Here is a 99,163-nt window from a genome sequence, read left to right as displayed (position 1 = left end):
CCACACCTACAACCACCACCGCAGCCACACCGCACTCGAAGGCAAACCACCCATCACCCGCGTGAACAACGCTCCAGGGCAATACACCTAGGGCCCGTCGTCTGGATCAGGCCCTAGAGGCCGGCCGTCAGTTCGCGGCAGCGCTTCACGTCCGCCGCGATCGCGTCGAGCAGCGCCTCGATCGACTCGAACTTCTCCTGGCCGCGCACATAGGCCAGGAAGTCCACCGCCACATGCAGCCCGTACAGATCCAGGCCCACCCGGTCGATCGCGTACGCCTCGACCGTTCGTTCCGTGCCGTCGAACTGCGGGTTCGTGCCCACCGAGATCGCCGCCGGCATCCGCTCGCCGTCCGCCGTCAGCCAGCCCGCGTACACGCCGTCCGCCGGGATCGCGGTGTGTGGCAGGGTCTCCACGTTCGCCGTCGGGTAGCCCAGCTCGCGGCCGCGCTGCGCGCCGCGGACCACCACGCCCTCGACGCGGTGCGGGCGGCCCAGGATCTCGTTCGCGCCCTCGATGTCGCCCTCCGCGATCAGGCGGCGGGTCAGAGTCGAGGAGAAGGGCTCGCCGCCGCCCGCCTCGCCGGTCACGTACAGGTCGTTGACCTCGACCTCGTAGTCGTACGTCGCACCCAGTTCGGCGAGGAAGTCGACATTGCCGGCGGCCTTGTGGCCGAAGCGGAAGTTCGGGCCCTCGATCACGGCGCGCGCGTGCAACTTGTCCACCAGCACCTTCACGATGAAGTCCGCCGGCGACAGCTTCGAGAACTCGGTCGTGAAGGGAAGGATGAGCACCGCGTCGACGCCCAGCTCCGCCATCAGCTCGGCGCGCCGGTGGTGCGGCGCCAGCAGCGGCGGGTGACTGCCCGGCCGTACGACCTCGCTCGGGTGCGGGTCGAAGGTCACGACGACGGAGGGGACGCCGAGCTCGCGGGCGCGGGCCACCGCCCGGCCGATGATCAGCTGGTGCCCACGGTGCACGCCGTCGTAGGAGCCAATGGTGACGACGCTGCGTCCCCAGTCCTGGGGGATGTCCTCCAAGCCACGCCAGCGCTGCACTGTGACCGCTCCTCGCCCGAACCTGTGTACTCGATTGCCGATTACGCAGGTCTAAGACTGCCATGCCCGCGGCTGCCGCTTCGCATCGGCACCGGGCTGCCCAGGGCCTCCACTGTCCTGCGGGCGCTCGGGCCGACGACCGCCGCCCACTCCTGCGGGGCCGTGGCCAGCCACCCGGCGACGAGCGCGGCGAAGCCGGGAACCTCACGGGCCAGCCGGACGAGATGCCGGTCGAAGCGCGTCGCGCCTTCCGGCGTACGGCCGAGGAGGAGACCCGTGCGGTGGACCAGCTCGCGGGTGCGGGCCTCGGTCCGGGTGCCGGAGCCGAGCGCGGCGGCCCGCAGAAGCGCGTCGAGGACGACCGGGTCACGGGTCTCGTACTGCTCGTGGTCCAGCAGCACCTCGAGAAGCTCGTCCCGCAGCGGCCGAGAGGCTGCGGTGCCCGGCGCGGCGAGCACCGGAACGAGCGCCCTGCGCACCTGGCAGGGCCGAGCCCGCAGCAGGCCGGTGACCAGTGGAAACAGCAGGGCGCGGGCCGCCGGGCCCTGTTCGAGGCGGCGGTCGACAAAGGCCGCGGCATGGTCCGCGCCGTCCGGCCTGCGGTCGACGTACTCGCCGACGAGCGCGGCGGCGCGGCGGGCCAGCGCGGGCGTGGCCACCTCGGCGAGCACGCTCAGCACCTCACCCGCGCCGTCGCCCGGCTGATGCAGCCGCGCGTGGAAGGCGGCGAGCACCGGCTCCGGGTGCGTGCAGAGCGCTGTGGCCAGCGCGCTCACCGGCAGCCGCCGGTCACCGGACCCGAAGCGCGCCAGGGCGTGGCCGAGATAGCGCGAGCGGGTGGCCGGATCTCGGACGAGGAGGGCGAGCGCCGGACCGTGCAGCGTGGTGTCGGCCGGGCGCGCGAGCAGCGCGAGGGCCGCGTACCGCAGCAGTTCGCGGTCGGCGTCGGTGCTCACGCGGGCGGCGGTGGCGAGTCCGTACGCGGCGGCCGCGACCCGCCGCTCCGGCCGCGCGTCGTGGGCCCAGCGGTCCACGGCCCGGCAGAGCGCGGACGGCTCGTCCTCGGCGAGCGTGGCAAGCAGTTCGTCGGCGCGGGGATGCGCGGTGGCGACGAGGGCCTCGGTGAGATCGTCGACGGCGAGGTCACGGTGGGCGTAGAGAAGCGCCTGGGCCGCGGCTGCGACGGTGGGCCGCATCCCGGAGCCGGGGTCGGCGGGCAGAGGCGTCCCGTCGGTGAACCACCGGCACAGCAGCGGCTGTACGGCCCGGGGATCGGAGGTCAGCCGCGCCGCGGCGGAGTCCAGATAGCGCGGGGCCCGGGCACCATGCTGCCGGGTCCCGGGCGTCCCGTCGGCCGGGACGAGCCGCCGCAGCAGATCGAACCTCTGCGTCTCGCTCAGCCTCAGCCGCTCCCAGAACCAGGGCCCGAACTCGCCCAGACCGCCGAGGTGTTCGGTCCCTCCCGCGCGCACCGACCGCCGGGAGATCCGCTCGGCGAGCATCCGCAGAACGGGCAGCTGGGCCCCCGGATCGGGAACCCGCAGCAGCGCTTCCCGAAGCAGCCGGGCACCCCACCATCGGGCGTCCTCGACCCGCTGCCCCATGTCGGCGGTGTCCGCCGTATCCAGCCGTTCCAGCGCGTCGAGGAGCTCCGCCAGCCTGCGGGCCAGCGCCGCCGGGCCCTGTACGCGCTCCAGAAGCAGCAGGGCCTGGACCACCGGGCCGATGCGGTGGCGCGGGACCGGGAGCGCGCTGCGCTCCGGTCCGGACGAGCCCGGCGGCGGTGGAACGCGGGTGCCCACCGGCCCGCTCTGGCCCGCCCGCGACGGCAGTCCCACCGGCGCCTGCGCATGCCAGCGGTGCACGAGTGAGTGCAGCGCCGCGTCGAGGTCGAGATGCGCGCCCTGCACCCAGTCCGCCAGTTCCTGGTGGGCGAAGCGGTAGCCCGCGCCCGCCGGGACCAGCAGGCCCTCGGTGAGCGCCGCGGAGGCCCAGCCCGCCTTCCACGGGAAGATCTCCTCGAACGACTCGCGGTCCAGCTCGCCCTGTCCCGGGCCGAGACAGCGCCGCGCGGCCTCGTGGACCTGTCCCGACACCTTCGCGGCCAGTCTGCGCACGGCCGTCCCGCGCAGTTGCGGCCGGGACGCCGCGGCGATGCGTACCGCGATCCGAAGGCACAACAGGTCCAGGTGGGCGGCGAAGATCTCCTCGCGGGTGGGCCGTCCGGCCACATCGCCGGGCAGCGCCTCCCGGACCTCGGCCAGCAGCCGCAGCGCCAGCGGATGCCGCGCGTCCGCGGCGGCGATCGCGTCGGCCGGCAGCCCGTACCGCTCCCCGGCCTGCTCCGCCTCGCTCTCGGACAGCCCGGCGATGTGCATCGCGGGCGGCAGCCGGTGCGCTTGGTTCGCGGGCCGGTGCAGTACGTCCGGCGGGTAGAGCGCCCCGGCCTGTTCCCAGTGCTCGGGCCGGCAGCCGACGGCCATCCGTACGCCGCAGGAGCTCAGCCAGGACACCGTGCCCGCCGTCCAGTCCGGCAGCCGGTGGGCCAGTACGGGCGGCATCTCCTCGGGCCCGTCCAACAGGACCAGCAGCGGGCGGCCCGCCGCTCGCGCGAGTGCGGCGACCCGCTCCGGCGTGACGAGTTCCATGTCCCCGCGTGCGCCCGACGCGGCGAGGATGCGCCCGGCCTGCCGCAGCGCTCGGCCGACGGCATCGGCGACCGATGAGTCCTCGGCCTGGAGGTCGGCGCCGCGCAGCCACACGGTCGGCGCGGGTTCCGCGCCACGGGCGCGCCTGGCGGCGAGGGCGGCGAGTTCGGTCGTACGGCCCGTCCCCGGATCGCCGACGAGGCCCAGCACGAGCGCGGTGAAGGCACCGAACTCCCTTACGGTGTCCGGTCGTTCCACGGGATCGGGCCAGGCGCTCGGCCCGCCGACCGAGCCGACGGAGGTTGCCGTGAGCTCCAGCACGGCGGCGAGGTTGAGGTCGTGTCCGTACGCCGGGACGGTGGCCGCGTTGCGGCGCAGCAGTTCGGCGAGCGGCGAGTCCGGGGCCTGGGCCCGCAGCGGCAGGGCGAATCCTGCGGCACGGCGTCCGGACTGCAGCGCGGTGCCGAGGACGGCGAGCACCGCGCCGGTCGACGGGTCGAGCACCGGCCCTCCGGCGGCTTCGCCGCCCAGCCGCAGCGCATCGCTGCCCTCCGCCCCGGTCGCCAGCTCCAGAGCCTCGCCGACGAGATGGAAGCGATCGGTCGCGGTGTACGTCACCTGCGCCGAGCCCAGTACGCGCGCCTCGCGCCAGCCATCCGCCGGGATATGTACGTACGACCCCGTCTCGACCTGCTCGCGCGCGCTGATCGGCAGCGGCCGCAGACCGAGCCCTTCGGTGCGCACCAGCGCGAGCCCGGCTTCCGGCAGTGGGGTGATGGCGTCGGCCTCGGCGAGGCAGGTACGGTCACCGGCGGCGTGCAGCACCACGCGTACCAGCCCGTCGACGGCCTCATGGCTGGTGACGACCGTGCCCAGGTCGTCCGCGACGAACCCGGTTCCGCGCGGCCGCCCGGCCAGGTCACAGATCCTCACCAGCGTCGCCAGGTCCCCGCGTCCCATGTTCTCGACGTTAGGTCGGCATGATCAGCGGGAGAAGAGGCGTTTCGAACGCGCCCCCAAGTGCACCCACGGTTCACTCCGAGCGCCTGCTCGATGGGGTGAATTGTGAGGGTGGGGTGGATAGACCCCCTGCGAGGGGGATTGTGGAACGGGCAGCTGCCCTGCCCGTTCCACGATGGGCCGGAGCCGCCTCGGCCGAGGGCAGGCAGAGCACCCGGTCGAGGACTCAGCCGAAGACCGCGATGCTTTTGGCCTTGCCCTTCTGCTCCTCGACCAGTGCCAGAAAGCGGCCGTCGGGACCGAAGGCCGCGACGGGCGCGCTGCCGAAGGCCGGCATGTCCAGCCGTACGCCATTGGTCAGCAGTCTGGCCTGCTTCTCGTCCACGTCCCAGCGCGGGAACGCGGCGTCCGCGGCGTCCGCGATCGGCATCACCGTGAGCTCCTTCTGGAGCTCGTCGAGCGTCTTGGCCGCATCGAGCTTGTACGGCCCGACGCGGGTGCGCCGCAGCGCGGTGAGATGCCCGCCGACGCCGAGACCGGCACCTAGGTCACGGGCGAGAGCGCGGATGTACGTACCGGACGAGCAGACCACCGCCACGACGAGGTCCACGACCGGCGTCCCGTCCTCGGCGGTGGCCTCCCGCATGTCGTACACGGTGAACTGGGACACGGTCACCGGGCGGGCCGGGATCTCGAAGTCCTCGCCGCCGCGCACCCGTGCGTACGACCGCTTGCCGTCGATCTTGATGGCGCTGACCTTGGACGGCACCTGCATGATGTTGCCGGTCAGCTCGGCCACGCCCGCGTCGACGGCGTCCCGGGTGACCCCGGAGGCGTCGGCCGATGCGGTGATCTCACCTTCGGCGTCGTCCGTGACGGTCGTCTGCCCGAGCCGGATCGTGCCGAGGTACTCCTTCTCCGTCAGCGCGAGATGCCCGAGCAGCTTGGTGGCCTTCTCGACGCCCAGCACCAGCACGCCGGTGGCCATGGGGTCGAGCGTCCCCGCGTGTCCGACGCGGCGGGTCTTCGCGATCCCGCGCATCTTCGCGACGACGTCGTGCGAAGTGAAGCCGGACGGCTTGTCCACGATGACAAGTCCGTCCGGCGTCGCGTTCGCTCGGCTCGTCTCCGGGCGCTCGCGGTTGATGTGCTGCGTCATTCCGAGGCTTCGTCCTCGTCCTCGGGCTTGCGGTACGGGTCCGCCTCACCGGCGTACGCCGCGCCCGAGGACGCCTCGCGCACCTTCGCGTCCGAGGCCCGTGCCTTGTCCAGCAGGTCCTCGATCGTCTTGGCGTTCTCGGGGAGCGCGTCCGCCACGAACGTCAGGGTCGGAGTGAACTTCGTCCCCGCCGCGGCACCGACGGACGAGCGCAGGATGCCCTTGGCGCTCTCCAGCCCGGCTGCCGCACTCGCCCGGTCCTCGTCGTCGCCGTAGACCGTGTAGAAGACCGTGGCCTCCCGCAGGTCGCCGGTGACCCGGGTGTCCGTGATGGTCACATGCGTGCCGAGCCGCGGGTCCTTGATGCCGCGCTGCAGCTTCTCGGCGACCACTTCCCTGATGAGGTCCGCCAGTTTCTTCGCCCGCGCGTTGTCGGCCACTGGTCCTTCTCCTTCTTTGCCTTGCTATCAGTCTTCGTCGCTGTGGAGCCTGCGTCGAACGGACAGCAGCTCCACCTCCGGCCGGCCGGCGACCATGCGCTCGCACCGGTCAAGTACGTCTGTGAGGTGCCCCGTGTCACCCGAGACCATGGCGAGGCCTATCTCGGCCCTGCGATGGAGGTTCTGGTCCCCGGTCTCCGCCGCGCTCACCGCGAATTTCCGCTGGAGTTCGGCGACGATCGGGCGGATCACAGAGCGCTTCTCCTTCAGCGACCGTACGTCGCCGAGAAGCAGATCGAAGGACAGAGTCCCCACATACATGGATGCATCCGGATGTCCCGCCGGTTCGGGTTTGCTGGGATCCACCTCGCGTGAACAGTCCCCTGCCGGCGCTTGGCAGGGACACAAGAACCGTACACGCAGCGGCCGGGGCCGATCGACGGAATAACTTCCGCCGACCGGCCCCGGTTCTGGGGGTCCCCCCGCCGAAGGCAGGGGGAGTGTGTCAGCCGCGCGGCTTCTCGCGCATCTCGTACGTCGCGATGACGTCGTCGATCTTGATGTCGTTGAAGTTTCCGAGGTTGATACCGCCCTCGAAGCCTTCGCGAATCTCGGTGACGTCGTCCTTGAAGCGGCGCAGACCCTCGATGTTGAGGCTCTCCGCGATGACCTTGCCGTCGCGGATGAGGCGCGCCTTGGTGTTGCGCTTGACCTCGCCGGAGCGGATGAGAACACCCGCGATGTTGCCCAGCTTGGACGAGCGGAAGACCTCGCGGATCTCCGCCGTGCCGAGCTCGACCTCTTCGTACTCCGGCTTGAGCATGCCCTTGAGGGCCGCCTCGATCTCCTCGATGGCCTGGTAGATCACCGAGTAGTACCGGACGTCGACGCCCTCGCGCTCCGCCATCTGCGCGGCACGGCCGGCCGCACGGACGTTGAAGCCGATGACGATGGCGTCGGAGCCCATCGCCAGGTCGATGTCCGACTCGGTGACCGCACCCACACCACGGTGCAGGACCCGGATCTCGACCTCTTCGCCGACGTCGAGCTGGAGCAGCGAGGACTCGAGAGCCTCCACCGAACCGGACGCGTCGCCCTTGATGATGATGTTGAGATCCTGAACCAGACCGGCCTTGAGCACCTTGTCGAGGTCCTCGAGGGACACCCGGCGGGTGCGCTTGGCGAAGGCGGCGTTGCGCTCACGCGCAGCCCGCTTCTCGGCGATCTGACGGGCCGTACGGTCCTCGTCGACAACCAGGAAGTTGTCGCCGGCACCCGGGACGTTGGTGAGACCCAGGACCAGGACGGGGGTCGACGGACCCGCTTCCTCGACGTTGTTGCCGTTGTCGTCGAGCATCGCCCGGACACGGCCGTACGCGTCACCGGCGACCATCGTGTCGCCGACGCGGAGCGTTCCGCGCTGGACGAGCACAGTGGCGACGGCACCGCGGCCACGGTCGAGGTGGGCCTCGATCGCAATACCCTGCGCGTCCATCTCGGCGTTCGCCCGGAGGTCGAGCGAGGCGTCCGCGGTCAGAACCACGGCCTCCAGCAGGGAGTCGATGTGCAGACCCTGCTTGGCGGAGATGTCGACGAACATGGTGTCGCCGCCGTACTCCTCGGCCACCAGACCGAACTCGGTCAGCTGACCGCGCACCTTGGTCGGGTCCGCGCCCTCGACGTCGATCTTGTTGACCGCGACCACGATCGGCACACCGGCCGCCTTGGCGTGGTTCAGCGCCTCGATCGTCTGGGGCATCACACCGTCGTTCGCCGCCACCACGAGGATCGCGATGTCGGTGGACTTGGCACCACGGGCACGCATGGCGGTGAACGCCTCGTGACCCGGGGTGTCGATGAAGGTGATCCTGCGGTCTTCACCGTTGACCTCGGTGCCGACCTGGTACGCACCGATGTGCTGCGTAATGCCGCCGGCCTCGCCCGCAACGACGTTCGTCTTGCGGATGGCGTCCAGCAGTCGGGTCTTACCGTGGTCGACGTGACCCATGACGGTCACGACCGGCGGACGGGAGACGAGCATTTCCTCGCCGCCCTCGTCCTCGCCGAACTCGATGTCGAAGGACTCGAGAAGCTCGCGGTCCTCCTCCTCGGGGCTGACGATCTGAACGGTGTAGTTCATCTCGTCGGCGAGAAGCTGCAGCGTCTCGTCGGACACGGACTGCGTGGCCGTGACCATCTCGCCGAGGTTCATCATCACGGCGACGAGCGACGCCGGGTTGGCGTTGATCTTCTCCGCGAAGTCGGTGAGGGAGGCACCGCGCGACAGGCGAACGGTCTCGCCGTTGCCGCGAGGCAGCATCACACCGCCGACCGACGGGGCCTGCATGGCCTCGTACTCCTGGCGCCTCTGCCGCTTCGACTTACGGCCACGACGGGCCGGGCCGCCGGGACGGCCGAAGGCGCCCTGCGTGCCACCACGGCCGCCGGGACCACCCGGACGACCGCCGAAGCCGGGACGGCCACCGCCGCCACCGAAGCCACCGCCGCCACCGGGGCCACCGCCACCGGGACGACCGGCGAAACCGCCGCCGCCACCGGGACGACCTGCACCGCCGCCACCGCCGCCGGGACGACCGGCGAAGCCGCCGCCGCCACCGCCGCCGGGACGACCGGCACCGGCACCGCCGGGACGACCGCCGCCACCGCCGCCGGGACCGCGACCGCCGCCACCGCCGGGACCGCCACCAGGACGGGGAGCGGAAGCAGGACGCTGCGGCATCATGCCCGGGTTCGGACGGTTGCCCGCGGGGCCGCCGCCGGGGCGGGGCGCCTGCGGACGAGGCATGCCGCCGGGGGACGGACGAGCGCCGCCCTGACCCTGCGGACGAGGAGCACCACCGGGACCGCCCTGCGGACGCGGGGCGCCCGGACGGTCCTGACCGCCACCGGGGCGGGGAGCGCCGCCGGGACGGGGCGCCTGCGGGCGCGCCATTCCGGTGGAGCCGCCGGAGGTGAAGGGGTTGTTGCCCGGACGGGGACCGGCCGGACGGCTGCCGCCGGGGCGCTGACCGCCCTGACCGGCAGCGGGACGCGCAGGACGCTCGCCACGGCCGCCGTCACGCTGACCGCCGGCCGGAGCCGGACGGGCAGAGCCGCCGGCAGGGCGGGGTCCGGGAGCGGCACCCGCGGGACGCGGGGCCTGCGGCGCGGCGGGCTGCGCCGGCGCCGGGGCGGAGAACTCGGCCGCGGGGACCGGAGCCGCCGGGGCGGGCTTGGCCGGTGCGGGCTTGGGGCCCGGACGCGGACCGGAGGCCGCCGGAGTGCTGGAGGGGGCGCTGCTCACGGGGGCCTCGGCAACGGCCGGCTTGGGGGCCGGAGTGCCGGGCTTGGGGGCAGCGGGACGTGCCGCAGCAGCCGGTGACGGCGCTGCGGGCTTTACGGGGGCGGCCTTGCGAGGCGCGCCAGGCTTGGCAGCGGACTTGCCGGCGTTGCCGCCGGGCCCCTGCAGTGCGTCAGTCAACTTGCGTACAACCGGCGCTTCGATCGTCGAAGACGCCGAACGGACGAATTCACCGAGTTCTTGGAGCTTGGCCATGACGACCTTGCTCTCCACGCCGAACTCCTTGGCGAGTTCGTATACCCGGACCTTAGCCACTTCGCTCCTTTTAGGTCCGGGTTACCGCCGGACCGTCGCTACTTCATGGGCGTACTCATCGCGTACTCATCGAGTGCTCATCGCAATCTCGACCTACTTCCAACTCGCGAGGTACCTGACCGCACGGGGTTCCGTGCCGTACTTCTTCTTACGTCTTACGGTGCTGCCTGCGCCGCCTGGTCGACATACCGCCGTACTTCCGCCGTGTCGAGCGGTCCCTCGGCCCTGAGGGCCCTGGGGAACGCCCGGCGTCGTACCGCCAGGTCGAGACAGACCAAGGCGGGGTGTACATACGCACCCCGGCCGGGCAGCGTACCGCGATCATCGGGGACACATGCGCCCTCGATCACCACGATGCGCAGCAGATCGGTCTTGGCCGCTCGCTCCCGGCACCCCACGCAGGTGCGCTCAGGGCATACGCGGGCATGCGTCCGGCCAGACACGTTTAAGTCTACCTCCCCGTAGCGACCTCACCCCTTTGGGGCAAAAATCGAACGATCGTTGTCCTGATCTCGGTGAGGTCCCCGTCAGTGCAACGGCGATCCGCCCGGTCGCATTCCTCAGTCCTGGTCGGAGCCGTGCTCCGGGCTCTGCTCGGTGTCCGGGCGGATGTCGATGCGCCAGCCCGTGAGACGGGCGGCGAGACGGGCGTTCTGGCCCTCCTTGCCGATCGCCAGCGACAGCTGGTAGTCCGGCACCGTCACCCGCGCCGAACGCGCGGCCAGATCGACGACCTCGACCTTGCTGACACGGGCCGGCGAGAGGGCGTTGGCGACCATGTCGGCCGGGTCGTCCGACCAGTCGACGATGTCGATCTTCTCGCCGTGCAGCTCGGCCATGACATTGCGCACGCGGCCGCCCATCGGGCCGATGCAGGCGCCCTTCGCGTTCAGGCCACTGCGGGTCGACCGGACGGCGATCTTGGTGCGGTGGCCGGCCTCGCGGGCGATGGCGGCGATCTCGACGCTGCCGTCCGCGATCTCCGGGACCTCCAGCGCGAAGAGCTTCTTCACCAGGTTCGGGTGGGTGCGGGAGAGGGTCACGGACGGGCCGCGGACACCCTTGGCCACCCGGACGACGTACGTACGCAGCCGCAGGCCGTGGGTGTACTCCTCGCCGGGGACCTGCTCCTGCACCGGCAGGATCGCCTCGAGCTTGTCGTCCAGCCTGACCAGGACGTTCTTGGGGTCCTTGCCCTGCTGGACCATGCCCGCGACGACATCGCCCTCACGGCGGGCGTACTCGCCGAAGGTGACGTCGTTCTCGGCGTCCCGCAGCCGCTGCTGGATGACCTGGCGTGCGGTGGTGGCGGCGATCCGGCCGAAGTCCGACGGGGTGTCGTCGAACTCCTTGGGCTCCTGGCCCTCCTCCAGATCGGCCGCGTCCTCCTTCGCCCACACGGTCACATGGCCGGTGTCGCGGCTGAGCACGACGCGGGCGTGCCGACGGCTGCCCTCGGTGCGGTGGTACGCGATGAGGAGGGCCGACTCGATCGCCTCGACCAGCAGGTCGAAGGGGATCTCCTTCTCTTGTGCCAAGCCCTTCAGGAGCTTTACGTCGATGTCCACGGCTACGCCTCCTCTTCCTTCTTGTCCTTGCGGCTGAACTCGATCTCCACACGCGCCTTGGCGATCTGGTCGAACGTGACACGGCGGGCGGTGGGCTTGCGCCCCTTCACGCCCGGCACCTCGAGGTCGAGTCCCTCGTCGTCGACGGCCAGGATGCGGGCCACGACCTCGCCCTCACCCTCGTGCAGCTGCAGCTTGGCCAGCCGGCCGACGGCACGCACGTAGTGGCGGTGCTCCGTCAGGGGGCGGTCGGCGCCGGGCGAGCTCACTTCGAGTACGTACTCGCCCTCGCCCATGGCATCGGTCTCGTCGAGCTTCTCGGAGATGGCGCGGCTCAACTCGGCACAGGCGTCCAGAGTTGCGCCTTCGTCGGAGTCCACGATGATCCTCAGCATGCGTCGCCGTCCGGCGCGGGACACCTCGATCTCTTCCAGATCCAGGTCCGCGGCGCTGACGAGCGGTTCCAGCAGCCCGCGCAGCCTCTCGCTCTGGGTGGTGCTCATCCGGGTGACTCCTCGGCCGCGTGTGCTGTTGTGGGATCGTCGCGTGTCAGATCAAAGGGTATCCGGTCGCGGGGGGTGTTGCCGTCCACCTGCACGGCACCCACAGGTACGCTCGCCTGCGGCGATGATCACGAGAGGCCGAGGGAGACACGCGTGGGGCGCACGGGGACGACACGCAGACGCGCCCTCCTGGTGACGGGTGCGGTCGCGGCTGCGGCGTTGACGGGCTGTTCGAACGAGGAGCCCGGGCGTCGCCGTACCCCGGGCTCCGTGGCCGACCCGGCGCGCGCCGAGGCGGCGCTGCGGCGGCGGCTCGCCGCCACGAGCGGTGCGCTGCGCGACCAGTACGACGCCACGATCGCCCAACACCCGGCGCTGGCCGGGCAGTTGACCACGTTGCGGACCTCGGTCGCCGAGCATGTCACCGCGCTCGGCGGCACGACACGGGCGGCCCCGCCGGTGCCGGTTCCCGCCGAACCGGCAGCCGCCGTCAAGGCGCTGGCCACGGCCGAACGCCGCACCTCTGACGCGCATGCCGCGGCACTCCTGGACGCCGAGCCGGAGCTCGCCAGGCTGCTGGCCTCGCTCGCGGCGGCCGGCGCGACGCACGCGTATCTGCTGACGAAGGAGGGCCCGCGATGAGCGCGCTGGGCGCGTTGCAGGCCGCGCTCGCCGCGGAGCACGCGGCGGTGTACGGGTACGGGGTCGTCGGCGGCCGGATCGGCGACGACCGCCGGGCCGATGTCATGGCCGCCTACGGAGCCCACCGCGCCCGGCGGGACTCGCTGTCGCGCACCGTTCGCGACCTGGGCGGAACGCCGGCCGCGGCGGCCGCCGCGTACGCGCTCCCGTTCGAGGTGCCGGACGCCGCCGCCGCCGTGCGCCTCGCCGCGGTGCTGGAGGACCGCGTCGCCGGGGTCTACTCCGATCTCGTACGGGCGGCGGTCGGACCGCTGCGACTGGATGCGGCGGGTGCGCTGCGCGAGGCGGCGGTACGGGCCGTGCGGTGGCGCGGCAGCGGCGTAGCCTTTCCTGGGCTCGCCGAGCGGGCCACACAGCAGTGAAAGGGAACTTCGCACGCATGGGTTTTGAAGCGCCCCAGCGTCTGGTGCGGGCGCTCGGCGAGAGTGATGCCTGGCTCGGCAAGCTGCCGACCCTGGTCGACGAGGCGGTCTCCCGGCACGGACTGGACGTCGAGCGGGTGATGGCCCCCGGCGGCCGGAGCAGTCTGGTCGTCCTCGTACGCCTGCCGGACGGCACTCCCGCCGCACTGAAAATGGTCCCGCCGTTCGCCGGGCCCGCGCTGGAAGGTGCGGCGCTGGAGCACTGGGACGGCTTCGGCGCGGTCCGGATCCTCACGGCCACGGACGGCGTGCTGCTGCTGGAGCGGCTGCACCCCGAAGTGTCCCTGCGGTCGCTGCCGGAGGCGAAGGCGCTGCTGGAGGCGGCCGGTACGGTACGCCGGCTGTGGGTCGAGCCGCCCGCGGACCATGGCTTCGAGACGGTCGCGGAACGGACCGCGCGGCAGGCGGACGCGATGCGGTCGTTCGCCGACCCGCTGGTCCCCGCGGCGCTCGCCGCGCGCGAGGAGCTGATCGCGGCACCGGGTGAAGTCCTGCTGCTGCACGGCAACTTCCGCCAGGGCAAGGTCCTCGCGGCCGACCGCACCCCGTGGCTCGCGGTCGGCCCGGAGCCCCTGGTGGGCGAACGCGCCTACGACCTGGCGCGGCTGGTCCGCGACCGGATCGAGGACCTGATCGCCAGCGCGTCGGGGGCGTCGGCGGCCCGCCGCCGGGTGAACAGACTCGCGGACTCGCTGGAGGTGGACGCGGACCGGCTGCGGGGCTGGACGCTGTTCCGGGCGGTGGAGTCGGCGACGAGGGCGCTGCGCTCGGGCCGCGGGCGCGAGGCGGAGCCGGCGCTGGAGTTCGCGGCCTGGCTGTAGACCCGGAGGCTGCGCGCCCCCGGGTCCCAGGACACGACCTAGGGCCTGTCGTCTGGATCAGGCCGGATCAGTGAGCGGGGTCTGGTGCCGTGGATCGCAAGGCGGAGGAGGGAGGCATGGCGGAGCCATGCCGACCGACGACAACGCGGCGAGGCGCGGTGCCAGGGCACGCGAGCCCGGCATGATCCAGACGAAAGGCCCTAGGCCCGCAGGCGCGCGACCGCCTCCGCCACCGTCAGCTCCTCGCGCTCACCGGTGCGGCGGTCCTTCAGCTCGACCACGCCTTCGCCGGAGCGCCGGCCCGCGACCAGGATCTTCGGGATGCCGATCAGCTCCGCGTCCGTGAACTTCACGCCCGGCGAGACGCCCGCGCGCTCGTCCACCAGGACCCGCAGACCCGCTGCCGCGAGCTGGTCCGCGACGTCGACCGCCAGCTCCGTCTGGAGCGCCTTGCCCGCGGCGACGACATGGACGTCGGCGGGAGCGATCTCGCTGGGCCAGCACAGGCCCTGCTCGTCGGCGGTCTGCTCGGCCAGCGCGGCGACCGCGCGCGAGACGCCGATGCCGTACGAGCCCATCGTGACGCGGACCGGCTTGCCGTTCTGGCCCAGGACGTCCAGCTGGAAGGTGTCCGCGTACTTGCGGCCGAGCTGGAAGATGTGGCCGATCTCGATCGCGCGGCCGAGCTTCAGCCCGGTGCCGCAGGACGGGCAGGGGTCGCCCTCCTGGACCACCACGACGTCGAGGTAGTCGTCGACCTCGAAGTCCCGCCCGGCGACCACGTTCTTCGCGTGCTTGTCGGCCTTGTTCGCGCCGGTGATCCACGCCGTGCCGGGCGCGACCCGCGGGTCGGCGATGTAGCGGACCTTGTCCAGGCCCTGCGGTCCGACGTAGCCGCGGACCAGGTCGGGACGGCCGGTGAAGTCGTCCGCGGTGACCAGGTCGACGACCGCCGGGGCCAGGTGCTCGCCCAGCTTGCCCAGGTCCACCTCGCGGTCGCCGGGCACGCCCACGGCCACGATCTCGCCGTCGACCTTCACCAGCAGGTTCTTGAGGGTCGCCGAAGCAGGTACGCCCAGGTGCTCCGCGAGCGACTCGATCGTCGGGGTGTCGGGGGTGTCGAGCTCCTCGACCGCGGGGTGCTCGTCCGCGACGGGCGCGAGCTTGAACGTCACGGCCTCGGTGTTCGCGGCGTAGTCGCACGCGGGACAGTCCACAAAGGTGTCCTCGCCCGCCGGCGCGGGCGCCAGGAACTCCTCGGACGCGGAGCCGCCCATCGCGCCGGAGACGGCGGAGACGATGCGGAAGTCGAGCCCCAGGCGCTGGAAGATCTTCTGGTACGCCGCGCGGTGCAGCGCGTACGACTCGGCGAGGCCCTCGTCCGTCGTGTCGAAGGAGTACGAGTCCTTCATCTGGAACTCACGGCCGCGCAGCACTCCCGCGCGGGGCCTGGCCTCGTCCCGGTACTTCGTCTGGATCTGGTAGAGCATCACCGGCAGGTCCTTGTAGGACGAGCACTGGTCCTTGACGACCTGGGTGAAGATCTCCTCGTGCGTCGGGCCGAGCAGATACTCCGCGCCCTTGCGGTCCCGCAGCCGGAACAGCAGGTCGCCGTACTCGTCGTAGCGGCCGCTCGCCTCGTACGGCTCCTTCGGCAGCAGCGCGGGGAGCAGCACCTCCTGGGCGCCGATGGCGTCCATCTCCTCGCGGACGACGCGCGAGACGTTCTCCAGGACCTTCTTGCCGAGCGGCAGCCAGGTCCAGATACCGGCGGAGGTCCGGCGCACATACCCGGCGCGGACCAGCAGCTTGTGGTTGAGGGTCTCCGCGTCCGCCGGGTCGTCACGCAGTGTCTTGACCATCAATCGGGACATGCGCTGGACCTGGGCTGCCATGGGAATTCTCCTGCGTACAGATGCGGTGATGTGCCAGGAGGTTATCCGGGCGGACCGGACGGGCGGAAATCAGTTCTCGCGCAGCAGCGGCAGCGGGCCGCGGCTCACGGCCGCGCGAGCGGCAAAGGAGCGCCCATCACGGCGTACGGGCTCGGCGCGCTCGGGAAGTGGACCTGGCCGGCCAGGTCCTGGTAGCCGAGCTTGCGGTAGAGGCCGCGGGCCGGGCTCTCGATGTCGATCGCGGACAGGATCGAGCGCGGCTGCTCGGCCTCGTCGGTGATCTCGGTGATCAGCGAGCGTCCGATGCCGCGGCCCTGGAAGTCGGGGTGGACATGCAGTTCGGTGATGACGAAGGAGTCGTCCAGCCAGCCGTCGGTGCCGTTGCGGCGCAGATAGGGCTCGACCACGGTGGACCACCAGTGACCGCGGTCGTTGGGCATCCCGTACACAAAGCCGACGAGGCGTCCCGTCTCCGTCAGCGCGCCGAGCGCACGCGCGCCGGGCTGGAGCAGATGCCGGTAGACGATATGGCGGCGGACCTCGATCTCGTCCTCGCTGAGTCCGAAGGCGAGGGCCTGCACCGCGAGCGCCTCGTCGATCCGCCCGGCGAGATCGAGCGGCCAGACCACGATGTCGGGCGTCTGGGGTGCGCCTCCGGAAAGTGCTGCCATGCGCGAACCCTACTTGCCATCGCCCGAGGTCAGAACAGCACGCTCATGAAAGACCCGACCTCGCGGAAGCCGACTCGGCGGTACGAGGCCCGGGCAGCGGTGTTGTAGTCGTTGACGTACAGGCTGACGACCGGGGCGACGTCGGCGAGCGCGTACCGCAGAACGGCCGCCATGCCGGTTTCCGACAGTCCGCGGCCGCGGAACTCCGGGTCGACCCAGACGCCTTGGATCTGGCAGGCCTGGGTGGTGGCCGCGCCGATCTCGGCCTTGAAGACGACCTTGCCGTCGTCGATGCGCGCGAACGCCCGCCCGGCGGCGACGAGTTCGGCCACTCGCGCCTGGTAGAGCAGTCCGCCGTCGCCCGCCATCGGCGAGATGCCGACCTCCTCGGTGAACATCGCCACACAGGCCGGCATGATCACGTCCACCTCGTCCTTGCGGATGCGCCGGACGTACGGATCGGGCTCGATGCTCTCGGGCGCACGCTCGGTCACCATCAGCGGCTGTTGGGCGCGTACGTCTCTGGCCGGGCCCCAGCTCGGCTCGAGGAGCCGCCACAGCTGAGCGGTCTGCTCGGCCGGGCCGACGATGGAGGAGCATCGGCGGCCGGCTCTGCGCGCACGGTCGGCGAAGGCGCGCACGGCCTCGGGGGTGGCGCAGATGGGCACCAGGTTCGCGCCGGAGTAGCACAGTGAGCGCAGCCGCCCGTCCGCGTACCAGCCCCACATCTCGCCGCCGAGGCGCCAGGGGTCGAGCCCCGCGACCTGGACGCGGGACGTGACGAAAGCGTTCGCCACCGGCTCGCTCTCGAGGACGGCGAGCGCTGCGCCGAGGTCGCTGGGTTCGAGGACCCGGGTGGTGGTCTGCGTCAACACGAGGGGGCCTCACCATACGGTCTGCTGGTCCTGGCACTGTACCTGGCACCCCCCGAGGGTGCCGAGCCCAGCGAAAAGCCCCGCTGCACGCCGGGGGCGTGCGGCGGGGCCGGTGCGCCGGTGTCAGCTGACCGAGACCTGGGGCTCGCCGGAGGCGATGCCGTCCTTCTCCATCTGCTCGGCGATCTTCATCGCCTCGTCGATCAGCGTCTCGACGATCTTCGACTCGGGAACGGTCTTGATGACCTCGCCCTTGACGAAGATCTGGCCCTTGCCATTGCCGGAGGCGACGCCGAGGTCGGCCTCGCGCGCCTCGCCGGGGCCGTTGACGACGCAGCCCATGACGGCAACGCGCAACGGGACCTCCATGCCCTCCAGGCCCGCGGTCACCTCGTCGGCGAGCTTGTACACATCGACCTGGGCGCGGCCGCAGGAGGGGCAGGAGACGATCTCGAGGCGCCGCTGGCGGAGGTTGAGAGACTCCAGGATCTGCATGCCGACCTTGACCTCTTCGGCCGGCGGCGCGGAGAGCGAGACGCGGATAGTGTCGCCGATGCCCTCGGCGAGCAGCGCGCCGAAGGCGACGGCGGACTTGATGGTGCCCTGGAAGGCGGGTCCGGCCTCGGTGACGCCGAGGTGCAGCGGGTAGTCGCACTGGGCGGCGAGCTGGCGGTAGGCGTTGACCATCACGACCGGGTCGTTGTGCTTGACCGAGATCTTGATGTCGCGGAAGTCGTGCTCCTCGAAGAGGGACGCCTCCCACAGGGCCGACTCGACGAGCGCCTCAGGGGTCGCCTTGCCGTACTTCTTCAGCAGCCGCGCGTCGAGCGAGCCCGCGTTGACGCCGATGCGGATCGGGGTGCCGGAGTCCTTCGCCGCGCGGGCGATCTCCTTGACCTTGTCGTCGAACTGCTTGATGTTGCCGGGGTTCACCCGGACCGCCGCGCAGCCGGCGTCGATGGCCGCGAAGACGTACTTCGGCTGGAAGTGGATGTCGGCGATCACCGGGATCTGCGACTTGCGCGCGATGGTGGACAGCGCGTCCGCATCGTCCTGGGTGGGGCACGCCACTCGTACGATCTGGCAGCCCGACGCGGTCAGTTCCGCGATCTGCTGCAGCGTCGCGCCGATGTCGGAGGTCCTGGTCGTCGTCATCGACTGCACCGAGACGGGGGCGTCACCGCCGACGGCCACGGTGCCGACCTGGATCTGGCGGCTGACCCGCCGGTCGGCGAGCTTCGTCGGAACGGCGGGCATTCCGAGAGAAATTGCAGTCATCTGCTGTGCAACCCCAAGGTGTGGATCAAGGTCCCGAGATCGGCGGGCTCCAGCCATCGAGGTTACGGCACCGAGGTTCCGCGGAGCACATCGCGGAGGGAAACTCCACCCAAAGGGCAGCGGCCGGACACAAAGGGTGTCCGGCCGCCACGAAGCGGTTCGACTCAGCTGATCTTGACCGGATTGACGATGTCGGCGACGAGCACCAGCAGCGTGAAGCAGATGAAGATTCCCGCCACCACATAGGCGACCGGCATCAGCTTTGCCACATCGAACGGGCCCGGGTCGGGCCGCCGGAAGAGCCTGGCCAGATTTCGGCGCACGGACTCCCACAGCGCGCCCGCGATATGACCGCCGTCCAGCGGCAGCAGCGGCAGCATGTTGAACAGGAACAGCGAGAGGTTGAAGCCGGCGAGCAGCATCATGAACATCGCGATCAGGTTCTGTGCCGGTGCGTCGAGGTTCATCACCTCGCCGCTGATGCGGGCGGCGCCGACGACCCCGACCGGGGAGTCGTCCTTGCGGTCGCCGTCGCTGAACGCCGCGTTCCACAGGTCCGGGACCTTGGCCGGCAGGGCGACGATCGACTCGACGCCGTTCTCGATCATGTCGCCCATGCGGTCCACGGAGTCCGCGAAGCCGAGCGGCACGATTTCGGTCTTCGCGGCGAAGCCGAGATAGCCGGCCGCGACGAACTCGCCGGGCACGACTTCGCCGTCCGAGTCCTTCTTGGCCACCTCATTCTTCTCGAGCGTGGCGTTCAGAACCTGCTGCGCGCCGTCGCGCTCGACCGTGATGGTGGCGGGTCCGATGGTCTCGCGGATGTGGTTGGAGAGCGTCGCCCAGTCGTCGACCGGCTGCCCGTTGAAGGCGACGATCTTGTCGCCCTCCTTCAGGCCGGCGGCCTTGGCGGGCGAGACCTCGTCGCCCTTGGCGCAGGTGTCGCGGTTCTCGCTCTGCTTGATCACGCACTGCTGAACGCCCGCGACCTCGGTCGTCTGCGTCGAGAAGCCGAAGCTCATGGCGACGCCGAGGAAGATCGCCACGGCGAGCACCAGGTTCATGAACGGCCCGGCGAACATCACGATCACGCGCTTCCACGGCTTGCGCGTGTAGAAGAGACGGTTCTCGTCGCCCGGCTTGAGCTCCTCGAAGGCGGCCGAGCGGGCGTCCTCGATCATTCCGCGCCAGGGCGAGGTGGACCGCGCCTCAAGACGGCCGTCCTCGCCGGGCGGGAACATCCCGATCATGCGGATGTAGCCGCCCATCGGGATGGCCTTGATGCCGTACTCCGTGTCGCCCTTGTGCCGGGAGAAGAGGGTCGGGCCGAAGCCGACCATGTACTGCGGCACCCGGATGCCGAAGAGCTTGGCCGTCGAGAGATGGCCCAGTTCGTGCCAGGCGATGGAGAACAGCAGGCCCACTGCGAAGAGCGCTATGCCGAGGACCGTCAACAGAATCGTCATGCGCGAGCCTCCGCTGTTGCCTTCACTGCCAGTTCCCGGGCCCTTGCCCGGGCCCAGGTCTCCGCTTCCAGGACGTCCGACACCGTGAGCCGGGTTCCCTCGGCGGGAGTCCCGTGTTCGGCGACGACTTCGGTGACCGTATCCATGATTCCGTTGAACGGCAGCCGCCCGCCGAGAAATGCGTCAACGCATTCCTCGTTCGCGGCATTGAACACCGCGGGCGCGGTACCGCCCAGCTCCCCCACGTGCCGGGCGAGTCCGACCGACGGGAAGGCCTCGGTGTCGAGCGGGAAGAACTCCCACGTCGACGCCTTCGACCAGTCGAAAGCGGGCGCTGCGTCCGGCACGCGCTCCGGCCAGCCGATGCCGACGGCGATCGGGCCGCGCATGTCGGGCGGGGTGGCCTGGGCGATCGTCGAGCCGTCCGTGAACTCCACCATGGAGTGGACGTACGACTGCGGGTGGACGACGACCTCGATGCGGTCGAAGGGGATGTCGTAGAGGAGATGCGCCTCGATGACCTCAAGACCCTTGTTGACCAGCGTCGAGCTGTTGATGGTGATCACCGGGCCCATGGCCCAGGTGGGGTGCGCGAGGGCGTCCTCACGGGTGACGTCGGCGAGCTCGGCGCGACTGCGGCCGCGGAAGGGGCCGCCGGACGCGGTGACCACGAGCTTTCGCACATCGGCCCGGGTGCCGGCCGCGAGTGCCTGGAAGAGCGCGGCGTGCTCGGAGTCGACCGGGATGATCTGCCCGGGTTTGGCGAGCGCCTTGACCAGCGGCCCGCCGACGATGAGTGACTCCTTGTTGGCGAGCGCGAGCGTACGGCCGGCTTCGAGGGCGGCGAGGGTTGGGGCGAGGCCGATGGAGCCGGTGATGCCGTTGAGCACCGTGTGGCAGGCGGATGCGGCGAGCTCGGTGGCGGCGTCGGGTCCGGCGACGATCTCGGGCACCCGGTCCGTGCCGTACTGCGCGGCCAGTGCCTCCCGAAGCGCGGGCACGGCGTCCTCGCGGGCCACGGCCACGGTGTCGACCCGCAGCTGCCGCGCCTGCTCGGCCAGCAGCCCGACCCGCCCGCCGGCGGCGGAGAGCGCGGTCACGCGGAAGCGGTCGGGGTTGCGCAGGACGAGGTCGATGGCCTGCGTGCCGATGGACCCGGTGGAGCCGAGGACGACGATGTCCCGGCGGCCTTCGGTCGCGTCGAAGGCGATGTGCGGGTCGGCGAGGGGGGATGGGCTGTCGCTCATGACCCCATTGTGGCCGCAAGTCCTGTCCGACCGGACAGTGCGTCCCGGTGCAGGGACATACGCACGGGCGCGCGGCCCGAAGCATCCGCCGCCGCAGGGAGATCCTGCGGCGGCGGAGTGCCTGTTCGGCGCGTGACGGTTCAGCGGATCGGGCGGTGGACGTTCTCCCGTTCGCTGGGGCCCGGGGTGGCGTCGGCGATCCAGGGGCCCTCGCCGCTGGGGTCGACGATGCCCTGCTCCAGCCAGGTGTACGAGCCGGCCAGCACGCCGTCCACGACCTTGCGGTCGAGGTCGTCGGTGTTGGACCACAGGCGGGTGAAGAGTTCTTCGACCCGGATGCGGGACTGCCGGCAGAAGGCGTCCGCCAGTTGGTATGCCTCGCGGCCGTGCGGCTCGGTGGTGCGCAGGAGTTCGGCGCGTACGCAGGCCGCGCTCATGGCGAAGAGTTCGGCCCCGATGTCGACGATGCGGCCGAGGAAGCCCTGCTTGGTCTCCATCCGGCCCTGCCAGCGGGACATGGCGTAGAAGGTGGAGCGGGCCAGCTTGCGGGAAGAGCGTTCGACATAGCGCAGATGAGTGGCGAGGTCCGGATGACCCGCCGGATTGAACTCGCTGTACGTACGCGGGAGTTGTCCCGGTCCCGCGACCAGCTTCGGCAGCCAGCGTGCGTAGAACGCGGTGGCCGAGGCGCCCGCCTTCGCCTTGTCGCCGAGCGACTTGTCCGGGTCGATCAGATCGCCCGCCACCTTGAGGTGTGCGTCGACCGCCTCGCGGGCGATGAGCAGATGCATGATCTCGGTCGAGCCCTCGAAGATGCGGTTGATCCGCAGATCGCGCAGGATCTGCTCGGCCGGTACGGCCCGTTCGCCGCGGGCCGCCAGCGAGTCCGCGGTCTCGAAGCCGCGGCCGCCGCGGATCTGGACCAGTTCGTCGGCCATCAGCCAGGACATCTCGGAGCCGAACAGCTTCGCCAGCGCCGCCTCGATGCGGATGTCGTTGCGGTCCTCGTCCGCCATCTGCGACGAGAGGTCGAGCACCGCTTCGAGCGCGAAGGTCGTGGCCGCGATGAAGGAGATCTTCGCGCCGACGGCCTCGTGCTTGGCGACCGGCTTGCCCCACTGCTCCCGCGCCGCCGACCACTCGCGGGCGATCTTCAGACACCACTTTCCGGCGCCCACGCACACCGCGGGCAGCGAGAGGCGGCCGGTGTTGAGGGTGGTGAGGGCGATCTTGAGGCCGGCGCCCTCCGGGCCGATGCGGTTCCCCGCCGGGACCCGGACCTGGTGGAAGCGGGTGACGCCGTTCTCCAGGCCGCGCAGGCCCATGAAGGCGTTGCGGTTCTCGACCGTGATGCCCTCGCTCGCCGCCTCGACGACAAAGGCGGTGATGCCGCCCTTGTGACCCTCGGACTTGGGCACCCGCCCCATCACGACCAGCAGATCGGCGACGACGCCGTTCGTGGTCCACAGCTTGACGCCGTCGAGGATGTACGAGTCGCCGTCCGGGACGGCCGTGGTGGCCAGCCGCGCCGGGTCGGAGCCGACGTCCGGCTCGGTGAGCAGGAAGGCCGAGATGTCGGTGCTGGCCAGCCGCGGCAGGAAGGCGTCCTTCTGCTCCTGCGTGCCGAAGATCTTCAGCGGCTGCGGAACGCCGATCGACTGGTGCGCGGAGAGCAGCGCGCCGATCGCCGGGCTGGCCGAACCGACCAGCGCCAGGGCCTTGTTGTAGTACACCTGGGTCAGGCCGAGCCCACCGTACTTCGTGTCGATCTTCATGCCGAGCGCGCCGAGCTCCTTGAGCCCGTTGACCACGTCGTCCGGGATCCGCGCCTCGCGCTCGATCAGCGCGCCGTCGATCTTCGTCTCACAGAAGTCGCGCAGTTTGGCGAGGAACTGCTCGCCGCGCCGGACGTCCTCGGTTGCGGGCATGGGGTGCGGGTGGATCAGATCGAGCCGGAAGCGGCCCAGGAACAGCTCCTTGGCGAAGCTCGGCTTTCGCCAGTCCTGTTCCCGCGCGGCCTCGGCGACCTGTCGTGCTTCGCGCTCACTGACCTTCGGCATCTGGGTCTTCTGAAGTGGTGCGGACATGAGGCTCACCTCGCCGCGAGTCGGGGTTTCCGGGGGCGTCGGCCGGGGCGCGGATCGTCCTACCGACCGGTGCTACTCGTCCGTAGTACCCGATTCCCGACGTCTCCACCAGTGTCCGTACCGGATGGGAGACACGCCGCCGGTGATAGGCCGGTGGAGGTACGGCAACGGCCGGAGCCCCCGCACAGTGGGCTCCGGCCGTTGTTCGTGACGTACGCGCGACTCGGCTACAGGGCGAGTCCGGTGAGGACCAGCACCCGCTCGTAGGTGTAGTCGGCCATCGCGAAGGCCACGCCCTCGCGGCCGACGCCGGACGCCTTGGCACCGCCGTACGGCATCTGGTCCGCGCGGTAGGACGGCACGTCGCCGATGATCACGCCGCCGACCTCGAGGGCACGGTGGGCACGGAAGGCGGTCTGCACGTCGCGCGTGAACACGCCTGCCTGCAGGCCGTACTTGGAGTCGTTGACGGCGGCGAAGGCCTCGGCCTCGCCGTCGACCCGGGTGACCGTGAGGACCGGTCCGAAGACCTCCTCGCAGGCGATGGTGGTGTCCGCGGGCACCTCGGCGAGGACCGTCGGCGCGTAGGAGGCACCGTCGCGCTTGCCGCCGGCCAGCAGCTTGGCACCGGCCTGCACGGCCTCCTCGACCCAGGACTCGACGCGCTTGGCGGCGTCCTCGCTGACCAGCGGGCCGACATCGGTGGCGTCGTCGGACGGGTCGCCGGTGACCTGGGCCTCGACTGCGGCGACGATCTTCGGCAGCAGGCGGTCGTACACGGTGGCGTCCGCGATCACGCGCTGCACGGAGATGCAGGACTGGCCGCCCTGGTAGTTGGAGAAGGTGGCGATACGGGTCGCCGCCCAGTCCAGGTCCTGCTCGGACCCGAAGTCGCCGAGGACCACGGCCGCGCCGTTGCCGCCGAGCTCCAGGGTGCAGTGCTTGCGGGGCACCGAGTCCATGATCGCGTAGCCGACCTTGTCGGAGCCGGTGAAGGAGATGACCGGCAGGCGCTCGTCCTGGACGAGGGCCGGCATCTGGTCGTTCGGCACCGGGAGCACGGACCAGGAACCGGCGGGCAGCTCGGTCTCGGCGAGCAGCTCGCCGATGATCAGGCCGGAGAGCGGGGTCGCCGGGGCGGGCTTGAGGATGATCGGCGTGCCGACGGCGATGGCCGGAGCGATCTTGTGGGCGCACAGGTTCAGCGGGAAGTTGAACGGCGCGATGCCGAGGACGACGCCCTTGGGGAAGCGGCGGGTCAGCGCGAGACGGCCCTGGCCGCCGGCGTCGGTGTCGAGGCGCTGGGCCTCGCCGCCGTTGAAACGACGGGCCTCCTCGGCGGCGAACCGGAAGACGGAGACGGCACGGCCGACTTCGCCGCGGGCCCACTTGACGGGCTTGCCGTTCTCGGCGGAGATCAGCCGGGCGATCTCCTCGGTGCGCTCGACGAGCCGCTTCGACACATGGTCGAGCGCGGCGGCGCGTACGTGGGCGGGAGTGGCGGCGAACTCGTCGCGCACCGCGTACGCGGCGGCGACGGCCTCTTCGACCTGAGCCTCGGTCGGGACGGAGACCTGACCGACGAGACGCCCGTCCCAGGGGGAGGTGACGTCGAAGGCGGCCTCGCCGGTGGCCTGACGGCCGGCGAGCCAGAAGGCGTGGGTGGAGGTCATGTCCCGGCCCTTCCGAGTAGATGGGGGTTGTCTGCCCCACGGTAGGGGCGGAGGGGCGCTGTGGCGTTTGTCCGGGGTGGAGTGGTGGGGTGCCGTGGTCTGCCGGTTTGGCGTGCGGGGTGCGGGTGCGTGCCCGCAGGTTCGCGGGTGCGGGTCCGGGGGCCGCTCCGGGGTGGGGTCGGGACTGCATGTTTTACGGCGCGTGTCGGGCGGTCCGCCAGGCGCGGGGTCCTCAGCGCCACAAAACACGCTTTACGTCCCGACCCCACCCCTGCGCGTCCCCCTCCCACGTCGGGGCGGGCGCCCTACCGGCGGCGTTCCGTGGAGACGATCAGGAACACACCCGCCACCACCACCGCGCCGCCCAGCGCGATCGGCCAGCTCAGCTCTTCGCCCAGGATCAGCCCGCCGAGGAGGACCGCCACCACCGGGTTGACGTACGCATACGTCGCGACCAGCGACAGCGGGGCGGAGTGCAGCAGCCATGCGTACGCCGTGAACGCGACCAGTGAGCCGAAGACGATGAGGTACGCCAGCGCCACCCAGGAGCGGCCGGAGACCTCGTCGAGTGCGAAGCCGTACTGCTCACCGCGGCCGAAGCCCACCAGCGCGCAGCCGATGCCGCCCGCGACCATCTCGTACGCGCTGGCCGCGAACGGATTCGCGGGCATCGGGATGCGCGAGGACGAGAACGAGCCCACCGACCACATGACCGTCGCCACGATCACCGTGAGGACGCCCCACAGGCGTACGTCGCCGCTGAGGCCCGGCAGGGTCAGCACCGCGAGACCGCCGAGGCCCAGCAGGACGCCTGAATACGCGCCGAGGCCGGGGCGTTCGCCGAAGGCGCGGCGCAGGACCACGACCCAGGCTGGCACGACGGCGATCAGGAGCGCGGTGAGGCCGGAGGGCACGGAGGTCTCGGCGAGTACGACCAGGCCGTTGCCGCCGAGGAGGAGCAGCAGGCCGACCACGGCGGCCGAGGCGAGCTGGACGCGGGTGACCTTGAGTGCCGAGGGGCCCTGCCGCCAGGCGACGAGGCCCGCGAGGATCAGGCCGGCGACGACGAAGCGGGCGCCGGCGGAGAGGAATGGCGGCATGGTCTCGACGACGATGCGGATGCCGAGGTAGGTGGAGCCCCAGACGACGTACACGATGGCGAGAGCGGCCCAGACCGCGCCGGATATCCGGCGGCCGGGCGCGGTCGGTGCGGCGGTGCCGGAGGTCCCGGCGGTGGCGGCAGCGCGTTGTGTCATCGGTCCTTCTCGTCTCCGAGGCAGCGGCCGGGTGCTCCCCGCCGCTATCGCCCACGAGGCAGGACCCTAGGCACTTGAACAATCAAATGCCAAGAATTCTGCCCGGGTTCGGGCACCGGGACCGAAAAAACTCCACAGGGACGTCAGTCCGCCGCCGCGCCCGCCGACGTCTTCAGCGCCAGCCACAGCTCCATCCGGACATCCGGATCGTCCAGCGAGCGGCCCAGGATTTCCTCCACCCGGCGCATCCGGTACCGCAGCGTGTGCCGGTGCACACCGAGGTCCGCCGCCGCCGCGTCCCACTGCCCGTGCCGCGAGAGCCAGGCCCGCAGCGAGGCGACCAGATCGCCGCGTCCGGTCGCATCGTGTTCGTACAGCGCGCGCAGCATGCCGTCCGCGAAGGCCCGCACGGCGTCGTCCGCGAGCAGCGGAAGGATCGATCCCGCGGCCAGTTCCTCGTGCTCGACGAGCGCGCGGCCGCGCCGCCTGGCGACGGACAGCGCCTGTTCGGACTGCTTGTACGCACCGGCCGCCGCTATGGGTCCGGTCGGTGCCGAGAGGCCGACGACCAACTCGGCGTCCTCGGCCTCCTTCTCCCCGTACGCGGCCACCGCCGCCGCGACCACCGCCCCGCCGTCCGCGCCGAGCACCACCAGCCGGTCGTCGACGTCGGGCACGGCGAGCAGGGGCTCTCCGGCCCGGGACGCCGCCGAGTCCAGCAGTTCGGCGAAGGCCTTGAGCGGATCCTCGACGGCCGGGTCCGGCTCGCCGGCCTGCTCGGCGAGCAGCAGCCGGAACGGCGCGTCCAGCAGTCCGCCGTACAGATCCCCGGCGACCGCGCGCGCATGGTCCGGCTGGCCCGACAGCAGCATCCTCAACACCGCCGCGCCGAGGCGCTGTTCGGCCTCCTGGAACGAGCGCGAACGCTCCGTGGAGAGAGTGAGCAGCGCGACGGCGGAGTGCACGGCGTACCGCTCGGCGGTGCCCAGCGGCGCGCCCGTGCCGACGGCCAGCGCGCCGCGCACCCGCCGCCCGCTGCCCAGCGACTGCAGCTCCACCCGGTCGTCGTCCGAGTCGCCGACGACCGCGCTGGCGGGCGCGGAGCGCTCACGCAGCCGCTCCACGTCGGCGGTGAGCCGGGCGGCCCGCCGTGCGGCCCAGTCCGGCGAGGCGGCGACGACGGACCCGGACGCGTCGTACAGCGCGGCCCAGCCGTGGACATGCGCGGCGAGCCGGGCGACGACCGCGCCCGGGCCCTCGGCGAGAGCCGCCCGCGTCAGCTCCCGCTGAGCCTCGAAACCGGCGGTCACCGCGCGGTACTGGTCGGCCGCGATCGCCGCGGACACCGCCTTGCTGATCGCCAGGAACGGGGTGCGGCGGGGCACCGCCAGCAGTGGAAACCCCTGCTCCGTCGCGGCGTCGACGAGCGCGTCCGGGATGTCGTCGTAGTACACGCCGACCGCGAAACCGAGCCCGACGACGCCCGCGCCGGCCAGCCTGCGCACATAGCGGCGCATCACCTCGCGGTCCTCCGCGTCCAGCTTCATCGCCGTCACCAGCAGCAGCTCGCCGCCCTCCATGTACGGCACGGGGTCGGCGAGTTCGCTGACATGGGCCCAGCGCACCGGCGTCTCCAGCCGGTCCTCCCCGGCGCGCACGGTGAGTTTGAGCGCCGAGTGCTGGACGAGCGAAGCGAGCGTGGGCGGCATGGGACGGTAGGCCCTTCGAGCAGACGCGCGGAGATGTGGCGGATTTCGCCGTCCCGTATGAACGGCGTACCTCGATTCTGCCAGGGCGTAGCAGTCCGGGCGCCGGGTCAGGTGCGCAGATCCACCAGCAGGGGCGGCGCGTGCTCGCCCCGTACGGTCGTCAGCGAAAGCACCGCATGCCCCGCGGGCACGGCATGCGCGAGGTCCGAGGCCGACCAGCGGGCCCGCTCCACCTCACGCACCGTGATCGCCTCGGCGGTGGCCGCCTTTCCGGTGACCAGGCGGCGCATCATGTGCAGCGCCTTGGTGAGCGGCTCGTCGGAGACGATCTGCCGGTTGGTGACATCGCGGGTCTGCACCCACTCGGTGCCCCAGGCCTCGGCGAACCGTCCGCCGTCCCAGGGCGCCAGCCCGGCGAACGCCATCCGGCAGCCGACCGCGCCGAGCAGCGGACCGCGGAGCGGCTCCGGCACGTCCTCCAGGGTGCGCAGCGCGAACAGCACTCCGGCGTTGGCCGAACGCAGCCGCTGGACCGCGCGCACGGAGTCGGCGGTGACGGTGTACGTCGCGTCGTCGAGCACGAGACAGGCGAACAGCGACCGGTCCGTCCGGCTCAGCGCGGCCTCGTTGAACTGCGCGAGCACCAGCCGGGCCACGATCCGCGAGGCCTCGGCGTGGCCGCGCTCCGGAAGGTCGATACGGACCCGGAGCGGGTGCTCCACGGCGCGCAGCGAGAACTGGCGGCCCCCGCCGTCCGTACGGAAGAACTGCGCGAACGCGGGCCGGTCCAGGAAGGCGATGCGCTCGGCGAGCAGCACGCCGATGTCGTCGGCGCGGGCGGACTGCCGTGCACGGGCGTCCAGTTCCCGCAGCTGCGCGGCGGCGGCGGGACCGCCATCGGCCTCCAGCGCGGCCCGCAACGCCCCGACGGCGGCGGGCGCACCACCGAGCAGCTCACGCAGCTCCGGCACGGCCGGGAAATGCCCGTGCACGCTCTGGTACGGCCCGATCAACTGCGCCAGCGCGGTGGCGGCGCGCCTGCTGTCACCGCCGGGCAGCGTGGCGGCGAGATCACCGACCAGCGCCTCGGCGAGCACCCGGGCGGCCTCGTCGGGGTCGTCGGCGCCGCCGTAGAGATCGAGGTCGTGGGTGGACTCGGGCCGTCCGACGGCGACGACGAGATCGAAGGCGTCGTCGGGAGCGAGCCCGGTGCCGTGGGCGGTGACGGCGACGACGGCGGCGCGGTTGGCGAGCGCGAGCAGACACATCGACTCGACGACGGGCCGCACGAGACGGACGCTCTTGCCGGATCCGGAGGGGCCGACGGCGAGGAGGGAGGTCCCGAGGAGGGACGGATCGAGGGCGACGCCGGTGGTGCGGCGGGCGTAGGGGTTGCGCTCGTCGTCGGCGACGGTGCCGATCTTGACCTGTGCGGTTGCCAGGTCGTGCGTGGCGGTACGGACGGGCAGATCGCGTACGCCGGACGGGTGGCCGCAGGCGGCCGGTCCGTTCTTGCGGACGGTTTCGGTGAAGGCTGCGAGCCGTTCCGGCCGGGCGTGGACGCCCTGCCAGGCGCGCCGGATCCTGGCGTAGTCCACATCGCCGAGTGCGCCGGTCCGGGTGGCCTCGGCGAGGCTCTGTGCGGCGTCGCCGAGGCCGGCCGTGCGCAGTTCGGGCCAGTCGGCGGGGTCCGCCTCGGGCCGCTGCGGTGCGGCTTCGGGCGGGAGGGTCCCGAGACGACGGCGGACGGCAGGCCATGTGCCGACACGGCCCACGGCGGCGACGATCGCCACCACGAGCAGCACGTAGTAGATGTTGGACGCCCAGGTGAGCCAGGTGACCGTCCTCGGCATCTCGCGCCACACACCCGGCAGCAGGACGAACAGCGGCCACAGCGGCACCCCGAACCGCAGCCACACCTCGCGCCAGTTGCCGACCCGGCCGAAGCCGACGGCGAGCAGGCTCAGGACGATGGCGTCCCAGAGGTATGTCGCGGCGACGAACAGGTCGACGTTGGGGCTGGCGGCGGACTTCCAGTCATCGGGCACCAGCCAGAGCATCGGCAGCAGCCACCACTGGTCGACGAAGATCCACCACCCCTCGAGGTATCCGTTCCACAGGAGTGACCAGAGGAGCCAACCGCAGAGGTAGGCGACAAACGCTCCGCTGAACAGCTGGCGGGCCGGGACGAGCTCGGGCTCCTCCTCCGGGCGGGGGCGGTGGCCGAGGCGCCAGATGCCGGGGGCGGCGGCCGGGCGCGGGATGCGCAGCCAGTCGCCGACGGCGGGGCGGGTGGTGGGCGCGTGACCGGGGACGGCGGGGATCCCGGGGATGCTCGGCGGCCCCGCGGGCCGTGGCACGGGGTTGTGCCGTGTGCCGCGCGCGTCGAATGTGCCTTCGGAATCCATGAACTGCTGCCCCCTGACCAGCCAGGCCCGCTCTGTGCACGGTCAATCTAGTGCCCCTGTCGGGGTAGTTCAGCGATCCGGACGGTGTCGCGCTGCCGCGGTAGTGGCGCCGAGAGGCCCCAGCTGTGTCCGGAGCTATGTCCGGAGCTATGTCCGGCACGGACAAGGACACACCCCCAACACTCCCGATCGGCGCATGCCCCCTCCCCCCTCCCCCGCCTAGCCTGCGAAGAAAGACAAGCAGCACCGCTCAACGCCGAAGCACACGTCCACCCAGCACCCCAGGAGCCCCTCATGACCGCAATCCCGCAGGAGCGCCGCGTCGTCACCGCCATTCCCGGTCCGAAGTCGATCGAGCTTCAGGCCCGCCGTACCGCCGCGGTCGCCGGTGGTGTGGGGTCCGTGCTGCCCGTGTTCACCGCGCGGGCCGATCGTGGGGTCATCGAGGACGTGGACGGCAACCGCCTCATCGACTTCGGCTCCGGCATCGCCGTGACCTCCGTCGGCGCGTCCGCCGAGGCCGTCGTGCGGCGGGCCTCCGCGCAGCTGCAGGAGTTCACCCACACCTGTTTCATGGTCACGCCGTACGAGGGGTACGTGGCCGTCGCCGAGGCCCTCGCCGAGCTCACCCCCGGCGACCACGCCAAGAAGTCCGCGCTGTTCAACTCCGGCGCCGAGGCCGTCGAGAACGCCGTCAAGATCGCCCGCGCCTACACCAAGCGCCAGGCGGTCGTCGTCTTCGACCACGGCTACCACGGCCGTACGAACCTGACCATGGCGCTGACCGCGAAGAACATGCCGTACAAGCACGGCTTCGGGCCGTTCGCGCCCGAGGTCTACCGGGTGCCGGTGGCGTACGGCTACCGCTGGCCGACCGGTGCCGAGAACGCCGGCGCCGAGGCCTCCGCGCAGGCCATCGACATGATCAGCAAGCAGGTCGGCGCCGAGAACGTCGCCGCGATCATCATCGAGCCGGTGCTCGGCGAGGGCGGCTTCATCGAGCCGGCCAAGGGCTTCCTGCCGGCGATCGCGCAGTTCGCCAAGGACAACGGCATCGTGTTCGTGGCCGACGAGATCCAGTCCGGCTTCTGCCGCACCGGCCAGTGGTTCGCCTGTGAGGACGAGGGCGTCGTCCCGGACCTGATCACCACCGCCAAGGGCATCGCGGGCGGTCTGCCGCTCGCCGCCGTGACCGGCCGCGCCGAGATCATGGACGCCCCGCACGCGGGCGGCCTCGGCGGTACGTACGGCGGCAACCCGGTCGCCTGTGCCGGTGCGCTCGGCGCGATCGAGACCATGAAGGAGCTCGACCTCAACGCGAAGGCCAAGCGCATCGAGGAGGTCATGAAGGGCCGCCTGACCGCGATGGCCGAAAAGTTCGACATCATCGGCGACATCCGCGGCCGTGGCGCGATGATCGCGATCGAGCTGGTGAAGGACCGGGACACCAAGGAGCCGAACCCGGCCGCGACCGCCGCGCTCGCCAAGGCCTGCCACGCCGAGGGGCTGCTGGTCCTGACCTGTGGCACCTACGGCAACGTGCTGCGTTTCCTGCCGCCGCTGGTGATCGGCGAAGACCTGCTCAGCGAGGGTCTGGACATCATCGAGCAGGCGTTCGCAGGCGTCTGACCGGCGGGAAGAGTTCCGAGCGGTCAGGGCGTGTGAAGAAGCTGTGCGAGGGCCATGGCGGGATGGAGATCCGCCTGTCGGTGCCCCGGCCCCTGCCGTACGGTTCCTGCAGATGAGAGAAACACCCCGCCCGCAGGGGACTGCGGGCGACCCCAGGTCGGAGCCTCCCCAGCCCCGCCCTGGTCGTGCCCTCGCGCACACCACTGGAGCCTCCGGCTCCGGAACTCCTCACCGATCGGATGGCCGCCCGCCCCAAACCCCCCGGGGCGCGCAGTTGACCGGTCCGGCCGGCTGCTTCGGAACTACCCCCCCTGTTCCGAGGCGGCCGGCTTTTCCTCTTTTCCCGGTTCTTCTGGCGCTGTACGCCGCGCTCTTCGCGTTGATCACCTGGCAGGTTGCTGCCAATGGGCCGCTGCGCTCCCTTGACGAGCGGGTCGAGCACGCGATCGTCGGCCACGGTCCCCGGCCGCTGACCGACCTCCTTGCCGACCTCGGCAACATGGCCGTGGCGCTTCCCGTCCTTGCGCTGGCGCTCGCGTACGCCGTGTGGCGGGGCCGCCGACTCGACGCGCTGTACGCCGTGCTCGCCATGGCCGCCGTGCCCGCGCTCGTCGTGCCGCTGAAGGCGCTGATCGACCGCCAGGGCCCGCTCACCGAGGCGACCGGCTACTACCCGTCCGGCCACAGCGCCACCGCGCTGGTGGCCTATGGCGCTGCCGCCCTACTGGTGCGGGCGAGTTGGGCGATGCCCGTCGCCGTACTGCTGACGGTGGCGACGGGCATCGGACTGGTGCTGCGCGGCTACCACTGGCCCCTCGACGTGCTGGCCAGCTGGTGCCTGTTCGGAGCGGTGCTGCTGGTCACCAGCCGTATGCGTCGAAGTTCTTCGAGAACTCCCACTGGCTGTAGCGATCCCAGTTGATCGACCAGGTCATCAGGCCGCGCAGAGCGGGCCAGGTGCCATGGGTCTGGTACGAGCCGCAGTTGGTCTTCTTCGTCAGGCAGTCGAGCGCCTTGTTGACCTCGGCCGGCGCGGTGTGGCCGTTGCCCGCGTTCGTGGAGGCCGGGAGGCCGATGGCGACCTGATCGGCGCGGAGCGCCGGGAAGAACCTCGACTGGTCCTTGGCGACCGGGAAGCCGGTGAGCAGCATGTCGGTCATCGAGATGTGGAAGTCGGCGCTGCCCATGTTGTGGTACTGGTCGTCGAGACCCATGATCGGGCCCGAGTTGTAGTGCTGGACGTGCAGCAGCGTGAGGTCGTCGCGCAGCGCGTGGATGACCGGGAGGTACGCGCCGCAGCGCGGGTCCTGGCCGCCGAACGGGCCCGAGCCGTAGTACTGGTAGCCCAGCTGCACGAAGAAGGTCTCCGGGGCCATGGTGAGAACGAAGTCGGAGCCGTACTTCGCCTTGAGCGTCTTCAGCGCGGAGATCAGATTGACGACGACGGGGGTCGTCGGGTTGCGGAAGTCCGTGTCTCCCGCGTTCAGCTGCAGCGAGTGGCCCTCGAAGTCGATGTCCAGGCCGTCGAGTCCGTACTCGTCGATGATCTTCGACACCGAGGAGACGAAGGTGTCACGCGCGGCCGTGGAGGAGAGCTGGACCTGGCCGTTGGCGCCGCCGATGGAGATCAGGACCTTCTTGCCGGCGGCCTGCTTGGCCTTGATGGCGGCCTTGAAGTCGGCGGGCGACTCGACGCCCGGGCATTCGCTCGCCGGGCACAGGCTGTAGCGGATGTCGCCGGAGGTGACCGAAGTCGGCTCGCCGAAGGCGAGGTTGATGATGTCCCAGGAGTCCGGCACATCCGCCATGCGCGTGTAGCCGGAGCCGTTGGCGAAGCTGGAGTGGAGATAGCCGACGAGGGCGTGGGCCGGGAGGTCGCCGCCGCCCGGGTCGCCGCCGCTGGTGGTCGTCGCGCCCACGGTGATGGACTTGGGAGATTCGCCGGCGCTGTTGGTCGCGGTGACCTGGAAGCTGTACGTGGTGGCCGGGGAGAGTCCCGTCACGGTGGCCGACGTCCCGGTCACCGAGAGGGCCTTGGTGCCGTTGCGGTAGACGCTGTAGCCGGTCGCTCCGGAGACGGGCTGCCAGCTCAGCGGCACGGAGGTGGAGCCAGGGCTGCCCGCGGTCAGGCCGGTGGGGGCGGCCGGTATCTGGACCGGGTCGCCGCCGGGGCCGAGTAGCGAGAGGTCGTCGGCGTAGTAGGCGGGAGTGCCGTACCAGCCATGGGTGTAGATGGTCACCGAGGTGGTGGAGGCGCCCGTGCGGAAGGTCGTGGAGAGCTTCTGCCAGCTGGGGGCGGATGGCGTCCAGGTGGAGACGTCGGCGGTGCCGGTGCCGGACGCGCCGAGGTAGACGTAGCTGCCCTGGACCCAGCCGCTGAGCGTGTAGTCGGAGTTCGGCTGGACGGTGACGGTCTGGCTGCACTTGGCGTTGTCGCTGCCTGCCGGGGTGGCCTTGAGCGCGGAACTTCCGCCGTGCGTCGGTGAGTTGACGAGGGCGCCGCTGCCCGAGGTACAGCTCCAGTCGTTGAGGCCCGCCTCGAAGCCGCCGTTGCGGGCGAGTTCGGTGTCGGCCGCTCCGGCGGTGCTCGCTGTGGCGACAAGTCCGCTGATGGCGAGGGCGGCCGCCGAAAGGACGGCCAAGAGTCTGGTGCGGTCCACAACTGCCTCCGGGGCATGGGGGGATGGGGAGTGGGAGCGCGCACAACATGGTCCAGACCAATGCGGTTGTCAAGACCTCTGGCGATCCACCGAGCTCCACCGGGCCCCTCAGCGCCCCTGGTCCCCCTCGCTCCTGGCGATTGAGGCAGCCGCTTCGTGCATCGCGAGCTCCAGCAGAGCCGGATCGGTGAGCGTGCCGGAGCCGTCCGGTGTGATCAGCCGGCGCACCCCGCCGACAGTGGCCCGGCCCGGGTACGGCACCACGATCCAGATGCCGGGGCACGCGCTCCGTACACCCGTGCCGACCCAGCGCGCGGCCGTGCCGGGCGGCACGAAGAAGCCCATACGGGACTCGCCGAAGTCGGCGAGCACCGGTCCCGGCCGGTCGAGAGAACCGCAACACGTCCAGGGCCTGATCCAGACGACAGGCCCTAGCTGTCGAAGCCGAGGCCCAGCCGGTCCATCGCCCGCAGCCACACATTGCGCCGGCCGCCATTGGCATCCGCCCTGGCCAGCGCCCACTTGGTCAGCCCGATACCCGCCCAGGCGACCGGCTCCGGCGGGAACGGCATCGGCTTGCTGCGCACCATCTTCAGCTCCGTGCGCTCGGTCCGTTCGCCGGACAGCAGATCGAGCATCACATCGGCGCCGAACCGGGTCGCGCCGACACCGAGCCCCGTGTAGCCGGCGGCGTAGGCGACCTTGCCGCCGTGCGCCGTGCCGAAGAACGCGGAGAAACGCGAGCAGGTGTCGATCGCGCCGCCCCAGGCATGACTGAAGCGCACCCCCTCCAACTGCGGGAAGCAGTCGAAGAAATGGCCCGCGAGCTTGAGATAGGTCTCGGGCCGGTGGTCCAGCTCGGCGCTGACCCGGCCGCCGAACGGATAGATCGCGTCGTAGCCGCCCCAGAGGATCCGGTGGTCGGCGGTGATGCGGAAGTAGTGGAACTGGTTGGCGACGTCGCCGAGGCCCTGCCGGTTCTGCCAGCCGATGGAGGCCAGTTGCGCGGGGAGGAGCGGCTCGGTCATCAGCGCGTAGTCGTACACCGGGACCGTGTACGGACGCACCCGCTTGACCAGCGACGGAAACACATTGGTGCCGAGCGCGACCCGGCGCGCGAGGACCCGGCCGTACGGCGTGCGGACCGCCATGCCGTCGCCGGAGGAGGCGAGTTCGGTGCCGCGGGTGTTCTCGTAGATCCGTACGCCGAGGTCGAGACAGACCTGCTTGAGTCCCCAGGCGAGCTTGGCGGGATGGACCATGGCGACGCCGCTCCGGTCCCACAGCCCGCCGAGGAAGGTCGGCGAGTTCACCTCGGCGCGCACCGCGTCCTGGTCGAGGAGTTCGAGCCCGTCGCCGAAGCCGAGGCGCTCGGCCTCCTCGTACATCTCGCGGAGCTCTTCGAGCTGGTACGGCTCGGTGGCGACGTCGATCTCGCCGGTGCGCTCGAAGTCGCAGTCGATGGCGTACCTCTTGACCGCGGCCTCGATGGCGTCGAGGTTGCGGTCGCCGAGCTCCTCCAGCTTGGCCAGCTCGCCGGGCCAGCGGGCGAGGCCGTTGCCCAGGCCGTGTGTGAGGGAGGCGGCGCAGAAGCCGCCGTTGCGGCCCGAGGCGGCCCAGCCCACCTCGCGCCCTTCGATCAGTACGACGTCCCACTCGGGGTCGCGCTCCTTGGCGAGGAGCGCGGTCCACAGTCCGCTGTAGCCACCGCCGACGACGAGGAGGTCGCAGCGTTCGTCGCCGGTCAGCGCCGGCAGCGGGTCGGGCTTGGCGGGGTCGTCCAGCCAGAATGCGACGGGCTGGGCGTCGGAAAGTGATGAGGCAAAGGTCATGGCAGCTGGGGCCATGGTTTCCACTCCTTCGGGGCCTGTGCGGGCCTGTTCGGTGCCTACTTGGCGAGGGCGCCGTGCTTCCGCCGGTTGCTGATGAGCTGCGCGCCGACCACGATCAGCACGGCGATGGCGAACATGGCCGTGCCGATGACATTGATCTGGACGGGCGTGCCGCGCTGGGCCGAGCCCCAGACGAACATGGGGAAGGTGACGGTGTTGCCCGAGTTGAAGTTGGTGATGATGAAGTCGTCGAAGGAGAGCGCGAAGGCGAGCATCGCGCCGGCGGCGATGCCGGGCGCGGCGATCGGCAGCGTGACCCGTACGAAGGTCTGCACGGGTCCCGCGTAGAGATCGCGGGCGGCCTCCTCCAGACGCGGATCCATCGACAGCACGCGCGCCTTGACCGCCACCACGACAAAGCTGAGGCAGAACATGGTGTGCGCGATGAGGATGGTGAAGTAGCCGAGCTCCGCTCCCAGGTTCAGGAAGAGCGTGAGCAGTGAGGCGGCCATGACCACCTCGGGCATCGCCATCGGCAGGAAGATCAGCGAGTTGATCGCGCCGCGCGCCCTGAAGCGGTAGCGGACCAGCGCGAAGGCGATCATCGAGCCGAGGACGGTGGCTCCGATGGTCGCCCAGAGGGCGATCTGGAGCGACAGCGAGAGCGAGCCGCACATGTCGGCGACGCCGCACGGGTCCTTCCAGGCGTCGGTGGAGAACTCCACCCAGGAGTAGTTGAACCGGCCCGCCGGCTTGTTGAACGAGAACACCATCACGACGATGTTCGGCACGATCAGGTATACGAGCGTGAGCAGGCCCACGATCACCACGAGGTTGCGTCGTATCCATCGCATCAGACGAGCTCCTCCGTCCCGGCCCGGCGGATGTAGAAGGTGACCATGATCAGCACGACCGCCATGAGAATGAAGGACAACGCGGCCGCTGTCGGATAGTCGAGCACCCTCAGGAACTGCGACTGGATGACGTTGCCGATCATGCGGGTGTCCGTGGAACCGAGCAGTTCGGCGTTGACGTAGTCGCCGCTGGCCGGAATGAAGGTGAGCAGCGTCCCGGAGACGACACCCGGCATGGACAGCGGGAAGGTCACCTTGCGGAAGACCGTCGACGGCCTGGCGTACAGGTCACGGGCCGCCTCGTGGAGACGCGGGTCGATCCGCTCCAGCGAGGTGTACAGCGGCAGGATCATGAACGGCAGGAAGTTGTACGTCAGACCGGTGACCACCGCCAGCGGGGTGGCGAGCACCCGGCTGCCGTCGGTCATCCCGAGCCAGTCGGTGACGTCCAGGAAGCCGATGGTGTTGAGCACGTCCACCACCGGACCGCCGTCCGCGAGGATCGTCTTCCAGGCGAGCGTGCGGATCAGGAAGCTGGTGAAGAACGGCGCGATGACCAGCACCAGCAGCAGATTGCGCCAGCGGCCCGCCCTGAACGCGATCAGATACGCGAGCGGATAGCCGAACAGCAGGCACAGGAGGGTGGCGGTGCCGGCGTAGAGCAGCGAGCGCACAAACTGCGGGTAGTACTCGGTGAGCGCGTCCCAGTAGGTCTGGAAGTGCCAGGTGACCTCGAAGCCCTCTTCGAGGGAGCCGGTCTGCACCGAGGTCGACGCCTGGTAGAGCATCGGCAGCGCGAAGAAGACCAGCAGCCACAGAATGCCCGGCAGCAGCAGCCAGTACGGCACCAACTTGCGGCGTACGGACGGCTTGTGGACCACCGGCTCCGGTGTGGGCGGGGCTGGTGGGGCGGCGGTGACGGTCATGGCGTCTTCTCCTCCACCGTCTCCACACCGGCGTCGATGTCCTGCGCGGCGTCCAGTCCGAAGGTGTGCTCGGGGTTCCAGTGCAGGACGACCTGGGCGCCGGGCACCAGCCGCGCGTCACGCTCGATGTTCTGCACGTACACCTCGAGCTCCGGACAGACCGGGCTGTCGATGACGTACTGCGTGGAGACGCCGATGAAGCTGGAGTCGGCGATGGTGCCGGTGAAGCGGTTGCGGCCGTCGGCGATGGAGCCCGCGTCGTCCGCATGGACCAGCGAGATCTTCTCCGGGCGCACACCGACCAGCAGCTTCTCACCGGCGCGGGGCTGGGTGGCGCAGCGTTCGGCGGCCAGTCGCAGCTTGGCGTCGGCGGCCGTGACGATGACCTCGCCACCGCTGTTCTCGGCGACCTCGGCCTCGATGAGGTTGGAGGTGCCGAGGAAGTTGGCGACGAAGGTGGTCTGCGGGTTCTCGTAGAGCTCGGCGGGTGCGCCGAGCTGCTCGACGCGTCCCGCGTTCATCACCGCGACCGTGTCGGCCATCGTCATGGCCTCCTCCTGGTCGTGGGTGACATGGACGAAGGTGATGCCGACCTCGGTCTGGATGCGCTTGAGCTCAAGCTGCATCTGACGGCGCAGCTTGAGGTCGAGCGCGCCGAGCGGCTCGTCGAGGAGAAGCACCTGCGGGTGGTTGATCAGCGCGCGGGCGACGGCAACGCGCTGCTGCTGGCCTCCGGAGAGCTGATGCGGCTTGCGCTTGGCGAAATCGCCCAGCTCGACGAGCTCGAGCATGTCGCCGACCTGCTTCTTCACCGACTTGATGCCGCGGCGGCGAAGGCCGAAGGCGACGTTCTCGTAGATGTCGAGATGCGGGAAGAGCGCATAGCTCTGGAAGACCGTGTTGACCGGGCGCTTGTGCGGCGGCAGATCGGTGACGTCACGGTCGCCGAGGAAGACCGAGCCGGTGGTGGGGTCCTCCAGCCCGGCGATCATCCGCAGGGTGGTCGTCTTGCCGCAGCCGGACGCGCCCAGCAGGGCGAAGAACGAGCCTTGCGGGACGGTCAGATCGAGCGGCTGTACGGCGGTGAAGGAGCCGTAGGTCTTGCTGATCCCGGAGAGGCGGACATCGCCGCCCGCTGTCTTGTCAGTCATGGGTCGCGGTCCCAGTGGTGTCGGGGGATGAGGAGGTCAGGCGCCGATGAGCTTGGTGAACTTCTCCTCGTACGCCGTCTCCTCCGTCGAGGAGAGCGAGCGGAAGGAGTGGGACTTGGCCGCCATGGCCGCATCGGGAATGATCAGCGGGTTCTCGGCCAGCGCCGGGTCGATCTTGGCGAGCTCCGCGCCCACTCCGGCGACCGGCGTCACGTAGTTGATGTACGCGGCGAGCTGGGCGGCGACCGGGAGTTCGTAGTAGTAGTCGATCAGCCTGGTGGCGTTCTTCTTGTGCCGGGCATGCGCCGGGACCAGCAGGTTGTCGGTGGCCGTCATATAGCCGGCGGCGGGGATGGCGTAGCGGATGTCCGGGTTGTCGACCTGGAGCTGGATGAGGTCGCCGGCCCAGGCGACACAGGCCGCGATATCACCCTTGTCGAGGTCGGAGGTGTAGTCGTTGCCGGTGAAGCGACGGATCTGCTTCTTGTCGACGCCCTTCTGCAGCCGGTTGAGGGCGGCGTCGTAGTCGGCGTCGTTCACCTTGGCGGGGTCCTTGCCCATGTCGAGCAGGGTCAGGCCGACGGTGTCCCGCATCTCGGTGAGGAAGCTGACCCGGCCCTTGAGGGTCGGGTCGTCCAGGAGCTGGGTGACGGAGTCGACCTTGCGGCCGCCGGTCGCCTTGATGTTGTAGGCGATGACGGCCGGGATGCCGGTCCAGGGGTAGGAGTAGGCGCGCCCCGGGTCCCAGTCCGGACTGCGGAACTGGGGCGAGAGGTTGGCGTACGCGTGCGGGAGCAGCGACGGGTCGAGCTTTTGGACATAGCCGAGCCGGATCATCCGGGCGGCCAGCCAGTCGGTGACGTTGATCAGGTCCCGGCCGGTGTCCTGGCCGGCGGCGAGCTGGGGCTGGATCTTGCCGAAGAACTCGACGTTGTCGTTGATGTCCTCGGTGTACTTGACCTTGATCCCGGTGCGTTTGGTGAACGCCTCCAGGGTGGGACGGCTCTTCTCGTCCTCGCTGATGTCCATGTACTCGGTCCAGTTGGAGAACGCGAGCTGCTTCTCCTGGTCCGAGTGGTCGTCGGAGTCCGCCGCTTCGCCCTGGCCCTTGGCGGGCGGGATTCCGCAGCTGCTGAGTGCCCCGACGCCGCCGACGGCGAGCGCGCCGATCCCGGACGCGCGCAGCAGCGAGCGCCGGGAGAGGGCGCCCCGGCCGTTCGTCAGACTGCGCCGCATCGCCGCGACTTGGGCCTCGGACAGGCCGTCGGGCTCTTTGTGGTCCATGAGCTGTGCCCTTTCGGGATGAGTCCGCTGGTCGGCGGTGGCTGCTATCGGTCCCCGAAGATGGTGCGGTGCCAGTCCTTGCGCACTGCCGCCGTGTTGTCGTACATCACGTGCTTGACCTGCGTGTACTCCTCGAAGGAGTAGGCGGACATGTCCTTTCCGAAGCCACTTGCCTTGTAACCGCCGTGCGGCATCTCGCTGATGATCGGAATGTGGTCGTTGACCCAGACACAGCCCGCCTTGATCTCGCGGGTGGCGCGGCCGGCGCGGAAGACGTCGCGGGTCCAGGCGGAAGCGGCGAGACCGTACGGGGTGTCGTTGGCCAGCGCGATGCCCTCGTCGTCGGAGTCGAAGGGCAGCACGACAAGGACCGGCCCGAAGATCTCGGACTGGACGATCTCGCTGTCCTGGGCGGCGCCCGCGACCAGGGTCGGCAGGTAGTACGCGCCCTTCTCCAGGTCACCGCCGGGACTCCGGCCGCCGGTGACGACGGTGGCGTACGAACGCGCACGGTCGACGAAGCCCGCCACGCGGTCGCGCTGGAGGTGCGAGACGAGCGGGCCGAGGTCGGTCGCCGGGTCGAACGGGTCGCCGAGGCGGACGGTCGCCATCACATCGGCGACGCCGCTGACGAAGGCTTCGTACAGCGGCCGCTGGACATAGGCGCGGGTGGCGGCCGTGCAGTCCTGGCCGGAGTTGATGAGCGAGCCGGCGACCGCGCCGTTGACCGCAGCGTCGAGATCCGCGTCGTCGAAGACGAGGAAGGGCGCCTTGCCGCCCAGTTCGAGATGGAGCCGCTTGACGGTCGAGGTGGCGATCTCGGCGACGCGCTTGCCCACCGCGGTGGAGCCGGTGAAGGACGTCATGGCGACATCGCGATGGCCGACCAGCTGCTCGCCGGCGTCCTTGCCCGCTCCGTTGACGACATTGACAACGCCGTCGGGAATCCCGGCCGCCGTGGCGGCCTCGGCGAACATCAGCGAGGTCAGCGGGGTGATCTCGGCGGGCTTGAGCACGATGGTGTTGCCCGCGGCGATCGCCGGCAGCACCTTCCAGGCAGCCATCTGGAGCGGATAGTTCCAGGGCGCGATGGAGCCGACGACACCGATCGCCTCGCGGCGTACGTACGAGGTGTGGTCGGCGCTGTACTCACCTGCCGACTGGCCCTGAAGATGGCGGGCCGCTCCGGCGAAGAAGGCGGTGTTGTCGACCGTGCCCGGTACGTCGAACTCGGTGCTGAGCTTGATCGGCTTGCCGCACTGCAGCGATTCGGCGTCCGCGAGGTCGGCCGAGCGGTCCGCGAGCACCGCCGCGAAGCGGTGCAGCGCGTCGGAGCGCTCGCCGGGCGTCGCACCCGCCCAGCCTGGAAAGGCCCCGCGGGCAGCGTCGACGGCAGCGTCGACGTCGGCGGCCCCGGCCAGTTCGTAGCTGTGGACCGTCTCGCCGTTCGCGGGATTCACGATGTCCTGCGTACGTCCTGACGTGCCGGGTCGCAGCCGGCCGCCGATGTACTGCGCGCCGTCCGCGAAGTGGTCCTGCACCTGGAAGCGGTTGCCCATGACGCTCTCCGTTGTTCCAGCTCGAATTGAGTGCCGATCCTGACAGAGCACCGATTCACCAACAAGGGATTCCGTTGTTGCCTTTTGGTTACGCGACGGAATCGGTCGACCATGTGTCGGGTAGGCCGCCCAATACCCGTACGGACTGTCAGTGGTGGGTGCCAGACTCGCGTGCATGGGGATGGAAGAGCTGATCCGGCAGGTCAGCACCGATCAACGAGTCAAGTATCTGCATTTCTGGGGACATGCACCGCGCCGCGACGGGCAGATAGGCGCGAGTTGTCTCAGCCAGTGGTGGCCGTCACCCTTTGCGGTCGACGGTGTTCGGTACGCCACGGCGGAGCACTGGATGATGGCCGGAAAGGCCAGGCTCTTCGGCGATGCGGACGCCGAGCAGCAGGCGATCGAGGCACGCTCGCCCGCGCAGGCCAAGCGGGCCGGGCGGCTGGTGCGCGGCTTCGACGAGGAGATATGGCGGCGCGAGCGGTTCGCCGTGGTGCGCTCCGGCAGTGTGCACAAGTTCGGCCAGCATGCGGAGCTGCGCGAGTTTCTGCTCGCCACGGGCGATCGCGTACTCGTCGAGGCCAGCCCGCGAGACCGGGTGTGGGGCATCGGGCTGGCCGCGGACGACGAGAGGGCGCAGGATCCCGCGCGCTGGCGCGGGCTCAATCTGCTGGGGTTCGCGCTGATGGAGGCGCGGGAGGAGTTGCGGGCAGGGAATTAGGGCCGGGCTCTGGGGCCTGTCGTCCGGATCAGGCCCTTAGCGGGCCTGATCGATCACGAGGCTGTTGGAGTAGCCGTCGTACTCCCGGTCCCGGTCGCGTTCCTCGTTGATCGCGGTGGTGATCCCCCAGGCCAGCAGGCCCACGACGACCAGACCGATGACGATGCCCACGGCGCCGAGGATGATGCCGGCGAGCGCCATGCCGCCGTTGGTGGCCTCGCCGCGCTGCGCGCGCTTCCTGCCGATGATGCCGAAGATCAGGGCGAGCACGCCGAGGACGATGGCCACGACGCCGTAGAGGCAGAAAAGACAGACGGCGAGGATGCCGAGCACCATCGCGGTGATGCCCATGCCGTTCGCCGGGCTGGGCTGCCAGCCGCTCTGGCCGTAGTTCTGGTAGCCGGGGTATCCGGGATAGCCGCCGCCGTACGGATCACCGGCGGGGCCGGGCTGCGCGCCGGGGGCCGCGGGGTAGCCGTAGGGGCCGGCGGCGGGCTGGGCGGGTCCGCCGGGGGCTATCGGGGGCGGCGGCACAAAGCCCGCGTCCGCGGTCGGCCCGGCGGCCGGACCCGGGCCGGGCATCGAGATGACCGTCGGCTGGTCGTGCACCGGCGAGGGCGAGGGAGCCGCGGCGGCCGGCTTGTCGAGCGGCACCTTTCCCTGCGCGCCGCCCTCCGGCGGAGCCCACGGATCGCGGTCTCGGGGCTCGGGCGCGCCCGGCGGCTGGGCCTGGTTGTCAGACATGGTTCTCCCCCATCGTGGTTCGGTCATGCTAAGGCCTCTGCCCCTGTGCCGGACGGGCCGCCTACGATGATCCCTGACGCGATCCTGACACTGCACACGGAGGCCCCGATGACCGATCTGCACCCCTTCATCGCGGGGCTGCCCAAGGCCGAACTCCACGTTCACCACGTCGGATCCGCCTCGCCGCGCATCGTCGCCGAACTGGCGGCCCGGCACCCCGACTCCCAGGTGCCCACCGACCCCGAGGCGCTTGCCGACTACTTCACCTTCACCGACTTCGGGCACTTCATCGAGGTCTATCTCTCCGTCGTGGATCTGATCCGCACACCGGAGGACGTACGGCTGCTCACCTTTGAAGTGGCCCGTGACATGGCACGGCAGAACATCCGGTACGCCGAACTGACCATCACGCCCTACAGCTCGACCCGCCGCGGCATCGACGAGAAGGCGTTCATGGCCGCGATCGAGGACGCCCGCAAGGCGGCCGAGGCCGAGCTCGGCGTCGTACTGCGGTGGTGCTTCGACATTCCCGGCGAGGCAGGTCTCGAAGCGGCGGAGGAGACCGCGCGGCTCGCGGTGGACCTGCACCCGGAGGGCCTGGTCTCGTTCGGGCTCGGCGGGCCCGAAGTCGGCGTGCCGCGGCCGCAGTTCAAACCGTACTTCGACCGCGCGATCGCGGCCGGCCTGCGCTCCGTGCCGCACGCCGGCGAGACGACGGGACCGGAGACGATCTGGGACGCGCTGAACGACCTGCGGGCCGAGCGCATCGGGCACGGGACCAGCGCGACGCGGGACCCGAAGCTGCTTGCGCATCTCGCGGATCGGCGGATTCCGCTGGAGGTCTGCCCGACGTCGAACATCGCCACCCGCGCGGTCGCCGACCTCGACGAGCACCCGATCAAGGAGATGGTCGCGGCCGGTGTGCTGGTGACCATCAACAGCGACGACCCGCCGATGTTCGGCACCGACCTGAACAACGAGTACGCGGTCGCCGCCCGGCTGCTCGGCCTCGACGAGCGCGGTCTCGCGGACCTCGCCAAGAACGCGGTGGAGGCGTCCTTCTTCGACCCGGCCGGCAAGGCGCGGATCGCCGAGGAGATCGACGCGTACACCGCCGCCTGGCTCGCGCGCTGACCGCCGCATGGCCGCCGCGCTGAGCGCCCCCGACAATGAGCCCATGCGCACCGTCAGCGTCGTGGGCCATCGCGGTGATCCGTACCGCGTCCGTGAGAACACCCTTCCCTCGCTCCGCTCCGCGCTGGAGCGCGGCGCCGACGCGGTCGAGATCGATGTACGTCTCACCCGCGACGGCGTCCCCGTGCTGCTGCACGACGAGACGCTGGAACGGCTCTGGGGCCACGACCGGCCGCTCGCCCGGCTGAGCCGTGACCAGGTGGAGGAGTTGACGTTCGGCGGAGTGCCGACGCTGCGCGACGCGCTGCTCGAAGCCGGCAGCCACCGGCTGATGATCGATCTGCCCGGGGCCACGGAGGAGTCGGTGCGGACCGTGGTCGGCACGGTCCGCGAGTGCGGAGCGGCCGAGCGCGTGTACTACTGCGCGGGCCCGCGCACCATGCTCGCGGTGCGGGCCGCCGACCCGTCGGCCGAGATCGCGATGACCTGGACGACCCTCGCGCCGCCGCGTCCGGCGCTGCTCGAAGCGGTACGGCCGCGCTGGCTCAACTACCGCTTCGGCCTGCTCGACCAGGAGCTGACGGACCGTATCCACAAGGACGGCATGCTGGCCTCCGCATGGACGGCCGACACCCGGCGCACGATGCGGCGGCTGATCCGCCACGGCGTCGACTCGATCACGACGAACCGGGTCGACGCGCTGCACGCCGTAGCGACACTCAACTCCGCGCCCCGCGGCGACTCTTGAACCGGTTCTTGAACAAGTCGAGGAGCAGAACGTGACCGACAGGATCCGTACCGACGTGGCGCACAACGCCAGGGTCTGGAACCACTGGCTCGGCGGCAAGGACAACTATCCCGTCGACCGGGCGGTCGGCGACCACGTCACCGGTCTCTACCCCAGCATCGGCGAAGTGGCGCGCGCGGACCGGGCGTTCCTGCGCCGTGCGGTGACGCATCTGGCGGGTGAGGCGGACGTACGGCAGTTCCTGGACATCGGCACCGGGCTGCCGACGGTCGAGAACACCCACGAGGTCGCCCAGTCCGTCGCGCCCGACGCGCGGATCGTCTATGTCGACAACGACCCGATCGTCCTGGCACACGCCCGCGCGCTGCTCACCAGCTCCCGCGAAGGCGTGACCGAGTATCTGGACGCGGACGCGCACGACCCGCAGACCATCGTCCGGGCGATCGAGCCGACGCTGGATCTGAAGCGTCCGGTTGCCGTGATGATGCTCGGCATCCTGAACTTCGTCATGGACACGGACGAGGCACGCTCGATCGTCCGCACGCTGATGGACGCGATGCCGTCCGGGAGCTATCTCGTGCTGACCCATCCGACGCTGGAACTGGGCGGCGAGGGCAACGAGGAGGCGATGCGGTTCTGGAACGAGAACGCGACGCCGCCGATCACCGCGCGCAGCCGCGCGGAGTTCGGCACTTTCGTGGACGGCCTGGAGGTACTGGAGCCGGGCATCGTCTCGTGCGCCCGCTGGCGGAACGACGAGGAACCGCAGGTGGCCCAGTTCGGCGCGGTCGCCCGCAAGCGGTGAGCCGAACCGGCACCCGCTCAGACGGCCGCGGCCGGTGCCGGCTCACCGGGCGGTACGGCGGCGGCCGTCATGGCTTCCAGGCGCTTGATCATGCGGCGCACCATCAGCAGCGGGATCACGCCGAAGACGCCGAACGACATGTCGATGACCGACCACCAGAAGGGGATTCCGCGGATCGGCCCGCAGATCAGCGCGAGCGGAATGATCCCGGCGCAGGCGATCATGCCGAACTCGACGACCCAGATGTTCCGTACGGGATCGCGGAACGGCCCGTAGAAGGCGATCGCGATCACCAGATGCGCGAAGGCCAGCCAGTCCGTGCCGTACAGCACGAACGGGTACTTCTCGTCGGTGGCGTCGAGCCCTTCCCGTACCCGCCCGATCCACTCCATCAGCGCCGGGAACTGATCGCCGACCGCGGTCGACTTCAACAGGTCCTCGGTCCAGCGCAGTTCGGTCACGAGCGGAAAGGCGGTCAGCCCGCTCAGCACGAGACACACGATGAAGACGGCCAACCACACGCGTATGCGCCTCAAGAGGACGCCGGACTCGCTCATATCCGCAGCGTACGCCGCGGTTTACGGGCTCTTTACCCGGCCCCCGGGTCTGCTCGCGGGCCCGCGGTTCACAGGCCCACTATGGAGTTCCAGCGCTTGGCGAACTCCGTGCGCTCGCCCGATGTGATGTCCCGCGCGATCGCGAGCCGGCGGCGCATCACGTCGTCCGGGAAGATCAGCGGGTCCTCGGCGAGCGCGGCCGTCTCCTCGTCCTTGGACGAGGCCAGGACGTCGCGCGCGGCCGGCACCGGGCAGACGTAGTTGACCCAGCCCGCGAGTTCCGCGGCGACCTCCGGCTGGTAGTAGTGGTCAACGAGCTCCTCTGCGTTGCGCTTGTGGCGGGCGAGGTTGGGGATCATCAGGCTCTCGGCCCACAGCTCCGCGCCCTCCTCCGGCACCACGAACTCGATGTCCGGGTTGTCGGCCTGGAGCTGGATGACGTCGCCGGAGTACGCCTGGCAGGCGAGGACGTCGCCGGTGTCGAGGTCCTTGATGTAGTCGTTGCCGGTGAAGCGCCTGATGTGCCTGCGCTTCACCAGCTCCTCCACCCGGTCGCAGACGGCGTGGAAGTCGTCCGGTGTCCAGCGGGTGATGTCGACGCCGTCCGACTGCATCAGCAGCGCGAAGGACTCGTCGAGCCCGGAGAGCAGCGTGACCCGGCCGCGCAGATCGTCCGCCCACAGCTCGCTGGTCCGCCGCAGCTCACGGCCGAGCTTCTTGCGGTTGTAGGCGATGCCGGTGATGCCGGACTGCCACGGGACGCTGTGCGTCCGGCCCTCGTCGAAGCCGGGCGAACGCAGCTGCGGGTCCAGGTACTTGGCGACATTGGGCTGACGAGCCCGGTCCATCTCCTGCACCCAGCCGAGCCGTACGAACCGCGCGGCCATCCAGTCGCTGATCACGATCAGATCGCGGCCGGTCTCCTGATGGTTCATCAGGGCGGGGCTGATCTTCCCGAAGAACTCGTCGTTGTCGTTGATCTCCTCCGTGTAGTGGACGGAGATCCCGGTGCGTTCGGTGAAGGCGTCGAGGGTCGGGCGCGCGGAGGTGTCCTCGTCGTCGGTGTCGATGTAGAGCGGCCAGTTGGCGAAGTCGAGGCTCCGGTCGCGCGCGGAGTCGTCGCGTCCCGCGCGGTCGCCCGGCGACACATACGCCGCGGGCACTCCGCAGCCGGTGAGCGCGGCGCCGGCGGCGAGGCCGAGCAGCAGGGACCGCCGTGACATGGGGTTCATCCGGATCGCTGGCACGTCCGAAGGATGGCGGGCACTACGCACGGGCGGCAATGGACGCTGCGTCAACCGGTAGGCATCCAGAGCGACACCCTGTCGATCATGGACATGTGTCTATACTTACTGGACACATGTCCAAGAACTCCGGGAACTGAGGATCGACGATGAACACAACGGCACACGTCCTGGTCGGCCTGGTGGCCGCGCTCCACGTCTACATCCTGGTTCTGGAGATGTTCCTGTGGGAGCGCAGGCCCGGCCGCGAACTCTCCGGCTTCGACGCGGACATGGCGCGCGCGACGGCGCCGCTCGCCGCGAACCAGGGCCTGTACAACGGCTTTCTGGCGGCCGGTCTGATCTGGGGCCTGATAGCGGCGGACCCGACCGGCTACCGCGTCCAGGTCTTCTTCCTGTCGTGCGTGGTCGTCGCCGGTCTGTACGGCGGCTTCACCGCCAACCGCCGCATCCTCGTCGCGCAGGCACTGCCCGGAGCGCTCGCGCTGACGGCCGTGCTGGTGGCCGGATGAACGACCCACGCGCCGAGCGCACCCGCGCCAGGCTGCGCGAGGCGCTGCTCCAGGAGTGTGCCGAGCGGCCGCTCGAAGAGGTCAGTGTCGCGGCGGTGGTCCGCACGGCCGGCCTCGGCCGGGCCACGTTCTATCTGCACTACACGGACCTGGAGGCGCTCGCGGTCGACGCGTGCGCGGAGGTCGTACGGGAGGCGGTGGACGCGCTCCACGCCTGGCGCGGCATTCCCGACCCGGCCGTCCCGCCGCCCGCCCTGACGGCCTTCTTCGCCGAGTTGTCCCGCCATGCGCCGCTCTACCGCACCCTGCTCCGCGAAGGCGGCAGCGGCCCGCTCGGCGATCTGCTCCACCAAGAACTCCGCGCCCGCAGCCACAAGGAGCGCGAACTGGCGGGCGCGCCACACCCCGCGCTGATCGCCACCGCAGTGGCGGCGACCTTCGCGGGCCTTCTGGCGGACTGGCTCCACGGCACGATCGACGCCGGCCCTGAGGTCATGGCAACCCAGACGTGGCGGCTGCTGGTGGCACTGCATACGGCCCCCGTCGGCTGACGGGGGCCGTATGCGGAGTACCAAAAGGGTTACGCGTCCAGCGACGTCATCACGTGCTTGATGCGCGTGTAGTCGTCGAACCCGTACGCCGACAGGTCCTTGCCGTACCCCGACTTCTTGAAGCCGCCGTGCGGCATCTCCGCCACCAGCGCGATGTGCGTGTTGATCCATACGCAGCCGAAGTCCAGCGCCTTCGACATCCGCATCGCGCGGGCGTGGTCCTTCGTCCACACCGACGACGCGAGCGCGAACTCCACACCGTTCGCCCACAAGAGCGCCTGCGGCTCGTCCGCGAAGGACTGGACCGTGATCACCGGTCCGAAGACCTCGTTCTGGATGATCTCGTCGTCCTGCTTCAGGCCGGAGACGACCGTCGGCGCGTAGAAGTAGCCCCTTTCGCCGACCCGGTGGCCGCCCGCCTCCACCTTCGCGTGCGCCGGCAGCCGCTCGATGAAGCCGGTGACCTGCGCGAGCTGGTTCGCGTTGTTGAGCGGGCCGAAGAGCACGTCCTCGTCGTCCGGCGCGCCGGTCTTCGTCTCCGCGGCCGTCTTCGCCAGCGCGGCCACGAACTCGTCGTGGATCGACTCGTGCACCAGCACCCGGGTCGCGGCCGTACAGTCCTGACCGGCGTTGAAGTAGCCCGCCACCGCGATGTCCCCGACGGCCTTGGCAATGTCCGCGTCCTCGAAGACGACGACCGGCGCCTTGCCGCCCAGCTCCAGGTGGACGCGCTTGACGTCCTTGGCCGCGGAGGCCGCGACCTGCATGCCGGCCCGTACGGAACCGGTGATCGACGCCATCGCCGGCGTCGGGTGCTCGACCATCGCGCGGCCCGTCTCGCGGTCGCCGCAGATGACGTTGAAGACGCCCTTCGGCACGATCGCGCCGATGATCTCGGCGATCAGGACGGTGGACGCGGGCGTGGTGTCCGACGGCTTCAGCACGACGGTGTTGCCCGCGGCCAGCGCCGGCGCGAACTTCCAGACGGCCATCATCATCGGGTAGTTCCACGGCGCGACCTGCGCGCAGACGCCGACCGGCTCACGCCGGACGATGGAGGTCATTCCCTCCATGTACTCGCCGGCGCTGCGGCCCTCGAGCATCCGCGCGGCACCCGCGAAGAATCGGATCTGGTCCACCATCGGCGGGATCTCTTCGGTACGGGTCAGCTCCAGCGGCTTGCCCGTGTTCTCCGACTCGGCCGCGATCAGGTCCTCGGCCCGCTCCTCGAAGGCGTCCGCGATCTTCAGCAGAACCTTCTGGCGCTCGGACGGGGTGGCGTCCCGCCAGGCAGGGAAGGCCGCCGCGGCAGCTTCCATGGCGGCGTCGACGTCGGCCTGGCCGGAGAGCGGTGACGTGGCGTACACGTCACCCGTGACCGGGTTGACGACGTCAATGGTCCGTCCGTCGGCGGCGTCCCGGAACTCCCCGTTGATGTAGTTGCGCAGACGACGCAGCTCGGTGGTCACTGTTGCCACCCCTCCTGTCAGGTAGTCCGATGGGTGAGACAACCCACCCTAATCGCTCGGCCGACGCTTTCAACAGTCCCGACCCGCCGCATCTGCGGATTCAGTGAGATTGCAGGCACAGAACAACGAATTTCATTGCTCAGGGCTTGCGAGACCGACGAGTCGCAGTGCAGAGTGACCCCGTGGCCAGCCGAAGCGCAGACTCCAGGAACGCGAACGCATCGTCCCCGACGATCGACGCCGTCTCCCTGGCAATCATCGAACAGCTCCAGGAGGACGGGCGCCGCCCGTATGCCGCCATCGGAAAGGCCGTCGGCCTGTCCGAAGCGGCCGTGCGACAGCGCGTCCAGAAGCTGCTCGACCAGGGCGTGATGCAGATCGTCGCCGTCACGGACCCGCTCACCGTGGGCCTGCGGCGCCAGGCGATGGTCGGCATCCGGGTCGAGGGCGACGTCGATCCGGTGGCGGATGCGCTGACTGCCATGGCCGAATGTGAGTACGTGGTGATGACCGCGGGCTCGTTCGACCTGATGGTGGAAATCGTCTGCGAGGACGACGACCACCTCATCGAAGTCATCAACAAGCGGATCCGCGCGCTCCCCGGCGTGCGCTCCACCGAAAGCTTCGTCTACCTCAAGCTCAAGAAGCAGACCTATATGTGGGGAACCCGATAGCCGTGAGCAAGGACCTCTCCAAGACCGCGTACGACCACCTGTGGATGCACTTCACCAGGATGTCGTCGTACGAGAACGCACCCGTGCCCACCATCGTGCGCGGTGAGGGCACCTACATCTACGACGACAAGGGCAAGCGCTACCTCGACGGCCTCGCCGGCCTGTTCGTCGTCAACGCCGGCCACGGCCGCGTCGAGCTCGCCGAGACGGCCTACAAGCAGGCGCAGGAGCTCGCGTTCTTCCCCGTGTGGTCGTACGCGCACCCGAAGGCCATCGAGCTGGCCGAGCGGCTGGCGAACGAGGCCCCCGGCGACCTCAACAAGGTCTTCTTCACCACCGGCGGCGGCGAGGCGGTCGAGACCGCCTGGAAGCTGGCCAAGCAGTACTTCAAGCTCACCGGCAAGCCCACCAAGTACAAGGTGATCTCCCGCGCGGTCGCCTATCACGGCACACCGCAGGGCGCGCTGTCCATCACCGGTCTGCCCGCGCTGAAGGCACCCTTCGAGCCGCTGGTCCCCGGCGCGCACAAGGTGCCGAACACCAACATCTACCGTGCCCCGATCCACGGCGACGACCCCGAGGCCTTCGGCCGCTGGGCCGCCGACCAGATCGAGCAGCAGATCCTCTTCGAGGGCCCGGAGACCGTCGCCGCGGTCTTCCTGGAGCCGGTGCAGAACGCCGGCGGCTGTTTCCCGCCGCCGCCCGGGTACTTCCGGCGGGTCCGTGAGATCTGCGACCAGTACGACGTGCTGCTCGTATCGGACGAGGTCATCTGCGCCTTCGGCCGCCTCGGCAAGACCTTCGCCTGCGACAAGTTCGGCTATGTACCGGACATGATCACCTGCGCCAAGGGCATGACCTCGGGCTACTCCCCGATCGGCGCGTGCATCGTCTCCGACCGCCTGGCCGAGCCGTTCTACCAGGGTGACAACACCTTCCTGCACGGCTACACCTTCGGCGGCCACCCGGTCTCCGCGGCGGTGGGCCTGGCCAACCTCGACATCTTCGAGCGCGAGGGCCTCAACAAGCATGTCCTCGACAACGAGGGCGCGTTCAAGGCCACGCTGGAGAAGCTGCACGACCTGCCGATCGTCGGCGACGTCCGCGGAAACGGGTTCTTCTACGGCATCGAGCTGGTGAAGGACAAGGTCACCAAGGAGTCCTTCTCCGACGAGGAGACCGAGCGCGTGCTCTACGGCTTCCTCTCCAAGGCGCTGTACGAGAACGGTCTTTACTGCCGTGCCGACGACCGCGGCGACCCGGTCGTCCAGCTCGCGCCGCCGCTGATCGCCGACCAGTCGACGTTCGACGAGATCGAGCAGATCCTTCGCAACGTCCTCACCGAGGCGTGGACCAAGCTCTAGCCACCGCCCGCCCGACTCGGCGCCACACGGCCCGGGTGCACCCATCCGAGTGAGATGGGAGCACCCGGGCCGCGTGCTTCCCGGGACCCCGCATCTCAATACCTAGCGTGCCGAGTGACCGATCGGCCCTGTCTTCGTTCCCCCGTAAGGGGGTGGGCAAATCTGATCAGAACCGAGGTGTACGCCAATGGTGGCTCCGCCCGACAACGATGTGCTCTGGGCACGCTCCCTGCACCACGCCCACAACGGCTCCCCCGCGCTCACCGGTGTCTCGCTCGGTGTGCGGGAGGGCGAGATCCTCGCCGTGTGCGGACCGCGCGGCAGCGGAAAGACCACACTGCTGCGCTGCCTGTCCGGCCAACTCGTCGCGGACGAGGGCGAGGTGTGGTTCAACAGCTCGCCCGTGCACACGATGAGCCCGCTGCTGCGCGAGCGGCTGCGGCGCGACCGCTTCGGCTGGATCGACCCGGAGCCGACGCTGGTGCCCGAACTGACCGCCTGGGAGAACGCCGCCCTGCCGCTGCTGCTGCGCGGCGTCTCGCACCGGCGCGCGAAGACCGCGGCGATGGAGTGGCTGGAGCGCCTCGACATCGGCGAGTGCGCCCGCAAGCGGCCGTACGCGCTGCGGCAGTCCGAACAGCAACGGATCGCGACGGCCCGCGCGCTGGTCAACACCCCTTCGGTGCTGTTCGCCGACGAGCCGACGGCCACGCTGCACCGCGCGGACCGGGCCCAGGTACTGCGTACGGTCATGGCCGCGGCTCGCTCGCACCGGATCACCGTCGTCCTCGCCACGCACGACGCGGACGTGACGGCGCTCGCGGACCGTTCGATCGCGCTCGTGGACGGCCGGCGCGTCAACTCGCTCACTGCCGCCGACACGGAAGGCCGGGCCGAGTGCTCGCTCTCCGTCTAGCCCGGGGCTCGCACCCGCTGGTCCTGCTCCGCCGGCTGATGGTGGCGGCGGCATCGGCGGGTGTCGGCTTCCTGCTGCTGTGCGCGCTGGCGTACGCGCTCGCCCATCCCGGCGAGTCGGGCGCCTCGGTGCTGCGGCTGTCGTGGTGCCTGATCCCGCTGGCCGCGACGGTGCACTTCGCGGTGGCGGTGGCCCGTACCGACCCGAGTACCCGCCCGCGGGCGGGACTTTCGGCCGTCGGCCTTGGGCCCGCCCGTCTCGCCGTGCTCGCGGCGAGCTCCATCGCCCTGTCCGGCACGCTCGGCAGCATGGTCGCGCTGCTGTTCTTCCTCCATCTGCGCGGCGATCTGACGGGTCTGCCGTTCGACGGCTCGGCGGCCGAACTGCTCGCCTCCGAACGGTCGTTGCCGCTCATGGCCGTGCTGACCCTGCTGGCGCTCGCACCGCTGACCGCCACCGCGGCCGCGGCGCTCACACTGCGTCCGCGACGGACCAAGGACGGCAGGGACCCGCTGCCGGCTGAGGCTCCGGCGAACGCGCCGACAGGTCTGCCCTGGGGTGTCGCGCTGGTGACGGCCGGTTTGGCGGTCGAGACATACGCGGCCCGCTCCGCGAGCGGGCCGTCGTTCCCCCTTCCCGGTGAGTTCGGCTCCAACCCGGTCGGCGTGCTCGGGGGCTGGGCGCTCACCGCGCTCGGCCTGGCGGTCGCGGGCCCGGCCATCACCCACTTCTGCGGCACCCTGCTGCAGTTCCTGCGCCCGGGTCCGATCCGGCTGCTGGCGGGCAGGATCCTGATGGAGGAGTCGCGCCGCATCGGCCGCCCGCTGGGCGTCGTGTGCGCGGTCGCCTCCGCCGTCATCACCGCGACGACGGTGTACGAGACGGGCCCGAGCCCCATCGGCCCGCTCACCGGTCTGGGTGCGGCCCTGGTCGTCGTCTGCACCACGGCGACGCTGCTCACCTCGGCCGCCGAGGCCCGCGCGGCCCGCGCCGTCACCACCGAGACACTGCGCCGCCTGGGCACTCCGGCGGCGACGCTGCGCAGCGCCGCGGCACTGCGCGCGGCGGCACTGCTGGCGGTGTTCGCGCCGCTCACCTGGGTGGTGGCCGCACTGGCCGCGGTCCCGCTCTCGGGCTGAGCCCGCTCGGCGGAGCGGGCTCACGGCCCCTCGGCCGGGAGCCGCGAGGGCAAGCCCTATCGTGGCGGCATGGCGCATGCACACGGGCGAGACCACCAGCACGGCGAACACGGCGACCTCGAGATCGAGACTCTCGAGGAGTTCGACGAGGTCGTCCGCCGAGGCTCACTCGCGGGCCATCGCGTCCAGTCCGTGAACCTGACGGACCGTACGTTCGCGCTGCTCGCCGTCGACACGACAGCCGCCGTCTTCCTCGGCTGTCCCATGCAGCCGGACGCCGCCGCCAAGGTGCGCGCCGACGGCGCGCTGGTCTTCCCGCCCGTGCCCGATCTCCCCTTCGACCCGTACCGCGGGCTGCTCTACTCCGCGGACGAGCTCTTCGAAGGGCTCGCCGCCGGCGCCGGCTACGCGACCACACCGGACGCCCTCGCGTACGACTGGTTCCAGGAAACCAAGGCCGACGGCGACATCTTCGCGTCGATGCTCCGCTCGATCCACGACGACGCGATCTCCGACGCGCTGGACGAACACCTCGTCGGCGCACGCGTCGTGGGCGTGATGGGCGGGCACGCGATGGCCCGCGGCACCGACGCGTTCGCGGGCGCCGCCCGGCTCGGCCGGTCGCTGGCCCGCGCTGGTTTCACCGTCGCCACCGGCGGCGGGCCGGGCGCGATGGAGGCCGCCAACCTCGGCGCGTACGCGGCGCCGCACCCGGACGAGATGCTCGACGAGTCGCTCGAACTCCTCGCCAAGGCACCGTCGTTCGTCCCTTCCATCACCGATTGGGCGGCCGCCGCCTTCGCGGTGCGCGACCGCTGGCCGGGCGGCGGCGACTCGGTGGGCATCCCCACCTGGTTCTACGGCCACGAACCGCCGAACGCCTTCGCCGGTCACATCGCCAAGTACTTCGCCAACGCCACCCGCGAGGACGGCCTCCTGGCCCGCTGCAACGCGGGCGTGGTCTTCCTGCCCGGTGCCGCCGGCACGGTCCAGGAGATCTTCGACAACGCGACCCCGAACTACTACGAGTCCCGCGGCGAGCCGACGCCCATGGTCCTCGTCAACCGCACCCACTGGACGGAGAACCTGCCCGCCTGGCCGCTGCTCCAGTCGCTGGCGGCGGGCCGCTCGATGGAGTCCCGTATCGCGCTCGTCGACTCGGTGGAAGACGCTCCCGCCCGGCTGATGGGTCTGATCAGCGACAAGTAGTCGCCACAAAGCAACGTCGGACGCCGAAGTCACGTCTGGCAGTCCAGCCGGAGTTGGACTGACCCACGTGAACGGAGCCCTTGGTGCTGATCGGCCTACTGACCGCTGTCGCGGCCTCGATCTGTTACGGCACGGGGTCGGTGCTCCAAGCCGTCGGGTCCCGCAAGTCCGCGCGGCGCGAGGCGGCCGCAGCGGGCGTCACACAGCACGGCGGGCCGAGCCTTTCCTCCACCGCGAAGGCCGCGATGACCTGGGAGTTCATCGTCGGCACGATCCTGGACTTCGTCGGCTTCGGGCTGGGCGCGCTGGCCGCGCGGCTGCTGCCGCTGTTCCTCTCCCAGACCGTGATCAGCGCCAATCTGGTGATCACGGCGGTGCTCAGTGTGAAGCTGCTCGGCATCCGGCTGAACCGCGCCGAGTGGACCTCCATCGCCGTCGTCTGCTCGGCGCTGGTGCTGCTGGCGAGCGCGGCGGGCCCGGAGGGCAGCGGCCATACGCCGATCTCCACGCACTGGTGGCTGCTGGCGATCTCGCTGCTGCTGATGGCCGGCGGAACCGTCGTCGTACGTCTCCTCGGCGGACGCGCCGCGATCCTGGCGGGTCTGCTGTCCGGGCTCGGCTTCGGCGCGCTGGGCGTCGGCGTACGTGTGCTGAACGGCATCGACCCCTTCGACCTCGGCGCGCTGCTGTCCGACCCGGCGCTGTACGCGATCCTGGTGGCCGGCATCGGCGGCATGTATCTGCACACGGTCGCACTGCAGATCGGCTCGGTGAACGGTGCGACGGCGGCGCTGGTGGTCGGCGAGACCGTGCTGCCTGGCATGATCGGCGTGCTGTGGCTGGGCGACTCCTCGCGGAGCGGCTTCGCGTGGATGGCGATACTCGGCTTTGTGCTGGCGGTGGCGGGCGCGGTCGCGGTCGCCTGGTTCGGGGCGCCCGAGGCACACGGCACGGGGCCGGAGACCGAGCCGGTGCCCGACTCCGAGCCGGAAGAGCTGGCACCGGTCCATTAGGCCCTGTCCGCCGGCACGTTCGACCGAGCCTTGAGCCCCCTGCCCTGCGCGGCCTTCCGTCCCCGGCCGAACCCGGCTTCACTGGATGACCGGTCGGCTGCGTACGCGGACCGGAGGGGTGGGGACTGGGATGTGGAACAGACGGGGTGTCTTGGCCGCCGGGGCCGCGGCGGGCGTGGTGGCGCTCACCGGGGCCGCGCGGCCGAAGCGGTCCGCTACGGTCGCGGCCGGGCCGCTGGAGTCCGGGCCGCTGGAGATCGTCACCGGCGAGGACCGGTTCGAGTCTCCGGCGACCGCACCCGCCGGCGCCGTGACCTTCCGGGTGCGGACCACCGGCCCGCTCACCGGAACCATCGGCATCGCCAAGCTCCTCGACGGAGCGACCGAAGCCCAGTTCCGCGCCCGGATGCGGCAGGTGTTCGCGGCCGAGGACCCGGCGGACGTCATCCGGGCGTCCAGGGAACTGATGGCCACCGCCGACCAGTTGGGCGGCGCCGCGCCCCACCCCGGAGCCGATTCCACCTTCACCCTGCGCCTGCGGCCCGGCGCCTATCTCGTGCTGGAGTACCTGGACTTCGCGGGCGGGCTGGGCCGTCAGCCCGCGCCGGGACAGGAGTACGTACGCCCGCTCATCGTCGGGACTCACGACTCCGGAGACCGGCCGCCGCGCCCTTGTGGCACGCTGACGGCATTCGACGGACCGGCCGGCGCGCCCCGTTTCGCGCTCAGCGGCCGGATCCTCGCGGACCAGCCGCTTCGCTATGTGAACGCCATGCGCGACCACGTGAACGAGGCCCGCCTGTATCCCGTCGTCGACGACGCGGTCACCGAGGCCGATGTCGTCGCGTTCTTCAAGACCGGCACCGGAGTCCCGCCGATCGACTTCGCGGGAGGGCTCGGCACACCGCCGCTCTCGTCGGGCCGTGAGGTGACGCTGCGGATGCCGATGCGGCCGGGCAGGTATGCCGTCGTCAGCTGGGTGCGCAGCCTGATCGACGCACAGCCGCTGACCGCTCAGGGCCAGTTGCTCATCGTCCGCGTGCCCTGAAAAGACACCCGGAGGTCTCAGCCGAGGACCACCACGTCGTCCGCCGCGAATACCACGCCGACCTCGGCCCCTTCCTCCGGCGCGTCCCGCAGCGCGCACTCCGCCTCCAGCGGCGGACCGTCGTGCGGCCGCAGCCGTACGGCGACGTGGTGGCCGCGGAACGTACGGCCCTCGACCGTGCAGTGCAGCCCGTCGGCCGGATCGGTGAGCCGTACGCCCGTGGGCCGCACCAGCAACCGGCACTCGCCCTCCGGCGAACCGTCCGGCACCGGCACCTTGCCCCACACGGTGTCCGCGGCCGTGCCGCTGACCGTCGCTGCCACCACGTTGTCGAAGCCCAGGAAGCGGGCGACAAACTCGGACGCGGGCCGCTGCCAGACCTCCAGCGGCGTGCCGGCCTGGGCGATCCGGCCTTCGCGCATGACCACGACGCGGTCGGCGAGCGCGAAGGCCTCGCCCTGGTCGTGCGTGACGGCGAGGACCGTGGTGCCCAACCGGCCGAACAGCCCGCGCAGTTCGACCACCAGGCGCTCCCGCAGCCCGCGGTCGAGCTGGCCGAGCGGCTCGTCCAGCATCAGCAGCCGCGGTTCCGGCGCCAGCGCCCGGGCCAGCGCGACCCGCTGCTGCTCGCCGCCGGAGAGCGAGGCGACGGCCCTGCGCCGTGCCCCGGGCAGCCCGACAAGATCCAGCAACTCGTCCACGCGGCGGGCCTGTTCGGCCCGCCCGATGCCGTGCATCCGCAGCCCGAAGGCGACATTGCCGCCGACGTCGCGCTGCGGGAAGAGCTGGTGGTCCTGGAACATCAGACCGACGCCGCGCCGGTGCACCGGCACTGCGGCCTGGTCGGCGCCGGACAGCAGAACCCGCCCGGAGTCCGCGCTCTGCAGCCCGGCGACGATCCGCAGCAGCGTGGACTTGCCGCTGCCGCTCGGCCCGAGGACGCACACGATCTCGTGCTCGGCGACCTCCAGATCCACCGAGTCGAGCGCGGCCCGCGCCCCGAACCGTACGGTCACGTCGTCGATGCGCAGCAAGGCCATCAGAACTCCCCGGAGGTCTTGTCGGTGCGCATCCGTTCCAGGAGCAGCAGCGCCGCTGCGCACACCAGCATGAGGATCGTCGAAAGCGCCATCGCCTGGCCGTAGTTGAGCTCGCCGGGTCGGCCGAGCAGGCGGGCGACGGCGACCGGCAGCGTCGGATTGTCGGGCCTGGCGATGAAGACGGTCGCGCCGAACTCGCCGAGCGACACGGCGAACGCGAAGCCCGCCGCGATCAGCACCGCACGCCGCACCAGCGGCAGATCGACCTCCCGCCACACCCGCAGCGGCGACGCACCGAGCACGGCCGCGGCCTCACGCAGCCGGTCGTCGACCGCGCGCAGCACCGGAAGCATGGTCCGTACGACAAAGGGGACACCGACCAGTGCCTGCGCGAGCGGGACAAGGATCCATGAGGTCCGCAGATCGAGCGGCGGCTCGTCGAGCGTGATCAGAAAACCGAAGCCGACGGTCACCGCGGAAACCCCGAGCGGCAGCATCAGCAGCGCGTCGAACCCGCGCACGAACCGGCCCGCGCGCCGGGTGAGCGCGGCCGCCGCGAGCCCTCCGATGAGCAGGGCGATGGCGGTGGCCGCCAGCGCGTACTGCAGCGAGTTCCAGACCGCCTCGATCGGCGGGACGAGGAAGCTGCCGCCGCCGTCACCCGTCGACTGCAGGGCCCGGTAGAACGCGAAGCCGTATCCGCCCGGCACGTCCAGCGACCGCTCGACGAGCACCCCGAGCGGCACCAGGATCAGCAGCAGCACGGTGGCCAGCACTCCGCCGAGCAGCGCCCAGTCCTTCGCGCCCTTCGGCCGGCGCGCGGTCCCGGCCGGGTCCACCAGCCTCAGCGCGGTCTCCCGCCGCCGTATCGTCCAAGCGTGCACGGCGAGGATCGCACCGACCGCCGCGAACTGCACCAGCGTCAGCACCGCCGCCGTCGGCAGGTCCAGCAGCTGCGCCGTCTGCCGGTAGATCTCCACCTCCAGCGTGGAGAACGTCGGCCCGCCGAGAATCTGTACGACGCCGAAGGAGGTGAAGGTGAAGAGAAAGACCATCAGGGCCGCGGCCGCGACGGCGGGCCCGAGCGCGGGCAGCGTCACGCGTCGCCAGGCCGCGAACCGTCCGGCGCCCAGCACCCGCGCCGCCTCCTCCTGACGCGGGTCGAGCTGCGACCAGAGCCCGCCCACGGTCCGTACGACGACGGCGTAGTTGAAGAAGACATGCGCGAGCAGGATCGCCCACACGGTGGTGTCGAGCCTGATCCCCCACAGCTCGTCGAGCAGCCCGCCGCGCCCCAGCAACGCGAGGAACGCGGTGCCGACGACCACGGTCGGCAGCACGAACGGAACGGTGACCACCGCCCGCAGCAGCCCTTTGCCGGGAAAGTCGAAGCGCGCGAAGACATATGCGGCTGGCAGCGCGATCAGCAGCGTGAGCGCCGTCGACGCGAGCGCCTGCCAGGTGGTGAACCACAGCACGCGCTGCAAGTCCGCGCGGCCCAGCACCTCGCCGATCCGCCCGAACTGCCACACGCCGTCGACTTGGAGCCCGCGGCCGACGATCGCGACGACGGGATACGCGAAGAAGACGGCGAAGAACGCGACGGGCCCGGCCATCAGCCCGAGCCGCACCAGGCTCCCGCGGACCGACTTCCCGCGCGCCGTCTTCCCGCCGTGGGACTTCGTTACTTCACTACGAGCGAGGACCATGACTGGACCCACTGCTCACGGTTCTTGGCGATCTTGTCGGGGTCGACGGTCTCCGGCTTGTCGACGACCGCGCCGAACTTCGTGAACACCTCGGGCAGCTGCGCACCCTTGATCACCGGGTTCACGAACATGTTCAGCGGCATGTCCTCCTGGAACTTCTTGGAGACCAGGAAGTCCAGCAGGGCCTTGCCGCCCTTCTCGTTCTTCGCGCCGTCCAGCAGACCGGCGAACTCGATCTGGCGGAAGCAGGTGCCGGTCGCGACGCCTGTCGGGGCCTCGGCCGGCTGCGGCTCGGAGAAGAGCACTTCGGCCGGCGGGCTGGAGGCGTACGAGACGACGAGCGGCCGGTCCGCCTTGGCCTTCTTGCCGCCGGCGGAGCCGGAGAACTCCTCGTTGTACGCCTGCTCCCAGCCGTCGACGACCTTGACGCCGTTGGCCTTGAGCTTCTTCCAGTAGTCCTGCCAGCCCTCGTCGCCGTACTTCGAGACCGTGCCGAGGAGGAAGCCGAGGCCCGGCGAGGACGTCGCCGCGTTCTCGGTGACCAGCAGGTTCTTGTACTCGGGCTTGATCAGATCGTCGAAGGACGCCGGCGGCTGGAGCTTCTTGTCGGCGAAGTACTTCTTGTCGTAGTTGACGCAGATGTCGCCGGTGTCGACGGGCGTGACACGGTGCTTGTCCTTGTCGAGCTGCACCTCGTCCGGCACCTGGGCCAGGCCCTTGGCCTCGTACGACGTGAACAGGTCGTTGTCGAGGGCGCGCGAGAGCAGGGTGTTGTCGACGCCGAAGAAGACATCGCCCTGCGGCGAGCCCTTGGTGAGGATCTCCTTGTTCAGAGCCGCACCGGCGTCGCCGCTCTTGAGCACCTTGACCGTGTAGCCGGTCTCCTTGGTGAACTCCTTCAGTACGGAGTCGGAGGCGGCGAACGAGTCATGGCTGACGAGCGTCACGGTCTTGGACGTCGAGCCGCCGGAGGAGGAGTCCTTGGACTCCTCGCCGCAGGCCGCGAGGGCGGTGATGCCGACGGCCGCGGAAAGCGCGCCGCCGAGGGCACGCCGAAACTGGCTGTTCATGTGGTGCTGACTCCCTACGCCGGTATGACCCGGATCAGGTCCGAGGGTCTGCGGCCTTGCCGCACTCTCAGCGCTGTGTGCGCTCCCCTGTCGGAATGTTCATTGTTCATTTGTGCGATAGCACAGGCACGGGCACAGTATCAGCCCGCGCCGACGGGCTTGCCTCAGCGTTCGGACGCGGCCAGCTGTCCGCACGCTCCGTCGATCTCCTGGCCACGGGTGTCCCGTACGGTCACGGGCACACCGTGGGCAGCGATCGCCTCGACGAACGCCTTCTCGTCCTCGGGCCGGGACGCCGTCCACTTGGATCCGGGCGTCGGATTGAGCGGAATCAGGTTCACATGGACCCGCCTGCTCTTCAGCATCCGGCCGAGCAGATCACCGCGCCACGCCTGGTCGTTGATGTCCCTGATCAGCGCGTACTCGATGGAGATACGGCGGCCGGACTTCTCCGCGTACTCCCAGGCCGCGTCCAGCACCTCCCGGACCTTCCAGCGGGTGTTCACCGGGACGAGGGTGTCGCGCAGCTCGTCGTCCGGTGCGTGCAGCGAGACGGCGAGACGGCACTTGAAGCCCTCGTCGGCGAAGCGCAGCATCGCGGGCACCAGGCCGACGGTCGAGACGGTGATCCCGCGCTGCGAGAGCCCCAGCCCGTCCGGCTCCGGGTCCGTGAGCCGGCGGACGGCGCCTACGACCCGCTTGTAGTTGGCGAGCGGCTCGCCCATGCCCATGAACACGATGTTCGACAGCCGGGCGGGCCCGCCGGGCACCTCGCCGTCGCGCAGCGCGCGCATGCCGTCGACGATCTGGTGCACGATCTCGGCGGTCGACAGATTGCGGTCCAGGCCAGCCTGCCCGGTGGCGCAGAACGGGCAGTTCATCCCGCAGCCGGCCTGCGACGAGATACACATCGTCACCCGGTCCGGATAACGCATGAGCACGGACTCGACGAGCGTGCCGTCGTGCAGCCGCCACAGGGTCTTGCGCGTGGTGTCGTCGTCGCAGGAGATGTGCCGTACGACGGCCATCAGATCCGGCAGCAGCTCGGACGCGAGCTTCTCGCGGGCGGCGGCGGGGATGTCGGTCCACTGGGCGGGGTCGTGGGCGTACCGCGCGAAGTAGTGCTGCGACAGCTGCTTGGCGCGAAACGGCTTCTCGCCGATCGAGGCGACAGCCTCCTTGCGCTCTGCGGGCGTGAGGTCGGCAAGGTGCCGCGGCGGCTTCTTGGCTCCGCGGGGCGCGACGAAAGTCAGTTCTCCGGGCTTGGGCATGGTGCTACCAGTGTCGCAGAAGGATTCTCGTGACCTGTGGCCGTTGGTTCGGGGGTGGTGGTCATCGGTCGTTGTTGGTCGACGTGGGGCACCCTCGGGCGGCCCGCAGACGGCCCGCGGACGGCCCGGGATCCGAGACGTTCCGCCTGGCCAGGGCCAGACGCGCCGTGCCGGGTGCCCCTAGCAGGGGCGGTGCCGGGCCGCTTGCCGACCGGTGGCGGCCTCCCAAGGGCGGTGGAAGGATCGGAAAGATCCCTTTACGTGGGCGTTCTCGAGGAGCGGCATGGACGACGAGGGCACCAAGGATGTGACGGAAACCGACGTCGATGACGTCGATGACTACGTCGACGAGGAACCCGTCGGTGCGGAGCTCGCGGAGCCGGACGTTCTCCTCGACGTCCCCCTGCTGAAGGTGGACGAGATCACCCTCGACGTCGAAGATCTCCGCGCGAGGGTGTCGCTCCAGGCGGAGGTGCTCGACCTGCTCCGGCTGAACGTGGGGGCGGTCGTGGAGCTGGGCGCCGTCCATCTCGACATCAAGGGCGTGGAGGCGCAAGCGCTGCTGAAGGTGCGTCTGGACAACGTCGTGGAGGTCATCGGGAGGGTTCTGACGACCATCGACCGCAACCCGGACATCCTCAGGGACGTGACCTCAGGCGTCGGGACCGCCGTACGTGAGGTGGGCACTGGGGCGGGCCGTGCGCTCGACGAAGTCGGGCGTGGTGCTGGCGAGGCGGTCGAGGACGTGGGGCGCGGCGCCGGCGAGGCGGTCGAGGACGTGGGGCGCGGCGCCGGCGAGGCGGTCGAGGACGTGGGGCGCGGCGCCGGCGAGGCGGTCGAGGGTGTCGGACGCGGGGCCGAGACCGCGGTGGAGCGCCTGGGTGACGAGACGGGCAGCGCGGTCGCGGGGCTCGCGGAACGGACCGGGGACACGGTGGAGGGAGCCGCCGCGCGGGTCGGCGAGACGCTGCCGGACACCGCAGAGAAAGTGTCCGACGTCCCGAAGGCCGCGAGTGGCGGCGCGACGCGCGCCAGGAAGGCCGGGGGCGCGACAGGTCGCGCAGAACGGAAGCTCGCGCGCAAAGAACCCGCGCGCAAGCGACGGGCCGCCGAAGCCGGCGAGGGGCGGGCGCGACGGGCCGCTGAAACGCCTCGTCGCAAGGTGAAGCGTGTGCGGGAGCAGGCGCCGGAGGAGGACGGCCAGCCTCCGTGAAAGCCTGAACACCAGCACCCGGACATCGAGTTCACCTCCACCGTGGCGGCCGACCGGCTCCGTTTCCGTGAAGCGCCGCGGGCGGACGTCCGTTTCAGCGGGAGCCCCGGCACCCGCTCGGCCACGGTGAGCACGAGAACGAACCTGCCCGACTCGGTCGAGGTCGGCGTGGAGCACCGCAACGTGCAGGTCCGGTACGGGCTGTCGAACACGCTCGACACCGAGGCCCCACCTCATAGCGGCCCCGGGACGTCCTGAGTCTTCGGGGCCGCCGGCAAGAGGCTGACGAATGGAGCGCCGGCTCCGGCCGAGAGAGAGCATCCCGTGCTGTCGCAGCAGCGCCGCACCTATAAGCGTTGCTCCGCTCCGTCCGCAGCGGCAAGGACGCCCAGGATCACCAGGACAACGACGACGAACAGGAGCAGAAGCGCCACGACGGCGGGCGTGGGGTAGTTCCACAGGAAGAGAGTGAGGCCCCCGGCGCCGATGACGGCGCCTGTGGTCAGGGGCCGGTTCGTGCGCAGCCACTGTCCGACGGCACCTGTCGTCAACCCTCTCCGGGCGAGCGCGTGCCCGGCGGTTTCGGTACTTCGGGCTGCGGCTGAGCGCACGGCGGCGGCACCGCGGCCTTGTCCGTACAGATACCCCGCGATCACTGTGAGCAGGGCCGTGAGGAGCACTGTGAGAATGGCCTGCCGGAGGAACCTCACCAGGATGTCGTAGACGGCTGCTGCGGCTTCCTGCGACTGGGCTACCGGAGTCACCGCATCCAGATAGATCTGGCGCATGACGGCGAGTCCGACGAGAAGCCCGCACATCATGACGCCGATGCCGATGCCGCCGGCCATCAGCGCAACCCGGCGTGAAGGTGCCGCCCAGATGCCCAGCCCGGCGAGCACAACCACCGCCAAGGGCAACCACGGGCCGACAACGCCGAGCCAGTGGGCAGCATCACGGGCCTCGCTCAGATTGTCGTTCCGAACCAGCACGATCGACTTGTCGGCCCCGGGAATGTCTGCTGCCTCGACAAGCGTCACGCCGATCAGTTGCTTCTGCAATTCCTCAATCACGTTGGCGACGTTCAGTGTGATGGTGTCGCCCTTGGCCTCGATCGCTCCGCCTCCCTCCCCCGTGAGGACATTCGTCGCGGCGGTGTGCGCGCCGCGGTTGATGCTGTCCCACGCCTTGGCAAAGGCGTCGCTCGTCACCACCTTCCCGACCGCGAAGCGCACGCCGGTCGTCAGTCCGCCCTTGAGCTCTTCATCCAGCGTCCTGGCCGCGTCGACAAGGAAGCGGGGTGCATCACGGTCGGCCAGAGTGTCCGCGACCGCGTCGGTGATCTTGCGAGCGTCAATGTTCTCGACAACGCCGTCAGTGACACGATCAACCATCAGATCCTGGACGGCGGGGTCCCTGGCGAGAGGTGAGACGGTCTGCTCATACCGATCAACATCGGTGACCTCGGAATTTACCCAGGTGGCAATGACGCTGACGGGTGCGAGCAGAACGGCCAGCGTGAGAAGCAGGGAAGCTCCACAGAGTCGCAGACGACGGTGTCGCACGCCGAGAGTGCGCCGGAGTCGCTCGTACTCCGCTCGTTCGGCATCGTCCAACGGGCCGCTCGGCCTCTGTCGGCCATGCTCCTCCGGACCGGAGGCGGGGGGTGGGTCCACGGCGAACTCCCTCCGCCGCGTCCTCGGTGCGCCACGGCGGTATGCGCCCTGCGGGGCGGAAGCTCCAGAAACGGCCAGCCCCTGTCTCTCCATCGTCGTTCATCGGCAACCGGCACGCAGCTTGCCCAGGCGCTCGAGGGTGACGGCGAGGAGCATGCACGACAGCAGAATCAGGCTCCGTCGCAGCGCCGTCTGTTGTCGCAGAGATACGAAGAGGGGCTCGCAGTCCTGTGGACAACGAGCCCCTCACCGGGCTGAGACGCATGCGGCTCCGCCGCGGGACACAGGTCAGCCGCTTCCCACGAAGACCACGAACAGCAGCCAGACCACCGGAGCCGTCGGCAGCAGCGAGTCAAGCCGGTCCATGATGCCGCCGTGGCCCGGCAGCAGCGTGCCCATGTCCTTGATGCCGAGGTCGCGCTTGATCATCGACTCGCCCAGGTCGCCGAGCGTCGCGCTGGCCGCGACCGCGAAGCCCAGCAGCAGACCCTGCCACCAGGTGCCGTCGTCGATCAGGAACTGCATGCACAGCGCGCCGGCCGCCATCGCGAACGTCACCGCGCCCACCAGGCCCTCGCGCGTCTTGCCCGGGCTGATCCGGGGCGCGAGCTTGTGCTTGCCGAACCGCCAGCCCACCGCGTACGCACCGGTGTCGCTGACCACGGTGAGCATCAGAAAGGTGAGCACCCGCTGCGGACCGTCGTCCGCGGTGAGCATCATCGCCACGAAGGTCGCGAGGAAGGGAACGTAGAACGCGGCGAACACACCCGCCGTGACGTCCTTCAGATAGCCCTCGGGCGGCTCGGTCATCCGCCAGACCAGCACCGCGAGCGCGGTGAGCGCCATCGCGACCCACGCGCCCTCGGCCCCGCGCACGTAACCGGCCACGACCATCGCCGCACCGCCGACCGCGAGCGGCACCAGCGGGGCCTTGATCTGCTTGCGTTCCTCGAGCCGGGACGTCAGTTCCCACAGGCCCACGACAACCGCCACCGCGACGACGCCCACGAACACGGCCTTGACGATGAAGAGCGATGCCACGATCACCGCGCCCAGGCCGGCGCCCACCGCTATGGCCGCCCGCAGATCACGACCGGCCCGCTTCTTCTCCGGCTCGGGCGCCGACTGCGGGGTGGGCATGGGCTCCTGCGGAATCTCGTCGCGGAACAGGGGGCCGCTCAGCCGAGCGGCCCCCCGGTCGCGGTCGTTGTGCTCGTCGCGGTCATTACGGTCTTCGGCGTCTCTACCTGCGTCGGGAAAGTCCGGCACGATGGGCATGGGCCGAGTCTGCTGTGCGTCATGCTCATCGTATGCGGGACCCGCCGGGGCAGGCCCCTGGTCGGGCGGCCCCCAGTAGCCGGCTCGCGGCGGGGCCCCCCAGGAAGAGTCGTTCATCAGACCTCGAGCAGCTCGGCTTCCTTGTGCTTCAGCAGCTCGTCCACCTGCGCGACATACTTCGCGGTGGTGTCGTCGAGCTCCTTCTCAGCACGGCGGCCCTCGTCCTCGCCGACCTCGCCGTCCTTGATCAGCTTGTCGATGGTCTGAGTGGCCTTGCGTCGCACGGCGCGGATCGAGATCTTCGAGTCCTCGGCCTTGCTCTTGGCGACCTTGATGTACTCGCGGCGGCGCTCCTCCGTGAGCTCGGGGAACACCACCCGGATGATGTTGCCGTCATTGCTCGGGTTGACGCCCAGGTCGGAGTCCCGGATCGCCTGCTCGATATTGCGCAGCGCGGTCTTGTCGAACGGGGTCACCACGGCCATGCGCGGCTCCGGCACCGAGAACGAGGCCAGCTGGTTGATCGGGGTCAGCGCACCGTAGTAGTCGGCCACGATCTTGTTGAACATCGCCGGGTGCGCACGTCCGGTGCGGATCGCGGCGAAGTCATCCTTGGCGACCAGGACGGCCTTCTCCATCTTCTCCTCGGCCTCGAGGAGGGTCTCTTCGATCACCACTTGCTCCTGCGTGTCTTGAGTAGGCCCGGCATGCAACTGGGCGGGCGGAACCTGTGTCGCGTCTTCCCTGCACGGTGTCCGACCGGCAGGACTTTGTCTATCCCTGGAGGGAGTCCCCCGAGTCAGGCCCGGGTGCCCTGGTCGCTCACGAGAGTGCCGATCTTCTCACCCTTGACGGCCCGCGCGATATTGCCTTCCGTGAGCAGTTCGAAGACGAGGATCGGCAGGGCGTTGTCGCGGCACAGGGTGATGGCGGTGGCGTCCGCGACCTTGAGATTGCGGGAGAGCACCTCGCCGTACTCCAGCGCGTCGAACTTCACCGCGTCGGGGTTCGTCTTGGGGTCGGAGTCGTAGACCCCGTCCACGCCGTTCTTGCCCATCAGCAGGGCCTCGGCGTCGATCTCCAGGGCGCGCTGGGCCGCGGTCGTGTCGGTGGAGAAGTACGGCATGCCCATACCGGCGCCGAAGATGACGACGCGGCCCTTCTCCAGGTGGCGTACGGCGCGCAGCGGAATGTACGGCTCCGCGACCTGGCCCATGGTGATGGCGGTCTGGACCCGGGAGTCGATGCCTTCCTTCTCCAGGAAGTCCTGGAGGGCGAGGCAGTTCATCACCGTGCCGAGCATGCCCATGTAGTCGGAGCGCGCCCGGTCCATTCCGCGCACCTGCAGTTCCGCTCCGCGGAAGAAGTTGCCGCCGCCGATGACGACCGCGATCTCAGCACCGTCGCGGACGACCGCGGCGATCTCGCGGGCGATGGCGTGTACGACATCGGGGTCGACGCCGAGACCTCCGCCGCCGGCGAACGCCTCACCGGAGAGCTTCAGCATGAAGCGCCCGGCCTTTTTCACGTCGTGGTCGCTCTTGTCGTCGGCTGCCTGATTGGCGTCCGCGCCCTTGTTCATGGAGATCTCCTCGTGCACATACGAAGAAGGCCATTGCCGTGGGTCATGGTGTCCCTGTCGGCAATGGCCTCCTCGTCAGATCTGCGGTCGTCCGGCGCCAGCGCGATCGGCGACTGCGTAAGGAACCCTAGCGGGCTCCCGTGTCGATCGCTAAACGCGTCAGATGCCGACCTTGATGCGCGCGAAGCGCTTCAGCGTGACACCGGCCTCGTCCAGGACCTTCTGGACGGACTTCTTGTTGTCGAGCGCGTACGGCTGGCCAAGAAGCGTGGCGTCCTTGAAGAAGCCGTTGAGGCGACCCTCGACGATCTTCGGCAGGGCGGCCTCGGGCTTGCCCTCCTGACGCGTGGTCTCCTCGGCGACGCGGCGCTCGGCCTCGATGACCTCGGCCGGGACGTCCTCGCGGGAGAGGTACTTCGGCGCGAAGGCGGCGATGTGCTGCGCGATGCCCTTGGCGACCTCGGCGTTCTCCTTGTCGAGCTCGACAAGGACGCCGATCTGCGGCGGGAGGTCGGGCATCGTGCGGTGCATGTACGCGGCGACGTACCCACCGGTGAACTGCGCGAAGCGGTCCAGGACGATCTTCTCGCCGAGGTTGGCGTTGGCCTCGTCGACGTACGCCTGGACGGTCTTGCCGGGCTCGATCTCGGAGGCGAGCAGCGCCTCGATGTCGGCCGGGGCGGTCGCGGCGACGTGGGCGGCGAGCGCATTGGCGGCGGCCTGGAACTTGTCGCCCTTGGCGACGAAGTCCGTCTCGCACTTCAGCTCGACGAGGACACCGGAGGTGTTGTCGTCGGCGAGCACGGAAACGACGGCACCGTTCTCGGCAGAGCGGCCCTCGCGCTTGGCGACGCCCTTCTGGCCCTTGATGCGCAGCGCCTCGACGGCCTTGTCGACGTTGCCGTCGGCCTCGTCTAGCGCCTTCTTGCAGTCCATCATGCCGGCGCCGGTGAGCTCGCGGAGCTTCTTGACGTCAGCGGCGGTGTAGTTCGCCATGTCCTTGAATCTCTCTCGAATGTCGAAAGTCGAAGATCTACGGGTGAGCGGCGGGGGCCGGCGCTTGTGGCACCGTCCCCCGCCGTCGACTACCGAAGCTGTGTGCTTCAGGCCTGCTCGGCGTCCGTGGCCGGCTTCTCAGCCTCAGCCTCGGCCTCGGCGGGCTTCTCAGCAGCGGCCTCGGCGGGCTTCTCGGCCTCGACCTCAGCCTCAGCCTTGGCCTCGGCCGGCTTCTCGGCCTCGGCGGCCGGAGCCTCGTCCTTCTTCTCGCCCTCGAGCAGGTCGCGCTCCCACTCGGCGAGCGGCTCGCCCGCGGCCTTCTCGCCCGGCTTGGAGTCACCGGTGGCGACGCCGGAACGGGCGATGAGGCCCTCGGCGACGGCGTCGGCGATCACGCGGGTGAGCAGGGTGACGGAGCGGATCGCGTCGTCGTTGCCCGGGATCTTGTAGTCGACCTCGTCGGGGTCGCAGTTGGTGTCGAGGATCGCGACGACCGGGATGTGGAGCTTGCGCGCCTCACCGACGGCGATGTGCTCCTTCTTGGTGTCGACGATCCAGACGGCGCTCGGCACCTTCTGCATCTCGCGGATACCACCGAGGGTCTTCTCCAGCTTGGCCTTCTCGCGGGAGAGAACCAGGAGCTCCTTCTTGGTGAGGCCGGACGCGGCCACATCCTCGAAGTCGATCTGCTCGAGCTCCTTGAGGCGCTGCAGACGCTTGTAGACGGTGGAGAAGTTGGTCAGCATGCCGCCGAGCCAGCGCTGGTTGACGAACGGCATGCCGACGCGGGTCGCCTGCTCGGCGATGGCCTCCTGGGCCTGCTTCTTCGTACCGACGAACATGATGGAGCCGCCGTGGGCGACGGTCTCCTTGACGAACTCGTAGGCGCGGTCGATGTACGACAGCGACTGGAGCAGGTCGATGATGTAGATGCCGTTGCGCTCCGTGAAGATGAATCGCTTCATCTTCGGGTTCCAACGACGGGTCTGGTGACCGAAGTGGACGCCGCTTTCCAGCAGCTCCCGCATCGTGACGACGGCCATGGCCGTATCTCCTTGGATTCTCGGTTATGTCCTGACGCCCCGACGCGCCGTGCCACGAGGGACCGAGGGGCGCGGCCACCGACCTGAAGAAGGGTGGTGGCGGGGCGTGCGAAGTCGACCCGGTGACCCGGATCGCCAGAAGAAGTGTACGGGACCCGGGCGGTGCCGGGTGACGGCGCTGTCCACAACCGGTCGGTACTCCACAGATCAGGACCATGATCCACTTGGGTGGGCCGTGATGCGGGACGGTCGGTCCCATGTACCGCAGACTTCTCGTTCCTTTACTGCCCCTGTCACTGACCCTGTTACTGACCCTGTTCTCGCTGGTCGTCGCCGGGTGGGCACCTGCGTCGGCCGCGGGGCTCGATGGCGGTGGCGGGCGGAACTGGCCGGTGGGACCGCCGCGGCCGGCGGTGGTCCGCGGCTGGGAGCCGCCGAGCTCGGCCTACGGTCCGGGTCACCGCGGCGTGGATCTTGCCGCGCCACCGGGTACGGAGGTACGGGCCGCGGCGCCGGGCCAGATCACTTTCGCGGGCCGGGTCGCGGGCCGCGGCGTACTCACCGTGAGCCTCACCGGCACGGGTGAGCCTCCGCTGCGCACGACCTACGAACCGGTCAGCGCGCTGCTCCCGGTGGGCACGGACGTGAACGCCGGCCAGGTGGTGGCCCGCGTCGCCCCGGGCCCCTCGCACTGCGACACCGGTTGCCTGCACTGGGGCCTGCTGCGCGGCAAGGAGTATCTGGACCCGCTGTCCCTGCTCCCACCATGGCTCCTGCACCGCCCACCGCCAAGACTCCTCCCAATCTTCGGCACCCCACCACTCGCCTCCCCCGCGCCCCCGGTCGCTGCGGCCCTTGCCACTCGCACCTCGGCCTCAGCAGCCGCGGCGCACGCGGCACTGCTCTTGATCGCGGCGACGCTGAGCCGGTGGGTCTTCACCCGGGCACGGCGACAAGCGGGGGAGCGCCTACTGCACAAGGCGCTCGGGGTCTGGGGCGGAGCCCCGACAGGCCGCAGGCGCGGGGCTGCGGGGGCGACGCCCTCTGCGCACGAGAGGTTCGGGGGCCGAACCCCGGATAGGACGCAGGCGCGGGGGCGCGGGGCGAAGCCCCCCGCTACACGAGAGGCTCGGGGCCTTGGGCAGAGCCCGGACAGGCCGCAGGCGCAGGGCCCGGGACAGCGCCCCGGATCACGGTCGACGGTGGAATCGGACGGCTAGCCGCGGACCCCGCGGAGTGACATCGAGACCGCCGCGTCGGCGATCGCCGACGGGTCTTCCGCCGCGCCGAGCTCGATACGGCGCACCGCCGCGTCCACCACGCCCTGCAGCAGCATCGCCGCCAGCCGCGGCTGGTCGTGGCCCAGTTCGCCGAGTGCCTCGACGATCATCGCGATCAGCCCGCCGTGCGCAGCGCGGATCTTCTCGCGCGCCCCGTCGTCCAGCTCGCTCGCGGAGATCGCGACCACGGCCCGGTGCCGCCGGTCGCCGACGAGCGCGAGCTGCTGTCGCACATACGCCTCGACCTTGCCCTCGGCCGTGTCCGCCCGCGCCATCGCGGCCTCGACCTCAGCCGCCCAGACGGGAAAGTCGACCGCGCAGAGTTCCTCGACAACCGCTGCTCTCGACCGGAAGTACTCGTACACGGAGGACCGGGCCAGGCCCGTGCGCTCGGCGAGAGCGGGGAAGGTCAGCGCCTCCGTACCGCCCTCGGACAACAGGGAGCGCGCGGCGTCCAGCAGGGCGGCGCGCTGCATCGTCCGGTGCTCGGCCACAGAGGCCGCTCGAATCCTGGGCACGTCTCCACTCTACGGATGTCCGCCCACGAGGCCGAGGGTCAGACGAAATTCGGCGTCGAAGCCCGACGTCAACGCATGACGTCAAGGGCCGGCGTCAACGCTCCGAGTCAACGCCCGACATCGGCGAGCTTCGCGCGCAGTTGGAGCACGGACTTCGTGTGGATCTGGCTGACCCGGCTCTCCGTGACGCCCAGGACATTGCCGATCTCGGCAAGCGTCAGCCCCTCGTAGTAGTAGAGGGTGACGACCGTCTTCTCACGATCCGGCAGCGTGTTGATCGCACGGGCGAGAAGCCGTCGCAGCTCGCGGCCCTCCGCCACTTCGACCGGGTTGTCCGCAGCCGTGTCCTCCAGCGTGTCCATCAGGCTGAGCCGGTCGCCGCCTTCGCCGCCGACATGCAGCAGCTCCTCCAGCGCGACCACATTCGCCAGCGACAACTGGCTGAAAACCGCGTGCAGTTCGTCGACCCCGATGCCCATCTCCGTGGCAACCTCACCCTCGGAGGGCGTACGTCTCAACTGCGCTTCGAGCGTGGCGTAGGCCCGCTCCACGTTCCTCGCCTTCTGCCGCACGGAGCGCGGGATCCAGTCCAGTGCGCGCAGTTCGTCGATCATCGCGCCACGGATGCGGGTGATGGCGTATGTCTCGAACTTGATGGACCGCTCGATGTCGAACTTCTCAATGGCGTCGATGAGTCCGAAGACTCCGGAGGAGACGAAGTCCGCCTGCTCCACATTGGACGGCAGCCCGACGCTCACCCGGCCCGCGACGTACTTGACCAGCGGCGAGTAGTGCAGGATCAACTGCTCCCGCAGCCGCTCGTCACCCGTGGCCTTGTACGACCGCCACAACTCCTCGAGCGAGGAGGGAGCGGGGGGCCGCACGGTGCCACGGGCAGCGGGGGGCGCTGCCGCGCGGTCAGACCCGGAGGTGTGCTGGGGCATGCGTTGCCTTGAGCCGTTCTGCTGTGAGGGGGAGACGTGCGTCGGGGCCGGGAACCTGGTGAGCGTAGCGTGACTACGCAGTCGCGGTGGGCGAAGGGCGGGGGAACGAACCTGTGCGGGGTATCCGCCCTCGCCCACACCTTCGAACCGGCGTCGACATGGCATACGCCGGGCCATGAGGGGTCGCCATCAGGCCTGCAGAGGTCATCGCCATCACCTTTTCACCCGAATGCTCCAGGTCAAGGACCGCCTCGCCGCGCGTTCGAGCCGCGGATCGCGCTGCGCGTCAACTCCCAGCCCTCGCCGTGCCGTTCGACGAACCCCAGTGAGTGGAGTTCGTACAGCCTGCCGAGCGTCTCGTCGGGCGTCGTCCCCGCACCACGGGCGATCCGTCCGGCATCGACCGCGCCACGTGCAGGTATGGCATCAAGGACCCGTGTGCTGACGCGATCCAGCAGATCCCGCGGCAGCACCGGACCGCGGCGTTCCGGCGCGAGCTCTCCAATGTCACCGACCAGCTCGACGACTTCGTCGGCGTCGGTGACCAGCACTCCCTCACCGCGCAGCAGTTCGTGAACACCGGCGGAGAGTCCGCTGGTGACCGGTCCCGGCACGCCCATCGTGTGACGGCCGAGCCTCTGTGCGCTGCGGGCCGTGACCAGCGAGCCGCTGCGGTACTCCGCCTCGACGACGACCGTGCCCCTGGTCAATGCGGCGATCACTCGGTTCCGCAGGATGAATCTGCTGGGCGTGGGATGGTCGCCCGGCGGCAACTCGCCGATGACCAGACCCTGTTGGGCGATCCGGCCGATCAACTCGGCATGGCCGCGCGGGTACACGACATCCACACCGCAGGCCAGCACGGCGACGGTGGCACCGCCCGCGGCCAGAGCGCCCCGGTGTGCCGAGCCGTCAACGCCGAACGCCGCTCCGGACACCACGACCCAACCACGCTCGGCGAGTCCCGTGCCGAGGCCGGCCGCCATGTGCGCTCCGTACGGAGTGCAGGCCCTGGCTCCGACGACCGCGACCGAGCGCAGCGCCCAGGTCCGCAGATCGGGCCGTCCGCGGACCCAGAGCCCGATGGGTCTGGCGCCACCCAGGTCGTCGAGCTGCGTCGGCCACTCCCGGTCGCCCGGGCAGATGAAACGGCCACCGACCGCGGCGACGGCAGCCAGATCCCGGTGCGGATCAGCGGCAGCGGCCCGTATCCGATAGCTCGCGATCCGGCGTGGCGTGGCCCCGGGCAGCGCCGTGTCGTCCGGATCCGGCGCGGTGAGGCGTGCCAGCAGCTCCGCGGCCCCGAACTCGCGCAGCCACCGTCCGCCGTGCTCGTCTCCCGGCTCGATCACCCTCGTGAGCGCGGCCCGCGCGACCCGCTCCTGCTCCCCCGTACGTTCTCCCGCTCCCTCCTCCGGCTCCCGCATCAGGGACCTCCTGCGCCGGCCGGCATGGGCGCGCCTCGCGAGATTCCGGTACGCAGCTCCAGGGCCAGATCGACGTCGTACGACTGCGGCCGGTCCCGCCCGCCGAGGTCCGCGATCGTCCACGCCACCCGCAGCACCCGGTCCATGCCGCGCGCCGTCAGCAGCCCGCGCTCCATGTCCCGCTCGGCCGCGCACAGCGCCCCGGGCGCAACCAGCCATCGGGTCCGCAGTTCATGGCCGGGCACCTCGCTGTTGACCGTCCACAGTGTATCGCGCAGCCGTGCCGCGGCGCGCTCCCTGGCCTCGCGCACCCGTCCCGCAACCACCGCGGTCGCCTCGCCCCGGCCGCCCTGCCCCAGCAGATCGCTGCGGCTGACGGGCTCGACCTCGACCCGCAGATCAACCCGGTCGAGCAGCGGCCCGGACAGCCGGGCCTGGTACCTCCGGATCGCCGACGGCGGACACTCGCACCCCGCCCCATGCAGCGTGTGCCGCCCACAAGGACATGGATTGGCCGCGAGCACCATCAAGAACCTGGCCGGCAGCCTGACCACTCCGCCGCTGCGTGCGACCACCACATGTCCCGACTCCAGCGGCTGCCTCAGCGCGTCCAGCGCCTTGCCCGAAAACTCGGGAGTCTCATCGAGAAACAACACCCCGCGATGAGCCAACGAGACCGCCCCCGGCCTCGGCAGCCCGTTCCCCCCGCCGACGAGGGACTGCATCGTGGCCGAATGATGCGGCGCGCAGTACGGCGGCGTACGCACCAGGGGCTCGCCGGGCGGCAGGATTCCGGCCACCGAGTGGACGGCCGTGACCTCGAGGGATTCCTGCCTGGTCAGCGGCGGCAGCACCGCGGGCAGACGCTCCGCGAGCATCGTCTTTCCCGCGCCCGGCGGGCCGTGCAGCATCAGATGGTGCCCGCCGGCCGCCGCGACCTCCAGTGCCGTGCGCGCCGTCCGCTGTCCGGCGACATCAGCGAGGTCCGGGCCGTCGGCAGGCTCCATCGCCAGGCCGGTTCCCACCCCGGCACCCGGCACCATCAGCCCGGCCAGCATCGGGTCCGGGCTGCCCTCGGGGACCCGCTCCTCCTCCGGGACCGGTTCATCGGTCAGCACGGCGATGAGCTGTCGCAGGCTCCGTACGCCGAGGACCGAGACTCCCGGCACCAACGAGGCCTCCCCCGCGGTCTGTTCGGGAACCACCACCTGTCGGTATCCCGCCTCCGCCGCGGCGAGCACGGCCGGCAGCACTCCCCGCACCGGCCGGACGCGGCCGTCCAGACCGAGCTCCCCGATCAGCACCAGATCGGCGATGGCCTTGGGATCGACGCGCTCGGCCGCACCGAGCACCGCCATGGCCACTGCAAGATCAAAACCACTGCCGCCCTTGGGCACGGACGCCGGGCTGAGTCCCACGGTCAGCTTCTTCTGCGGCCAGTCAGCACCCGAGTTGACCACCGCCGCCCTGACCCGGTCCCTGGCCTCCCACAGGCTCTTGTCCGGCAGCCCCACCAGCGTGAACGCGGCCACGCCCGGCTCCAGGTCCGCCTGGACCTCCACCACCACGCCCTCGACGCCCACCAGCGCAACGGAACACGCTCGCGCGAACCCCATCACGCCACCCCCCGCGCATGCTCAACGAGCGGTGCGCCACGCCTGGGCAGCACGACTCCAACAAGATCGATCCGCACCCCGCCGGGCGGCGGTCCGCCGTGCCGCTCCAGCCAGCATTCGGCGAGCCGTCTCAGCCGCTCCGCCTTCGTCGGCGTGACCGCGGCCATCGGATGCTCGAACGGGCCCGCCCTGCGGGTCTTCACCTCGCAGACGATCACCATGTCGCCGTCCCTGGCGACGATGTCGATCTCACCGGCCCGCCCACAGCGCCAGTTCCTCGCCAGAACCGTCATGCCGGCCTCGGTCAGCAGCCGTGCCGCCAGATCCTCGCCGTACCGCCCCAGTGCCCCCGTCGCGTTCATTTCGGCACCACCTCCGGCACCGACTCTGACGCGTCAGATCCCCACTTGTGGATCTTGGTGGACAACCAACCGGTTGTGGATAACCCCGTCACCCCTCAGGGCGATGGAGCCAGGGGCGTCAGCCGCTCGGAAGCTCGAGATCGCTCTTGTTGAGCTCCTCGATATTCACGTCCTTGAACGTGAGAACGCGGACCTGCTTGACGAATCTCGCCGGACGGTACATGTCCCAGACCCAGGCGTCAGCCATCGAGACCTCGAAGAAGACCTCACCCTGCACCGAGTGGACCTGCATCTCGTAGTCATTGGTCAGGTAGAAACGACGCTCGGTCTCGATCACGTATTTGAACAGCCCGACGACATCTCGATACTCCCGGTAGAGCTTCAGCTCCATCTCGGTCTCGTACTTCTCGAGGTCCTCGGCGCTCATGGCATGTTCCCCTTCAGCCGTGCGTCCCCCCATTGTGCGTCAGCGCCTGGTGCCCCTAGACGATTTCTGGGGCCAGGACCACCGGCGTACTCGGAGGACCCTCGTCGAGCAGCGTGATCAGCAGCTCGGCGAGTCTGGTCGGATACACCGTCTCACGGGCCGCCGACAGTTCGGCGGAGGTCCACCACCTCAGGCCCGCGACACTGCGCTGCTCGAGCCCCGTCAGGCCGTTGAGGCTGGTCGCGGTCTGCCGGGTGCGCGCCAGGTAGTACCACTCGTCCTGGTCCCAGCGCCGCCCGTCGAATGGGAACGAGCACACCCGCTGCCAGATCACCGGCCCGAGCTCGACCTCTGTGATTCCGGTCTCCTCGACGAGCTCGCGCAGCGCGGCCTCCTCCCGCGTCTCGCCGTCCTCCAGACCGCCGCCCGGCGTGAACCACCAACTGTCCGCCGGATCGTCCGGCTCGAAGCCGTGCATCAGCAGAATGCGGTCCTGCGGATCAAGCAGGATGACCCGCGCGACCTTCCGCAACCGAGTCTCAAGCACCAGATGAGTCTCAGGCCCCGAGTGCTGCTCAGCCGCCGGCGGCTCCTGCGGCTGCACATGCTCCTCAGCCACATGCTCCTCAGGCACATGACCCTCAGGCACCCGCCGTCACCCTGTCCCGCGCGGCCGGCGACTTCCTGCGGCCAAGTCCGCGCGCGATCGGCCCCCAGGCCGCGCCGACGATGATCAGCACCGCCCCGGCCCCCACAGAACCGACGACCAGCTTCACCGGCCCCGGCTGCGACACCCCGCCGGGCAGCGCCGCGAACCCCTGCGGCCGGTCCAGCACACCGCCGTCCAGCGGCCATGCCACGGCGTCCAGCCGCGCCGTCACCGCCGAACGCGGCACCGACCCCTGCCCCGGGTCCTGCAGGTGGACACGGGAGTCCAGGGAGGTCAGACGGTCGTCGCCGAGCAGGAACAGCTGCCCGTCGGGCACAGTCGCCGTGAAGGATTCCGCCGCGGGTCCCTGGGCACGCAGATACGGTTCGTCGATCGCCTTGCCGTTGACGGTCAGCTTGCCGCCGTCGCCGCAGCAGGCGATCTTGTCGCCGCCCACGCCGACCACGCGCTTGACCATCGGCATGTCGCCCCACTGCGCGTCCTTGAAGACCACGATGTCCCCGCGCTTCACCTCGGCGCCGTCGATCCGCTCCGCCAGCACCCGGTCGCCCACCTGCACGGTCGGCGTCATCGAGTCGGTCGGCACGGTGTACGGCTGGTAGACCACGGCGCCCCAGATGAAGCCCCCGAGGAAGAGCACACAGCCGACGGCCACGGCCAGACCCGACAATGCACTGCCGAGCCGGCCGCGGCCGTCGTCCGTACGTCCTGTTCCGCCCATCCCAGCGCTCCCAACTCCGGAGACTCGGTCCCCGGAGACACGCCGCCGGGGATCTGCGATCTGGGCGGCACCCTACCCGGCGGTATGCCCGCCGGTCAGCCTCCTCCTGCGCCAGAGCACGATCGGCAGCGCACCGACCGCGCCCATCGCCAGCGGCGCGGCCGACGTGGCGGCAGCGGCGGCGGCATTGATGCCGGGCTGGTCGAAGGTGGACGGCACCGGCAGCGCCGCCCAGCGGTCGAGCGGCCACGCCACCACGACGGCACGTCCGACGACCTTGTCGACCGGCACGAATCCGCCGTTCACATCCTCCATGTGGTAGCGGGAGTCACGGGAGTTCTGCCGGTGGTCGCCCATCACCCAGATCTTGCCGTCCGGCACCTTGAAGGGGCCGAAGGGCTGGTCGTCGCACGGGGTGTCGCCGGGGTAGATGTACGGCTCGTTCAGCGCCTTCCCGTTGACCTTGACCGGGCCGCCCTTCTTGCACTCCACCGTGTCGCCCGCGATCGCGATCGTCCGCTTGATCAGGTCCTTCTCCTCGGACGAGGGCATCAGACCGATGAAGCTCAGGAAGTTCTGGATCGCGTTCGGCTTGGGGGTGGGCTCACCCTCCAGCCAGCCGCCCGGGTCGTGGAAGACGACGACCTCACCGCGCTCGGGCTCCGAGCCGAACCACGGCGTGAGCTTGTCGACCAGCACCCGGTCACCTCGCTGCAGCGTGTTCTGCATCGAGTCCGAGGGGATCGAGAACGCCTGCACCAGGAAGGTTTTGATGAGCAGCGCGAGCAGCAGCGCGATACCGATCAGAAGCGGCAGTTCCTTCCAGAAGGATCGCTGCTTCTTCTGTCCCGTACCACTGCCCTCGGAGCCGTCATCGGAGGATCCGCCCTCCACGCCCCGGTCACCCTCGTCTCCCGGCGTCTGCGCCGCTGAATCATCCGTCACGGCTGCGGACGGCTCGGTGAGCTTCCCCGGCCTGTCCTCCGGCTGCTCGTGTCCGGATCGTGCGCCGACGGCCACATCCCCCACATCCACTCCTCACTCCGCGAGAACCGCCTGCCCCGGGCAACCCGGAAAATGAGCAGGCCCACCACTCCCATAACGAGCGGGAGTTCCGCAGGGCTCGGGAGCAGGATCATTCCGTTCTGATCCTGAGGGGACACACTATTCGACGTGCGGAGTGCCGCGGTCGACCCGGCACGCGCGTTCGGCACGGATGCGTAGGTCTCCGGCTCTTCCAGCTTGCGCCAGTGGCCGATCGGCCAGGCTATGACGACGGCACGCCCGACGACTTCCTCCTCGGAGACGGTGCCCTGGTCCTTCTCGTCGAGATGGAAGCGGGAGTCCGCCGAGTTGGCCCGGTGGTCGCCCATGACGAAGATCCGCCCGGTCGGCACCTGGACGTCGAACTTCAGCGTCGACGGAACGTTTCCGGGGTTCAGATACGGCTCGATGAGCGGTACGCCGTTGACGGTGACGCGGCCGTCCTTGTCGCAGCAGACGACCCGGTCGCCGCCAGTCGCGACGACCCGTTTGATCAGGTCCTGCTCGTCGTCCGACGGAAGCAGCCCGATGAAGGTCAGACCCTGTTTGACCTGCTTGACGACGATCGGGTCTTCCGTCGTCGTCGGCTTCTCGTCCTCGAGCCAGCCGCCGGGGTCCTTGAAGACGACGACATCGCCGCGCTGCGGCTTCGAGCCGAACCAGGGGGTGAGCTTGTCGACCAGCACGCGGTCCTGGATGCGGATCGTCTGCTCCATCGAGCCCGACGGGATCACAAAGGCCTGCACCAGGAAGGTCTTCAGGACCAGCGCGATCAACAGCGCCACTCCTACGAGGAGGGGTATCTCCTTCATGGCGGACCGTCGCCGCCGGCGTTTCACCTTCTGCGCGAGCCTGCGCCGCTCCGCCCGTCCGGGCAGCGTCCGGGCGCCGTTGGTCGGCCTGGTCCCGGTCGGCAGCCGGGTGTCGGCCCGGTGGCTTGCGGGACGCCCACGGTTACCCATGGCCGCCGCCCGGCATTCGCCCGGGGTCCGGTACGCGGGAGAAAGCGTCGGGGCGCTCCAGCGAGGTCCAGCGGCCGGCCGGCCAGCCGATCCAGTCCGCCCGCCCGACGACCTTGTCGACCGGCACCATGCCGCCGCCGGGCTCCCCGAGGTGGTCTCGGGAGTCGCGGGAATTGCTCCGGTGGTCTCCCATGACCCATAGGGTGCCCTGCGGAACGACGATGTCGAAGGGGACGACGGAAGGCACGTCGTCGGGATGGAGATAACTCTCGTCCACCGGTACGCCGTTCACCTCGACCCTGCCCCCCTTGTCGCAGCAGACGACGCGGTCGCCGCCCACGCCCACCACACGCTTCACGAAGTCGGTCTCGGCGGGCTCCGCGAGACCGAGCGCCGCGAGCGCCCCACGCGTCGCGGCACTGACCGGATTCTCCTCCATGCCCTCCTGTACGAAGGACCCCGTGCCGTCGAAGACGACCACGTCTCCGCGCTCGGGCTCGGCACCAGAACCGTACGCCAGCTTGTTCACCAGTACCCGGTCACCGATCTGCAGCGTCGGCTCCATGGAGCTGCTGGGGATCTGGAAGGGCTGCACCACGAAGCGGCTGAACAGCAGCACGGCGACGGTGCAGGCCACGCCCAGCACCACCGCTCTTCGCCAGGACATCGAGGGCAGGCGCCGCGTACGCATGAAGCGCGACCCCTCTCCCTCTTCCCCGGTCCCGGGGGCGGAAGAGCGGTCGCGCTCCGTGTGCTTCGCTTCGGTGTCCATCGAGGGCAGAGCCTATCCGGCCGCCCTGTGGACCCGGGGGCGGTGTGAGCCGAAGCTCAGTCGCCCACCGCTCAGTTGTCGCGCTTCTCCTTGATCTTCGCGGCCTTGCCGCGCAGGTCACGGAGGTAGTACAGCTTCGCGCGGCGGACGTCACCGCGGGTGACGAGCTCGATCTTCTCGAAGATCGGGCTGTGCACCGGGAAGGTGCGCTCGACGCCGACGGAGAAGGAGACCTTGCGGACCGTGAAGGTCTCGCTGATGCCCGCACCCTGGCGGCGGATGACAACACCCTTGAACTGCTGGATACGCGAGCGGTTGCCCTCGATGACACGCACGTGGACGTTCACGGTGTCGCCGGGACGGAAGGCGGGGACATCGCTGCGCAGCGAAGCCGCGTTGACGTTGTCGAGCAGGTGAGACATGAAGGTCTGCTTCCTCGCCGATGCCACAGGTCATCAGCGGAACGATCGAGATGGGTTTCGGGGTGCTGTACGCGTCGAGCGGGCGTCGTTCCCCCTGTGGCAGGGGCGCCGGCCGGACACACAGCAGCGGCCTATTCTTCCACGGCCTGGGGCCTTCGCCAAAATCGGCCGCCGGGCTCCGGGGACCAGCCCAGGATGGAGAGCATCTCCCGGTCCTTCTTGTCGAAGGCGGCGGGGTCACAACGCTCGATCAGGTCCGGCCTGTTGAGGGCCGTACGCCGGAACGCCTCGTCCCTGCGCCAGCGCGCGATCTTGCCGTGGTGGCCGCTGAGCAGCACATCGGGAATGCCGCGACCTCGCCACTCGGGCGGCTTGGTGTAGACGGGCCCTTCGAGCAGATTGGCCATCGCGCCGGGCGCGAAGGAGTCGTCCCGGTGCGATTCGGCGTTGCCGAGGACTCCGGGCAGCAGCCGGGCCACGGCCTCGGTGATCACCAGGACGGCCGCCTCGCCGCCGGCGAGGACGTAGTCGCCGATGGAGACCTCGTAGACCGGCATCCGGGTCGCGTACTCGTCGATGACGCGGCGGTCGATGCCCTCGTACCGCGCGGGCGTGAAGACGAGCCAGGGCCGCTCGGAGAGCTCCACGGCCAGTTCCTGGGTGAAGGGGCGGCCGCTGGGCGTGGGCACGACCATGACCGGGCCGTGCGCTCCGGCCTCGTAGCCGCCCGCCAGGACGTCGTCCAGCGCGTCTCCCCAGGGCTCGGTCTTCATGACCATGCCGGGGCCGCCGCCGTACGGGGTGTCGTCGACGGTGTTGTGCCGGTCGTAGGTCCACTCGCGCAGATCGTGCACCTGGACGTCGAGCCGGCCGCGTGCGCGTGCCTTGCCCACGAGCGAGACGTTCAGCGGTTCCAGGTACTCCGGGAAGATCGTGACGACATCGAGCCGCATCAGTCGGCGTCCCTCGACGAGGCGACCTCCGCCTGGCTGTCGTCGATCAGCCCGGGCGGCGGGTCGATGACGGCGCGCTGCTCCTCCAGGTCGATCTCGGTCACGATCTCCTCGACGAACGGGATCATCACCTCGCTGCCGTCCGGCCGCTCGACGATGAACAGGTCCTGCGACGGCAGATGGCTGATCTCGGTGATCCGGCCGATCTCGGTGCCGTCGGCGAGTACGACGTCGAGGTCCATCAGCTGGTGGTCGTAGTACTCCTCGGGGTCCTCCGGGACCGCCTCGGGATCGACCTCGGCGATCAGCAGGATGTTGCGCAGCGCCTCCGCGCCGGTGCGGTCCCGTACGCCCTCGAAGCGCAGCAGCAGCCTGCCGCTGTGCACCCGGCCGGTCTCGATCGTCAGCGGTCCGGCAGAGGCCGGGTCGGTGGCCAGTACGGCGCCGGGCCCGAGCCGCAGCTCCGGCTCGTCCGTGCGCACCTCGACGGTGACCTCGCCCTTGATCCCGTGGGCGCGGCCGATCCGCGCGACTACCAGCTGCACGCTTCGCCCCTCTTTGCGGCTCAACCGCCGCCGCTCTCGCGGAGGTGGTATATCGCCGTCGTGGTTGCTCAATTGATGATTGCTGTTTTCGTGGGTCAAAACGACGCGGGCCGGGGAGGCTGGTGCGCCCTCCCCGGCCCGAGCCGGTGTTCAACAACTGATCAGTGGACCTGGTCCACGTCGACGAGGTCGACGCGGATGCCACGGCCACCGATGGCGCCCACGACGGTACGCAGGGCGCGCGCGGTGCGGCCGTTGCGGCCGATCACCTTACCGAGGTCGTCGGGGTGGACCCGGACCTCGAGCACACGCCCGCGGCGCAGGTTGCGCGAGGCGACCTGCACATCGTCCGGGTTGTCGACGATGCCCTTCACGAGGTGCTCGAGAGCCTCCTCGAGCATGCTCAGGCCTCGGTCGACTCGGTGGACGCAGCGGTGTCAGCCGCCTCGTCCGCCTTCTTGTCGGCCTTCTTCGCCTTCGGGGTGATGGCCTCACCCTTCGGCTCGCTGCCTTCGAGGCCCTTGGCGAACTCGTCGAACGCGGCGCGCTTGTCGGCCTTCGGCTCGGCCACGAGCAGCGGCGCCGGGGCCGGCAGGCCCTTGTGCTTCTGCCAGTCACCGGTGAGCTTCAGGATCGCCATGACCGGCTCGGTCGGCTGGGCGCCGACGGACAGCCAGTACTGCGCACGCTCCGAGTTGACCTCGATGCGCGAGGGGTTCTGCACCGGGTGGTACAGGCCGATCTCCTCGATGGCCCGGCCATCACGGCGGGTACGGGAGTCGGCGACGACGATGCGGTAGTGAGGCGAACGGATCTTGCCCAGACGCTTCAGCTTGATCTTGACTGCCACGGGAGTGGTGTCTCCTGGTCTTGACGTGGTTGGGCACAACGAGATGCCACGTGGGGTTGCGGTACTCGGGTGCCCGATGGACGCGTCAGCCGGAGGAGAGAGGGGTCCTGTGCGACTGTCGAGTACAGCTAGCCATTGTGCCACACGCCAGCGGCGCGCCTTCCCCCCGGACCTGCACCGCCCCCGTCGGCGGCCGGCTCGGAGGGTCAGCTCGCCGCGGCGAGTGCTTCAGGGATCCGGAACGGCTTGCCGCAGGCGCCGCAGACGATCGGCGCCTGGGCGAGCACGGACGGGACCACCCGGACGTTGCGACCGCAGTCGCAGACGGCCTTGACCCGCACGCCGCCGCCGGAGGAACCGTGCCGGGCGGCAGGTCCCCGGAAGCTCCGCTTGGTGTCGGAGGCCGTGGCGACCGTGTGCGCCTTGAGGGCGCGCTGCAGTCTCTCGATCGTCGGGCGGTACCGCCGCTTCGCCTCGGGGCTGAGCACGACCAGCGAGAAACCGCTGCTGGGGTGCGGCTCCTCGGAGTGGTCCAGGCCCATCTCCTCGGCGATCGCCAGGAATCTACGGTTGTGATAGCGGCCGGCGCGGGAGGTGTCGCGGACTCCTCGGGCGGCGGCGATGCCATGGACTGCCTCATGGAGCAGTCGTTCGAAGGAGAGCTCGTGGCCGCAGGCGGACGAGGACTCTCCGATCAGGGACTCGGGCGCGGCAAGATCCGGCAGCTCGGCGTGGTGCCGCTGAATATCGGCCCACGCCTGTGCCAGCTCTGCGGCGAGAACAGGTGGTGTCGTGCTCACGTCGTGATAACGAGCCGGAGCGCTCGCGGGTTCCATTCCGGGGCATCCCAAATAATTTGCACGTACCCGTCAGTTGGCATTGATGCGTCCTGACGAGGGCGGGTGCGCTGATCTGCGGAGAAGCCTCGCAGCTCACAACAAGGTGGTACGTAGTGGCGCGTACGCCCCAGCGCGTAGACAAGGTCCGTGCGCCGGGGCTGCTGCCCGGGACCGGGGCCGTTACACCACGGCCGGCCGTCAGTGTCGACGACGCGGGTGCCTCAGTAGGCTCGCCCGACGATCGCGACATTACCCGGGGCGTCGTCGGCGTCCGGCACCGACCCGTCCTCGGCGACCAGACACCGTACGGACACGGCCTGTTCGGCGAGCTTGGCCTCGCCCTCCTCGCCCAGCACGGCCCACGGGATCCGGGCCCAGCCGCCGGCGACCGCGGCCTCGGTGGCCTCCTCGATCGTCGCCACGTCGGCCGTACGGGACTGCCGTCGTTCACGCGACTCGCGCAGCAGCTGCGCCTGGTCCTCTTCGAGGACCTTGGGCAGAAGGTCGGCCAGTGCGTCGATCTCCACGGGCGTCTTGCCGCCCGGGATGCGGCGGGCCAGCATCGCGGTGCCCGCCTCCAGGTCGCGCGGACCGACCTCGATCCGTACGGGCACGCCCTTGAGCTCCCAGTCGACCGCGCGGCGGCCGAAGGGGGTGTCCGTGCGGTCGTCGATCTGAACGCGCAGGCCGGCAGCGCGCAGCCGGTCGCCGATCTCGCGGACCTTGGTGACGGCCTCGTCGCCCTTGATGGCCATCACGACGACCTGGACCGCCGCGAGGCGCGGCGGGACGCGCAGTCCGTTGTCGTCGCCGTGCGACATGATCAGCCCGCCGACCATGCGGGTGGAGGAGCCCCAGGAGGTCTGCCAGACCAGTTCCTGCTTGCCGTCCTTGGACAGGTACTGGGTGTTGAAGGCCTTGGCGAAGTTGGTGCCGAGCTCGTGGCTCGTGCCCATCTGCAGGGCCTTGCCGTCGCCCATCATGCCTTCCAGCGTGAGGGTGTTGATGGCTCCGGCGAACCGCTCCTTGCGCGTCTTGCGGCCGAGTACCACGTCGATGCCGAGGACATTGATCATGAAGTCGGCGTAGACGTCCTTGTGGATGTACGCGGCATAGTCGCGGGCGTCCTCGTACGTGGCGTGGGCGGTGTGGCCCTCCTGCCAGAGGAACTCGGTCGTACGGAGGAAGACGCGCGGCCGCATCTCCCAACGGACCACGTTGGCCCACTGGTTGATCAGCAGCGGCAGATCGCGGTAGCTCTGCACCCACTTCGAGAAGTATTCGTTGATGATCGTCTCGGAGGTGGGGCGTACGACGACGGGCTCCTCGAGCTCCTTTCCGCCACCGTGCGTGACCACGGCGAGCTCGGGTGCGAAGCCCTCGACGTGCTCAGCTTCCCGAGTCAGGTAAGACTGGGGGATGAAGAGCGGGAAGTAGGCGTTCTGGGCGCCCGCGTCCTTGATGCGGGCATCCATCTCCTGCTGCATCCGCTCCCACAGGCCGTAGCCGTACGGCCGGATGACCATGGTGCCGCGCACCGGGCCGTTGTCCGCGAGCTCGGCCTTGTTGATCAAGTCCTGATACCAGCGAGGAAAATCTTCAGCCTGGGGCGTGAGAACGGGAGCCTTTGCCATGGCGCGCATCGTACGGCGAGTGCGGTCCGATGCGTGAATCGGTCAGCGTTCCGCCAGCGTGTGCCCGGGGCGCAGAAGCAGTCCCCCACGACCCCTGGACGCGGGCACGCAGGGGGAGTTCTCTGGCATACGGGGGGGAGCGCAGTCGCACGCAACGGGGATCGTGACGGGGGCAGTCCAGTACTCGGCCGAGGGCTCGGCGGATTGGGGCGCTTTCGATGACACCAACGCTCGTTCAGCACCGGCGCCAGGCGGCGTCGGAGCCACCGGCGCAGGCGTATGCGCGGGCACGGGACTGGGCGGAAATCCAGGAACGGATGCTCGTGCCGCTGTACGAGGCGGTGTACGAGCGCCTGGAGGTCGGCTCCGGGACGCGAATGCTGGGCCTGGGCTGCGGCTCCGGTCTGGCCCTGCTGATCGCCGGAGCACGCGGTGCGCACGTGACCGGGGTCGACACGGACCGTGAGCGCCTCGCGCTGGCGCGGGAGCGGATGGCTCCCGACGACGGCGGGCGCGGCGCCCGGCCCGGCATGGAGCTGGTGGAGGGCGAGGTTTCCGCGGCGGCGGATGCGGCCGGGGCGCCGTTCAACATCATCACGGCCTTCGATCCGATCGGCTGCGCGGCCGGGGACACCGAAGGGCTCGGGCCCGCCCTGCAGGAGGCCGTGGGGCTGGCGGAGCGCGGCAGCGCGGTGGTACTGACCGGCTGGGGCCCGCCGGAGCGCTGCGCCACCTCGGGCGTGCTGCGGGTGGCGGGCCGGCTGACCGACCGGCTGCGCAGCGGCGGCGTCTGGCGTCCGGCGCTGCGGGACGACCTGGAGGACGTGGCGGCCAAGGCGGGCCTGAAGCCGGACGGCTCGGGCCGGGTGGCCTGCCCCTTCGGCTACGCGGACCGGGAGAGCGCGGTGCGCGGGCTGCTGTCGACCGGGCTGTACGCGGCGGCGGTGCGCGCGACGGACCAGTCGCAGGTGGAGAAGGAGATCACGGAGGCACTGCATCCGCATGTCCGCAAGGACGGCACCGTGTGGATGCCGAACGTGTTCCGGTATCTGATCGCGCGGACGCCCTGACGCGTCCGAACGCCGTGACGGCCAGGGCCTGACCCGGACGACAGGCCCTAGGTCTCCTTGTTGAGGCGGGTGATGCCTGCCGTCCGGTAGGCCGCTTCCTCCTCCAGGGTCTCGTTCTCCAGGAGGGCCGCCGCAAGCGCGTCCAGGCGGTCGCGGTTCTCACGGAGCTGGCGGCAGGCGCTCTCGTAGCACTCGTCGACGATGCGGCGCATCTCGTGCTCGACGGTGTCCAGGGTGGCGGGTGCGGCGGAGAGTCCGTACGCCTGCTGGGCGTCGCCCGGGATAGCGGTCAGCCTGCCGACCCGCTCGCTCATCCCCCAGCGGCCGACCATGCCTCGCGCCAGGCCGGTGACCTGCTCCAGATCGCTCTCGGAGCCGGTCGTGATCACGTCGAAGACGACATGCTCGGCCGCCATGCCGCCGAGCGCGCCGACGATGCGGCCGCGCAGATACTCCTCCGTGTACGCGTACTTGTCCGCGTCCGGCGTGGACAGCGTGACGCCGAGCGCGCGGCCGCGCGGCACGATCGTGACCTTGCGGACCGGGTCCGCGCCCGGCTGGAGCATGCCGAGGAGTGCATGACCGCTCTCGTGGTAGGCGGTGCGTCGGCGTTCCTCCAGGGGCATGACGAGCGGGCGTTCCGCGCCGAGCTGGACCTTCTCCAGGGCTGTGGAGAGATCGGACTGGGTGACCTGGGACTGCTTGAGCTTGACCGCGAGGAGCGCGGCCTCATTGGCGAGATTGGCCAGTTCCGCGCCCGTCATACCCGGTGTCGTACGGGCGACCTGGACCAGGTCGACATCCTCGGCCAGCGGGATCTCCCGGGTGTGGATCCGCAGGATGGCCTCGCGGCCGGTCCTGTCCGGCGGCGAGACCTGAACGATCCGGTCGAAGCGGCCGGGCCTGGTCAGCGCGGGGTCGAGCACGTCGGCGCGGTTGGTGGCGGCGAGGACGACGACGCCCTCGGAACCGGTGAAGCCGTCCATCTCGGTGAGGATCTGATTGAGCGTCTGCTCGCGCTCGTCGTGCCCGCCGACGCTCGCCCCGCCGCCGCGGATCCGTCCGATGGTGTCGATCTCGTCGATGAAGACGATGGCCGGCGCCACCTTGCGGGCCTCGGAGAAGAGCTCGCGCACCCGGCCCGCGCCGACCCCGACGATCATCTCGATGAACTCGGAGGCGGACGCGGAGAAGAACGGCACCCCCGCCTCCCCCGCCACCGCCCGCGCGAGCAGGGTCTTTCCGGTGCCTGGAGGTCCGGAGAGCAGTACACCGCCCGGCATTCTGGCGCCCATCCGCCGGTAGGCGTCGGGGTTCTTCAGGAAGCCGACGACGTCGTCGAGCTCGCCCTCCACCTCGTCGATCCCTGCCACGTCCTCGAAGGTGGTGCGCTTGCCCGTCTCGAGCTCGACCGGCTTGGGCGGGGCCCTGCGGCCGAGCCCGCCGCCGCCACCCATCGCCGCGCCCATGCGGCGGGAGATGAACACCCACAACAGGACCAGCAGCACAATCGGCGCGAGCGAGATCAGGACATTGACGAGAAGACTGCGCTCCTGGACGACCGGTTCGGCCGTCACGGTGACCTTCTGCCGGGTCAGCTCGCCCCAGAGATTGTCGTCGGCGAAGGCCGGCCGCTGGGTGGTGAACTTGGTGTAGTCACCGTCGCCGCCGGGGACCGGGGCCTCCGCCTTGAGCTGGCCCTGGATCGCGTCGCCCTTGGAGTAGATCTTCGAGACATTGCCGGCCGTGACCTGCTTGCTGAACTCGGTGTACGAGATGCGCCGCTCGTCGCCGTCGCTGAAGTAGGACAGCAGCAGGTAGGCGATCAGGAACACCAGGAGCGCGCTGATGGTGAGCCCGATCCAGCCGCCCGGCATCTTCCGGCGGGGCGGCGGAGGCGGAGGCGCGCCCTCCGAGCGCCAGGGCTTGTCCGGGGTCCGGCGCGGCGGGGCGGGGTTGCTCATATGCGGACATTAAGCCGAAAAAGCGGCGTGGGCACCCGCTCGGGGCGGATGCCCACGGGATGCCCACGCCGTCGTACGCGTACGGACTCTCAGCCCATGAACTTCTTGAACTCGTCCGGCAGCTCGAAGTCCTGCGCCTGACCGCCGGCCGGCAGCCCGAGGGCCCCGCCCTGCGCTGCCTGCTCGCGGCGCGCCGCGGCCGCCTGCTCCTCGGCCTTGCGCTTCATCGGGTTGCCGCTCTTGCGCTTGCCCTTGGCCTGCTTGACCTGCTTCTTCTGGCGGCCGGGGCCACCGCCCATGCCGGGCATCCCGGGCATTCCCGGCATCCCGCCGCCCTGCGCCATCCTCGACATCATCTTGCGGGCCTCGAAGAACCGCTCCACCAGGCCCTTCACGGCGCTGACCTCGACACCGGAGCCCTTGGCGATACGGGCCCGGCGAGAGCCGTTGATGATCGTCGGCTCGTGGCGCTCGGCGGGCGTCATGGACTTGATGATCGCGGCGGTACGGTCCACGTCCCGCTCGTCGATGCTGTTGATCTGCTCCTTCATCTGGCCCATGCCGGGCAGCATGCCGAGCAGCTTGGAGATGGAGCCCATCTTCCTGACCTGCTCCATCTGGGCCAGGAAGTCGTCGAGCGTGAAGTCCTTGCCCTTGCTGCTCGCCAGCTTGGAGGCCATTTTGGCGGCCTCTTCCTGGCTGAAGGTCTGCTCGGCCTTCTCGATGAGCGAGAGCATGTCGCCCATGCCGAGAATGCGGGACGCCATGCGGTCCGGGTGGAACGCGTCGAAGTCGTCCAGCTTCTCGCCGTTGGAGGCGAACATGATCTGGCGGCCGGTGACATGCGCGATGGAGAGCGCGGCACCGCCGCGGGCGTCGCCGTCGAGCTTGGACAGCACCACGCCGTCGAAGCCGACGCCGTCGCGGAAGGCCTCCGCGGTGTTGACCGCGTCCTGACCGATCATCGCGTCGACGACGAAGAGGACCTCGTCCGGGCTGACGGCGTCGCGGATGTCCGCGGCCTGCTGCATCAGCTCCTGGTCGATGCCGAGGCGGCCGGCGGTGTCGACGATGACGACGTCGTACTGCTTGGCCCTGGCGTGCTCGACGGAGTCCTTGGCGACCTTGACCGGGTCGCCGACGCCGTTGCCCGGCTCGGGCGCGAAGACCGCGACACCGGCGCGCTCGGCGACGACGGCGAGCTGGTTGACGGCGTTCGGACGCTGGAGGTCGGCGGCGACGAGCAGCGGGGAGTGGCCCTGGCCCTTGAGCCAGAGACCCAGCTTTCCGGCGAGGGTCGTCTTGCCCGCACCCTGCAGACCGGCGAGCATGATCACGGTCGGCGGCTGCTTGGCGAAGCGCAGGCGCCGCGTCTCGCCGCCGAGGATGCCGATGAGCTCCTCGTTGACGATCTTGATGACCTGCTGGGCCGGGTTCAGCGCCTGCGAGACCTCGACGCCGGCCGCACGCTCCTTGACCTGCTTGATGAAGGCGCGGACGACGGGCAGCGCGACATCTGCCTCGAGCAGAGCGATCCGAATCTCACGGGCGGTGGCGTCGATGTCCGCCTCGGACAGGCGGCCCTTGCCCCGGAGATTCTTGAACGTCGCGGCAAGGCGGTCGGAGAGGGTATCGAACACGGCGGTCGCGGATCCTCGGTGTCGGGGGCAGTCGGATTCTCCCAAGGGTATCTGCCCTCGGCGCGATCCCTGGCGGTCGCGTCCGAAGGCGCTATTTCCGGGGGTGCGCGCTAGGGAGTGTCCGCAAAGTATCGCCGTCCGCCCGCATGCCAGGCGAGACGTTGCGGACACGACCTAGGACCCGGGTACGGCGCCCGGCCGCGTCGGCGAGCGCCGTCCGGAGCCACGGCGTTCATGACCGGAGCGCCGACTCCAGCGTCCTCGCCACCCCGGCCGCGTCCGACGGGGACAGCGGCTCGCCGTCCGCGCCCGTCACATAGAACGCGTCCACCGCGTTCGCGCCGAGCGTGGACACATGGGCGCTGCGCACCCGGACCTCGGCCGATTCCAGGGCGTGGCCGATGCGGTGGAGCAGGCCCGGGGCGTCCTGGGCGCGGACCTCGATGACCGTGGCGTGGTGGGATGCCGCCGCCGCAACCGTGACCCGGGGCGGCGGGGCCTGGACTCCGCGCCGGCGGGGGTAGGCGGCCTCGCGTTCGGCGAGCCGGGACTGGATGTCGAGCGTGCCGTCGAGCGCGCGTACGAGATCGGAGCGCAGCCGGGCGGCCTGCGGCAGGGAGCCGAACGCTGCCGCCACCCGCCAGCTCAGGACCAGCACCGCCCCCGGGCCCACCTCGTTCGGCAGCTCGATCGCGCGCAGGTCGGCCGCGCGGACGGTGAGCCGGTGCAGCGCGAGCACGCCGGCCGCGGCCGGCAGCACGCCGGGCCGGTCCGGGAGCGCGATCAGCAGCTCGACGCCGACCGGTTCCGGTTCGCCGTCCTCGTGCGGAGTCTCGGTCTGGGCGTGCAGGGCGAGCACCGGACCGCCGGTGCGCAGCGCCTCGATCGCGAGGCGTTCCTGTTCGGCGCTCGGCGCCACCGGCTCGGGTTCGGCGGGTGCGTCGCCCGCGAGCACTCCGGCGACCCGTTTCACCAGGTCGGCCACGAGCGAGCCGCGCCACGTGGACCAGGCCGCCGGCCCGGTCGCGAGCGCGTCCGCCTCGGTGAGCGCGTGCAGCAGCTCCAGCGTGCTGAGCGATCCCACCACCGACGCGACCGACTGCACGGTCGCCGGATCGTCCAGGTCGCGCCGGGTCGCCGTCTCGATGAGCAGCAGATGGTGGCGTACCAGCGCGGCGATGACGGCCACGTCCGCGCTGTCGAAGCCGATCCGGGCGGCGACATCCTTGGCGATGGTCTCGCCCGCCACCGAGTGGTCGCCGGGCCAGCCCTTCCCGATGTCGTGCAGCAGGGCCGCGACCAGCAGCAGGTCGGGCCGGCCGACCCTGCGGGTCAGCGAGGACGCGCGGACCGCGGCCTCCACGAGATGCCGGTCGACGGTCCAGGTGTGCACGGGGTTGCGCTGCGGCCGGCACCGTACGCGCTCCCAGTCAGGCAGCAGCCGCGTGATCAGTCCCTCGGCCTCCAGCGCCTCCCAGACGCCGATCGTCGACTCGCCCGCGCCGAGGAGAGTGACCAGTTCCTCGCGGGCCTCGGCGGGCCACGGCACGGGCAGCGGACGGCTCGTGGAAGCGAGCCGCCGTACCGCGTGCAGCGAGATCGGCAGACCCGACTGGGCCGCGGCCGCCGCGGCGCGCAGCGAGAGGACCGGATCGCGTTCGGGCCGGGCGGCCCGGGCGAGCACCACCTCGCCGTCCATCTCGACGACGCCTTCGGCGAGCGGGGTGCGCTCCGGTTCGGGACGCCTGCCGCCGCCCAGCATCGCCCGCAGCCGCGGCCGTACGGACCGCGCCTTGAGCACCCGGGTCACCTCGCGCCAGGTGACGTCCGTGGCGTACGAGACGACCCGGGCCGCCTCGTAGACCTGTCGCAGCAGCGCGTCGGCGTCCAACAGGCCGAGTTCGGCGGCGACTTGGTCCTGTTCCTGGAGCGCGAGCCGGTCGGTGGCGCGGCCGGTCGTCAGATGCAGCGCGTCACGGGCGTCGAGCAGCGTCCGGCGCGCCTCGCCCAGCCCTTCGCGGGGCGCGTCGGCGAGCCAGGACGCGGCGACGGCCCGCAGCGCGGTGGCGTCCCGCAGTCCGCCGCGCGCCTCCTTCAGATCGGGCTCCAGGAGGAACTGCAACTCGCCCTGGCGCTCGGCCCGTTCGAGGCACAGCTCGTGCAGCTCGGGCAGCCGCTTGGGGGCCTGGTTGCGCCAGTCGGCCAGTACCGAGGTGCGCAGTCCGGCGACCAGACCCAGATCACCGGCGACGGCACGCGCGTCAAGGAGGCCCAGCTGCACCTTCAGATCCTCGCCCGCGGTCTTGCGGGCCTCGCCGGGCGTCCGTACGGAGTGGTCGAGCGCCAGCCCGAGATCCCACACCGGGTACCAGATCCGGTCGGCGAGCGCCGCGATCGCGCCGGCGTCGGCGCTGCCGTCGTGCAGCAGCAGCAGATCGAGGTCGCTGCGTGGCGAGAGTTCGCCGCGTCCGTAGCCGCCGACGGCGACGAGTGCCGCGCCGCGGACCCCGGCCTCCCGAGCGGCGGCGGCGAACAGCGCGGCCAGCCACCTGTCGGTGAGCTCGGCCAGCGCCGCACGGCGCGGCGGCCCGGACTGCTCCTTCTCGGTGAGAAGGTGCAGCCGGGCCGCCGCATAGCCGCTGGGTCCCGAGTCCTCTTCCTCGGTCGTCACAAGACTCGTCACGCCTGCGGCTCCTTTTCTGCTGTTACAGAGCGTCCGGACCGCGTTCGCCGGTCCGTACCCGTACTGCCGTTTCGACCGGCACGCTCCACACCTTGCCGTCACCGATCTTGCCGGTGCGGGCCGCCTTCACGACCACATCGATCAGCTGCTCGGCGTCGTCGTCCTCGACCAGCACCTCGATACGGATCTTCGGCACCAGGTCGACGGTGTACTCCGCGCCCCGGTAGACCTCGGTGTGCCCGCGCTGGCGGCCGTACCCACTGGCCTCGGTGACCGTGAGGCCCTGGACGCCGAAGGCCTGCAGGGCCTCCTTGATCTCGTCCAGCCGGTGTGGCTTCACGACTGCGGTGATGAGCTTCATGCGTCCACCTTCTTGTTCTCAGCAGCTGCCGCGGTGTCGGACGGCGCGGGAACGGCCTTGCGGGAGCCGGCACCGCCGCCCGCACCGCTGAAGTCGTACGCCGTCTCGGCGTGCTCGTCCTGGTCGATTCCGGAGACCTCGACATCCTCGTCCACCCGCATGCCGATGGTCTTGTCGATGAGGAAGGCGAGGACGGCCGATGCCACCAGAGAGTAGGCGAGTACCGCGCCGACGCCGACGGCCTGCTTGCCGAGCTGTTCGAGGCCGCCGCCGTAGAAGAGGCCCGCGACATCGGACTGGACGCCGCCGGTGGCGAACAGGCCGACCAGCAGGGATCCGGCGACACCGCCGACGAGGTGGACGCCGACGACATCGAGCGAGTCGTCGTAGCCGAACTTGAACTTGAGACCGACGGCCATGGCGCACAGCACACCGGCGATGGCGCCGACGGCGATCGCACCGAGCGGGCTGACGGCACCGCCGGACGGGGTGATGGCGACCAGACCGGCGACAGCTCCGGAAGCGGCGCCGAGCGTGGTGAACGCGCCGTGCCGGATCTTCTCGTACGCCAGCCAGGCGAGCATCGCGGCGGCGGTGGCGACCTGGGTGTTGAGGAACATCACCGCGCCGACGCCGTCGTCGTTGCCGAGCCACGAGCCGGCGTTGAAGCCGAACCAGCCGAACCACAGCAGACCGGCGCCGAGCATCACCAGCGGCAGGCTGTGCGGCCGCATCGGGTCCTTCTTGAAGCCGACCCGCTTGCCGATGACCAGGATCACGCCGAGCGCCGCGGCACCCGCGTTGATGTGGACGGCCGTGCCGCCCGCGAAGTCGATCACGCCGAGCTCGAAGAGCCAGCCGCCCGCGCCCCACACCCAGTGCGCGACCGGGAAGTAGACGACGGTGACCCACAGCGCGACGAACAGCGCCCAGGCGGTGAACTTGACGCGGTCCGCGAGCGCACCGCTGATCAGCGCGGGCGTGATGATCGCGAACATGAGCTGGAAGACGGCGAAGACGTACACCGGGATGGTGTAGCCGTCCCACAGCTGTGTGAGGCCGAGGCCGCTCAGCCCGACATAGTCGGAGGACCATCCGATGATGGAGCCGGAGTCGGTGCCGAAGGTAAGGCTGAAGCCGTACACCACCCAGAGGATGGTGACGATTCCGAGGCTGATGAAGCTCATCATCAGCATGTTGAGCGTGGACTTGACGCGGACCATGCCTCCGTAGAAGAAGGCGAGGCCAGGCGTCATGATCATCACCAGGGCGGAGCAGATGAGCATGAAGCCGGTGTTGGCTGCAGACAGCGTCGGGGCGTCTGCTGCAAGCGTCGAGATGCCTGGGGGCATCGGCGTCTCCTCGTCGTCGGTGCGGCCGCGTGCGGGCGAAGCCTGAGCGGATCGGGCGGGCCGGTTATGCGCCCTGAGGTTGGCGCGTTGCGGTTTCGGTCGATGCCGCACGATGTTTCGCGCCAGTGACGAAGAGGTCCTGCGTGTTACGCCGCCATGAACTGACGGCTCACGGGCACCCGCCGGGCGTACCCTCTGCGCACATCACAGACCGGCCGCGACGGGCACCCATTTGACCTGGCACGGGGGAGCCGAGTCGGGCAGTTCGGGGTGATCGTCGCGGCCGGGGCCTGTGTACTGCGGACCCTTCAGACCGCCTCCGCGGTCTCGGGCAGCAGAGCGGTGAGCTGGTCTGTGAAGTGCGCGACCTCGGCCACATCGCCGAAGTCCCGGGCGGCCGTGTCGACGGTCTTGCGCAGCCGCGTGTTGACCCGCTCGGAGCGGACCCGCTTGGCGACGGTCAGCGCCTGTGAGGCGAGCGCCGTCGACTGCTCGGGCTCCTTCTTGAGCAGGTGGACCGTGGCCATGCCGATCAGATTGAGTGCGTACGACCGCTGGTGCTCGTCGTCCTTGCCGAAGAGCGCCACGGCGCGCTCCATGACCGGCTCGGCGAGCGAGGCGTACGTGGGGCTGCGGCCGGCCACATAGGCGAGGTCGCGGTAGGAGTGCGCGTTCTCGCCGTTGAGCTCGGCCTCGGAGAAGAAGCGGATCCAGTCGGGCTCCGGCTCGCCGTCGACACCCGCGTCGGCGAAGGTGTCCTCGGCCATCCGGACCGCTCGCTTGCACTTGCTGGGCTGGCCCATGTTCGCGTACGCGCGGGCCTCCATCGCATACAGCATCGCCTGTGTGCGCGGAGTCGCGCAGTCGCGGCTGCCGTACTGCGCCAGATGGACGAGCTCCAGCGCGTCGTCGGGCCGCCCGAGATGGATCATCTGGCGGCTCATCGAGGACAGGATGTACGAGCCGAGCGGCTTGTCGCCCGCCTCCTTGGCGGCGTGCAGCGCCAGCACGAAGTACTTCTGCGCGGTCGGCTGCAGTCCCACGTCGTAACTCATCCAGCCGGCCAGCTCGGCGAGCTCGGCGGCGCACCTGAACAGCCGCAGGGCCGTGGACTCGGGCTGCGGCTCCTGCAGCAGATCGGTGACCTCGTGCAATTGGCCGACGACCGCCTTGCGGCGCAGTCCGCCGCCGCACTGCGCGTCCCACTGGCGGAACATCGCCGTGGTGGACTCCAGCAGTTCCAGCTCGGGCTTGGAGAGCCGGGAGGCGGCGCGGCGGGCGGTCATCGGCTCCGGCCCGGACTGCTCCGGGCCCGGCGCCGGAACCAGCCAGCGCTGCATCGGCTCCACCAGGGCGGGTCCCGCGGCCAGGGCCAGCGAGGTCCCGAGGAAGCCGCGCCGCGCCAGCATCAGATCGCTGCGCGAGAACTCACTGAGCAGGGCGACGGTTTGCGGGCCCGCCCAGGGAAGGTCCACGCCGGACACCGACGGTGACTGGTGTGCGGACCGCAGCCCGAGGTCCTCGACGGCCACCACCGCGCCGAAGCGCTCGGAGAACAGCTCGGACAGGATGCGCGGAATCGGCTCCCGCGGCTGCTCGCCGTCGAGCCAGCGGCGGACACGCGAGGTGTCGGTGCTGATGTGGTGTGCGCCCATCTGGCGCGCCCGGCGGTTCACTTGGCGCGCGAGCTCGCCCTTGGACCAACCGCTGCGCACGAACCACGAACTCAACTGCTCGTTCGGGCGCTTGCCGGCATTCGTACCGCCTGCGCCGCTGCCTTCCACTGGAAAGCCCCCATCCACTGAAGCCATGTAGCCCGGCAACCCTTATCAGAATGCCGCGAGTTACGGCTTCCTGTACGGGGTTGCGCCCCATCGAACAGGAAACCGAGTTGCCTGCGGCATACCCGTGGGTGTACACACCTCCAGGGCTCGTGCACTGAAAGTAATCCTACGATCACCCGTCCCGCGAGTGAGATTGCAGAAACGCCACCATTCGCCACCCCATCGGATGAACTCGCCTGCCGTCAGGCGCGATTCACTTGACATACGACGATCAGGAGGCAGCGGAGCGGTGCACACACAGGCGCACGATCCGATCCGCACCACCCCCCGCGCAACTGTGCGCCGCCGGAACCTCACCGGTTGCGACGCAGTGTTACGAGGAAACTTCGGGTCGTAACCACCGGCGAGCAGACCCGTTGGAGGGGGCATGGGCTTCACGATCGGCGGCATCCGGGAGATGCGGTCCGGCTCACGGCGCCGCGGCCGCACCGCAGAGTGCACAGTGGTGGCTGAGTACACCGGGCTCTGGGGCTGGGCGGTGGCGCCGGGGGCGCGAGCGGCGTCCGGCGAGTGCTCCTGCGGAGTCAGTGACTGTGCGGCCCCGGGGGCACACCCCCTCGGCTTCGCCCCGGAGATCTCCGCGAGCGCCACGCTGGACGAGGTCACCAAGGCCTGGTCCGACGTCCCCGGCGCAGCAGTGCTGCTGCCTGTCGGGCGCACCTTCGACATCCTCGACGTCGCAGCGCCGGCCGGCCGCCGTGCGCTGGTGCGTCTCGAACGGATGGGCCTGCCGCTCGGACCGGTCTCGGCCACCCCGGACGGCCGCTGCCAGTTCTTCGTCGCGCCGGGCGCCGCCGACGAGCTGCCCGAGCTCCTCTACCGCATGGGCTGGGACGACGCGGACCTGGATCTGCACTGCCTGGGCCCGGGCTCGTACATCACGGCGCCGCCGTCCGACCACGCCGGCCTCGGTCCGGTGAGCTGGCTGCGGCCGCCGTCCCTGGACACGGCGGTGGCACCGCCGCAGGCCCGGCTGCTGCTGGGCACGCTGGCGTACATCTGCCACCGGTCGCACTGACCGGGGGCCGGGCACACTGCCCGGGGGCGGGGGGCGGGGGGGCGCCCCCGCCCCGCCCCCCCCCCCCCCCCGCCCACCCCCCCCCCCCCCCGGCGACCTACGCCACCCGGCCGAACGGCGCCCCATAGTCCGGACCCCCACCCCGGGCCCCCCCCCTCACCC

Annotated in this window: 86 protein-coding genes, 3 pseudogenes and 1 riboswitch; of the genes and pseudogenes, 23 read left to right on the top strand and 66 right to left on the bottom strand. The window is 70.3% G+C overall.

Annotated features, from left to right (window positions below; translation table 11 throughout):
- Positions 1 to 113 precede the first annotated feature (113 nt).
- The 9 genes from ACH4YL_RS36090 to rimP form a co-directional block, all read right to left on the bottom strand.
- Positions 114 to 1,058, bottom strand: a complete 945-nt coding sequence (locus ACH4YL_RS36090; protein ID WP_398511754.1) for a bifunctional riboflavin kinase/FAD synthetase — start codon at positions 1,056 to 1,058, stop codon at positions 114 to 116.
- Between the two features lie 41 nt (positions 1,059 to 1,099).
- Positions 1,100 to 4,666, bottom strand: a complete 3,567-nt coding sequence (locus ACH4YL_RS36085) for a trypsin-like peptidase domain-containing protein (RefSeq protein ID WP_398511753.1) — start codon at positions 4,664 to 4,666, stop codon at positions 1,100 to 1,102.
- Between the two features lie 226 nt (positions 4,667 to 4,892).
- The gene (gene truB / locus ACH4YL_RS36080) at positions 4,893 to 5,825 is read right to left on the bottom strand and encodes a tRNA pseudouridine(55) synthase TruB (RefSeq protein WP_398511752.1); all 933 of its coding nucleotides are present in this window, start codon (positions 5,823 to 5,825) and stop codon (positions 4,893 to 4,895) included.
- Positions 5,822 to 6,265, bottom strand: coding sequence for a 30S ribosome-binding factor RbfA (gene rbfA / locus ACH4YL_RS36075; RefSeq protein ID WP_398511751.1), 444 nt, complete (start codon positions 6,263 to 6,265; stop codon positions 5,822 to 5,824). The genes truB and rbfA overlap by 4 nt, the downstream gene beginning before the upstream one ends.
- A 27-nt stretch (positions 6,266 to 6,292) precedes the next feature.
- Positions 6,293 to 6,586, bottom strand: coding sequence for a DUF503 domain-containing protein (locus ACH4YL_RS36070; protein ID WP_398511750.1), 294 nt, complete (start codon positions 6,584 to 6,586; stop codon positions 6,293 to 6,295).
- Positions 6,587 to 6,770: 184 nt separating this feature from the next.
- Positions 6,771 to 9,881, bottom strand: coding sequence for a translation initiation factor IF-2 (infB, locus tag ACH4YL_RS36065; protein ID WP_398511749.1), 3,111 nt, complete (start codon positions 9,879 to 9,881; stop codon positions 6,771 to 6,773).
- Positions 9,882 to 10,036: 155 nt separating this feature from the next.
- Complete coding sequence (locus tag ACH4YL_RS36060) at positions 10,037 to 10,324, bottom strand: YlxR family protein (RefSeq protein WP_398511748.1); 288 nt, start codon at positions 10,322 to 10,324, stop codon at positions 10,037 to 10,039.
- Positions 10,325 to 10,441: 117 nt separating this feature from the next.
- A complete protein-coding gene (gene nusA, locus ACH4YL_RS36055) occupies positions 10,442 to 11,449 on the bottom strand; it encodes a transcription termination factor NusA (protein WP_398511747.1) in 1,008 nt (335 codons plus the stop codon).
- Positions 11,450 to 11,451: 2 nt separating this feature from the next.
- Positions 11,452 to 11,952 (bottom strand): ribosome maturation factor RimP, encoded by a 501-nt coding sequence (rimP, locus tag ACH4YL_RS36050; RefSeq protein WP_398511746.1) that lies wholly within the window; start codon positions 11,950 to 11,952, stop codon positions 11,452 to 11,454.
- A gap of 153 nt (positions 11,953 to 12,105) precedes the next feature.
- Between rimP and ACH4YL_RS36045 the strand changes: the two genes are divergently transcribed.
- From ACH4YL_RS36045 to ACH4YL_RS36035, 3 genes are read left to right on the top strand one after another with little or no spacing between them, the layout of a single operon-like run.
- Entirely contained in the window at positions 12,106 to 12,594 is a 489-nt protein-coding gene (locus ACH4YL_RS36045; RefSeq protein ID WP_398511745.1) for a hypothetical protein, read from the top strand.
- Positions 12,591 to 13,016, top strand: a complete 426-nt coding sequence (locus ACH4YL_RS36040; protein ID WP_398511744.1) for a ferritin-like domain-containing protein — start codon at positions 12,591 to 12,593, stop codon at positions 13,014 to 13,016. Before ACH4YL_RS36045 ends, ACH4YL_RS36040 begins: the two co-directional genes overlap by 4 nt.
- Positions 13,017 to 13,033: 17 nt before the next feature.
- Positions 13,034 to 13,897, top strand: coding sequence for an aminoglycoside phosphotransferase family protein (locus ACH4YL_RS36035; protein ID WP_398511743.1), 864 nt, complete (start codon positions 13,034 to 13,036; stop codon positions 13,895 to 13,897).
- A 200-nt stretch (positions 13,898 to 14,097) separates the two neighbouring features.
- On the opposite strand, the gene ACH4YL_RS36030 is transcribed toward ACH4YL_RS36035, so the two are convergent.
- From ACH4YL_RS36030 to ACH4YL_RS35980, 11 genes are all read right to left on the bottom strand, one after another.
- On the bottom strand, positions 14,098 to 15,792 hold the full coding sequence (locus ACH4YL_RS36030; RefSeq protein ID WP_398511742.1) for a proline--tRNA ligase: 1,695 nt from the start codon (positions 15,790 to 15,792) through the stop codon (positions 14,098 to 14,100).
- A 104-nt stretch (positions 15,793 to 15,896) separates the two neighbouring features.
- On the bottom strand, positions 15,897 to 16,463 hold the full coding sequence (locus ACH4YL_RS36025; protein WP_398511741.1) for a GNAT family N-acetyltransferase: 567 nt from the start codon (positions 16,461 to 16,463) through the stop codon (positions 15,897 to 15,899).
- Between the two features lie 29 nt (positions 16,464 to 16,492).
- A complete protein-coding gene (locus tag ACH4YL_RS36020) occupies positions 16,493 to 17,338 on the bottom strand; it encodes a GNAT family N-acetyltransferase (protein WP_398511740.1) in 846 nt (281 codons plus the stop codon).
- 123 nt (positions 17,339 to 17,461) lie between these two features.
- Positions 17,462 to 18,616, bottom strand: coding sequence for a flavodoxin-dependent (E)-4-hydroxy-3-methylbut-2-enyl-diphosphate synthase (gene ispG, locus ACH4YL_RS36015; RefSeq protein WP_398511739.1), 1,155 nt, complete (start codon positions 18,614 to 18,616; stop codon positions 17,462 to 17,464).
- A gap of 164 nt (positions 18,617 to 18,780) precedes the next feature.
- Complete coding sequence (locus ACH4YL_RS36010; RefSeq protein WP_398511738.1) at positions 18,781 to 20,082, bottom strand: M50 family metallopeptidase; 1,302 nt, start codon at positions 20,080 to 20,082, stop codon at positions 18,781 to 18,783.
- Positions 20,079 to 21,329, bottom strand: a complete 1,251-nt coding sequence (dxr, locus tag ACH4YL_RS36005) for a 1-deoxy-D-xylulose-5-phosphate reductoisomerase (RefSeq protein ID WP_398511737.1) — start codon at positions 21,327 to 21,329, stop codon at positions 20,079 to 20,081. Before dxr ends, ACH4YL_RS36010 begins: the two co-directional genes overlap by 4 nt.
- Positions 21,330 to 21,469: 140 nt before the next feature.
- A complete protein-coding gene (locus tag ACH4YL_RS36000) occupies positions 21,470 to 23,416 on the bottom strand; it encodes an acyl-CoA dehydrogenase family protein (RefSeq protein WP_398511736.1) in 1,947 nt (648 codons plus the stop codon).
- A gap of 227 nt (positions 23,417 to 23,643) precedes the next feature.
- Positions 23,644 to 25,089 carry an aldehyde dehydrogenase family protein gene (locus tag ACH4YL_RS35995; protein WP_398511735.1) on the bottom strand — a complete coding sequence of 482 codons (1,446 nt, stop codon included), beginning with the start codon at positions 25,087 to 25,089 and terminating at the stop codon, positions 23,644 to 23,646.
- A 305-nt stretch (positions 25,090 to 25,394) separates the two neighbouring features.
- Entirely contained in the window at positions 25,395 to 26,345 is a 951-nt protein-coding gene (locus ACH4YL_RS35990) for an EamA family transporter (RefSeq protein ID WP_398511734.1), read from the bottom strand.
- A gap of 143 nt (positions 26,346 to 26,488) precedes the next feature.
- Entirely contained in the window at positions 26,489 to 28,054 is a 1,566-nt protein-coding gene (locus ACH4YL_RS35985) for a PucR family transcriptional regulator (RefSeq protein ID WP_398511733.1), read from the bottom strand.
- A 107-nt stretch (positions 28,055 to 28,161) separates the two neighbouring features.
- Positions 28,162 to 30,462, bottom strand: coding sequence for an ATP/GTP-binding protein (locus tag ACH4YL_RS35980; protein ID WP_398511732.1), 2,301 nt, complete (start codon positions 30,460 to 30,462; stop codon positions 28,162 to 28,164).
- A 294-nt stretch (positions 30,463 to 30,756) separates the two neighbouring features.
- Here ACH4YL_RS35980 and gabT point away from each other — a divergent pair, with 294 nt between their 5' ends.
- The gene (gene gabT / locus ACH4YL_RS35975) at positions 30,757 to 32,091 is read left to right on the top strand and encodes a 4-aminobutyrate--2-oxoglutarate transaminase (protein ID WP_398511731.1); all 1,335 of its coding nucleotides are present in this window, start codon (positions 30,757 to 30,759) and stop codon (positions 32,089 to 32,091) included.
- Between the two features lie 112 nt (positions 32,092 to 32,203).
- Positions 32,204 to 33,013 carry a phosphatase PAP2 family protein gene (locus ACH4YL_RS35970; RefSeq protein WP_398511730.1) on the top strand — a complete coding sequence of 270 codons (810 nt, stop codon included), beginning with the start codon at positions 32,204 to 32,206 and terminating at the stop codon, positions 33,011 to 33,013.
- On the opposite strand, the gene ACH4YL_RS35965 is transcribed toward ACH4YL_RS35970, so the two are convergent.
- The 8 genes and pseudogenes from ACH4YL_RS35965 to ACH4YL_RS35930 all read right to left on the bottom strand — a co-directional run bounded on the left by ACH4YL_RS35965 (position 32,952) and on the right by ACH4YL_RS35930 (position 42,357).
- The gene (locus ACH4YL_RS35965; protein ID WP_398511729.1) at positions 32,952 to 34,751 is read right to left on the bottom strand and encodes a chitinase; all 1,800 of its coding nucleotides are present in this window, start codon (positions 34,749 to 34,751) and stop codon (positions 32,952 to 32,954) included. The genes ACH4YL_RS35970 and ACH4YL_RS35965 overlap by 62 nt on opposite strands.
- A 108-nt stretch (positions 34,752 to 34,859) precedes the next feature.
- Positions 34,860 to 35,141 (bottom strand): annotated as a pseudogene (locus ACH4YL_RS35960) (hypothetical protein); the annotation flags it as partial.
- A 41-nt stretch (positions 35,142 to 35,182) separates the two neighbouring features.
- On the bottom strand, positions 35,183 to 36,598 hold the full coding sequence (locus tag ACH4YL_RS35955; RefSeq protein ID WP_398511728.1) for an NAD(P)/FAD-dependent oxidoreductase: 1,416 nt from the start codon (positions 36,596 to 36,598) through the stop codon (positions 35,183 to 35,185).
- 41 nt (positions 36,599 to 36,639) lie between these two features.
- Positions 36,640 to 37,437: an ABC transporter permease gene (locus ACH4YL_RS35950; protein WP_398511727.1), complete on the bottom strand. Its 798-nt coding sequence runs from the start codon at positions 37,435 to 37,437 to the stop codon at positions 36,640 to 36,642.
- Positions 37,437 to 38,363, bottom strand: a complete 927-nt coding sequence (locus ACH4YL_RS35945; RefSeq protein ID WP_398511726.1) for an ABC transporter permease — start codon at positions 38,361 to 38,363, stop codon at positions 37,437 to 37,439. Before ACH4YL_RS35945 ends, ACH4YL_RS35950 begins: the two co-directional genes overlap by 1 nt.
- A complete protein-coding gene (locus tag ACH4YL_RS35940) occupies positions 38,360 to 39,514 on the bottom strand; it encodes an ABC transporter ATP-binding protein (protein ID WP_398511725.1) in 1,155 nt (384 codons plus the stop codon). Before ACH4YL_RS35940 ends, ACH4YL_RS35945 begins: the two co-directional genes overlap by 4 nt.
- A gap of 36 nt (positions 39,515 to 39,550) precedes the next feature.
- Positions 39,551 to 40,798 (bottom strand): PotD/PotF family extracellular solute-binding protein, encoded by a 1,248-nt coding sequence (locus ACH4YL_RS35935; RefSeq protein ID WP_398511724.1) that lies wholly within the window; start codon positions 40,796 to 40,798, stop codon positions 39,551 to 39,553.
- A 44-nt stretch (positions 40,799 to 40,842) separates the two neighbouring features.
- The gene (locus ACH4YL_RS35930; RefSeq protein ID WP_398511723.1) at positions 40,843 to 42,357 is read right to left on the bottom strand and encodes a gamma-aminobutyraldehyde dehydrogenase; all 1,515 of its coding nucleotides are present in this window, start codon (positions 42,355 to 42,357) and stop codon (positions 40,843 to 40,845) included.
- A 175-nt stretch (positions 42,358 to 42,532) separates the two neighbouring features.
- On the opposite strand from ACH4YL_RS35930, the gene ACH4YL_RS35925 reads away from it, so the two are divergent.
- Positions 42,533 to 43,081 (top strand): NADAR family protein, encoded by a 549-nt coding sequence (locus ACH4YL_RS35925; protein WP_398511722.1) that lies wholly within the window; start codon positions 42,533 to 42,535, stop codon positions 43,079 to 43,081.
- A 36-nt stretch (positions 43,082 to 43,117) separates the two neighbouring features.
- Here the strand turns inward: ACH4YL_RS35925 and ACH4YL_RS35920 are convergent, their stop codons facing one another.
- Positions 43,118 to 43,825: a DUF4190 domain-containing protein gene (locus ACH4YL_RS35920; protein WP_398511721.1), complete on the bottom strand. Its 708-nt coding sequence runs from the start codon at positions 43,823 to 43,825 to the stop codon at positions 43,118 to 43,120.
- Positions 43,826 to 43,933: 108 nt separating this feature from the next.
- Here ACH4YL_RS35920 and ACH4YL_RS35915 point away from each other — a divergent pair, with 108 nt between their 5' ends.
- From ACH4YL_RS35915 to ACH4YL_RS35905, 3 genes are read left to right on the top strand one after another with little or no spacing between them, the layout of a single operon-like run.
- Complete coding sequence (locus tag ACH4YL_RS35915; protein ID WP_398511720.1) at positions 43,934 to 44,959, top strand: adenosine deaminase; 1,026 nt, start codon at positions 43,934 to 43,936, stop codon at positions 44,957 to 44,959.
- Positions 44,960 to 45,002: 43 nt separating this feature from the next.
- On the top strand, positions 45,003 to 45,707 hold the full coding sequence (locus ACH4YL_RS35910; protein WP_398511719.1) for a glycerophosphodiester phosphodiesterase: 705 nt from the start codon (positions 45,003 to 45,005) through the stop codon (positions 45,705 to 45,707).
- A 31-nt stretch (positions 45,708 to 45,738) separates the two neighbouring features.
- Entirely contained in the window at positions 45,739 to 46,512 is a 774-nt protein-coding gene (locus ACH4YL_RS35905; protein ID WP_398511718.1) for an SAM-dependent methyltransferase, read from the top strand.
- Between the two features lie 17 nt (positions 46,513 to 46,529).
- On the opposite strand, the gene ACH4YL_RS35900 is transcribed toward ACH4YL_RS35905, so the two are convergent.
- Together ACH4YL_RS35900 and ACH4YL_RS35895 are read right to left on the bottom strand one after the other, a co-directional pair.
- Entirely contained in the window at positions 46,530 to 47,069 is a 540-nt protein-coding gene (locus ACH4YL_RS35900) for a hypothetical protein (RefSeq protein WP_398511717.1), read from the bottom strand.
- A gap of 68 nt (positions 47,070 to 47,137) precedes the next feature.
- Complete coding sequence (locus ACH4YL_RS35895; RefSeq protein WP_398511716.1) at positions 47,138 to 48,292, bottom strand: spermidine/putrescine ABC transporter substrate-binding protein; 1,155 nt, start codon at positions 48,290 to 48,292, stop codon at positions 47,138 to 47,140.
- A 170-nt stretch (positions 48,293 to 48,462) separates the two neighbouring features.
- Between ACH4YL_RS35895 and ACH4YL_RS35890 the strand changes: the two genes are divergently transcribed.
- Both ACH4YL_RS35890 and ACH4YL_RS35885 read left to right on the top strand, forming a co-directional pair.
- Positions 48,463 to 48,825 carry a DUF1304 domain-containing protein gene (locus ACH4YL_RS35890; RefSeq protein ID WP_398511715.1) on the top strand — a complete coding sequence of 121 codons (363 nt, stop codon included), beginning with the start codon at positions 48,463 to 48,465 and terminating at the stop codon, positions 48,823 to 48,825.
- The gene (locus ACH4YL_RS35885; RefSeq protein WP_398511714.1) at positions 48,822 to 49,376 is read left to right on the top strand and encodes a TetR/AcrR family transcriptional regulator; all 555 of its coding nucleotides are present in this window, start codon (positions 48,822 to 48,824) and stop codon (positions 49,374 to 49,376) included. Before ACH4YL_RS35890 ends, ACH4YL_RS35885 begins: the two co-directional genes overlap by 4 nt.
- 29 nt (positions 49,377 to 49,405) lie before the next feature.
- On the opposite strand, the gene ACH4YL_RS35880 is transcribed toward ACH4YL_RS35885, so the two are convergent.
- Positions 49,406 to 50,845 carry a gamma-aminobutyraldehyde dehydrogenase gene (locus ACH4YL_RS35880; protein WP_398511758.1) on the bottom strand — a complete coding sequence of 480 codons (1,440 nt, stop codon included), beginning with the start codon at positions 50,843 to 50,845 and terminating at the stop codon, positions 49,406 to 49,408.
- Between the two features lie 167 nt (positions 50,846 to 51,012).
- On the opposite strand from ACH4YL_RS35880, the gene ACH4YL_RS35875 reads away from it, so the two are divergent.
- From ACH4YL_RS35875 to ACH4YL_RS35845, 7 genes are all read left to right on the top strand, one after another.
- Entirely contained in the window at positions 51,013 to 51,519 is a 507-nt protein-coding gene (locus ACH4YL_RS35875; RefSeq protein WP_398511713.1) for an Lrp/AsnC family transcriptional regulator, read from the top strand.
- Positions 51,504 to 52,883, top strand: a complete 1,380-nt coding sequence (locus ACH4YL_RS35870; RefSeq protein ID WP_398511712.1) for an aspartate aminotransferase family protein — start codon at positions 51,504 to 51,506, stop codon at positions 52,881 to 52,883. The genes ACH4YL_RS35875 and ACH4YL_RS35870 overlap by 16 nt, the downstream gene beginning before the upstream one ends.
- A 187-nt stretch (positions 52,884 to 53,070) precedes the next feature.
- Positions 53,071 to 53,799, top strand: a complete 729-nt coding sequence (locus ACH4YL_RS35865; RefSeq protein WP_398511711.1) for an ABC transporter ATP-binding protein — start codon at positions 53,071 to 53,073, stop codon at positions 53,797 to 53,799.
- Positions 53,781 to 54,938: a hypothetical protein gene (locus ACH4YL_RS35860; protein WP_398511710.1), complete on the top strand. Its 1,158-nt coding sequence runs from the start codon at positions 53,781 to 53,783 to the stop codon at positions 54,936 to 54,938. The genes ACH4YL_RS35865 and ACH4YL_RS35860 overlap by 19 nt, the downstream gene beginning before the upstream one ends.
- 69 nt (positions 54,939 to 55,007) lie before the next feature.
- Positions 55,008 to 56,147, top strand: a complete 1,140-nt coding sequence (locus ACH4YL_RS35855) for an LOG family protein (RefSeq protein ID WP_398511709.1) — start codon at positions 55,008 to 55,010, stop codon at positions 56,145 to 56,147.
- A gap of 83 nt (positions 56,148 to 56,230) precedes the next feature.
- Positions 56,231 to 57,160 (top strand): hypothetical protein, encoded by a 930-nt coding sequence (locus ACH4YL_RS35850; RefSeq protein WP_398511708.1) that lies wholly within the window; start codon positions 56,231 to 56,233, stop codon positions 57,158 to 57,160.
- Positions 57,161 to 57,290: 130 nt separating this feature from the next.
- Entirely contained in the window at positions 57,291 to 58,208 is a 918-nt protein-coding gene (locus ACH4YL_RS35845; RefSeq protein ID WP_398511707.1) for a hypothetical protein, read from the top strand.
- A gap of 17 nt (positions 58,209 to 58,225) precedes the next feature.
- Here ACH4YL_RS35845 and ACH4YL_RS35840 read toward each other — a convergent pair whose 3' ends face one another.
- The 4 genes from ACH4YL_RS35840 to rlmN form a co-directional block, all read right to left on the bottom strand.
- Entirely contained in the window at positions 58,226 to 59,248 is a 1,023-nt protein-coding gene (locus tag ACH4YL_RS35840) for an ABC transporter ATP-binding protein (protein WP_398511706.1), read from the bottom strand.
- Positions 59,248 to 60,864, bottom strand: a complete 1,617-nt coding sequence (locus ACH4YL_RS35835; RefSeq protein WP_398511757.1) for an ABC transporter permease — start codon at positions 60,862 to 60,864, stop codon at positions 59,248 to 59,250. Before ACH4YL_RS35835 ends, ACH4YL_RS35840 begins: the two co-directional genes overlap by 1 nt.
- Positions 60,865 to 60,932: 68 nt before the next feature.
- A complete protein-coding gene (locus tag ACH4YL_RS35830; protein ID WP_398511705.1) occupies positions 60,933 to 62,027 on the bottom strand; it encodes a thiamine ABC transporter substrate binding subunit in 1,095 nt (364 codons plus the stop codon).
- Positions 62,022 to 62,126: riboswitch (TPP riboswitch) on the bottom strand. Its footprint overlaps the gene before it by 6 nt.
- 65 nt (positions 62,127 to 62,191) lie before the next feature.
- Positions 62,192 to 63,298: a 23S rRNA (adenine(2503)-C(2))-methyltransferase RlmN gene (rlmN, locus tag ACH4YL_RS35825; protein ID WP_398511704.1), complete on the bottom strand. Its 1,107-nt coding sequence runs from the start codon at positions 63,296 to 63,298 to the stop codon at positions 62,192 to 62,194.
- A gap of 283 nt (positions 63,299 to 63,581) precedes the next feature.
- Between rlmN and ACH4YL_RS35820 the strand changes: the two genes are divergently transcribed.
- On the top strand, positions 63,582 to 64,511 hold the full coding sequence (locus tag ACH4YL_RS35820) for a hypothetical protein (RefSeq protein WP_398511703.1): 930 nt from the start codon (positions 63,582 to 63,584) through the stop codon (positions 64,509 to 64,511).
- Between the two features lie 126 nt (positions 64,512 to 64,637).
- Entirely contained in the window at positions 64,638 to 64,769 is a 132-nt protein-coding gene (locus ACH4YL_RS35815; protein ID WP_398511702.1) for a hypothetical protein, read from the top strand.
- 89 nt (positions 64,770 to 64,858) lie between these two features.
- Here the strand turns inward: ACH4YL_RS35815 and ACH4YL_RS35810 are convergent, their stop codons facing one another.
- From ACH4YL_RS35810 to rpsB, 6 genes are all read right to left on the bottom strand, one after another.
- Complete coding sequence (locus ACH4YL_RS35810; protein WP_398511701.1) at positions 64,859 to 66,073, bottom strand: hypothetical protein; 1,215 nt, start codon at positions 66,071 to 66,073, stop codon at positions 64,859 to 64,861.
- Positions 66,074 to 66,472: 399 nt separating this feature from the next.
- On the bottom strand, positions 66,473 to 67,579 hold the full coding sequence (locus ACH4YL_RS35805) for a phosphatidate cytidylyltransferase (RefSeq protein WP_398511700.1): 1,107 nt from the start codon (positions 67,577 to 67,579) through the stop codon (positions 66,473 to 66,475).
- Positions 67,579 to 68,136, bottom strand: a complete 558-nt coding sequence (gene frr, locus ACH4YL_RS35800) for a ribosome recycling factor (RefSeq protein WP_398511699.1) — start codon at positions 68,134 to 68,136, stop codon at positions 67,579 to 67,581. The genes ACH4YL_RS35805 and frr overlap by 1 nt, the downstream gene beginning before the upstream one ends.
- Positions 68,137 to 68,261: 125 nt before the next feature.
- The gene (pyrH, locus tag ACH4YL_RS35795) at positions 68,262 to 69,044 is read right to left on the bottom strand and encodes a UMP kinase (RefSeq protein ID WP_398511698.1); all 783 of its coding nucleotides are present in this window, start codon (positions 69,042 to 69,044) and stop codon (positions 68,262 to 68,264) included.
- Positions 69,045 to 69,203: 159 nt separating this feature from the next.
- Positions 69,204 to 70,040 (bottom strand): translation elongation factor Ts, encoded by an 837-nt coding sequence (tsf, locus tag ACH4YL_RS35790; protein ID WP_398511697.1) that lies wholly within the window; start codon positions 70,038 to 70,040, stop codon positions 69,204 to 69,206.
- Between the two features lie 107 nt (positions 70,041 to 70,147).
- Entirely contained in the window at positions 70,148 to 71,083 is a 936-nt protein-coding gene (gene rpsB / locus ACH4YL_RS35785) for a 30S ribosomal protein S2 (protein ID WP_398511696.1), read from the bottom strand.
- A gap of 257 nt (positions 71,084 to 71,340) precedes the next feature.
- On the opposite strand from rpsB, the pseudogene ACH4YL_RS35780 reads away from it, so the two are divergent.
- Positions 71,341 to 71,901 (top strand): annotated as a pseudogene (locus ACH4YL_RS35780) (peptidoglycan DD-metalloendopeptidase family protein); the annotation flags it as partial.
- Between the two features lie 398 nt (positions 71,902 to 72,299).
- Here the strand turns inward: ACH4YL_RS35780 and ACH4YL_RS35775 are convergent.
- The 18 genes and pseudogenes from ACH4YL_RS35775 to proS form a co-directional block, all read right to left on the bottom strand.
- On the bottom strand, positions 72,300 to 72,857 hold the full coding sequence (locus tag ACH4YL_RS35775; RefSeq protein ID WP_398511756.1) for a TetR/AcrR family transcriptional regulator: 558 nt from the start codon (positions 72,855 to 72,857) through the stop codon (positions 72,300 to 72,302).
- 131 nt (positions 72,858 to 72,988) lie between these two features.
- On the bottom strand, positions 72,989 to 73,825 hold the full coding sequence (gene whiG, locus ACH4YL_RS35770) for an RNA polymerase sigma factor WhiG (RefSeq protein ID WP_398511695.1): 837 nt from the start codon (positions 73,823 to 73,825) through the stop codon (positions 72,989 to 72,991).
- Between the two features lie 239 nt (positions 73,826 to 74,064).
- Positions 74,065 to 75,252, bottom strand: coding sequence for a DNA-processing protein DprA (gene dprA / locus ACH4YL_RS35765; RefSeq protein WP_398511694.1), 1,188 nt, complete (start codon positions 75,250 to 75,252; stop codon positions 74,065 to 74,067).
- Complete coding sequence (locus tag ACH4YL_RS35760) at positions 75,252 to 76,868, bottom strand: YifB family Mg chelatase-like AAA ATPase (RefSeq protein WP_398511693.1); 1,617 nt, start codon at positions 76,866 to 76,868, stop codon at positions 75,252 to 75,254. The genes dprA and ACH4YL_RS35760 overlap by 1 nt, the downstream gene beginning before the upstream one ends.
- Positions 76,868 to 77,230: a YraN family protein gene (locus ACH4YL_RS35755; RefSeq protein ID WP_398511692.1), complete on the bottom strand. Its 363-nt coding sequence runs from the start codon at positions 77,228 to 77,230 to the stop codon at positions 76,868 to 76,870. The genes ACH4YL_RS35760 and ACH4YL_RS35755 overlap by 1 nt, the downstream gene beginning before the upstream one ends.
- 118 nt (positions 77,231 to 77,348) lie before the next feature.
- Positions 77,349 to 77,657, bottom strand: coding sequence for a DUF2469 domain-containing protein (locus ACH4YL_RS35750; RefSeq protein ID WP_003993268.1), 309 nt, complete (start codon positions 77,655 to 77,657; stop codon positions 77,349 to 77,351).
- Positions 77,658 to 77,712: 55 nt separating this feature from the next.
- Positions 77,713 to 78,204 (bottom strand): NUDIX hydrolase, encoded by a 492-nt coding sequence (locus ACH4YL_RS35745; RefSeq protein ID WP_398511691.1) that lies wholly within the window; start codon positions 78,202 to 78,204, stop codon positions 77,713 to 77,715.
- 94 nt (positions 78,205 to 78,298) lie between these two features.
- The gene (gene lepB / locus ACH4YL_RS35740; RefSeq protein ID WP_398511690.1) at positions 78,299 to 79,048 is read right to left on the bottom strand and encodes a signal peptidase I; all 750 of its coding nucleotides are present in this window, start codon (positions 79,046 to 79,048) and stop codon (positions 78,299 to 78,301) included.
- 72 nt (positions 79,049 to 79,120) lie between these two features.
- Positions 79,121 to 80,077 (bottom strand): signal peptidase I, encoded by a 957-nt coding sequence (gene lepB, locus ACH4YL_RS35735; RefSeq protein WP_398511689.1) that lies wholly within the window; start codon positions 80,075 to 80,077, stop codon positions 79,121 to 79,123.
- A pseudogene (gene lepB / locus ACH4YL_RS35730) lies at positions 79,983 to 81,054 on the bottom strand (signal peptidase I). The gene lepB (ACH4YL_RS35735) and the pseudogene lepB (ACH4YL_RS35730) overlap by 95 nt, the downstream one beginning before the upstream one ends.
- Positions 81,047 to 81,826, bottom strand: a complete 780-nt coding sequence (gene lepB / locus ACH4YL_RS35725) for a signal peptidase I (RefSeq protein WP_398511688.1) — start codon at positions 81,824 to 81,826, stop codon at positions 81,047 to 81,049. The pseudogene lepB (ACH4YL_RS35730) and the gene lepB (ACH4YL_RS35725) overlap by 8 nt, the downstream one beginning before the upstream one ends.
- Positions 81,827 to 81,897: 71 nt before the next feature.
- Entirely contained in the window at positions 81,898 to 82,248 is a 351-nt protein-coding gene (rplS, locus tag ACH4YL_RS35720; protein ID WP_398511687.1) for a 50S ribosomal protein L19, read from the bottom strand.
- 131 nt (positions 82,249 to 82,379) lie between these two features.
- On the bottom strand, positions 82,380 to 83,201 hold the full coding sequence (trmD, locus tag ACH4YL_RS35715; RefSeq protein ID WP_398511686.1) for a tRNA (guanosine(37)-N1)-methyltransferase TrmD: 822 nt from the start codon (positions 83,199 to 83,201) through the stop codon (positions 82,380 to 82,382).
- Positions 83,201 to 83,746, bottom strand: a complete 546-nt coding sequence (gene rimM / locus ACH4YL_RS35710) for a ribosome maturation factor RimM (protein ID WP_398511685.1) — start codon at positions 83,744 to 83,746, stop codon at positions 83,201 to 83,203. Before rimM ends, trmD begins: the two co-directional genes overlap by 1 nt.
- Before the next feature lie 161 nt (positions 83,747 to 83,907).
- Positions 83,908 to 84,147 carry an RNA-binding protein gene (locus tag ACH4YL_RS35705; protein ID WP_018850017.1) on the bottom strand — a complete coding sequence of 80 codons (240 nt, stop codon included), beginning with the start codon at positions 84,145 to 84,147 and terminating at the stop codon, positions 83,908 to 83,910.
- Positions 84,148 to 84,149: 2 nt separating this feature from the next.
- Positions 84,150 to 84,596 (bottom strand): 30S ribosomal protein S16, encoded by a 447-nt coding sequence (rpsP, locus tag ACH4YL_RS35700; protein ID WP_398511684.1) that lies wholly within the window; start codon positions 84,594 to 84,596, stop codon positions 84,150 to 84,152.
- A gap of 206 nt (positions 84,597 to 84,802) precedes the next feature.
- Positions 84,803 to 85,396 carry a hypothetical protein gene (locus tag ACH4YL_RS35695; protein ID WP_398511683.1) on the bottom strand — a complete coding sequence of 198 codons (594 nt, stop codon included), beginning with the start codon at positions 85,394 to 85,396 and terminating at the stop codon, positions 84,803 to 84,805.
- Positions 85,397 to 85,656: 260 nt separating this feature from the next.
- Positions 85,657 to 87,069 (bottom strand): proline--tRNA ligase, encoded by a 1,413-nt coding sequence (proS, locus tag ACH4YL_RS35690; protein WP_398511682.1) that lies wholly within the window; start codon positions 87,067 to 87,069, stop codon positions 85,657 to 85,659.
- Positions 87,070 to 87,287: 218 nt separating this feature from the next.
- Here proS and ACH4YL_RS35685 point away from each other — a divergent pair, with 218 nt between their 5' ends.
- Positions 87,288 to 88,139, top strand: coding sequence for a class I SAM-dependent methyltransferase (locus tag ACH4YL_RS35685; protein WP_398511681.1), 852 nt, complete (start codon positions 87,288 to 87,290; stop codon positions 88,137 to 88,139).
- Positions 88,140 to 88,186: 47 nt separating this feature from the next.
- Here the strand turns inward: ACH4YL_RS35685 and ftsH are convergent, their stop codons facing one another.
- From ftsH to ACH4YL_RS35655, 6 genes are all read right to left on the bottom strand, one after another.
- Positions 88,187 to 90,103 carry an ATP-dependent zinc metalloprotease FtsH gene (gene ftsH / locus ACH4YL_RS35680; protein ID WP_398511680.1) on the bottom strand — a complete coding sequence of 639 codons (1,917 nt, stop codon included), beginning with the start codon at positions 90,101 to 90,103 and terminating at the stop codon, positions 88,187 to 88,189.
- A gap of 89 nt (positions 90,104 to 90,192) precedes the next feature.
- Entirely contained in the window at positions 90,193 to 91,743 is a 1,551-nt protein-coding gene (gene ffh, locus ACH4YL_RS35675; protein ID WP_398511679.1) for a signal recognition particle protein, read from the bottom strand.
- Between the two features lie 232 nt (positions 91,744 to 91,975).
- A complete protein-coding gene (locus ACH4YL_RS35670; RefSeq protein WP_398511678.1) occupies positions 91,976 to 94,426 on the bottom strand; it encodes a [protein-PII] uridylyltransferase in 2,451 nt (816 codons plus the stop codon).
- 22 nt (positions 94,427 to 94,448) lie between these two features.
- Positions 94,449 to 94,787: a P-II family nitrogen regulator gene (locus tag ACH4YL_RS35665; protein ID WP_101390346.1), complete on the bottom strand. Its 339-nt coding sequence runs from the start codon at positions 94,785 to 94,787 to the stop codon at positions 94,449 to 94,451.
- The gene (locus ACH4YL_RS35660) at positions 94,784 to 96,139 is read right to left on the bottom strand and encodes an ammonium transporter (RefSeq protein ID WP_398511677.1); all 1,356 of its coding nucleotides are present in this window, start codon (positions 96,137 to 96,139) and stop codon (positions 94,784 to 94,786) included. The genes ACH4YL_RS35665 and ACH4YL_RS35660 overlap by 4 nt, the downstream gene beginning before the upstream one ends.
- Positions 96,140 to 96,447: 308 nt before the next feature.
- Positions 96,448 to 97,923, bottom strand: a complete 1,476-nt coding sequence (locus tag ACH4YL_RS35655) for a hypothetical protein (RefSeq protein WP_398511755.1) — start codon at positions 97,921 to 97,923, stop codon at positions 96,448 to 96,450.
- 427 nt (positions 97,924 to 98,350) lie between these two features.
- On the opposite strand from ACH4YL_RS35655, the gene ACH4YL_RS35650 reads away from it, so the two are divergent.
- The gene (locus ACH4YL_RS35650; protein ID WP_398511676.1) at positions 98,351 to 99,001 is read left to right on the top strand and encodes a bifunctional DNA primase/polymerase; all 651 of its coding nucleotides are present in this window, start codon (positions 98,351 to 98,353) and stop codon (positions 98,999 to 99,001) included.
- Positions 99,002 to 99,163 lie beyond the last annotated feature (162 nt).

This window comes from Streptomyces sp. NPDC020681 (assembly GCF_044334895.1).
Classification (GTDB): Bacteria; Actinomycetota; Actinomycetes; order Streptomycetales; family Streptomycetaceae; genus Streptomyces.
The sequence above is the reverse complement of the archived record's forward strand: the minus strand, read 5'-3'. Positions and strand labels throughout refer to the sequence as shown.

Coding starts and splice junctions, on each gene's coding strand:
- ACH4YL_RS36085 (WP_398511753.1), bottom strand. CDS start 4,666: ATGGGACGCGGGGACCTGGCGACGCTGGTGAGGATCTGTGACCTGGCC.
- truB (WP_398511752.1), bottom strand. CDS start 5,825: ATGACGCAGCACATCAACCGCGAGCGCCCGGAGACGAGCCGAGCGAAC.
- ACH4YL_RS36070 (WP_398511750.1), bottom strand. CDS start 6,586: ATGTATGTGGGGACTCTGTCCTTCGATCTGCTTCTCGGCGACGTACGG.
- rimP (WP_398511746.1), bottom strand. CDS start 11,952: ATGAGCACCACCCAGAGCGAGAGGCTGCGCGGGCTGCTGGAACCGCTC.
- ACH4YL_RS36040 (WP_398511744.1), top strand. CDS start 12,591: ATGAGCGCGCTGGGCGCGTTGCAGGCCGCGCTCGCCGCGGAGCACGCG.
- ACH4YL_RS36035 (WP_398511743.1), top strand. CDS start 13,034: ATGGGTTTTGAAGCGCCCCAGCGTCTGGTGCGGGCGCTCGGCGAGAGT.
- ACH4YL_RS36030 (WP_398511742.1), bottom strand. CDS start 15,792: ATGGCAGCCCAGGTCCAGCGCATGTCCCGATTGATGGTCAAGACACTG.
- ACH4YL_RS36025 (WP_398511741.1), bottom strand. CDS start 16,463: ATGGCAGCACTTTCCGGAGGCGCACCCCAGACGCCCGACATCGTGGTC.
- ispG (WP_398511739.1), bottom strand. CDS start 18,616: ATGACTGCAATTTCTCTCGGAATGCCCGCCGTTCCGACGAAGCTCGCC.
- ACH4YL_RS36010 (WP_398511738.1), bottom strand. CDS start 20,082: ATGACGATTCTGTTGACGGTCCTCGGCATAGCGCTCTTCGCAGTGGGC.
- dxr (WP_398511737.1), bottom strand. CDS start 21,329: ATGAGCGACAGCCCATCCCCCCTCGCCGACCCGCACATCGCCTTCGAC.
- ACH4YL_RS36000 (WP_398511736.1), bottom strand. CDS start 23,416: ATGTCCGCACCACTTCAGAAGACCCAGATGCCGAAGGTCAGTGAGCGC.
- ACH4YL_RS35995 (WP_398511735.1), bottom strand. CDS start 25,089: ATGACCTCCACCCACGCCTTCTGGCTCGCCGGCCGTCAGGCCACCGGC.
- ACH4YL_RS35990 (WP_398511734.1), bottom strand. CDS start 26,345: ATGACACAACGCGCTGCCGCCACCGCCGGGACCTCCGGCACCGCCGCA.
- ACH4YL_RS35985 (WP_398511733.1), bottom strand. CDS start 28,054: ATGCCGCCCACGCTCGCTTCGCTCGTCCAGCACTCGGCGCTCAAACTC.
- ACH4YL_RS35980 (WP_398511732.1), bottom strand. CDS start 30,462: ATGGATTCCGAAGGCACATTCGACGCGCGCGGCACACGGCACAACCCC.
- gabT (WP_398511731.1), top strand. CDS start 30,757: ATGACCGCAATCCCGCAGGAGCGCCGCGTCGTCACCGCCATTCCCGGT.
- ACH4YL_RS35970 (WP_398511730.1), top strand. CDS start 32,204: ATGAGAGAAACACCCCGCCCGCAGGGGACTGCGGGCGACCCCAGGTCG.
- ACH4YL_RS35955 (WP_398511728.1), bottom strand. CDS start 36,598: ATGGCCCCAGCTGCCATGACCTTTGCCTCATCACTTTCCGACGCCCAG.
- ACH4YL_RS35950 (WP_398511727.1), bottom strand. CDS start 37,437: ATGCGATGGATACGACGCAACCTCGTGGTGATCGTGGGCCTGCTCACG.
- ACH4YL_RS35945 (WP_398511726.1), bottom strand. CDS start 38,363: ATGACCGTCACCGCCGCCCCACCAGCCCCGCCCACACCGGAGCCGGTG.
- ACH4YL_RS35940 (WP_398511725.1), bottom strand. CDS start 39,514: ATGACTGACAAGACAGCGGGCGGCGATGTCCGCCTCTCCGGGATCAGC.
- ACH4YL_RS35935 (WP_398511724.1), bottom strand. CDS start 40,798: ATGGACCACAAAGAGCCCGACGGCCTGTCCGAGGCCCAAGTCGCGGCG.
- ACH4YL_RS35930 (WP_398511723.1), bottom strand. CDS start 42,357: ATGGGCAACCGCTTCCAGGTGCAGGACCACTTCGCGGACGGCGCGCAG.
- ACH4YL_RS35925 (WP_398511722.1), top strand. CDS start 42,533: ATGGGGATGGAAGAGCTGATCCGGCAGGTCAGCACCGATCAACGAGTC.
- ACH4YL_RS35920 (WP_398511721.1), bottom strand. CDS start 43,825: ATGTCTGACAACCAGGCCCAGCCGCCGGGCGCGCCCGAGCCCCGAGAC.
- ACH4YL_RS35915 (WP_398511720.1), top strand. CDS start 43,934: ATGACCGATCTGCACCCCTTCATCGCGGGGCTGCCCAAGGCCGAACTC.
- ACH4YL_RS35910 (WP_398511719.1), top strand. CDS start 45,003: ATGCGCACCGTCAGCGTCGTGGGCCATCGCGGTGATCCGTACCGCGTC.
- ACH4YL_RS35900 (WP_398511717.1), bottom strand. CDS start 47,069: ATGAGCGAGTCCGGCGTCCTCTTGAGGCGCATACGCGTGTGGTTGGCC.
- ACH4YL_RS35895 (WP_398511716.1), bottom strand. CDS start 48,292: ATGTCACGGCGGTCCCTGCTGCTCGGCCTCGCCGCCGGCGCCGCGCTC.
- ACH4YL_RS35890 (WP_398511715.1), top strand. CDS start 48,463: ATGAACACAACGGCACACGTCCTGGTCGGCCTGGTGGCCGCGCTCCAC.
- ACH4YL_RS35885 (WP_398511714.1), top strand. CDS start 48,822: ATGAACGACCCACGCGCCGAGCGCACCCGCGCCAGGCTGCGCGAGGCG.
- ACH4YL_RS35865 (WP_398511711.1), top strand. CDS start 53,071: ATGGTGGCTCCGCCCGACAACGATGTGCTCTGGGCACGCTCCCTGCAC.
- ACH4YL_RS35855 (WP_398511709.1), top strand. CDS start 55,008: ATGGCGCATGCACACGGGCGAGACCACCAGCACGGCGAACACGGCGAC.
- ACH4YL_RS35845 (WP_398511707.1), top strand. CDS start 57,291: ATGTGGAACAGACGGGGTGTCTTGGCCGCCGGGGCCGCGGCGGGCGTG.
- ACH4YL_RS35840 (WP_398511706.1), bottom strand. CDS start 59,248: ATGGCCTTGCTGCGCATCGACGACGTGACCGTACGGTTCGGGGCGCGG.
- ACH4YL_RS35835 (WP_398511757.1), bottom strand. CDS start 60,864: ATGGCCGGGCCCGTCGCGTTCTTCGCCGTCTTCTTCGCGTATCCCGTC.
- ACH4YL_RS35830 (WP_398511705.1), bottom strand. CDS start 62,027: ATGAACAGCCAGTTTCGGCGTGCCCTCGGCGGCGCGCTTTCCGCGGCC.
- rlmN (WP_398511704.1), bottom strand. CDS start 63,298: ATGCCCAAGCCCGGAGAACTGACTTTCGTCGCGCCCCGCGGAGCCAAG.
- ACH4YL_RS35820 (WP_398511703.1), top strand. CDS start 63,582: ATGGACGACGAGGGCACCAAGGATGTGACGGAAACCGACGTCGATGAC.
- ACH4YL_RS35805 (WP_398511700.1), bottom strand. CDS start 67,579: ATGAACGACTCTTCCTGGGGGGCCCCGCCGCGAGCCGGCTACTGGGGG.
- pyrH (WP_398511698.1), bottom strand. CDS start 69,044: ATGAACAAGGGCGCGGACGCCAATCAGGCAGCCGACGACAAGAGCGAC.
- tsf (WP_398511697.1), bottom strand. CDS start 70,040: ATGGCGAACTACACCGCCGCTGACGTCAAGAAGCTCCGCGAGCTCACC.
- rpsB (WP_398511696.1), bottom strand. CDS start 71,083: ATGGCCGTCGTCACGATGCGGGAGCTGCTGGAAAGCGGCGTCCACTTC.
- whiG (WP_398511695.1), bottom strand. CDS start 73,825: ATGCCCCAGCACACCTCCGGGTCTGACCGCGCGGCAGCGCCCCCCGCT.
- dprA (WP_398511694.1), bottom strand. CDS start 75,252: ATGCGGGAGCCGGAGGAGGGAGCGGGAGAACGTACGGGGGAGCAGGAG.
- ACH4YL_RS35760 (WP_398511693.1), bottom strand. CDS start 76,868: ATGGGGTTCGCGCGAGCGTGTTCCGTTGCGCTGGTGGGCGTCGAGGGC.
- ACH4YL_RS35755 (WP_398511692.1), bottom strand. CDS start 77,230: ATGAACGCGACGGGGGCACTGGGGCGGTACGGCGAGGATCTGGCGGCA.
- ACH4YL_RS35750 (WP_003993268.1), bottom strand. CDS start 77,657: ATGAGCGCCGAGGACCTCGAGAAGTACGAGACCGAGATGGAGCTGAAG.
- lepB (WP_398511690.1), bottom strand. CDS start 79,048: ATGGGCGGAACAGGACGTACGGACGACGGCCGCGGCCGGCTCGGCAGT.
- lepB (WP_398511688.1), bottom strand. CDS start 81,826: ATGGACACCGAAGCGAAGCACACGGAGCGCGACCGCTCTTCCGCCCCC.
- rplS (WP_398511687.1), bottom strand. CDS start 82,248: ATGTCTCACCTGCTCGACAACGTCAACGCGGCTTCGCTGCGCAGCGAT.
- trmD (WP_398511686.1), bottom strand. CDS start 83,201: ATGCGGCTCGATGTCGTCACGATCTTCCCGGAGTACCTGGAACCGCTG.
- ACH4YL_RS35705 (WP_018850017.1), bottom strand. CDS start 84,147: ATGCTCGAGGAGGCTCTCGAGCACCTCGTGAAGGGCATCGTCGACAAC.
- proS (WP_398511682.1), bottom strand. CDS start 87,069: ATGGCAAAGGCTCCCGTTCTCACGCCCCAGGCTGAAGATTTTCCTCGC.
- ACH4YL_RS35685 (WP_398511681.1), top strand. CDS start 87,288: ATGACACCAACGCTCGTTCAGCACCGGCGCCAGGCGGCGTCGGAGCCA.
- ftsH (WP_398511680.1), bottom strand. CDS start 90,103: ATGAGCAACCCCGCCCCGCCGCGCCGGACCCCGGACAAGCCCTGGCGC.
- ACH4YL_RS35665 (WP_101390346.1), bottom strand. CDS start 94,787: ATGAAGCTCATCACCGCAGTCGTGAAGCCACACCGGCTGGACGAGATC.
- ACH4YL_RS35660 (WP_398511677.1), bottom strand. CDS start 96,139: ATGCCCCCAGGCATCTCGACGCTTGCAGCAGACGCCCCGACGCTGTCT.
- ACH4YL_RS35650 (WP_398511676.1), top strand. CDS start 98,351: ATGGGCTTCACGATCGGCGGCATCCGGGAGATGCGGTCCGGCTCACGG.